Genomic DNA, 115,343 nt, shown 5'->3' on the forward strand with positions numbered 1-115,343 from the left:
TATGCGTTCATCAGCGTCGCCGGCTCGGCCCTGGTGGAGGTCCGCGACGCCTACACGGGCGAGTTCGTGACCGCGTTGAAGGAGACGGGCTTCGCGCCGCGCGGCCTGGCGCTGACCGAAACCAACAAGCTGTTCGTGCACGCGTCGCTCAGCCGCACGGTGACGGTCTACGACGTCGCCGATATCGTCAGCTCGCACGACCTCATCACCAAGAAGCTTGTCGAGATCCCGACGGTCGCCGTGGAGAAGCTCGACCCGCAGGTCTTGCGCGGCAAGCAGCTGTTCTTCAACTCGGCCGATATCCGCATGAGCGACCAGGGCTACATCAGCTGCGCGTCGTGCCACTTCGACGGCGCGGAGGACGGGCGCGTCTGGGACTTCGGCAGCGCGGGGGAGGGGCTCCGCAACACCGTCTCGCTGCTCGGGCGGCGCGGCACGGGCCACGGCAACGTCAACTGGAGCGGAAGCTTCGACGAGATCCAGGACTCGGACGACAACATCCGCCACCTGTTCGGCGGGAAGGGGTTCCTGACCGCCGAGCAGCTCGCCGTGGGGACCGTCGGCACGCCGCGCGGTGACAAGAAGGCCGGCCTGAGCCCCGAGCTCGACGCGCTGGCGGCGTTCCTCGGCTCGCTCGACGCGTACCGGCCGAGCCCCTTCCGCAACCCCGACGGCTCGCTCACGGAAGACGGCGTCGCGGGTCGCGCCCTCTTCAAGCGCCTGGGCTGCGATTTCTGCCACACGGGGCCCGACGGGACCGACAGCGCGCGCGGCAAGCTGCACGACGTGGGCACCGTGAAGCCGTCCTCCGGGATGCGCGCCGGCGAGCCGCTGCTCGGCATCGACACGCCGACGCTGAACGGCGTGTGGGAGACGGCGCCGTACTTGCACGACGGCTCCGCGCCGACGCTGCGGGACGTCCTCGTCACGGCCAACCCGGAAGATCGCCACGCCTTCATCAGCGGGCTCAGCGAAGCCGAGCTCGGGCAGCTCATCGCCTACGTGCAGCAGCTGGACGGCACCGTCGAACCGGGGCCGAGCGAGGGCGAGGCGCCGAGCGAGGCGCCGCGCGAGGCCGGAGGAGGCTTCTTGGGCCTGGGCTGCAGCGCGGCGAGCGGCCCTCCCGCTCGCCGCGCGCCGCTCCTGGCCTTCGCGCTCGTGGCCGGTTGGATGACGTTCGGCGCCCGCCGCAGGAGGACGTCGTGAAGCACTTTTCGAGCCTGTGCCTGGCCTCGCTGCTGATGGCGGGGTGTGTCGTCGGCGAGATCGGCGAGGAGCTCGCCACGGACCAGGCGACGATCGACTGGGACACGCTGCCGCCCGTGAGCGCTCCCGACCCGGAGCTGTGGTCGTTGCCCACGCGCGAGGCGCAGTACCGCGCGTTCTGCGCCACGCCGCGCGGCGACAGCTTCTTCCAGGCGGTGTGCGCCACGCCGCGACCGAGCATCACCGACTTCGCCAGCTTGCTCAGGGTCGCGAAGCTCGACGAACATCGCGCCTTCGCGCTCACCGGCAACTCCACCTCGCTCGTGAAGAGGGCCGTCTCGGCCGTCAATCCGCGCATCATCGTCTTTCCGCGCGTGTCCGAGATGCGCGAGAAGCCGGCCGAGATGACCGCGCTCGGCTTCGTCCGCGGCGAGCCCTTCGTCGAGATCGTGAGCCGCGATCTCTCGACCGGCGATTACAACTTCTACCTGTTCACGTTCGAGCGGCAGTGCGACTACGACGGCGGCTGCGATCTGGCGAGCTTGCTCACCGAGGAGATAGAGCACGGCTGGACCGCGTTCAGCGTTTACGGCGAGGAGGACATCGAGAATACGTCGTTCGACTGCCGCTCGTGCCACCAGCCCGACGGGCACGGCACGAGGAAGATCTTGCGCATGCAAGAGCTGGAGTTCCCCTGGATGCACTGGTTTCCGCAGCGCTTCGTGCAGCGCACGGAGTCCGATCGGGTGCTCACGGCGCAGTTCGCGGAAGCCCACGCGCACGACGCGCAGTACGGCGGCATCCCCATCGCGACGATCCAGAATGCCATCGACGAGGGCAGCGGCGCGCACCTCGAGGCGCTGCTCGTCGCCGAGGGCCAGTCGGCGCAGCCGAACGCGTTCGACCCGCGCATCGAGGCCGAGATCAAGGTCGGCCCGTCGAGCCCGACCTGGGAGAAGCAGTTCGCCGTGTCGCTGGCGGGGGATTCGATCTCGGTGCCTTACCCGCTCGTGGACGTGACGGATCCCGCGCTCCGCGCGGAGCGGACCCGGTCCTACCTCGACGTGGTGACGGGCGCGGCCCCGCGACAATCTCTTCTGGATTCGCGCGACCTCTTCTCCGCGGACGCGAAGGTGAAGCTGGGCCTGGTGCCGCCGCCGGGGGCGAGCGGGCGCGCCGTGCTCACGCAGCTCTGCTCGCGCTGCCACGACGGTCGCGTGGACCCGGCGCTGAGCCGCGCCAGGTTCAACGTGAAGAACCTGGACGGCCTGTCGCGGGAGACGAAGGACGCGGCCATCCTCCGCTTGCAGGAGCCCGCGACCTCGCCGCTCCGCATGCCGCCCTGGCGCGCCGCCGACGCTCTGCCCCCCGCAGAGCTCGCAGCGGCCATCGAAGAGCTGCGCAAGTAACGCTGTCGACGCGTCGGCCGACGAGACATCACCCCGTCAGCGACTCCGCCTGCGCCGCGGCCACCCACGCTTCGAGCCCCGGGTGCCGCCACATCGTCTCGGCGTACTCCGCCGCGGCGCCCGTGAGCGGGACCGCGTACGTGCGGAACCGCGTGACCACCGGGGCGAACATGGCGTCGGCGATCGTGAAATGCCCGAACAGGTACTCTCCCTTGTCGCGGTGCGCCCCCCGGCACTCGTTCCAGATCGATGTGACGCGGCTGATGTCGGCGTCCGCCGCCGCGTCGTGCGCGATCGGGGCGATCTCCCGGCGCAGGTCCATGGACATGGCATTGCGCAGCGCCGCGAACCCGGAGTGCATCTCGCTCGACACCGACCGGGCGAGCGCGCGCGCCGCGCGATCGGCCGGCCAGAGCCGCGCCTCGGGGAAGAGCTCGGCGACGTACTCGCAGATGGCGAGGGAGTCCCAGAGGACGAGATCGCCGTGCCGCAGCGCCGGGACGCGCCCCGACGGCGAGCGCCGGAGGAGCGCCTCGCGCGAGCCCGGCTGATACAGCGCGATGACCTCCTCCGAGAACGGCGCGCCCGTGTGCTTCAGCGCGAGCCAGGCGCGGAGCGACCATGTCGAGTACGTCTTCGTACCAAGATACAGGACCAGCGGTTCCATGACACCTCCCGTCGGCTCGCCGCCCCGCGACGAACGCGGCGGGTTCTATCTCATGCGCTGGCGCGCGTCTCGTCCGAACGCGCCGCCGGCGCCTCGCCCACGAGCTGACCGAAGTCCATCTTGATCACGCGATCCGCCAGTCCGAAATACTTCTCATCGTGGCTGATGACGATGATCGTCTTGCCGCTCGACCGGAGCTCCGCGAGGATCTGGCGGTAAAAGACGTCCTTGAACACGGGATCCTGGTCCGCCGCCCACTCGTCGAACAGGTAGATCGGCCGGTCCTCCAGGTACGCCGTGAGCAGCGCGAGGCGCTTTCTCTGCCCCTGCGACAGCGACGTCGTGGAGAGCGCGCCCCCGTCGACAGACACCTTGTGATCGAGCTGCAGGCGAGAGAGATACCCCCGCGCGCGCCGGGTGAGCTCCGGAGAGTCGAGCCCGATCAGGCGCTCGAACAGGTAGAAGTCGAAGAACACGACCGAGAAGAGCTGCCGGTAGGCCTGCCGGTTCTCGTCCGTGATCGCCTCGCCGTCGAGCCGGATCTCGCCCGCCTCGGGCGTGTACAGGCCGGTGATCAGCTTCGCCAGGGTCGTCTTGCCGCTGCCGTTGCCGCCGACGAGGAAGATCAGCTCGCCGCGCCGCACGGTGAGGTGGATGGGGCCCAGCGTGAAGCTGTCGTCCTTGCCCTCGGACCGGTAAGCGTGGGTGACCCCGGCGAGCTCCAGCCGCTTCCACTTCTCGGGGAGCGGGGCCGGCGCCTCGGCCTCGCCCGCGTCGACCGCGAGGCCCGCGCCGAGGTCCTCGACCTTCTGCACGGCGATGCCCGCGCGGCTCAGCGCGGGGAGCGAGCCGATGAGGACCTGCATCGGCGTCATCAGGTAGAGGAGGATGATCGCATAGCCGATGAGCGTCTCGGCGCTCGCCACCTGGAAGAGCGGCAGGACGAAGAGCGTCACGCCGACGATGGCGAACACCATCCCCTGGCCCCACCCGTTCGCGGCGGTGAGCGCGACCATGCCGCGCAGGTTGCTCGCCTGGACCGCCCCCGCCTCCTCGTCGAGCGACGTCGCGAGGAACGCCTCGCGGCGCCGCGCGTGGAGCTTCAGCTCCTTCACGCCGCGCGTGAGCGCGCGGAACGTCTTCATCAGCTCGTCGGTCGCCTCGCGCGCGCGGCGGAAGTGGCGCGTCGCCCGGCTCATCGGGAGCTGGTACCCGACGACGCCGAGGACGATGAGCGCGACCACCGAGGCCAGCATCAGCGGCGACAGCCACCCCAGGTAGAGGAGGCCGCCGACGACGATGACCAGGTTGATGCAGATGATCGGGATGTGCTGCAGCGCCGCGGTGATCACCGGGACGTCGTCCGTGAGCACCGTGAGCATCCGCGGCGGGCCGATCTCCTCGAGCTGGCGGAGCGGGGCGCCGAGGATCTTGCGGCAGATCTTCACCCGGAGATCGAAGAGCGCCCCCTGGCTGAGGCGCGTGAGCAGGATCTCCGAGTGGTACCGGGCGAACGGGAGCAAGAGGCAGACGGCGACGAAGCCCCACATCACCGCGCCGCGCTCGCCCTGGAGCGCGTGGTTGATCAGCACGAGCAGCGCCGTGTTGCAGGCGCCGCAGAGCACCCCCGCGATGACCGCGAGGACGAGGATCCGCCGGGAGTAGCCGGCGATGAAGGAGACGAGCTTCATGGACGATCGGGGGTGGCGGGGCGCTCTCCACGCGCCGGCGCGGCGTCGCGCGCGCGGGCGGCCGCGACGAGGATCTGGCCGAGCGAGATGCCGCCGTCGTTCGGCGGGACCAGCCGGTGGCAGTGCGGCGAGAGCCCCTCCCGCGAGAGGCGCCGGAGCGCGTTGATCACGACGAACTCGTTCATGAAGACCCCGCCGCTCATGACCACGCGGCGCACGTCGTACCGCTCGGCCAGGCGCAAGCACACGGTAGCGATCACATCCACCACCGTCGAGTGGAACCGGCGGCTGAGGTGTGCCGGCGTGGCGCCATGCTCCTCGGTCGCGCGCAAAAGATCGCGCACGAGCGGCCGGTAGTCGACGACGAGCCGGCCGTCCCGCTCCTCGATCCCGTAGTCGAGCGGGGGCGCGGTCCCGAAGTCCCGCTCGAGCAGCGCCTCCAGCTCGATGGCGGCCTGCGCCTCGTACTCGACCTCGTGGCAGACGCGGAGCAGCGACGAGACGCCGTCGAACAGCCGGCCCATGCTCGTCGTCGCCGTCGCGTTCAGCCGCCGCTGCGCCATCTTCACGAAGACGTCGCGGCGCTCCTCCGGGAGGTCCGCGAGCGCCGGGACGCGGACCCCGCCGAGCTCGTCCCCGAACGTCTCGACGAGCAGCGAGATGGCGACGCGGATGGGCTCCTTGACCGCCTTGTCGCCGCCGAGGAGGTACATCGGCCGGAGGTGCCCGGCGCGCACGAAATCGCGGTAGTCACCGACCAGGAACTCGCCGCCCCAGATCGTGTTGTCGAGGCCGTAGCCCGAGCCGTCGAAGATGACGCCGATCACCCGCTCGTTCAGCCCGTTCTCCGCCATGCACGCCGCCATGTGGGCGTGGTGGTGCTGCACCGACGCGACCTGCATGCCGCTCCGGTCCTTCGCCGCGCGGGTGGAGCGGAACGCCGGGTGCATGTCGCAGGCGACCGTGTCCGCCTGCACGGACAGGAGGCGCTGGACGTGCGACGAGCAGTCGACGTGGGCGCCGAACGTCGAGTCGTTCTTCAGATCGCCGATGTGCTGGCTGATGAAGACCTGGTTGTCCTTGCCGACGGCGACGGTGGTCTTGAGCTCGCCGCCGAGGGCGACGACGGCGCCGACGCCCTGGGACAGGTGGATCGGGTACGGGGCGTAGCCGCGCGAGCGCCGGATGAAGGAGAGGAGCGGGCCGTCGAGGCCCTCCGCCTCGGTGAGCCGGACGACCGAGTCGTCGACGCGGGTGCGGATGTCGCGGTCGTGCAGGACGAAGTAGTCCGCGATGTCGCGCAGCTGTGCGAGCGCCGTGTCGTTGTCGAACGCGATCGGGTGTCCGGAGAGGTTGCCGCTCGTCATGACGAGGACGTCGAGCGCCGGATCCTCGAGCAGGAGGTAGTGCAGCGGCGTCGAGGGGAGCATGACGCCGAAGCTCGGGTTCCTGGGGGCGACCGCGTCGGGGAGGGAGCCGGGCCGCCGGCGCAGGAGCACGATCGGGCGCTGCCGGCTCTCGAGCAGCGCCCGCTCGGGCGGGCTGAGCGCGACATAGCGGCTCGCCGCCTCGCCGTCGGCCACCATGATCGCGAACGGCTTTGCGTCGCGGCGCTTGCGCCGCCGCAGCTCCCGCACCGCCGCCTCGTTGCGCGCGTCCGCGACGAGGTGGAACCCGCCGAGGCTCTTGACCGCGAAGAGCGCGCCCTCGCGCAGGCGGTCGATCGTGAAGCGGACCGGATCCTCCGCCGCGATCGGGGCGCCGAGCCGATCGGTGAGCGTGAGGCGGGGGCCGCACGCGGGGCACGCGTTCGGCTGGGCGTGGTAGCGCCGATCCTCGATGTCCTCGTACTCCCGCGCGCAGGCGGGGCACATCGGGAAGCTGCGCATCGTGGTCTGCGACCGGTCGTACGGCATGTCGCAGATGATCGAGTAGCGCGGCCCGCAATGGGTGCAGTTGATGAACGGGTAGCGATACCGTCGGTCCGCGGGGTCGCGCAGCTCCCGCAGGCAGTCGGCGCAGACGTCCGAGTCGGGCGGGATGAGCGTGTCCGTGTAGCGCAGATCGACGCTGCCCTTGATGTGGAAGTCGTCGTACCGCGGGGCGGGCTCGGCCAGCGCCTCCTCGCGGACGGCCGTGATCCGGGCGAGCGGCGGCGGCGAGTCGACGAGGGCGCGCAGGAACGCCTGGATCTCGGCGTCGCCGGCCTGCAGCTCGAGCAGCACGCCCTGAGAGTCGTTGAGGACCCAGCCGCGCGCGCCGACGGCGCGCGCGAGCCGGTGCACGAACGGCCGGAAGCCGACGCCCTGGACGATGCCCGAGACCCGGAAGCGGCGGGTCACGAGCGGCGGCTGCGGCTCAGCAGAGTCGCGGGAGTTCGGCTCCATAGAGCTCCTCGAGCAGGGTTTGGGTGCCATCGGGCTCGATCATGGAGACGGCCGGCGCCGGGGCGCTCTTGACCTCTCCGATGACCGCGGCGTTGCGGCCGTACGGGTGCGCGCGGAGGATCCCGAGCACGTCGCCCGCCTTGTCCGCCTCCACGAAGAGGCAGAGGCACCCCTCGTTGGCGAGGTGGATGAGGTTGATGCCGAGCATGTCCGCGGCCATGACGGCCTCCGGCAGCACGGGCAGCGCCGCGCGCGCGAACGAGAGCTCCGCGCCCGAGGCGCGGGCGAACTCGTGCATGACGGCGCACAGGCCGCCGCGGGTCACGTCGCGGATCGCCGTGACGGCGCCCTGGGGCACGCCCCGGAGGACGGCGTCGATGAGGCCGTTGAGCGGCGCGCAGTCGCTCTGCACCCGCTTCTCGAAGCCGAGGCCCTCGCGCACCGAGAGCAGGTGGATCGAGTGGTTGCCGAGCTGCCCGCTCACGATGATCTTGTTGCCGGGGCGCACGGCGCGGCTCACGAGCGGCGGGCGCTCGAAGACGCCGACGCCGGTCGTGTTCATGAAGAGCCGGTCGGCCTCGCCCTTGCCGACGACCTTCGTGTCGCCGGCGACGATCTTCACGCCGGCCTCCCTCGCCGCGTCGCGCGCCGACTCGAGGGCGCGGAGGAGCGAGGCGATCGGGAAGCCGGTCTCGATGATGAGGCCCAGGGTCAGGTAAAGCGGCCTCGCGCCGCTGACGGCGAGATCGTTGACCGTGCCGCAGACGGCGACCTTCCCGATATCGCCGTTGCCGAAGAACAGCGGCGTGACCACGAACGAGTCCGTGGTCATGGCGATCCGGCCCGCGGGCACGTCGAGGATCGCGCTGTCCTCCATCGCGCCGATGTACGTGTCGCCGAGCGTGGCGGCGATCCGCTCGACGAGCTCCCGGCTCAGGCGGGCGCCGGTCCCGTGGTCGAGGACGACCTCTTCGTTCTCTCTCGCGTGTTCTTTCGTCATGTGAGGCTCCAGCGTTGATTCCGCAGGTGTGCGGTGAGGGGGTGTAAACGCGCGTAAAAGCGCGCAAGAGCGCGGAAAAGCGACGAGGCCGCCCGCCCCTCGGCCCCGTCGCGCGCCGTCAGCCGAGCAGCTCTTCCCGGCTCGGCAGGTCGTCGTTCTGGCGCAGGCGCTTGATGATCTCCGCGCCGGGCGCGATCGCGGCGCAGTACGACGCCATCCACTCGAGGGAGCGCTTCTTGTCCTCCTCCTTGAGCGAGAACACGCAATCCTCCGGGACCCAGACCTTGTACCCGCGGAAGAACGCGTCCGCCGCCGTGGTCTGCACGCAGATCTGGGTCTGGATGCCCGTGACGAGCACCGTCTTGACGCCGAGCTCCTTGAGCTTGTCGTCGAGGGGGGTCTCGTAGAAGCCGCTGTCGCGGCCCTTGACCATCACGAGGTCGGACGGATGGACGAAGTCCTTGATCAGCTCGGCGTTCGGCGTCCCCTTGATCGCGGGGATCTCCTTGCCTCGGAAGCGACGCTGGATCTGCGGATCGTTGGGATCGTTGATGAGCTGGAGGTGGACGACGACGTGCCCCAGGGCGCGGATGGCGCCGAGGAACATGTTGAATTGCGGCGCCACCCGGGTGAGGAGCTCGCGACCTCCAGGCATCTTGTCGATGAACTCGTACTGAAGGTCGTTGGTGAGCACGGCGATGTTGGGCATGTTGGTCCTCTGGATTCGGTTGATGGATTCGAGACGAGTCGGTTAAAGGCCCTTGCCCGCGACGCGCGCGGCAGGGCGGTGAAGCGCGGCGGCGCGAGCGCCGATCACCCGGGCGGCCGGGCGGCTCCGGCGCCGTCGCGCTCCGCGCCGGCGTCGGCCTCGAGCAGCGCCGCCCGGATGCGCTCGGCGAGCGCGCCGACGTGCGGCTTGCGGAGCAGCGTGTAGTGATCGCCGGCCGCGACGTGGCTCCTCAGGCCGGGGGCCCACCTGGCCCAGGCGGGCCGCGGGTCGCGGCGCGGCGAGGCCTCGGCGCGGAAGAGCTCCACCCGGGCCGACACCCCGCCGGGGGCGTAGCGCGCGAGCAGCGCCGTGTTCCGCGAGAAGACGTCGATCAGGGCTTCCAGCTCGGCGAGCGTGGTGCCGCGGGGCAGGGCGCCGAGCTCCTGCGCGCGCTCGAGCAGCCACGCGGCGTGGGGCGCGCCGTCGCCCAGCTCGGCGAGCGCGGCGGCGGCCGACGCGCCCGAGATCCCCGCGAGATCCGCGGCAAAATGCGCGATCGGCGGGAGCTCGTCGCCGGGCTCGTCGAACGGCGGCAGGTACGCGTCGAGGAGGACGACGGCGGCCACGCGGCGCCCGCCGCGCTCGAGGACGCGGGCCATCTCGAAGGCCACGACGCCGCCCATCGACCAGCCGCCGAGGAGGTACGGGCCCTCGGGCTGGACGCGGCGGAGCTCCTCGCAGTACGCCTCGGCCATCTCGCCGACGCTGCCGAGCGGCCGCGGGGGGGTCTCCAGCCCGTACGCCTGGACGCCGTAGAAGGGGCGGTCGTCCCCGAGCGCGGCCGCGAGGTCGGCGTAGCAGAGGACGTTGCCGCCCACGGGGTGCACGAAGAAGAGCGGCGGGCGCGCGCCCCGCGTGTGGAGCGGGACCACGACCGAGGCGCGGCCCTGTGGCGCGCCGCCCCCGTCGCGCAGGAGCGCCGCGAGGCCCTCGACCGTCGGCGCGCGGAAGAGGCTGGTGAGCGGCAGATCGCGGCCGAAGCGGCCGCGGATCTCGGTCATGAGCCGCACGGCGAGCAGCGAGTGGCCGCCGAGCGAGAAGAAGTCGTCGGTCACGCCGACGCCGGGCGCGCCGAGGAGCTCCTCGAAGAGCGCGCAGAGCTCGAGCTCGAGCCGGGTCCGCGGCGGGACGCGCGCGCCCTCCGCGAGCGCCGCGAGCGCGGCGGGCGCGGAGGCGGCGAGCGCGCGGCGATCGATCTTGCCGCTCGGCGTCTGCGGCCACCGCTCGATCGGCACGAGCGCCGGCGGGACCATGTAGTCGGGCAGCCGCGCGGCGAGGTGCCGGCGCAGCGCGTCGGCGTCGGCGCGCCCGCCGCGCGGGATGAAGAAGCCCGCGAGCCGCACGTCGCCGGGCGCGTGCTCCCGGGTGACCACCGCCGCCTCGGCGACGTCCGGGTGGGACGCGAGCACGGCCTCGATCTCGCCGAGCTCGATGCGGAAGCCGCGGATCTTGACCTGCTCGTCGAGCCGGCCGAGGAAGTCGATCTCGCCGTTCGGCAGCCACCGCACGAGGTCGCCCGTGCGGTAGAGCCGCGCGCCCTCGGCCTCGGGGAACGCCGAGCGCACGAAGCGGGCGGCGGTCAGGTCGTCGCGGTTCAGGTAGCCGCGCGCGAGGCCGACGCCGCCGATGTGGAGCTCGCCGGGGATGCCGACGGGCGCCGGCTGGCCGCGGCCGTCGAGCACGTAGACCTGCGTGTTCGGCAGCGGGCGGCCGATGGTGGGCCGCGCGACGTCGGCGGTGTACTCGGCCGACGTCGCGAGCACCGTGGCCTCGGTGGGGCCGTAGCCGTTGAGGAACCGCCGGCCCCGCGCCCACCGCCGCGGCAGCTCCACCGGGCACACCTCGCCCGCCACGCAGAGCACGCGCAGGTCGGGGAGCGTGTCGAAGCCGACCGCCATGAGCGCCGAGGGCGTGAGCATCGCGATCTGGATGCGCTCCTGCCGCAGGAGATCGATGAGCCCGGGCCCGGGCATGAGCGCCTCGGCGCGCGCGAGGCAGACGACGCCGCCGGCGGAGAGCGGGACGAAGATCTCCATCACGGAGACGTCGAAGCTGAGCCGGGTGAACTGGAGGACGCGCGTCCCCGGCTCGACGCCGAGCTGCTTGCGCTGCGACTCGGCGAAGGCGGAGAGCGAGCGGTGCTCGATGAGCACGCCCTTGGGGCGCCCCGTCGAGCCGGAGGTGTAGATGACGTAGGCGAGGTCCTCGGGGAGCGCGCCGGCGTCCGGATCGTCGGCACGCTCGTGCGGGAAGGCGGGCTCGCTCTCGCCGAGCCGCACGACCGGCGGCAGCGCCGCGGGCAGCGCCTCGAGGAGCTCCGGCTGGGCGATGAGCAGCGCGGGGCGCGCGTCCTCGATCATGAAGGCGAGCCGATCGCGCGGGTAGGTCGGGTCGAGCGGCACGTACGCGCCGCCGGCCTTGAGCACCGCCAGGAGCGCCACGATCATGTTGGGCGAGCGCGGCATGCACACGCCGACCAGCGCGCCGCGCCGGACGCCGCGGGCGCGGAGGTGGTGCGCGAGCTGGTTGGCCCGGCGGTTCAGCTCGCCGTAGCTCACCGCCGCGCCCTCGAAGAGGAGCGCGGTCCGCTCGGGGGCCGCGCTGGCCTGCGCCTCGAACAGGCGGTGCGCGCACGCGGCCTGGGGGGCGGGCTGCGCCGCGCCGCCGTCGCTGAACGTCCGCACGACGAGATCGCGCTCCTCGCGCCCGAGCAGCGGCAGGTCGCCGACGCGCAGCTCGGGCCGCGCGGCGCTCGCCGCGAGCAGGGTCTCGAGGTGGCCTCGCCAGCGCTCGATCGTGGACCTGTCGAACAGCTCGGCGCTGAACTCGATGCCGCCGGAGATGTCCGCTTCGCCCTCCTCCAGCGCGAGCAGGAGGTCGAACTTCGCGGTCGCGGTGTCGACCTCGAACGGGGAGGCCTCGAGCCCTCCGAGCGCGCGCGGCCGCTCCGGCGCGCCCTGGAACGCGAAGGCGGCCTGGAAGAGCGGCGTGCGGCCGAGGTCGCGCTTCACCTGCAGGGCGTCCACCACCTGCTCGAACGGGACGTCCTGGTGCTCCTGGGCCTCGAGCGTCACCTGCCGGACCCGCCGCACGAGCTCGGCGAACGTGGGGTCGTCGTCGACGCGCACGCGCAGGACGAGCATGTTCACGAAGAAGCCGATGAGCGGCTCCATCTCGACCTGCGTGCGGCCGCCGGCCGGCGAGCCGACGGCCACGCCGGCGCGGCCCGTGTATCGGTGCAGGAGGGCGACGTAGCCGGCGAGGAGCACCATGAACATCGTCGCCCCCTCGCGCCGGCCGAGGGCGCGGAGCGCCTCGACGAGCGGCGCGGGCAGGCGCACGGGGACGGTGTCGCCGCGGTGGGAGAGGGCGCTGCCGCGCGGCCGGTCGGTGGGGAGCTCCAGCGGCTCGAGGTCGGCCAGCGCGCGCTTCCAGTACTCGAGCTGGCCGCGCCACGCGTCGGCCTGGGCGCGCTGCCAGATCGCGACGTCGGCGACCTGCACCGGGAGGGGCGGCAGGTCCGGCGCGCGGCCCGCGCGCGCGGCCTCGTAGCAGGCGGACAGCTCGCGGAACAGGACGGGGATCGAGCCGCCGTCGCAGGCGACGTGGTGCGCGGTGACGAGGAGCGCGTGCTCCTCGTCGGCGAGGCGGAGCAGCGCCGCGCGGATGGGCGGGCCCGAGGCGAGGTCGAACGGCCGGCGCGCCTCCTCCTCCGCCGCGCGCTGCGCGGCCCGCGCCCGGTCCTGCGGCGGGACGCGGGACAGATCGACGTGGCGCAGCTCGATGCGGGCCTCGGGGAGCACGACCTGGATCGGCTGGCCGTCGCGCACCTCGAACCGGGTGCGCAGCACCTCGTGGCGCGCGACGATCTGCTCGAGGCTCCGCGCGAGCGCGGCGCGATCGAGGGGGCCGCGGAGCAGGACGCCGATCGGCATGTTGTAGACCGCGGTGCCCGGCTGGAGCGCCTCGACGAACCAGAGGCGCTGCTGGGCGGGGGAGAGCGGCGCGTCGGCGCCGCGGTGCGCCGGGCGGAGCGGCCGGGGCGCGGCGCGGCGCCCGTCCCGCTTCGCCCGATCGATGCGCTCGGCGAGGGCGGCGATCGTCGGCGCGTCGAAGGCGGCGCGCAGCGGGAGGTCGACGCCGAACAGGCGCCGCGCGCGCGCGACGACCTGCACGGCGAGGAGCGAGTGGCCGCCGAGCGCGAAGAAGTCGTCGGCCGTCCCGAGGCCGTCTCGGCCGAGGACCTCGCCCCACACGCCGGCGAGGGCCTGCTCGGTCGGCGTCGCCGGCGCGCGCTCCGGGAGGGCCGCGGCGGCGGGCCGGCTGGGCGCCGGGAGCGCCTTGCGGTCGACCTTGCCGTTCGGGTTGAGCGGCCAGGCGTCGAGCTCGACGAAGGCGGACGGGACGAAGGGCTCCGGGAGCCGCTCGGCGACGAACGCGCGCAGCGCCTCGGCGTCGAGCGGCCGCCGGGCGAGGACGTAGGCGACGAGCCAGCGGCCGGCGGGGCCGTCGTCGCGCGCGAGCACGAGCGCCTCGCGGACGTCCGGGTGCGCGGCGAGCGCGGCCTCGGTCTCCGCCGGCTCGATGCGGAAGCCGCGGATCTTCACCTGGTGATCGAGACGGCCGAGGTACTCGAGCTCGCCGCTCGCGAGCCAGCGCGCGCGGTCGCCGGTGCGGTACATGCGCGCGCCGCGGGCCTCGTCGAGCGGGCAGGGGACGAACCGCTCGGCCGTGAGCTCGTCGCGCCCGAGGTAGCCGCGCGCGACGCCCGCGCCGGCGATGTAGATCTCGCCGGCCACGCCGACGGGCACCGGCTGCCTGCGGGCGTCGAGCACGTAGACCTGGGTGTGATCGATCGGCCGGCCGATCGTGGGGCGCGCGTCGGCGGTGACGGTCGCGCCGGTCGAGTACGTCGTGGTCTCGCTGGGGCCGTAGAGGTTGAGGAGCCGGCCGACGTGCGGCAGCGCGAGCACGTCGCGCGCGAGCGAGGCGCGGAGCGGCTCGCCGGCGAGGCACACGGTCCGCACGGAGGCGGGGATGCCGGAGGCCGCGAGCAGCGCCGCCGCGGCGGACGGCACGGTGTTGAGGAGCGTGACCTCGCCGGCGCGCCGGAGCGCGGGCAGCGCGAGCGCGTTGTCGGCGAGGACGACCTTGCCGCCCCAGCAGAGCGGCACGACGAGCTCGAAGACCGAGAGGTCGAAGCACGTGGACGTGGACGCGAGCACGCCGGCGAGCTCCTCGTCCGAGAACGCCCGCCGCGCCCACCACGCGAGCGCGACGGCCTGGCGGTGCTCGATCACGACGGCCTTGGGCCGGCCCGTCGAGCCGGAGGTATAGATGAGGTAGGCCGCCTGATCCGGCCGCCCCGGCTCGAGGGTGGCGAGCGGGGCGTCGGCCTCGTCCGCCGCGCCGGCGGCGATCTCGTCGAGCAGCAGGACTTCGGACGACCCCGCCGGCACGAGCCCCGAGAGCGCGCGCTCGGTCACGAGCAGGTGCGCCGCCGCGTCCTCCAGGATGACCGCGAGCCGCTGGCGCGGGTACCCCGGGTCGAGCGGCACGTGGACGCCGCCGGCCTTGAAGATGGCCCAGAGGGCCACGACCAGGTCGAGCGTCCGCCGCACGCACAGGCCCACGCGCACCTCGGGCCGCACGCCGAGCGCGCGCAGGCGCCGCGCGAGCGCGTCGGCGCGGCGGCGGAGCTCGCCGTACGTGAGCTCGCCGCCGTCGGACACCACGGCCACGGCGTCGGGCGACCGCTCGGCCTGCGCGTCGAAGAGCTCGTGCAGGCACGCGGCGGGCGGCGGCGGCGCGCTCGTGGCGTTCCACGAGACCAGCACCTCGTTCCGCTCGGCCGGCGTGAGGAGCGGGAGCTCGCCCACGCGGGCCGACGGCGCCGCGGCGGCGGCGCGCAGGATCGTCTCGTAGTGCCCCGCGAGCCGCGCGACGGTCGCGGGGTCGAAGAGGTCGAGATCGAACTCGAGGGCGCCCTCGATGACGTCGCCGGTCTCGGTGAGGAAGAGCGTCAGGTCGAACCGCGCCTGCTCGACGTCGAGCTCGACCGGCGACACCTCGACGCCCGGCAGCGAGAGCGCGGGCGGGGGGACGTTCTGGAGCGCGAACATCACCTGGAACAGCGGGTTCCGGCGGAGATCCCGCTCGACGGCGAGCGCGTCGACGACGATCTCGAAGGGGAGATCCTGGTGGGCGTACGCCTCGAGCGCGTCCGCCTTCACGCGGCCGACGAGCTCCTCGAAGCTCGGGTCGCCGTCGAGCCGCGCGCGCAGGACGAGCGTGTTGACGAACAGCCCGATCAGCGGCTCGATCTCGGTCCGCCCGCGGCCCGCCACCGGCGTGCCGACGCAGAAGTCCTCCTGGCCGCTGTAGCGGTGGAGCAGCGCCTCGAAGCCGGCGAGCAGCGTCATGAACAGCGTGGCCCCGAGCTCCTGGCTCCGGCGCCGGAGCGCGGCGGTGAGGTCGCGCGGCAGCTCGAACCGGTGCGTGCGCCCGCGCGACGAGCGCGCCGCGGGGCGGGGGCGGTCGGTGGGCAGCTCCAGCGGCGGGGCGCCGTCGAGCCGGCGGCGCCAGACCTCCCGCTCGGCCTGGAGCAGGTCCTGGGTGAGCTCTTGCCGCTGCCATGCGGCGTAGTCGGCGTACTGGATCGGCAGCGGGCGGAGCCGCGGCTCCTCCTTGCGCGCGAGCGCCTCGTAGGCCGCGGTGAGCTCGCCCGCGAGCACGCCGAGCGACCACCCGTCCGAGGCGATGTGGTGGAGCGTGACGAGCAGCAGGTGGTCGTCGGGCGCGAGCCGGAACAGCGCCGCGCGCAGGAGCGGCCCCTGCGAGAGATCGAACGGCCTCGCGGCCTCCTCCGACGCGCGGCGCCGCGCGGACGCCTCCCGCTCGGAGGCGGGGAGCCCCGAGAGGTCGACGAGGGGGAGGGGCCACGCCTCCGGCGCGCCGTGGAAGCGCTGGACCGGGCGGCCGTCGACGGCGTGCAGCGTGGCGCGGAGGACCTCGTGCCGCCGGACCACCTCCGCGATCGCGCGGGCGAGCGCCTGCGGGTCGAGCGCGCCGCGCAGGCGGAGCGCCGCGGGCACGTTGTACGTGGCGCTCTCCGGCTCGAGCTGATCGAGGAACCAGAGCCGCTGCTGCGCGAACGAGAGCGCCACCTCGCCCTCGCGCGGCGCCGGCGACAGCGGCCGGGGCGCAGGGCGCGCGTCCCCCCGGGCCTGCCGCTCGACGAGCGCGGCGAGCCGGGCGACGGTCGGCGCCTCGAAGATCGACCGGACGGCGACGTCGACGCCGAGCACGTCGCGCAGGCGGGCCGCCGCGCGGGTGGCCGAGAGCGAGTGCCCGCCGATCGCGAAGAAGTCGTCGTGCGCGCCGACGCGATCGACCCCGAGGACGGCGCGCCACACCTCGGCGATCGCCTGCTCGAGGCCGGTGCGCGGCGCCGTCCGCGCCGCGAGCTCCCCCGCGGCGCCCCACGCGGGCGCGGGGAGCGCCTTGCGGTCGACCTTGCCGTTCGCGCTCAGCGGGAGCGCGTCGAGCGGGACGATCGCCGCCGGGATCATGTACGCCGGCAGGCGCGACGAGAGCTGCTCCTTGAGGGCGCCGGGATCGAAGGACGGGGCCTCGGGGACCACGTACGCGACGAGCCGCGGATCCCCCGGCGCGTCCTCGCGGGCGACCACGACGACATCGCGGATGCCCGCGCACCGCGCGATCGCCGCCTCGATCTCGCCGAGCTCGATGCGGAAGCCGCGGAGCTTGATCTGGTGGTCGATCCGGCCGAGGAACACGAGCTCGCCGCCCGGCAGGCGGCGCACCAGGTCGCCGGTCCGGTACAGGCGCGCGCCCGCGCCGGGCGCGAACGGATCCGGCAGGAACGCCGCCGCGGTGCGCTCGGGGTCGTGGAGGTAGCCCCGGCCGACGCCGTCGCCGCCGACGTACAGCTCGCCGGCGACGCCGAGCGGCACGGGCCGCCGCCGTCGATCGAGCACGTAGAGCTGCGTGTTCTGGATCGGGAGGCCGATGGGCACGTACGCCGCGTCCTCGGGCGGGGGCTCGACGAGGACGTGCTGGGCCACGTCGTCCGAGCACTCCGTCGGGCCGTAGGCGTTCATCAGCGGGATCTGCGGGTAGAGCGCGAGCCAGCGCCGCGCGAGATCGGGCGGGAGCGCCTCGCCGGTGAGGACGAGCCACCGCAGGCCGTCGAGGCGCGGCCGGAAGCTCGGGCGCGACTCGAGCTCGTCGAGCGCCCCGCGCAGGAGCGACGGGACGATCTCCAGGACGGTGATGCCGAGGTCGCCCACGGCCTCGAGGAGGCGCGCCGGGTCGGTCGCGATCTCGTCCGGCACGAGCCGGCACGTCCCGCCCGCGAGCAGGGCGCAGAGCAGCTGCCACACCGAGATGTCGAAGCTGACCGGCGCGGTCTGCGCGACGACGTCCGACGGCCCGAGCCCGAGGGAGCGCACCTTCGCGAAGAGGTGGTTCAGCATCCCCCGGTGCTCGACCATCGCGCCCTTGGGCGCGCCGGTCGATCCCGACGTGAAGATGACGTAGGCGAGGTGCTCCGGCCGCGCGCGAGCAGGCGCGGCGCCGGCCGCGCCCTCGGCGAGCAGCTCGCCCGCCGAGAGCGCCTCCGGCGCGGCGGCGCACGCGGCGACGATCTCGTCCCGCAGCGCGCCCGGGATCGCGTCGCCCACGAGGAGGGGAGGGCCGCCCGCGCGCGTGAGGATGTCGGCGTTGCGCCGCGCCGGGTGCGCCGGGTCGAGCGGCACGTACGCGCCCGCCGCCTTGAACGCCCCGAGCGCGAGCACCAGGAAATCGAGGTCGCGCCGCGTCAGCAGGGCGACCAGGCGATCCGGGCCGACGCCGCGCGCCGCGAGCGCGCGCGCCACCTGATCGGAGAGGCGGTCGAGCTCCGCGTAGGAGAGCCGGAGGTCGCCGCAGGCGGCGGCGATCCGGTCGGGCGTGCGGGCGGCCTGCTGCCGGAAGAGGTCGTGGAAGCACACGCCTTCCGGGACCGGCGCCGCGGTGTCGTTGCAGCCCGCGATCAGGTACCGCTCCTCGTCCGGCGGGAGCAGCGCGAGCTCGTCGATCGGCCGGTCCGGATCCTCGGCGGCCGAGCGGAGGAGCACCTCGAGGTGGCCGGCCATGCGCTCGACCTCGTCGCGCGCGAAGCGGTCCTCGCGGAACTCGAGCGCGGCCGCGAGCTCGCCGCGCTCGCTATCGAAGCGGGCCACGCTGAGCCCCAGGTCGAACTTCGCGGTGCCCTCCACGGCCCCGTCCGGGGACCAGAGCACGGGCCGCCACAGCGCCCCCTCGGCGCCCGCGGGCGGCTCCGAGACGCTCTCCAGCACGAAGCTCGCCTGGACCAGCGCGTCCCGATCGCCCGGGCGCCCGGCGCCGGCGGCGCGCGCGACCTCGTCGAACGGCAACTCGGCGTGGTCCATCGCCTCGGCCATGGTCCGGCGCACGCGGCGGACGAGCTCGCGGTACGTCGGCCTGCCGGAGAGATCGACGCGCAAGACGACCGTGTTCGCGAAGAAGCCGACGATCTCCTGGTGCTCGGGGCGGCTCCGGTTGGCGACGACGACGCCGATCCCGAGGTCCTCCTGCCCGGTCGTGCGGTGGAGCAGCGCCGCGTAGACGGCGGCGAGGGCGACGAAGAGCGTCGCGTTCTCCGCCCGCGCGGCGGCGAGCGCCGCCTCGACGTGCGGCGCGGGCAGCGAGAACCGGACCGTCCCACCGGCGAAGGGCGACGCCGCCGGGCGCCGTCGCTCGGCGCCGAGGTCGAGCCGCGGCAGCCCCTCGAGCCTCGCCTTCCAGTAGGCCCGCTCCGCGTCCATGCGCGCGACCGCGGCCCGCTGCGCGCGCGCGTAGCCCTCGTACCCGGGGGCCGGCCCCAGCGCCGCTCCGGCGCGGCCGGCCGCGCGCGGGGTGTACTCCGCCGCGAGGTCGCGCACGAGCACCTCGATCGATCGGCCGTCGGTCACGAGGTGGTGCTGCGCGAAGAGGAGGACGTGGTGGCGCTCGCCGAGCGAGACCAGGCACACCCGCAGCAGCGGCCCCTCCGCGAGCGCGAACGGCCGCTGCCCCCACTCGGCGGCCAGCGCGCGCAGGCGCTCCTCGCGCTCCTCGGGCCCCGCCGCCTCGACGCGCGCGCGGGCGAGGGGCACCGCCACCTCCGGGAGCACGATCTGCCGCGGCTCCCCGGCGATCTCGCGGAACACCGTGCGCAGCGCCGGGTGCCGGCGGACCACGGCCGCGAGGCTCTCCTCGAGCTTCGTCTCGTCGAGCGCGCCGACGATCCGCGCGCCGAACACCACGTGATAGAGCGGGCTCTCCGGCGCGAATTTGCAGAAGAACCAGAGGCGGAGCTGGTGGGACGAGAGCTCGACCGGCTCCCCCGCCGCCGCGGGCGGCGCGGCGGGCGCCTCCGCCCGCGCCGGCGCCTCGAGCGCCCCCGCGAGCGCCGCCGCGAGCTCCTCGACCGTGGCCGCCTGCCAGAGCAGCTGCGCCGGCACCGGGACGCCGAGCAGCTCCTCGAAGCGCGCCTGCAGCTCGATGCTCGCCAGCGAATCGAGCCCGAGCGCCATGAGCTTCGAGGTCGGGGCGATGCTCCCGGCGTCCACCCGCGCGAGCCGGGCGAGCTCCTCGCGCGCCGCCTCGACGAGCAGGGCCGCCCGCCCCGCGGCGGGCACCGCGCGCAGCGCGAGCCGCAGCATCCGCACCGGATCCGCCGCCGCCCGCGCCGGCTCCGCCGCCGCGCCGGCCGGCGCCGCCGGGGACAGCGACGCGACCAGCGCCTCGAGCGTCCCGTCCCGGAACCCCTGGGCGCACGCGTGCCGCTGGATCTTGCCGCTCGACGTCTTCGGGATCGTGCGCGGCCGGAGCAGCAGCACCGCGTGCGGCTGCACGTCGTGCTCCCTGGCGACCGCGGACCGCACCGCCTCCACCGCGTCCGGCGGCGGCTCGCCCCCGCCCCGCGCGTCGATCTCGGCCGCGATCCCGAGCCGCTCCTCCCCGCCGACCTCGATCGAGAACGCCGCGCAGCAGCCGGGGCGAACGCGCGGGTGCGCGGCCTCCACCGTGCGCTCGATGTCGTCGGGGTACAGGTTCCGCCCGCGGATGACGATGAGGTCCTTGATGCGCCCGGTGACGAACAGCTCTCCTCCCGAGAGGAAGCCGAGATCCCCGGTGCGCAGGTACGGCGTCGCGTCGTCGCCCGCGAGGCGCGCGCCGAACGTGCGCGCCGTCTCCTCGGCGCGGCCCCAGTACCCGCCGGCGACGCTCGGGCCGGCGACCCAGATCTCGCCGATCTGCCCGTCCGCGAGGCGCTCGCCGCCCTCCGGCGACACGATGGCCACGCGCGCCCGGGGCGCCCCCGACGACACGAGCCGCCGCGCCCCCGCGCCCGCCGACGCCGGGTCCACCTCGAGCGAGACCCCGCGCGCGAGCGCGCCGGCGTCGACGCTCACGCACGCGGGCGGCGCGGCGCGGAGGCCCCCGGAGACGAACAGCGTCGCCTCGGCGAGCCCGTAGCACGGGTAGAACGCCTCCCGGCGGAAGCCGCACGGGGCGAACGTGGCCGCGAACCGGTCCAGGGTCTCGGCGCGGACCGGCTCCGCGCCGTTGAACGCCACGGTCCAGGAGCGGAGGTCGAGCGCCGCCAGGTCCTCGGGCGTCGCCTTGCGGGCGCAGAGGTCGTAGGCGAAGTTCGGCCCGCCGCTCGTCGTGGCGCGGAAGCGTGAGATCGCCTTGAGCCACCGCATCGGCCGCTCCAGGAACGCGAGCGGCGACATCAGCGTGCACGGGAAGCCGACGAAGATCGGCTGCAGCACCTTGCCGATCAGCCCCATGTCGTGGAAGAGCGGCAGCCACCCGACGCCCGACGAGCCCGCGTCGTGCTCGAAGCCGGCGAGGATGGCGCGCTCGTTGGCCATCACGTTCGCGTGGCTCACCATCACGCCCTTCGGGTGCCCGGTGGAGCCGGACGTGTACTGGAGGAACGCGAGCGTCTCCCCGGAGATCGCCGGCGGCCGCCACGCCGAGGCCGCGCCGGGCTCGATCGCGTCGGTGGCGATCCAAAGGAGCGCTCCGAGCTCCGGCGCCTGCTGCCCGAGGGCCTCCGCCATGGAGGCGATCATCGCGGTCGAGAGGACGAACCTCGCGCCCGCGTCGCGGGCGATCGCGCGGAGCCGCGGCAGGGTGCGATCCATCTGCGCGGGGTTCGGCGGGTACGTGGGGACCGCGATGACGCCGGCGTAGACGCAGCCCATGAACGCCGCGATGAAGTCGAGCCCCGGCGCGTAGAGGAGCAGCGCGCGCTCTCCGGCGCCGCCGGCCGCCTGCAGCGACGCCGCGATGCCCATCGCGCGGACGTGGAGATCGCGGTACGTCCACGCCTCGGCGCCGCCGTCCACGTCTCCGGTCGTCAGGAACCGGAACACCAGGGCATCGCCCTGGGCCTCGGCGCGCAGCCGAAGGAGATCCACCAGGGTCGCGCAGCGATCCAGATCACCCACCAAAACACCGCTCATCGAAAAGCTCCCGCGCTCTCTCGCCCTCTGCGAAGCCCGCCCGGCGTCAGCGCGTCATGTCGAAGAAGTCGTCGATCCACGTCACGTCGCCCGCGGCCTCGGCGCGCGCGTAAGCCCACCGCGCCACCGCGAGATCGAGGATCCCCATCCCGAACGGCGAGAACACGATCGGCCTCGTCCGCGGCGCCGCGCACCGCCCGAGGAGCACCTCGGCGATCGTCCCCGTGACGAAGTCGCGCCGGCCGGACTCCTGCTCTGCCAGGTGGAGCGAGGTGCCGGCGCTCAGCACGTGCTCGACGCTGTCGACCACGTTGAACGAGGAGAGGACGATGCTCGGCGACAGGTCGCGCAGCGACAGGTGCAGCACGACCGGGTTGTGGGAGAACCAGCCCGCGTCGTGGACGTGCGGCGTCGCCGCCGAGGTCGTGAAGACGAGGAGATCGCTCCGCCGCACCACGGTCTCCAGGTCCTTCGCGACGCGGATCTCGCGGCGATCTCCCGCGTCGAACGCGGCCGCGCGGAACCGCTCGGGCTCGGCGGGGTTCGTGTCGAACAGGAGCACCTCGGGGATCTCCCAGCCGAGGCGCGACAGGAACGAGACCACGTACCGGGCGATGAGCCCCGTCCCGACGATGCCGAGCGCGCGCGCGCGCCGCCCCCCGGACAGCGCCGCCGCCGCCGAGACCGCCGACGCCGCGGTGCGCGCCGCCGAGATGATCGAGCCCTCGAGGCACGCGAACGGATACCCGTTGTCCGCGCGGTTCAGGACGATCACCGCCGACGCCCGGGGGATGCCCTGCCGGATGTTCGCCGGATAGCTGGCGATCCACTTGATGCCCGACACGGGCTCTCCGCCGCCGAGGTGGGCCGGGAGCGCGATGATCCGCGCGTCCGGCCGGTCGGGGAAGCGAAGGAAATAGCTGTTCGGACAGACCACCTCACCGCGGTGGCCGGCGAGGTACGCGCCCTCGACCGCCTCGACGCACTCCTCGGGGCTCTCCTCGATGAGGCGACGGATGACATTGCCAGAGACCACACCAAAGCGCATCGATCATCCCTCGGCGTATCGCGACGCCCAAGCAGGGTTGTAGACGGTGTCGAGATAAGGCACGCCGCGGTCCGCGCAGAGGAACAGGACCCTCGGCCTCGTGAGGCCGGTCGCCCGGCCGAAATAGCGCTGGATCGCCGCGTAGACCGTCCCCGTCGAGCCGCCGACGAGCAGCCGGTGGCGGTCGAGGATCGTCCGGCACGCGGCGATCGACTCCGCCTCTGGGACGATCACGACGTCGTCGATCAGCGCCTCTCGCAGGAGGTCGGGCACGACCCCCGCGCCGATCCCCGGGATGCGGCGCGGCCGCGGCGGGCCGCCGAAGATCACCGACCCCTCGGCGTCCACCGCGACGATCTTCACCCCGCGGAAGTGCTCCTTCAGGCGCCGCGACAGCCCGGCGACCGTCCCCGCCGAGCTCACGGCGACGAACACGAAATCGAGCTCCGTGAACGCCTCGCAGACCTCCCGGCCCGTCGTGTGGAAATGGGCCATCATCCCGTCGGGGTTCTTGTACTGGTTGGGCCAGTAGGCCCTCGGGAGCGAGGCGCAGAGCGACTGCACGCGGGCGAGCCTCGTCTTGAGGAATCCCCCCGTGTCGTCCCGCTCCTCGACCTTCACGACCCGCGCGCAGAGCGAGCGGAGCACGTGCTCGTTCACCGCGGAGATGTGGGGGTCGATCACGGGGATGTAGTCGAGCCCGAGGAGCTGCGCGTACGCGGCGAGCGCGATGGCGAAGTTGCCGGACGACGACTCCACCACCGTCGTCCGCGGGTCGATCTCGCCGCGATCGATCGCCGACTTCAGGATCCAGAGCGCGGGGCGGTCCTTGATGCTCCCGACCGCGTTGCAGTACTCGAGCTTGACGAAGAGCTCGAGGCGCTCGTGGTCGAGCCGCACGACCGGCGTCTCGCGGAGCATGCTGACGAGCGTGGCCGCCCGCGCCGGGAGTTGTTCTTGATGAAGCATGCAGGCTTTACCACCCTCAGGGCGCTGGACAGGCACCCACGAACTACGCCCCTCGCGGGCGCAGCGACACGAGCCGCTGCGACCAGAGCCCCTCGATCTCCAGGACCGCCTTCTGCATGCGCGCGGGCTCGCCGGCGCCGGCCTCCGCGAGCAGCTCGCCGATCGAGCGCGCGCCGTCCGCGCGCATCAGCGCCTCGCCCACGTCGGGCGACACGCTCACCCGCGCGCCGGCGTCGTACGTGTTCCGCAGCTCGAAGACCGAGGCCGCGCGATCCATCGCGACGAACCTGTGGATCTGGTCCACGCGGACGTGCCTCGGGATCTCGAGCGCGAGCGTCGCGAGGTCCTCCCACGTCCACGGCAGTTTCTCGACGAAGTAGTCGCCGATCGCGAGGTAATGGAGCCCGGTCGTCAAGAAGCTCGTCACCACGTCGTGCGCGGAGTCGACGATCGGCTCCACGTTGTTGTTGAACGAGGTGTTGAGCAGCACCGGCACGCCGGTCCGGTCCTTGAACGCCTTGAGGAGTCCATAGAACCGCGGGTTCGACCGCTGCGACACCGTCTGGACGCGGGCCGTGCCGTCCACGTGCGTCGTCGCCCCGAGGACGCTCCGCTTGTCCTCCCGGACCTTGAGCACGAAGATCATGAAGGGGAACTCGCCCTCTCCGGGCGGGAGCTCGAAGAACTCGCGCGCGTCCTCCGCGAGCACGGCGGGCGCGAACGGGCGGTAGGCCTCGCGCTTCTTGACCATCGCGTTCACGAGGTCCTTGTTCGCGGCCGGCCTCGGGTCGGCCAGGATGCTGCGGTGTCCGAGCGCCCGGGGCCCGAACTCGGACCCGCCCTGCGCCCAGCCCACGGCGGCCCCGCCGGCGATCACGTCGGCGACGCGCCCCGGCAGATCCGAGGCGCGCTCGCTCCGGACGAAGCGGGACCAGCCGGCGAGCTCGCGGCCGATCTCCGCCTCTCCGCCCACGTCGCTGCCCCAGAACACGTGCTCGAGCCGCCGCCGCGACGTGAGGGCCCCCGCGGCGAGGTTCGTGTGCAGCGCGGCCCCGAGCGCGCAACCCGCGTCGTGCGCCGCCGGCTGCACGAAGACGCGCTCGAACAGGCCCGAATAGAGGATCTTCCCGTTCATCGTGCAGTTGTGCGCGACGCCGCCGGCCAGGCAGAGCCGCGTCTTGCCCGTCGCCTCGCGCTGGTGGCGGAGCACGTGCAGCGCGATCGCCTCCAGCGCCTCCTGGAGCGACGCCGCGACGTCGCGGTGCTGCTGCGTGAAGGGGCCTCCCTTGCGGCGCACCTCGATCACCTGCGCGAGCGCCCCCACGCGGTCGCGGTACACCTCGTAATCGCCGCCCGGCAAGAGCGTGTAGAGCGCGCTCATCTGCGCGCGGTACCGCGCGGGATCGCCGTACGGCGCGAGCCCCATCACCTTGTACTCGTCGAACACGCCGTAGCCGAGGAGGTTGATGACCGCGACATAGAAGTTCCCGAGCGACTTCGACTCCGGCATCGTCGACAGGACGTCGATCCGGTCGCCCGAGCCCACGGCCACGAGCCCGGACAGGAAGTCTCCCGATCCGTCGATCGCCACGATGAGGCTGTCGTCGAAGCCCGACAGGAGGTACGTGCTCGCCGCGTGCGCCTGGTGGTGCGGGACGAAGACGATCTTGTCCCGGTCGATCGGGCGCCCGAAGCCCTGGCCGAGCTTCGCCGCGAGCAGCGTGCGCGCGTCGATGCGCGGCAGCGCGCCGCCGGTCAGGACGCGCACCCGCGCGAGGAGCGCGTTGCAGTACTCCTCGCTCGCGTAGAACGCGATCCGGTCCACCCGGTCGATGTCGACGCCGCGCCGGGCGAGGCAGAAGCGGATCGCCTCCATCGGGAACTTGTTGGAGTGCTTGATGCGGTTGAGCCGCTCCTCCTCGATCCCCGCGACGATCTCTCCGCCCTCCACGAGCACGGCCGCGCCGTCGTGCGTGAAGCTCTGCGGGATGTCGTACATCTCCTCGTGGGCGAAGCTCAGCCCGCCAGAGAGCCCCAGCGTCAGCATGTTTCCTCCTTGCCGCTCGCGCTCATCGCGCCCTCGAGCCACGGCGACGACGCCGCGCCGTCGAACTCGCCCTCTCCGAGCGCGCGCCGCCCGTGGGCGCGCTCGATGACGGCGTTCACCTCCGGTCCGAGCGGGCCGAAGACGACCTCCTTGCTCAGCCGCTCGAGGACGCTGTCCCCGGCGTACGCGCGCGCGCCGACGATCCCGCGCGCCGCCGCGACGATCTCCTCGGCGCACCTCGTCCCGACGTACTTCGCCGCCCCGGCGAGCTCGTAGAGCCGCGGGAGCCGCTCGGCGCGGTCCCGCCCGCCGCGGATCGCGCCCATCGCCTCGCCCGCCTCGCGGACCGCCGCGCACGCGGCGCGGTAGCGGATCACGAGGCGCCCGACGTCGACGACCATGCCGTCCAGCTCGGCGAGCGGCGCGCCCTCCCGGGCGCGGACCGTCCGGAGGAACCGGCGCGACTCCTCGATCGCCCGGGCCGCGGCGCCGAGGTAGAGCGCCGGAATCAGCGCCTGGTGCCAGACCATCTCGAACAGGAGGAGCTGAATCACCTCCGGCGCCTGGCCGCCGAGCAGGAAATCTTCCTCGGGCACGAAGAGGTCGTGAAAGACGATCCGGCGCGTATCGGAGTCGATCATCGCGTCCGGGAACAGGTAAGGGCCGATCTCCACCGCCGCATTGCCGCGCGGCCGCGTCATCAGGACCGCGGGGAAGCCCTCCTCGAGCGCGGTCGTGAAGATGAGGAGATCCCCCTCGGTCGCGAGCGACGTGTACGACGCGGCGCCGCTCACCACGTATCCGCCGGCGACCTTCCGGGCCCGCGTCCCCACCGCGCCCACGCGGTCGCCGTGCACCCGCGAGTTCGTGTTGGCGACGAGCCGGCGCTCCTCGACGATCTCGGCGAGCAGCGCGCGCCGCCGCGCCTCGAGCCGCTCGTCGTCGCCGATGGGGAAGGTGGCTATCGCGGAGCTCACGTAAAAGTGGTTCTCCACCGCGAGCGCGACCGCCGGGGAGACGCCCCCGAGCCGGTGCAGCACGTGCGCGCACGCGCGGAACAGGCCCGCCGCGTCCCCCTCGTAGACGAGCCCCAGAAACGGCAGATCCGTCGACCGGAACACCCGGTAGAACGCCGGGAGATCCCGGTCGACGAGCGCCTTCTTCAGCGCGTCCTCCGCGAGCTCCGTTTGCCGCTCGAGGTCGATCCGCGGGCGCGCCCGGCGCCCGGCGCCCATGATCCTGTCATTCGAGCTCACCGCTCTTCTCCTTGCATCCGTCGTGTCCCAACCCGCGATCCCAGTCGGCCCTCGCGCGCGCTCACGCGCGCCACGCGCGCCTCACGCGCGCCTCATGCGCGCCACGCGCGCCTCACGCGCGCTCGGCCGGCGCGAGCCGGATGAGCCGCTCCGTCCAGAGGGCCCAGAGCTCGCCCGCGACCTCGGCCCCCGCGCCGCCGTGCAGCGCCGCGACGGGCCGGCTCCCGTCGGTCTTCGCCAGCACGTCGTACGCAGCTCGCGAGATCTTGCGGCGGAGCCCGCGGTCGTAGCTCGTCCGCAGCTCCCACGCGTCGCCCGGGCGCGCGCCGTCGTGCCACCCGCGCGTGCGGACCACCTGGGTCGAGCGCGGGAGCGACACGGCCATGCCGAGCCTGTCCTCGACCGACGCGCTCTTCTTGCGGACGAGCACGTCGTCCACGAAGGCGGCTTCGAGGCCGCTCGTGAGGAGCAGCGCGACGACATCGTCGACGGTCTCGGCCGGCGGCTCCGCGCCGTCGTCGAGCGACGTCACCAGCAGCGCGCCGACCCCGGAGCGCTCCTTGAACGCGCCGAGCAGCGCGAACAGCCGGGGATCCGCCTCCTCGAGGACCACCCGCGCGCGGACCGTGCCGCCTTCGTGCAGCGCCGCGGCGAGCGCCGCCGTGCGCTCGCGCCGGACGCGGAGGGCGAAGCTCTTCCAGCAGAGCTGCTCCGCCGGGCACGGCAGCATCAGGCACTCGGCCGCGTCCTCGGCGAGCATCGCGACCGAGATCGGCCGGTGCGGCGCGCGCCGCTTCATCTCGTTCAGCGCCGCCCGCCGCCGCTCGTCCCGCGGGTCCGCGACGATCACCCGGCGCCCGAGCGCCACGAGCCCCATCTCGGAGCGGCCGTTCGCCCACCCGACGGCGGCGCCGCCGTCGATGAGCGCGGCGGCCTCGCGGGCCGGCGCGGCGCTGCGCTCCGCCGTCACGAAGGCGCCCCAGCGGCGCAGCGCGGGGAGCACCGCGTCGGCGGTGCCGAGGTCCGTCCCCCAGGCCACGTGATCGAGCGCGGCGCGGCGCGGCGGCGCGTCGGCCGCGTAGAGCGCGGCCCCGAGGGCGCAGCCGGCGTCGTGCGCGGCGGGCTGGACGAACACCTCGTCGAACAGGCCGCTCGCGAGGACGCGGGAGTTGACGGCGCAGATCTGCGCGCCCCCTCCGGCCAGGCACAGCCGCCGGACGCCGCTCGCGGTCCGGTGGTGGCGCAGCACGTGGAGCACGATCTCGGAGAGCGCCTCTTCGAGCGCGGCGATCACGTCCTTGTGCGCCTGCTCGACCGGCTCGCCGCGCAGCCTGCCCGGCGCCTTCGAGACCACGGCGGCGAGGTGCTGGAACGCGAGGTCGTAGTCGCCGTCCGGAAGGAGCGTGTACACCTCGCGCATCGCGGCGCGGTGCACGGCCGGGTCGCCGTGCGGGGCGAGCTCCATCGCCTCGGCCTCCTCGAACGGGCTGTACCCGAGCGCTCGGATCGCGCGGTGGCACAGCTCGCCGAGCGACTTCTGCGGCGGGAAGGCCGCGAGCTCCGTGAGGCACGACCGGGCGCCGCGGGCCGATGTCCCGGTGAAGACCCCGCCCTCGTTGTCGATGACGTAGACGAGCGACTGGTCGAAGCCCGACATCGCCGCCGCGCTCACCGCGTGCGTCAGCCGGTGCGGCACGAAGACGATCCGCTCCGGATCGATCGCGCACTTCATCTCTCGCTGGATGGCCGCCTGGAGCAGGCCGCGCGCGTCGGGGACGCCGGCGAGCTCGGGGAACGCCGCGCGCAGGCGCCCGACGAGGAAATTGGCCGTCTCCTCGCTCGAGTAATACGCGATCCGGTCCACGTCCTTCAGGGCGACGCCCCGCTGCCGCAGGCAGGCCCGCAGCGCGTCGAACGGGAACTTGTTCGTCCGGCGGACGCGGTTCAGCCGCTCTTCCTCGATCGCGGCCACCACCTGCCCGTCCTCGACCAGCACGGCCGCCGCGTCGTACGTGAAGTACTGCGGCGCGTCGTAACGGCAGTCGTAGACGGGATCCAAGCCTCCGGCGAGGCCCAGAGTCAGCATGCGCTCCTCCATCCTTCGGTTGGGACGTTCGCCGTCCTGTTCGTCGATTTCGTCCCTGTTTTCGTCCCTACGGCAAAGGCTGTACCAGCGAGCCGTGCGGACGTTTCGGCGGGCGGCATCGGGCGAGCGCGATCGTTTTGTTAGAACTCTTTAAGAAGCCGGAGAAACGTGGAGCGATAGGGGGCGAGCGAGGCGCGGATCTTCTCCGAGGTGCGCTCGAGGCTGTCGGCGCTCTGGAGGTCCTTCGGCTTGATGCCGAGCTTTGCCAGGCGGCTGTAAACGTACGGTAACGAGCGGTTCATCCTCCGCGACAGCTCGCGCGCGCTCCTCGTCTCCCTCGCGCACTTCAAGAACAGGAGATCGTCGAGCTTCTCGATCTCTTGCGGTTGAATCTGCGGGGCCGCGGCGGCGTCGTCCGCGAGCTCGCCCTGCTGGGCCAGGAGGTCGAGCGCGCACGCGGCCCGCCAGTTCTCCTCGACGGTCCGCTCCGGGTCTCGCACGAGGAAGTACCGCTCGACGGCGTTGCGGAGCTCGCGGACATTGCCCCTGTAAACACCGCTGCTCGCGAGCTCGCCCAGGGCGCTCACCTCGCGCGCGGAGGCGGCCGCGCGGTAGCGCTCGCTCATCTCCAGGGCGAGCACCCGCGTGAGGCCGCGCAGATCGTCCCTGCTCGGCGGCGGCACGACGATCGTGAACACGCTGAGCCGGAAGAAGAGGTCGGACCGGAACGTCGTGTCGAGGCCGGCGGCGAGGTCGCGGTTCGTGGCCGCGAGGATGCGGACGTCCACGCTCTTCTCCTCGCAGCCGCCCACGGGCCAGAACGAGCCGTCCGCGAGGAAGCGGAGGAGCTTCGCCTGCGCCTCCGTCGGCAGCTCGCCGATCTCGTCGAGGAACAGGCTGCCCCCGGAGGCGAGCTCCACGACGCCGCGCTTCGAGGCCGTCGCCCCCGTGTAGGCGCCGCGCACGTGGCCGAACAGCTCGCTCTCGAAGAGCGTCTGCGTCAGCGCCGCGCAGTTGACCGTGATGAGCCGGTGCTTCGAGCGCCTGCTGTGCTGGTGGATGTCGCGCGCGAGGATGTCCTTCCCCGCTCCGGTCGGCCCGACGATGAGGACCGAGCAGTCTGCGGACGCGGCCTGCTTCGCGTACTGAAGGGCCCTGCGCCGCGCGTCTGAGTGCGCGACGAATCTCCAAGAGCTGGTCATCAATGCATCTCCTGATTCTGTAGGACGAACGCTGCTTGTCTGGCGCCGCCCGCACGGGCGGGGCCATTGCAAACATATCGCAGCTCGCCTAGCGCCCTCGGCCTCTCACCGGGCGAGGGGGCGCGGCCGGACACCGCTACAGGAAACTTCTCGACACGGAGGTCGCGGGCGCCGGCGCCGGGGCGCCGAGCGGCGCGTCATCGCATCTGGGAGGAGGGGAGAGGGGAGAGGAGGGGAGAGGGGAGAGAAGGGGAGAGCGGAGGCGAGGCCCCGCGCGCGGCGCCGCGAGGGCCTCCGCGGCGCCGCGGCGGCCGAGGGCTCAGGGCGTGGCGGAGGCCGTCAGGCGGTCGACGACGGCGCGGTTCGAGTCGGCCGTGTGCCGGCAGTTGTCGCAGCGGCCGCAGTCGGGCGCGCCCTCGCCGGCCGCGGCCTCGCCGGGCTCCTCGAAATAGGCCTTCAGGGCCGCCATCCGGCACGACGGGCTCTCGGCGTAGCGCATCACCGCCTCGAGCCGCTCGCGGTCGCCCGCGCGCCGCTCTTCATAGGCCTTGAGGAACGCGTCGAGCTCCGCCTCGTCGGCGAAGTCGCGCAGCCGGCGCACGCCGCGGCTCCTGTCCACGATGCCGGCGGCCTCGAGCAGCGCCACCACGACCTTCACCTTGCGCTCGGGCAGGTCCGCGACCTCCGCCAGCGCCTTCACCGGCACCCCCGCCCGCCGCTTGCCCTCGGCCCGCTGCGCCTCGAGGCGGCCGAGGGTCTCGTAGACTCGGTAGCTCTCGTCGGGGCGCGGGTACTTGCCCCCGAGGAAGAACGCCTGAATGCGCCGGTCCTCCACGCGGTACAGCAGGACGCCGCGGGCCGGGCTGCCGTCGCGCCCGGCGCGCCCGGCCTCCTGATAATAGCTCTCCAGCGAGTCGGGGAAGTGGTAGTGGACGACGTAGCGGATATCGGGCTTGTCGATGCCGAGGCCGAACGCCTTCGTGGCGACGATGAGGCGGTACTCGTCGCCCATGAACCGCTGCTGGGCCTCCTCCCGCTCCCTCGGGCGCATCTGCCCGTGGTAGCGGCCCACCGAGATCCCTTGATCCGCGAGCCACCGGTGGAGATCGTTCGCGGTCCGGACCGTCGCCGTGTACGCGATCCCGACGCCGCGCTCCTCCTCGAGGAGGCGCAGGAGCCGCTCGCGCTTCTTCTCCTCGTTCGGCGTGCGGATCACCTCCAGCGACAGTTGCGGGCGGTCGATGCCGGTGTTCACGACCGTCGCGGCCCGCATGCCGAGCTGCTCCACGATGTCGCTCGCCACCTCGGGCGTCGCCGTCGCCGTGAGGGCCAGCACCGGCGGGCGCCCGAGCGCGGCGATCGCGTCGCGGAGCCCGAGGTACGCAGGCCGGAAGTCGTGGCCCCACTGCGAGACGCAGTGCGCCTCGTCGACCACGAAGAGCGACACGCCCGAGCGCCGGAGCAGGTCGATGTACTCCGGGTTCTCGAGCCGCTCCGGCGTCACGTAGACGAGCGGGAGATCGCCGCTCTGGATCCCCTGGGCGGCCTCCCGCTCCTCGGCCGTGGTCAGCGTGGAGTTGAGCTTTGCAGCAGGGATGTCCGCCTGCGCCAGCTTCTCCTGCTGATCCTGCATCAGCGAGATGAGCGGCGAGACGATCACGGCCGGGCGCGGCAGGAGGAGCGCTGGCAGCTGATAGCAGAGCGATTTGCCCGCCCCCGTCGGCAGGAGCCCGAGGGCGTCTCGCCCGGCGAGCACCGCCTCGATGAGCTCACGCTGGCCCGGCCGGAAGGTCTTCACGCCGAACCGCTCGCGCGCCATGTGCCGGATCTCTTGCCAGCTCGGCGCGCCACGCCGTTGTTCCATTCGCGCGAGCATGGCGCGCTCGCGCGGGGCGCGCCATGCTCGCGCGCCTTCGAGGGCCTCTCGGCGCGGCGCTGCGGGGCCAGTGAGGGCGTCCATCGGGGCAAAACGTCACTGAGACGAAAAGCCACACATCGGCTGGAGCGCTCCGCGCCGGCGCACCGGAATGAAGACCTGTCATGACGGAGAGGAGCGGACGCGAATCGAGCTCGAGGACGGCCGCGCCGCCGGCCCCGCCGCACGCGCGCCGCGACGGCGCGCCAGGGAATGGTGCCTTGGGCTCAGCGCGGGTCCGGGCGGCGACGGGCGCGCCTCTGCTGCCATTCCCTAGTTGCCTCAGGTAATCCCTTCATCGGCCAATCCGGAGCCGCCGGAGCGCGCGGCGATCCTGACAGATCCACCCTGCACGAGGCCTTGTTCGAAGTAGATTCTGCGCCGGAGGCACACGACGAATGACGGAAGCGTCGGACGATCAGAAGATGAGCAGCCAGGCAGACGGCGCCGCGCGGGAGGCGGCGCGGCTCGTCGAGGCGGCGTGCGACGGCGTGGCGCCGCGGCTGCCGCGCGCCACGTACCGCGTGCAGCTCAACAAGGACTTCACCTTCGAGCAGGCCCGGCGCGTGGTCGCCTACCTCGACGCGCTCGGCGTCAGCGATCTCTACTCGTCGCCCTTCTTCAAGGCGCGCCCGGAGAGCCTGCACGGCTACGACCTCGTCGATCACAACGCGCTGAACCCCGCGATCGGCGGCCGCGACGACCTCGACCGGCTCACGGGCGAGCTCGCGGCGCACGGCATGGGGCTCCTGCTCGACTTCGTGCCCAACCACATGGGCGTCGGCACCTCCGACAACGCCTGGTGGAACGACGTCCTCGAGAACGGCCCGAGCTCGCTCTACGCGCCGTTCTTCGACATCGACTGGGCGCCGCTCAAGACGGAGCTCAAGCAGAAGGTATTGCTCCCCGTGCTCGGCGACCACTACGGGCGCGTGCTCGAGCGCGGCGAGCTCAAGATCGAGTTCGAGAACGGCGCGTTCGTCCTCCGGTACTTCGATCACGTCTTCCCGGTGAACCCGCGGACGTACGGGATGGTCATCGGGCCGCTCGTGCCCAGCCTGGCCGCGGCGCTCGGCGAGGAGCACGACGCGCTCCTCGAGCTCCAGAGCATCCTGACCGGGCTCCGCAACCTGCCGCCGCGGACGGAGACCCAGCGGGCCAAGGTGATCGAGCGGCGGCGCGAGAAGGAGGTCCTCAAGCGGCGGCTCGCGACGCTCGTCGCGGACGCGCCCGACGTCGCGGCGGCGGTGGCGGAGGGCGTCGAGCGCATCAACGGCAAGGCGGACGATCCGCGGAGCTTCGACCCGCTCGAGGCGCTGCTCGAGGAGCAGGCCTACCGGCTGAGCTTCTGGCGCACCGCCGCCGAGGAGATCAACTACCGCCGGTTCTTCGACATCAACGAGCTCGCGGCGATCAGGATGGAGCACCGGCCGGTCTTCACCGAGGCGCACCGGCTCGTCTTCGAGCTCTGCGAGCGCGGCCAGGTCACCGGCCTGCGCATCGATCACCCCGACGGCCTCTGGGACCCGATCGGCTACTTCGAGGACCTGCAGCGGGGCTACCTGGTCGAGCGCTGCCGGCGCCGCTTCCTCGCCGACGCCGCGGGCGAGCCGGAGCCGCGGAGCCTCGACGACGCGCGCCGGAGGCCGCCGGCCGCCGCCCGCTTCGCCAAGCTGGAGCCGGCGCTCCGCGCGGCCCTCGAGGAGCGCGTGGGCGCCGGGGCGGCGCACGGCGCGCAAGGCTCGTCGATCGAGCGGCCGATGTACGTCGTCGTCGAGAAGATCCTCGCCCGCGGCGAGACGCTGCCCGAGGCGTGGCCCATCCACGGGACGAGCGGCTACGACTTCACGGCGGCGGTGGGCGAGCTCTTCGTCGACTCCTCGAGCGAGGCGTCGATGACCGCGATCTACGAGCGGTTCATCGGCGATCGGCTGGAGTTCGAGACGCTCGTCTACGAGAAGAAGAAGGTGATCCTGCGGACGGCGCTGGCGAGCGAGCTCAACGTGCTCACGCACGCGTTGAACCGGCTCACCGAGCGCGACCGCCGCTTCCGCGACTTCACCCTGGGCTCGCTCAACGACGCCCTGCGCGAGGTGATCGCGTGCTTCCCGGTCTACCGCACGTACGTCAACGAGCGGACGCCGACGATCTCGGACCACGACCGGGTCGCGATCGGCCGCGCGATCGCCCTCGCGCGCCGGCGCAACCCGACGATGGAGGCGACGATCTTCACGTTCCTGCGCTCGGTCCTGATGCTCGACCCGGACCTGTCGCGCGACGGCGACCGGCGCCCCTTCTGCGAGTTCGTGATGAAGTTCCAGCAGCTCACCGGCCCGGTGATGGCCAAGGGGCTCGAGGACACGTCGTTCTACATCTACAACCGGCTCGTGTCGCTCAACGAGGTCGGCGGCGAGCCCGAGCGCTACGGCGCGAGCGTGCTCGCGTTCCACCGCGCCAACGTGCAGCGGCAGAAGACGTGGCCGTACTCGATGCTCGCGACGTCGACGCACGACACGAAGCGGAGCGAGGACGTGCGCGCGCGCATCAGCGTGCTCTCGGAGATCCCGTCCGCCTGGGAGGAGGCGCTCCAGCGCGCCGCCGCCGCCGCCGCGCCGCTCAAGGCCGAGATCGAGGGTCGCCTCGCGCCGGACAGCAACGAGGAGTACCTCTTCTACCAGACGCTCCTCGGGAGCCTGCCGATCGAGCCGCTCCTCGGCGCCTCCACCGGCCCGCGGGCGCCCGAGGGCGACGCGCTCTCGGCCTACACGGATCGCCTCGTGGACTACATGCGCAAGGCCACGAAGGAGGCGAAGGTCAACACGTCCTGGATCGACGCGCAGCCCGAGTACGACGCCGCCGTCGAGGCGTTCGTGCGCAAGGCGATCGCGTCCGCGGACGTCGTGGGCGCGCTCCTGCCGCTCGCGCGCGTGGTCGCCTACCACGGCATGTGGGGCTCGCTCTCGCAGGCGCTCCTGAAGCTCACGTCGCCGGGCGTGCCGGACATCTACCAGGGCAACGAGGTGTGGGACTTCAGCCTTGTCGACCCCGACAACCGCCGCGCGGTCGACTACGCGTCGCGCGAGAAGGCGCTCGCGGAGATCCGCGCGCGGTGGAACGGCGGCGACCTCACGCTCGCGCGCGAGCTCTGCGCCGAGGCGCGCGACGGCCGCATCAAGCTCTTCGTCACGCACGTGGCGCTCGAGCTGCGCCGGCGGCACCCGGCGCTCTTCGGGGCCGACGGGGCCTACGCCCCGCGCGCCGTGATCGGCGAGCGCGAGACGCACGTCGTCGCCTTCGCGCGCCGCGACCCGAAGGACGGGCGCTCGGCGGTCGTGATCGCGCCCCGGTTCAGCGCGCGGCTGCTCGGCGGCGCCTCTGCCCCGCCGACGGGGAAGGTGTGGGCGGGGACCTTCGTCGACGTGGAGCCCGGCCTCTACACGGATCTCTTCACCGGCGCCGAGATCGAGGCGTCGCCTTCCGCTTCCTTGCCGCGCGATGCCGTCGCGACGTCCGAGCCCAAGGACGGCGCGGTGCTCCCGCTCGACCGCGTGCTCTCCGATTTTCCCGTCGCCCTGCTCGTGCGGGCGACCCAGCGAGGTCAGTGACATGAAGGCGATTCGCACGATGGGCGCATGGCTCGAGGGCGGCGCGGTCCGCTTCCGGGTCTGGGCGCCCGACCACGATCGGATCGAGATCGTCACCTACGGCAAGGACGGCGAGGAGATCACGGGCGCGCTGCCCGCGACCCCCACCGGCGGCGGCTACTTCGAGGCGACGGCGCCGGGCCTCGGGGCGGGCGCGCTCTACAAGGTGCGCATCGACGGGGAGGGGCCGTTCCCGGACCCCTACGCCCGCGCGCAGCCGTTCGGCGTGCACGGCCCGTCGGCGGTCGACGACCCCTCGTTCGCGTGGACCGACGCGGGGTGGAAGGGCGTCGCGCTCGAGGATCTCGTCCTCTACGAGGTGCACGTCGGCACGGCGACGCCGGAGGGCACGTTCGACGCGCTCATCGGGCGGCTCGCCGACCTGCGGGAGCTCGGGATCACCGCCCTCGAGCTCATGCCGGTCGCGAGCTTCCCGGGCGAACGCGGGTGGGGGTACGACGGGGTCGATCTCTTCGCCCCGGCCGCGGCCTACGGCGGCCCGGAGGGCCTCCGCCGCCTGGTCGACGCGGCCCACGCCGCGGGCCTCGGGGTGATCCTCGACTGCGTCTACAACCACTTCGGCCCCGACGGGAACTACCTCCGCGCCTACACGAAGCGCTACTTCACCGATCGCCACAAGACGCCCTGGGGCGACGCGGTGAACTACGACGGCGAGGGCGCGGAGCAGGTGCGCGCGCTCGCCATCGCGAACGCCGAGATGTGGATCCGCGACTTCCACATCGACGGCCTCCGCCTCGACGCGACGCACGCGATCCTGGACGACACCGAGCCCCACATCCTCCGGGAGATCGCCGAGCGCGCCCGCGCGGCCGGCGAGGGGCGGCGCGTCGTGGTGATCGCCGAGGACAGCATGAACGACACGCGCCTCGTGACGCCCGTCGAGCAGGGCGGGTACGGCCTCGACGGCGTGTGGGCCGACGACTTCCACCACGAGCTCCGCGTGCTCTTCGCCGGGGATCGCGACGGCTACTTCGAGGATCACCGGGGCACGGCCGAGGACATCGCCGCGACGATCCGCAAGGGGTGGCTCTACGAGGGGCAGGTCTCGAAGCACTCGGGCAAGCCGCGCGGGACGCCCGCCGCGCCGGTGCCGCCGCCGCGGTTCGTGCACTGCATCCAGAACCACGATCAGATCGGCAACCGCGCGGTCGGCGACCGGCTCGGCGACAAGGTGAGCCCGGCGGCCTTCCGGACGATGTCGGCGCTGCTGCTGCTCACGCCGTACACGCCGCTCCTGTTCATGGGTCAGGAGTGGAACGCGCGGACGCCGTTCCAGTACTTCACCGATCACAACGAAGAGCTCGGCCGGCTCGTCACCGAGGGCCGCCGGCGCGAGTTCCAGTACTTCACGTCGTTCGGCGGCGCGGAGGTGCCGGATCCGCAGGATCCGCGGACGTTCCAGCGCTCGAAGCTCGACTGGACCGAGCGGCAGCGGCCGGAGCACGCCGGCGTGCTCGCCTGGTACCGCGAGCTCCTCGGCCTGCGCGCGTCGCACCCCGCGCTGCGGAGCCGCGCGCGCGACGCGTTCTCGGTCGAGGCGCCCTCCCCGGACGCGGTCCGGATCGAGCGCCGCGGCGGCGAGACCGCCGTGGTCGCGCTCGTCGCGCTCCGCGGCGCGCTCGCCCTGGACCTCGGCCGCCCGGAGGCGCGGGTGCTCGCGTTCAGCGAGGAGCCGCGGTTCGGCGGCGCGGCGCAGCGGGCGCCGATCGAGCGCGGCCGGGCGGCGTTCGAGGGCCCGGCGGTCCTGATCGTCGAGGTCCCGCTCCGGTGACCCCTGGGACGTCGATCGCGTCGATCGACCGAGAGATGAACCGCCAAGGACGCCAAGGACGCCAAGGACGCCAAGAAGAGGACACGATCCTGGCGTCTTTGGCGCCGTGGCGGTTCCAGGTCCTGCTCTTTCGAGCGGTTTCGACGCGTTTGTCGTCCTAGATTCGGGCGCGATGCTGAAGCCCGTCACGTTCACGCCCATCGGCGTGGTGCGCACCCCGTTCCCCGACCGCGTGAGCGCGCCGCGGCAGCCGCACGCCGCGGGCGAGGCGGAGGGCACGATCGAGCTCGTGCCTGGCCGCGGCCTGGAGCACGCGCTCTGCGACATCGAGGGGTGGGACTACCTCTGGGTGGTCTTCTGGTTCCACCTCAACGAGGGCTGGCGCCCGAAGGTCCTGCCGCCGCGGAGCGCCGGCAAGCGGCGCGGCGTGCTGTCGACGCGCTCGCCGCACCGCCCGAACCCGATCGGCCTCAGCGTGGTCAAGCTCCTCGGGGTGGACGGCCTCACCTTGCGCGTGAGCGGCGTGGACATGATCGACGGCACCCCGGTGCTCGATCTGAAGCCGTACGTGCCCTACGCCGACGCCTACCCGCACGCGCGCACCGGCTGGGTCGCGCCGCTCGCGCCGGGCGAGGCGCCGGCGGATCCGGAGCCGGGCTTCGAGGTGGTCTGGAGCGAGCGGGCGGCCGAGCAGGCCGCCTGGCTCGACGCGACGCACGGGGTCGCGCTGCGGGAGCGGGTGGACCGCGCGCTCGCGCTCGGCCCGCAGCCGCACCCTTACCGGAGGATCCGCGCCGACGGGGACGCGATGCGGCTCGCGGTGACCTCGTGGCGGGTGCGGTTCAGGGCCGAGGGGCGGCGGATCGAGGTGCTGTCGGTGGCGACCGGCTACCGCGAGAAGGAGCTCTGGAGCGGAGACGCGCCCGAGCTCGCCGCGCACCGGCAGTTCGTGGAGCGGTTCGGACGCGGCTAGAGCACCGATCCGCTTGAAACGCCCGAGAATGAAGAGATTCGAACCACAGAGACACAGAGGGCACAGAGGGGAGAGAAGAAATAGAAATTTATATTTCTGTGCCCTCTGTGCCCTCTGTGCCTCTGTGGTTTAATGTCTCGGGGTTTCGACCCGTTCGGTGTCCTAGGGCTCGCTCGCGACCGACAGGTCGTTCGGTTGGTGGCATGCCGGGAACTCCGCATCAGCGGTGCGTCTCAGGCCCTTGCGGAACGAGCTGAGCGCAGACAAAGCGTCCACGGCGTTTCGCTCGCCACGCCGGGCGGAATCGCTCGACGCGAATCGAATGAGTGTGATCTCCACGAAGCAGGGGCGCAGGGCTGAGCCGCGGAGGGCTGAGCCGCGGGGGGCCGAGCCGCGCGGGATGGATCCGCACTTCCGTCTGCTCGCCGAGAGCCTCCCGCAGCTGGTCTGGGTCGCCGGCAGCGACGGCTCGTGCGATTACGTCAACGGCCGCTTTCGCGAGTACACCGGCTCGGCTGCGGACCAGGTGACGCGCCTGGGCCTGGCGGCCGTCATCCATCCGGAGGATGCGGTGCGCTGCAACGCGGCGTGGCGGGCGGCCGTCGAGCGGGGCGCGGCCCTCGAGCTGGAGTTCCGCGTGCGGCGGCATGACGGCGCCTACCGCTGGTTCCGCGGCCGGGCCGAGCCCGTCCTCGAGGATGCGGGCGGCCGGGCGGGCCGCTGGCTCGGCACGGCGGCCGACATCGACGAGCGGGCGCGAGGAGAGGGCGCGCCGCGCGGGCAGAGCGAGGCCGAGCAGCATCCCGGGTCGACCCTCCTGCATCAGGCCGGCGAGGAGCGCCTGCGCGAGAGCGAGGAGCGACTGCGGCTGGCCCTCGAGGGCGGCCAGCTCGGCGTCTGGGAGCTGGATGTGCCGAGCGGGGGCCTCTTCTGGTCGGAAAAGGCGTGTGAGTGCGCGGGCATCGACGCGGCGCAGTTCGGCGGCACCCTCGACGATTTCGCGCGGCTCCTGCACCCCGACGACCGGGACGAGGTCTGGGCGCGCTTCGACAGCGCGCTGCGCGGCGAGGCGGACTGCTCCGCCGAGTTCCGCATCCTCCATCCCGACGGGCAGGTGCGCTGGGTGCACAGCCGCGCGCTGGTGCAGCGGGATCGCGATGCGCGCCCGCGCCGGCTCGTGGGCGTGGTCGGGGACATCACCCCCCGGAAGCTCTCGGAGCTGGCCCTCCGGGAGAGCGAGGAGCGCTTCCGCAACATGGCCGATCAGTCGCCCGTGATGATCTGGATGACGGGCTCCGACGGCCGCGCCACGTACGGCAACCGGTGGTGGACCGAGTTCTCGGGCCAGGACGCGTCGACCTACCTCGGCTTCGGCTGGCTCGACGCGATCCACCCCGAGGATCGCCCGGCCACGTTCGAGGTCTTCCGGCGGGCGGAGGCGCGGCGCGAGCCCTTCCGGGTGGATTACCGCCTGCTCCGGCGCGACGGCGAGTACCGCTGGTGCATCGCGTCGGGCTCGCCGCGGCTCGGCCCGGACGGCGAGTTCCTCGGCTACGTCGGCTCGGTCATCGACATCACCGAGCGCAAGCAGGCCGAGCTCCTGCTCCAGGAGAGCGAGGAGCGGTTCCGTCGCGCCGTGATGGCGGTCCCGTTCCCGGTCATGATTCATGCCGACGACGGCCAGGTCGTCAGCGTCAACCCCGCGTGGACCGACATCACCGGCTACGCCAGCCAGGAGATCCCCACCGTCGTCGACTGGCTCGACCGGGCGCATCCGGCCCAGAAGGACGCCATCTATTCCGGGATCAAGGCCCTGTACGCGCTGGAGGGCGCCTCCGCCGGCGAGATCGAGGCCGCGGTCACCACGGCGCACGGCGAGCAGCGCACGTGGCTCTTCCGCGGGGCGCCGCTGGGCAAGGACGCGGCGGGCAGGCGGCTCGTCATCAGCATCGCCCACGACATCACCGAGAGGAAGCAGGTCGACGACAGGGTCCGGAAGAGCGAGGCGAAGTTCCGGACGCTCGCCGACGCCATGCCGCAGATCGCCTGGACGGCGCGTCCGGACGGCAGCGTCGATTACTACAACCGCAGGTGGTACGAGATCTGCGGCCTGAGCGAGGACGAGGTGACCGGCGACAGCTGGGTCTCCTTCGTGCACCCGGACGATCGCCCGAGGTGCATGGACAGCTGGCGCCGCTCGGTCCTGTCCGGCGAGCCGTTCGACATCGAATACCGCTTCTGGGTCCTCGCTGCCCGCGAGCACCGCTGGTACCTGGGCCGCGCGGTGCCGGTGCGCGGGCCGTCGGGCGAGGTCGTGAAGTGGTATGGCACCTGCACGGACATCCACGATCGGAAGTGCGCCGAGGCCACGCTGAGGGAAGCGGACCAGCGCAAGAACGAGTTCCTGGCGATGCTCGCCCACGAGCTGCGCAACCCGCTCGGGCCCCTGCGCAACGCCGCCGAGATCCTGCGGCGGTCCGGGCCCCAGCAGCCGTCGACGGCGTGGGCGTGCGGCGTGCTCGAGCGGCAGGTCTCGCACATGGCCCGGCTGGTGGACGATCTCCTCGACGTCTCGCGCGTGGCGCGCGGCCGGATCGAGCTGCGCAAGCAGCGCTGCGACCTCGCACAGCTGCTCCGGCAGACCGCCGAGGACTACCGCAGCACGCTGGAGGCGAGGGGCCTCGGGCTCGCGCTGGAGATCCCGGCCGCGCCGCTGTGGGTCCACGGCGACCCGACCCGCCTGTCGCAGGCCATCGGCAATGTGCTGCACAACGCGAGCAAGTTCACCGAGGCCGGCGGACGGGTGACGGTCGCCCTGTCGGCGGCGCCGGAGAGCTCGGCCGCGATCCGCGTCCGCGACACGGGCATCGGCATGGATGCGGCGATGCTGGCGCGCGCGTTCGAGCCGTTCAGCCAGGCCGACTGCAGCCTGGACCGCAGCCAGGGCGGGCTCGGCCTCGGCCTCGCGCTGGTCAAGGGGCTCGTCGAGCTGCACGGCGGCGCGGCCTCGGCCGAGAGCGCGGGCATCGGCCGCGGGACGGAGGTGATCCTCCGCCTGCCGCTGGCGCGCGAGGTCGCGCCGATGGCCGAGAGCGCCGCGCCGGGCTCGGACCTCGCGGCGCGATCGCTGCGCATCCTGATCATCGAGGACAACGTCGACGCCGCGGAGACCCTGCAAGCGCTGCTCGCCATGGAGGGCCACCGGGTCGAGGTGGCCCTGTCCGGGCCCGCGGGCGTCGATGCGGCCCGCGCGTTCCTGCCGGAGGTCGTCCTGTGCGACATCGGCCTCCCCGGCGGGATGGATGGGTACGGCGTGGCGCGCGCCCTGACGCGGAGCCCGGGCACCTCCCCCTCGCTCATGATCGCGTTGACCGGCTACGGCCGGGAGGAAGATCGACGCCGGGCCCGAGAGGCCGGCTTCGCCATGCACCTCGTCAAGCCGATCGAGCCGAGCGCGCTGCAGGCCGTCCTCGCCTCGATCGCGGCGCGGGGGTGAGCGGAGGCGGGAGCGGGCCGCCTCGGCGATCGATCACCAGGCGGTCCACCCGCCGTCCACGGCCATCGCGTGCCCGTTGATGTACGTCGCGCGGTCGGAGAGGAGGAACGCGGCCGCCTCGGCCACCTCCTCGGGCGTCCCCAGGCGATCCATCGGCTCCAGGGCGAGCAGGGCCTTCTCGTCGATCAGGTTGCTCTTGATCGCGCTGTCGTACATCGGCGTCCGGATGGGCCCCGGGCACACCGAGTTCACGCGGATGCCGCGCTTCGCGTACTCGAGCGCCGTGCTCTTGGTCAGCCCGACCAGGCCGTGCTTCGAGGCCACGTACGCCGGGAGCGACCCGACGCCGGCCAGGCCCGCGACCGACGCGTTGTTCACGATGGCGCCGCCGCCCTGCTTCAGCATCTGGGCGAGCTCGTATTTCATGCAGAGGAACGCGCCCTTGAGGTTCACGGCGAGGGTGCGGTCCCAGTTCTCCTCGGTGCAGTCGGCCGTGGCCGCGATGGTCCCGTCGATGCCCGCGTTGTTGAAGGCCCCGTCGAGGCGGCCGTAGCGCTCGACCGCGCGCGCCACGATCGCCTCGGCGTCGCTCGCCCGCGTCACGTCGGCCCGGACGAAGACGGCGTCGCCGCCGCGCTCCTGGAGCCTCCGCGCCGTCGCCTCGCCGTGGTCCTCGTCGATGTCGGCGAGGACGAGCCGCGCTCCGTGACCCGCGAACACGAACGCGGACGCTTGTCCGATCCCCGAGCTCGCGCCCGTGATGGCGATGATCTTGTCCTCAAGCAAGCGTGCAGTCATAGGGCCCTCCTTGGCCGCACGCTAACCCCGTGACCTGACCGCAACAAGCCGACCACCTCGGCGGCGCCTCGCCCGGCCGAGCGGTGTGGCCCGCCCGCACACCGGCGCTGGCTCGACCTTTGAAGAGGCCCAGAGCCCAGCGCGGAGGATCATGGGGCGTTCGGGGGCGGGCTGGATCGGTCTCGCCGGCGCGGGGAGGAGCCGCGGCGGCGGCAGCGCGCGGCGGCTACGCCGCTCGCCTGGGCGCGATCTGCACGGGCGCGCCGGGATCGCGCGGCTGCGCGCGGAGGTGGCCGGCCTCTTCGGCGACGGTGCGCGCGCCGCGCGCATCGAGCGCGACCTCGCCGCGGTCCCCGGCGTCGCGTCCGCGCGGGCGAGCGCGAGGACCGGGCGGGTGCTCGTGCGCGTGCGGGAGGACGCGGCCCCTCTGGCCGCCGTCGTGCTCGCCGCCCACGCCGTCCCCGGCGCCCCGCCGCCGCCGTCCGCGCGGCGCGCCGCGCTGGCCCTGGCCGAGGGCGTGGGCGCGCTCGTCCGCGGCGCGCGCCGCCGCCTGCGCCGCGAGGGCGCCGCCGAGCGCGAGCGCGGCGGCGGGGCGGCGTGGGCCGCGCGGGGCGAGCGCGCGCCGGACGCGCGGGGCGATCTGCACGGGCGCGCCGCCGCCGTCGACCGGGCCCACGCGGAGGACGCGAGCGAGGTCGCCCGCGCGCTCGGCGTCGACCCGGCCGCCGGGCTCGGCGCCGCCGAGGCGCTGCGCCGCCTCCGCGAGGTCGGCCCCAACGAGCTCGCGGGCGTCGCGACCCGCTCGTCGCTCGAGATCCTCGCCGAGCAGCTCTTCACCGTGCCCACCGCGCTGCTCCTCGGCGCGGCGGGCCTGTCGCTCGCGCTCGGCGATCTGGTCGACGCGGGCGCCGTCCTCCTCGTCGTCGGCGCGAACGCGGCGATCGGCACGTACACCGAGTCGCGCGCCGAGGAGCTCCTGCACGCCTGGGGCGCGCTCCGGGTCGGGGGGGCGCGCGCCGTGCGCGACGGGCGCGAGCAGCGGCTCGCCGCGTCGGAGCTCGTGCCGGGCGACGTGCTCGCGCTCCGCGCGGGCGAGCCGGTCGCGGCGGACGCGCGCGTCATCGCGGCGCGCGACCTCGCCGTCGACGAGAGCACGCTGACCGGCGAGAGCGAGCCCGCCGAGAAGGGCGCCGCGAAGGTCGACGCCGGCGCGCCGCTCGCCGAGCGCCGCGGCATGGTGTACGCGGGCACCACCGTCGCCTCGGGCGAGGGCGCGGCGGTGGTCGTCGCGACGGGCGGGCGGACCGCGCTCGGGGACATCCAGCGCGCGCTCTCCCGCGAGGGCGAGCGCACCCCGCCGATCGAGCGGGAGCTCGCCTGGATCGGCCGGCGCCTCGCGGCCTTCGCGCTCGCGAGCTCGTCGGCGGTGGTGGCCGTCGGCCTCGCGCGGCGGCGGCCGCTCCGCGAGCTCGCGCGGAGCGCCGTCGCCCTCGGCGTCGCCGCCATCCCCGAGGGGTTCCCTGCCGTGGGCACCACCGCGCTCGCGCTGGCGAGCCGCCGCCTGCGCGGCCGCGGCATCGTCATCCGCCGCCTCGCCGCGGCCGAGACGCTCGGCGCGGTGAGCGTCGTCTGCGCCGACAAGACCGGCACGCTCACCGAGAACCGCATGCGGGTCGCGGAGATCTTCCTCCCCGGCGAGGGCGTCCTGCGGGTCGCCCGCGCCGCGCGCGGCGATCGCGGCGGCGATCGCGACGGCGCGGGGCCGCCGCGCGCGATCGCGCTCGTCGGCGAGGACGGGCGGGAGGTCGCCGCGAGCGCCCCGCGCGTGCACGCGCTCGCGCGCATCGCCGCGCTCAACGCCGACGTCGAGCTGAGCGACGTGGGCAAGGTCGTCCAGGGCAGCGGCACGGAGCGCGCGCTCGTCGAGTTCGCGCTCGCGGCCGGCTACCCCGTGTCGGCGCGGCGCCTCGCGGCGCGGCGCGTGAGCGAGGAGCGCCGCTCGGCCGAGCGCGCGTTCATGGTGACGGTCCACGACCACCCGGAGCTCGGGCACATCGAGCTCGTGAAGGGCGCGCCCGAGCAGGTGGTCGCGCGCTGCGGCGCCCCGCGCGGCGCGGCCCGCGACGAGGTGCTCCGCCAGAACGACGCGATGGCCTCGCGCGGCCTGCGCGTGCTCGCCCTCGCCTGGCGGCGGGACGGCCGACCGGACGACGACGCCCCGCTCGAGCTCGCCGGCCTCGTCGGGCTCCGCGACCCGGCGCGCGAGGGCGCGCGCGAGGCGCTCGCGACCCTCTCCGGCGCGGGCATCCGCACCCTGATGCTCACGGGCGATCAGGAGCGGACCGCGCGCGCGATCGGCGCCGAGCTCGGCATCCCCGCCGACGCCGTGCACAGCCGGGTCACGCCCGAGGCCAAGCTCGACATCGTGCGGGCGCTCCAGCAGCGCGGCGCGATCGTCGCCATGACGGGCGACGGCGTGAACGACGGCCCCGCGCTCAAGGCCGCGGACGTCGGCGTGGCCATGGGCAAGCGCGGCACGGACATCGCGCGGGCGGTGGCCGACGTGGTCCTCGCCGAGGACGACCTGCCGAGCCTCGCCGAGGCGGTCCGCGAGGGCCGGCGGCTGCACGACAACGTCCGCCGCGCCATCGCGTACTTCGTCGCCACGAACGCGAGCGAGGTGCTCGCGATGCTGGCCGGCGCCCTGGCCGGCGCCTCGCCGCTCACGCCGCTGCAGCTCCTCTGGATCAACCTGCTCACCGACATCGCGCCCGCGCTCGCGCTCGCGCTGGAGCCGGCCGAGCCCGGCGTCATGCGGCGCCCCCCGCGCGACCCGGCCGCGCCGCTGCTCGGCGGCCGCGACCTCCGCGCGCTGGGGCTCGACGCGGCCACGATGTCCGGGGCCTCGCTCGCGGCGTACGCGCTCGGCGGCCGCGCGACCGCGGGATCGAGGGCGTTCACCGCGCTCGTGACCGCGCAGCTGCTCCACATCCTCGCCTGCCGCGCCGGCGCCGCGGAGGGCGCGCCGGGGCCGCTCGCGCGCCGGGACAACCCGCACGTCGCGCGCGCGCTCGCCGCGACCTCCGCGCTCCAGGCGCTCGCGCTAGGCTCGCGCTCCCTCGGCCGCCTGCTCGGGGCGCCGCGCCTCGGCGCCGGCGAGCTCGCGCTCGCGGTGCTCGCGGGCGCGCTGCCCTCGCTGGTCCGCGGGTCTCCGGGGCGCGCCGCGGGCGGTGGCCGCGAGATCGCGATCGTCCGCCAGGTCGACTCCGTCGAGCGCATCGACGGCGGTGCGCGCGGCGCGCGCGCCGCCGGTTCGCGGAAGGGGGATACGGCATCATGAGGTTTCATCCACCATCGTTCGCCCTCGGGGTCGGCAGCGCCGTCCTCCTGATGGGCAAGAAGCAGCACCTCCGGCCGGTGGTCGTCGAGATCGCGGCGCTCGGGCTCCACCTGGGCCGGCTGGGCCTCGCGTTGGTCGAGCGCCAGCGGGAGCACGCCGAGGATCTCTGGGCCGAGATCGCGGAGCGCGTGCGGCACAAGGCCGGGGGCGCGGAGCGGGGCGCGCGCGCTGAGCGCCGGAGCAACGGCGCCTCCGAGCTCCACGGGGAGCCGTCGTCATGAGGCTGCCGCCGGTGCTCGTCGCCCACGTGCTGGAGCGGCGCGTCCGCCTGCGCGCCCCGGCGCTGACCGGCCATCGCCGCGCGTGCGAGCGGGTCGCGGAGCAGCTCGCGGCCGATCCCGGCTGCGAGGTCGTGAAGGTCCGACCGGTCACGGGCTCCGTGATCGTCGAGCGCCTCGAGGGCGGCCTCGACGCGGAGCGGCTGCGCGCCCGGCTCGCCGAGCTGGTCGGCGAGGCGCGCGACGACGACGGCCGCCTGATCGCCGCCCCGCGGCCCGAGGGCCACCCCGGCCCGACGCGCGTCGCGCGCGCCGTCGCGCACGCCGTCGCCGGGATCAACGCGGACGTGCGCGAGGCGATGGATTACCGCGCGGATCTCGGCACGCTCTTGCCGGTCTTCTTCGCGGCGGCCGGGATCGCCGAGGTCGGCGTGACGCGCCGGCTGCCCGTGCCGGCCTGGTTCAACCTGCTCTGGTGGTCGCTCCGGTGGTTCGTGACGTTCAACCCCGCGGCGGTCTCCGAGGAGCTGCGCGCCGCCGCCGGCGGGGCGCCGTCCTCGCCGCCCGACGCGGCCGACGGGAACGGCGGCGCGGGCCCGCCCGGTCGCGCGCTGTAGCGGCGCGGGATCGCCGGGCGGCGCGGGCTATCGCGCGGCCGGGCGGATCGCGCCGAACCGGTAAATGCCGCCCATGACGATGAGCAGGGCGCCGGCGAGCCTTCGAGTCCGGCGCGGGTCGATGCGCGCGTCGACCGCCTCGGCGAGCGCGACGGCGACCAGCGTGCTCAGCACCAGGCAGGACCAAGCGCGGAGAGAGGCAGCGAGAGCATTCCACCGGAGAGCGGATGTTTCTCGTAACGCACCTCTCGTGGACATCTTCTTGCGACGTGAGCGTGCCGGCGCGCTGTCGTGCTCGTTGCGCTTCCCGTCGACCGCGACGTAAAGCGGCGACGCTTCACAAGGGTTCGGGATTCGATTGAACCTTGGTTGCGCCGCGCGTACCTTGTTGTCCCAGATCGTAAGCCCCAGAAGCAGAGGGGAACACGTTGATGGCGCGACCGCGATTTTTTACCTGGCTTGGCACCTGGCTTGGCCTGTTTATTGCTTTACTCGCCGCGTCTCCTGGTTGTAGCTGCGGCGGTGAAGAGCTGACGGTGACCGGGCCCGGGTCGGGCGGCGGTGGGGCCGGGGGTGCTGGCGGTGCGGGGGCTGGCCCTTCGGTGGCGTCGAATGGCGGGGGCGGGGAGGGGGGCAAGGCTGAGGTTGCGGACCGGGGCGTCGCTGCGAGCGATGTGGTCAGCGCGGGCGAGGTCGTGAGCAGCCCGAGCTACCGCATGGTCTTCACGCTCGGTCAGCCGACGCAGAATCAGGGAAAGACGACCTCGCCGAGCTACCGCATGCAGGGCGGGCTGGTCGGGGCGAATGGGAGCTTGCCATGAACGGGATGGGACGGCGTGTCCTCGCGATTTGTGTCCTCCTCGCCGCCTCGGTCGGCCTCGTGCGCGGCGCGTCTGCCGCTGTGCCGACGCAGATCACGCACCAGGGTCGGCTCTTCACGGCGAACGGAGAGCCGGTCACCGACGCGCTCCAGGTGACGTTCGCGGTGTACGCCGCCGAGGCGGCCGAGGACGGCGAGGCGCCGCTCTGGAGCGAGACGATCTCGATCTCGTTCGACGACGGATACTTCTCCACGGTGCTCGACTTCACGGAAGAGCAGGCCGCGAAGGTCTTCGACGGCTCGGTCCGTTACCTTGGAATCACGGTCGCGAACGATCCGGAGATGGAGCCTCGCGCGGCGATCGGGAGCATTCCGTACGCGATGGTCGCGAACAACGCAGTTGGTGAGATCACGCCGAAGCTGGTGAAGATCGGCGACAAGGTCGTCATCGACGAGAACGGCAACTGGGTCGGCAACCCGACCGGGGTCGAGGGGCCGCAGGGTCCTCCTGGGCCCGAGGGGCCTCAGGGGCTGCCTGGCGAGAGGGGTCCTGAGGGTCCTCAGGGGCCTCCTGGGCCCGAGGGGGCTCAAGGGCCTCAGGGGCTGCCTGGCGAGAGGGGTCCAGAGGGTCCTCAGGGGCCTCCTGGGTCCCCCGGTCCCGAGGGGCCCCAGGGGCCGGTCGGCCCGTCAGGGGTGCTCGCGACGATCGCGATTGCGGGCAACATCGCCCCCTCTTTTTCTGGCTACAGCCCCGATTACGTCTTCGTCGGTCCTCCGGGGTCGGTGAGCATCACCGGGAGAAAGCGCGTGACGGGATCGGCCTCTGCGGTCCTCGGTCTAGCGCCGTCGAGCGCTCCGCTCCTCGCCGTGGTCGGCCTCTGTTACCAGCCGGTCGACGACGCGGGCGTCGGGGGCGAGCTCGTCAATTTCTTCGGAGGCGCCTTTGCGAACCACTATTTCACGCCGACGCGCACCACCTACTCTGTCTCTGGCACGACCTCGTTGACAGAGGGCAACTGGAATGTCGGCATGTGCCTCCGCAATGAGGGGGGCAGCGCGATCCAGGGAGCGAGCTCGACGACCGCCGGCAGCCTGGTGAACGGCTGGTTCATCGTCACGAACGACTGAGGGCGACCCCTCGCGCTCGAGTGCGCACGAGCGATACGCTCGCTCGACACGACCGTCTCGCGTAGCTCTGGCTCGCGTAGCTCTGGAAGGAGTGATGGTCCCGATGGCCCAGGCGAGCTCGGCGGGGCGCCCGCGCGCCCCCCTCCGAGGGCGCGCGGGCCTGCACGTCAGCGCAGCGCCACCGGGCTCCGCGCGATGTACTCGTCGTAGGCGAGCGTCCGCAGATCCCCGATCCGCTTCGCGCGCATCGCCTCGATGACCGCCCGCGCGAGCTGGAGATCGGTGATGAGCGGGATGTTCGCGTCGACCGCCCGCCGCCGGATCAGGTACCCGTCCGGACGCCCGAGCTGGTCGTACTCGCGGGGGATGTTGATCACGAGATCCACCTTCCCCTGCTCGATCGCGCTCATCGCCGTCTCCCCCTCGTCCGGCTGCTTCGCGAGGCTCGTGCACTCGAGCCCGAGCGCCCGGAGCGCCTCGGCCGTGCCCGGGGTCGCGTAGATGGGCAGCTTCAGGTGCTCGGCGATGATGCGCGCCTCGTCCGCGAACCAGTACTTGTCCTCGAGCGGCCCGAGCGACAGGAGGACGCCCTTCTTCGGGAACCGGAACCCGGTCGCGAGCAGCGCGTGCAGCAGCGCCTCGTGCACGTCATCCCCGAAGCAGCCGACCTCGCCGGTGCTCGCCATCTCCACGCCGAGCATCGGGTCGGCCCCCACGAGGCGCGAGAACGAGAACATCGGCGCCTTCACGCCGACGTAATCGAGATCGAGCCCGCGGTTCTCGACCGGCTGCGACACGCCGAGCATCCGGCGCATCGCCTCCCGGACGAAGTTGTTCCCCGTCACCTTGGACACGAACGGGAAGCTCCGCGACGCGCGCAGGTTGCACTCGATGACCTTCACCGTGTTGTGCTTGGCCAGGAACTGCATGTTGAACGGCCCGGTGATCGAGAGCGACCGCGCCACCTGCTGGGCGATCTGCTTGATCCTGCGGATCGTCGCGATGGAGAGCGACTGCGGGGGCAAGACGAGCGTCGCGTCGCCGCTGTGGACGCCGGCGTTCTCGACGTGCTCGCTGATCGCCCAGAGGATGATCTCCCCCCGGTCGGCGACCGCGTCGATCTCCACCTCGCGGGCGTGGGTCTCGAACTTCGAGACGACCACGGGGTAGGCCGGGGACACCGCCTTGGCCCGGGCGAGGATGCGATCGAGCTCGTTGGGCTCGTGCGCCACGCTCATGGCCGCGCCGCTCAGCACGTAGCTCGGGCGCACGAGGACCGGGAAGCCGCCGAGCTTGTTCACGATCTCGCCCGCCTCGGCCGCGTCGACGACGTGCGCCCAGCGCGGCTGATCGATCTCCAGCCGGTCGAGCAGATCGCTGAACTTCTTCCGGTCCTCGGCCGTGTCGATGCTCCCCGCGCTCGTGCCGAGGATGCGCGCCCCGGCCTGGTGCAGCCGGAGCGCCAGGTTGTTCGGGACCTGCCCGCCCATGCTGACCACGATGCCGTACGGCTGCTCCCGCTCGTAGATGTCGAGCACCGTCTCGAAGCTGATCTCGTCGAAGACCAGCTTGTCGCACGTGTCGTAGTCGGTGCTGACCGTCTCCGGGTTGTAGTTCAGCATCATGGTCTCGTAGCCGAGCTCCGAGGCCGCGCGGATCGCGTTGACGCAGCACCAGTCGAACTCGACGCTCGATCCGATGCGGTAGGCGCCGGACCCGAGCACCATGATCTTCTTCCGCCAGGACGGCGCGACGTCCGTGGCCGACGCGTGGTAGCTCGAATAGAGGTAGTTCGTCTCGGCGGGGAACTCGGCCGCGAGCGTGTCGATCTGCGCGAGGTGCGGCACGATCCCGTGCCGCTTCCTGGCCTCCCGGATCGAGCCCCGCGGCGCGCCGGTCAGCGTGCCGATCATCCGGTCGCTGAAGCCGAGCTGCTTGGCCTCCCGGAGCGTCGCCTCGTCGAGCGCGGGCTCCTGCGCCGCCGCGGGCTTGTCGGCCTGCGCCGGGACGGGCACCCGGAGCGCCTTGAGGTCCCGGTGCATCCGCACGATCGGCTCGATCTGGTGCAGGAACCACCGGTCGATCTTGGTGAGATCGTGGATCTCGTCGACCGACATCCCCTCCTGCAGCGCGCGGGCGACGGCGAAGATCCGGAGCGGCGTCGCGTTCTTCAGCTCGTCGGGCAGGTCCTTGAAGGTGAACGCGTCGGGGTCGAGCCCCTTCACCCCGATGTCGAGCATCCGGAGCGCCTTCTGGATGACCTCGGGGAACGTCCTGCCGATGGCCATGACCTCGCCGACGCTCTTCATCTCGCTGCCGATCCGCATCGAGGCGCCGCGGAACTTGCCGAGGTCCCAGCGCGGGACCTTGCAGACGAGGTAGTCGAGCGCCGGCTCGAAGAACGCGGTCGTCCTGCGGGTGATCGCGTTGGCGATCTCCGGCATCGTGTAGCCGACGGCGATCTTCGCCGCGACGTACGCGAGCGGGTAGCCCGTCGCCTTGCTGGCGAGCGCGCTCGACCGGGAGAGGCGCGCGTTCACCTCGATGACCCGGTAATCGACCTTGTTCGGGTCGAGCGCGTACTGGATGTTGCACTCGCCCACGATGCCGAGGTGGCGGATCGTCTTCAGCGCGACCGAGCGGAGGAGCTGGTACTCCTCGTCGTTCAGCGTCTGCGACGGGGCGACGACGATCGACTCCCCGGTATGGATCCCCATCGGATCGAGGTTCTCCATGTTGCAGACGGTGATGCAGTTGTCGCGACCGTCGCGGACGACCTCGTACTCGATCTCCTTCCAGCCGCGGAGGCACTCCTCGACGAGCACCTGGGGCACGCCGCCGGCGAAGCCGCGCCGCACGGCGTCGTCGAGATCGCGCTCGCTCTCGACGATGCCGCTGCCCTTGCCGCCGAGCGCGTAGCCGCCGCGGAGCATCACGGGGAACCCGATCTCGCGCGCCGCGGCCATGGCCTCGGCCGGCGTGCGGCAGGCGCGGCTCCGGGCCGTCTTCACGCCGATCTCGTCGAGGCGATCGATGAAGAGCCGCCGATCCTCGGTGTCGCGGATGGCCTTGATCGGCGTGCCGAGCACCCGCACGCCGTACTTGTCGAGGATCCCGGCGTCGTGGAGCTCGAGCCCACAGTTGAGCGCGGTCTGCCCGCCGAAGGAGAGGGCGATCGCGTCGACCTCCTCCTTGACGATGATCCGCTCGACGAACTCCGGGGTGACCGCGCAGAGGTGGATGCGGTCGGCGAGCCCCTCGCTCGTCTGGATGGTGGCGATGTTGGGGTTCACGAGGACGGTGGCGATCCCCTCTTCCTTGAGGGCCTTGATCGCCTGCGACCCCGAGTAGTCGAACTCGCCGGCCTGACCGATCTGGAGCGCGCCGGAGCCGAGCACGAGCACGCGCCGGGGTTTCTTGGGGAGATAGGCGCCGTACATGGCTCAGCTCCTTCCTGCGGTGGAGGTGGGGCGGGGATCCGCGCTGGCGGTCCCTGCGGATTTGACTCGCGAATCGGCGGACCCCTTCATCGCGCCGCAGAGGCGCAGGAAGTCGTCGAAGAGGTAGCCGGCGTCCTCGGGCCCGGGCGTCGCCTCGGGGTGGAACTGGACGCTGAAGAACGGGCGCAGCCGCGAGCGGATGCCCTCGTTCGTGCCGTCGTTGATGTTGACGAACCAGGGCTCCCACTCGGCGGGGAGCGACTCGTGCTTCACCGCGTAGCCGTGGTTCTGGCTCGTGACGTAGCAGCGGCGGCTCAGGAGGTCCTGCACCGGCTGGTTCACGCCGCGGTGGCCGTACGGCAGCTTGTAGGTGTCGCCGCCGGCGGCGAGCGCGAGGATCTGGTTGCCGAGGCAGATGCCGAAGATCGGCTTCGTGTACGTGCCGAGCAGGCCGCGCACCGCGGCGACGAGCTGGCCGAGGTCCTTCGGGTCGCCGGGGCCGTTGCCGATCAGGACGCCGTCGGCGGTCTCGGCGAGCTCGGCGATGGGCGCGTGGTAGGGCGCGCGGATGACGGTGACCCCGCGCCGGAGGAGCGAGCGGACGATGTTGTCCTTCGCGCCCGCGTCGATGAGGAGCACCTTCAGGGGGCCGCCCTCGTACGTGATCGGCTCGCGGGGCGACACGAGGCGGAACACCTCCTCGCGCATCTCCACGGCCTCGGCCGAGCGCTTCACCCGGTCCAGGTCCATCTCGGCCGGGAACAGCCAGCCCTTCATGGTGCCGACCTCCCGGAGCCGCCGCGTCAGCGTGCGCGTGTCGATCCCGGTGATCGCCGGGATGCCCTCGCTCGCGAGCCAGGCGCCGAGCGAGCGGACCGCGGCGTGGTGGCTGTAGCGCTCGATGTAGTTCTGAACGACGAGCCCCTGCACCTGGATGCGGTCGGCCTCGTAGGGCCCGTCGACGCTGCCTGCCTGCCGCGGCGCGGGCACGCCGTAGCTGCCCACGAGCGGGTACGTGAGCGTCAGGATCTGGCCCTTATACGAGGGATCCGTGAGCGTCTCGACGTACCCCGTCATGCCGGTGTTGAAGACGACCTCGCCGCTTACCGCGCGCGGGGCGCCGAAGCACCGGCCCGTCATGGTCGTGCCGTCTTCGAGTACGAGCTTCATCCGATTCGCATCCATCCTCTTTGACCGCCTGGGCCGCCGCGGCGCGGGCCCTTACGCAGGAGGGGCCGCGAGCGCGTGCTGCGCCGTAGGCCCGTGGGGTACCAGGTCCGCGCGCGCGTTGCGCGGCGGGCCGGCATCATGATCGAGGCTGAGCGTCCAAGCACCTCCGGTCGCTGGAGCCGCCTGCTCCGGCATACCGTCGAGGTGGGCATCGCGCCCGCCGTCCCGTTCTTCCACATGCCGGGGACGCCCATTTGCCGTCCCCTCGCTCCACGTCAACCAGGAACTTTCGCCTGAGATTTCCTGGCCGCTTCCCGCGCGCTTTTGGCGGGCCGCCGGGCTGTGCGGCCCCGGCTAGGGGGTCTGCGCGCGCTCGACGTAGGCCTGCTCGAGGACGAGCACGTCCATCTTCGTCCGGAGGAAGCAGTCGAGCGCCTCCTTTGGGGTGCAAACGACCGGCTCGCTCGCGTTGAAGGAGGTGTTCAGGAGCACCGGGGTGCCGGTCAGCCGGCCGAACTCGAGGAGGAGCGCGTGGTAGCGCGGGTTGTCCTTGGCGGTGACCGTCTGGAGGCGGCCCGTGCCGTCGACGTGGGTCACGGCGGGGATCTCGTCGCGGCGCTCCGGCTTGACCTTGTAGACCATGACCATGAACGGGTCCGGCGAGGTCTGCTCGAAGTAGTCGCCCACGCGCTCGAGCGGGAGCGCCGGCGCGAACGGGCGGAACATCTCGCGGCGCTTGATCTGCTCGTTCATGATGTCCTTCACGTCCGGCCGCCGCGGGTCGCAGAGGATGCTGCGGTTGCCGAGCGCGCGGGGGCCGTACTCCATCCGCCCCTGGAACCAGCCGACCACCTTGCCCTCGCTGATCGCCCTGGCGACGCGCGGGATCAGGTCCTCGTCGGGGAGCGCCTCGAACGCGACCTGCTCCTTCCGGAGCAGCTCGTCGATCGCCTCCTGCGAGAACGCCGGGCCGAAGTAGCTGTGGGTCTGGTGGAAGGCGCGCGGGTTGCCGAGCTTGTGGTGGTGGACGTAGAGCGCCGCCCCGAGCGCCGTGCCCGCGTCGCCGGCCGCGGGCTGGACGAAGACGTCCTCGAACAGCCCCTTCGGCCGGATCTTCCCGGCGGCCACGCTGTTGTACGCGCAGCCGCCCGCGAGGGCGAGGCGCGGCGCGCCGGTGAGGTGCTTCGCGGTCGCGAGCAGCTCGAAGTAGACCTCCTCGAACGCCGCCTGCGTCGAGGCGGCGATCGCCTTGAAGCGGTCCTCCATCCGGCTCTTCGGGCTGCGCGCGGGGCCGAGCAGCTCGACGAGGCGCTCGGAGTGGATGGTGCCGTAGCGGGGCTCGCCCTCCCACGTCATGGAGATGCCCTTCGTGTGGTGCTGGAAGTGCTCGAGCCCGAGCTCGAAGGCCCCGTCCTTGACGCGCACCACCTGGCGGAGCTTGTCGAGCAGCTCCGGCTGGCCGTAGGCCGACAGCCCCATGACCTTGTACTCGTCGCCGAACTTGGGGAAGCCGAGGTACTGCGTCATGGCCGAGTAGAACAGCCCGAGCGAGTGAGGGAAGGCGACGCGCCGGAGGATCTCCAGCTTGTTGCCGCGGCCGCGCGCCCACATCGTGCTCACGAAGTCGCCGAAGCCGTCGATCGAGACGACCGCCGCCTCGTCGAAGCCCGAGGGGAAGAACGCGGAGGCGAGGTGCGCGCGGTGGTGCTCGACGTTGTGCGACTCGGCGCGGATGCGCTTCGGGTCGACGCCGAGCGCGGCGCCGAGGTGCACCTTCGGGGCGCTCGCGCCGAGCGCGCCCTTGAGCAGCCCCGCCGGCGAGCGGCGCGTCAGCGCGTAGAGGAGCTTGTCGCCGAGGTGCGCCCGCGTGTCGCGCCCGATCGCGATGTGATCGATGTCCTCGACCCGCGCGCCGGCCGCGCCGAGGCAGTACTCGACCGCGAGCCGCGGGAAGCCGGCGCAGTGCTTGATCCTGCTGAACCGCTCCTCCTCCGCCGCGGCGACGAGCTGTCCGTCGACGAGCAGCGCGGCCGACGCGTCGCCGTGGTAGGCGTTGATCCCGAGGATGAGCATGTTTCGGCCATCTTCCGGCGCCCCCGCGCGAGGGTCAAGGCGCGCCCGGCGCGCGGGAGCGTGGGGTCAAGGCGCGCCCGGCGCGCGGGGTCAAGGCGCGCCCGGCGCGCGGGCGCGCGAGGACGAAAGCGCGGATCGCGCGGCAAAGCCGGCCGCCGCTCGCAAGGCTCGGCACCCCGCGCGCGCCATGCGAAGGCGCGTTCGCACGAGGGCGCGCGGTCAGATCTCGGCGAGGCGGATGGCCTCGAGGCGATCGCCCTCGTCGATGCGCTCCCGATCGGCCGACACGAGGACGAGCGCCTCGGCCTCGGCGAAGCTCGTGACCGCGCCCGAAGCCTGGTTCGAGGCGATGCGCGCGACGAGCTCGCCGCTCGAGAGCTCGAGGCGCGCGCGGAGGAACTCGGCGCGCCCGGTCTGGCGCCGCAGCGCGCCGGCCGCGCGGACGATCACGCGGGGCGGCAGCGGCGCGGCGTCTCCCTGCAGCGCGCGCAGGAGCGGCACGCCGAAGAGGACGAACGTGAGCGAGGCGGAGGCCGGGTTGCCCGGCAGCCCGATCACGTGCACGGCGCCGCCGCGCGAGAGCTCGGCGCGCCCCACGGCGAGCGGCTTGCCCGGCTTGATGGCGACGCGCCAGAAGTCGAGCGTCACGCCCGCGGCCTCGAGGGCGGGGCGGACCACGTCGTGGTCGCCGACGCTCACGCCCCCGACGGTCACCACGAGATCCGAGCCGCGCAGCGCCGTCGACACGGCCTCGGCGGCGCGGGCCGCGTCGTCGGGGACGAACGGCGCGACGCGGACCGCGGCGCCCGCGGCGCGCGCGGTCGCGGCGATGAAGTAGCTGTTCGACTCCGCGACGGTGCCGGCGGGGCCGGGCGAGCCGGGCCCGCGCAGCTCGTCGCCGGAGCACAGCACCGTGACCACCGGCCGGCGCGCGACGAGGACGCTCGGGCGATCGAGCGCCGCCGCGAGCGCCACCTTCCCCGGCGTGAGGCGCGCGCCCCTCCGCAGCGCGACGGCGCCCTCCGCGAGGTCCGCGCCGCGGCGCCGCACCCAGGCGCCGGTGCGCGGCGCCTCTCGCAGGGTGATCTCGTCGCCGCTCCGCGCCGCGTCCTCCTGCGGCACGATCGCGTCGGAGCCGGGCGGCAGCCGCGCGCCGGTGAAGATCCGGCACGCGGCGCCCGGCGTGAGCGTCGGCAGCGGGCGGCCGGCCGCGCTCTCGCCGCGCACGGGGAGCGTCCAGGGCCCGCTGCCCGCGAGCTCGGCCGAGGCGACCGCGTAGCCGTCCATCGAGCTGTAATCGAAGGCGGGCATCGCGTCGGCCGCCGTGATGTCCTCGGCGAGCACGCGCCCGGCCGCGTCGTCGAGCGACACCCGCTCCGGGCCGACCGGGACCGCGGCCGAGAGCAGCCGCGCGAGCGCTTCTTCGAAGGGGATCATCCGCGCTGCTCCTCGTCGCGCGCGCCGTCCTTCGCCGGTTGCCCGTGCCGGTGGTGGTGGCCGCCCTTGCCGGACGCGAGCGCGACCGCGTGCGCGAGCACGGGGCCGATGAGCTGCGTGACGGCGAGCTCCACCGCCTTCGGGCTGCCGGGCAGCGCGATCACCACGAGCCCGCGCACGACGCCGGCGGCGGCGCGCGAGAGGATCGCGTTCGGCCCGATGGCGTCCCAGCTCAGCCGCCGGAACGCCTCGCCGAAGCCGTCGAGCGTCTTCTCGAAGAGCGGCGCGAGCGCCTCGACGGTCCTGTCGCGCGGCGCGATCCCGGTCCCGCCCGTCGTGACGATCGCGTCGGCGGAGCCCGCGCCCGCGATCTGCTCGATCGCCGCGCGCAGGAGCTCGGGCTCCTCGCGCAGGACGGCGTGCGACGTCACGGTGAAGCCGGCGCTCTTGAGGAGCTCGCCGAGGAGATGTCCGCCCTCGTCGTCCTCGAGGGTGCGGGTGTCACTGAGCGTCAGCGTGGCGACGCGCACGGGGGAGCGGCTCATGCGGCAGATCTACGCCTCTCGCCGGCGAATGGCGACCTCTTGGTGACGCCGGCGCGGACGTCGCGGGGCCTCCCCGCGACGCCGCGGCCGTCCGGGCGCGGGCGGCCCTCGGGCCTCCTGCCCGCCCGCGCCGCGCCTCCTGCCCCCCTGCACCGCGCCTCCTGTCCGCCCGCGGCGCGCCTCCTGTCCGCCCGCGGCGCGGAGCGGCGCGCGCCGCCGGCCGCCGTCCATCGGTCCTCGGCCATCAGGGGCCCGCGGGCGCGCGCGACGTCGCCCGGCGTCACCGTGACGTCGTTGACGTTGGATGGCTTTCGCATCGCCGCTGCGCTAGGGGAGCGGCGTGTCCGGCCCCCTGATCCCTTACATCGAGCTCCCCGAGATCCCGCTCTCGTTCCTGGAGCACATCCCGCTCGTGGGCCAGCTCATCGATCCGGCGAAGCCGCCCTCGATCAAGCCGTTCGGCACGCTGGTGGCGCTCGGCGTCTACATCGGCGCCCTGGTCGCCACGCGGCACGCGCGCGAGCGGAAGCTGGACGAGAAGAAGATGAGCGAGTTCATCTTCTGGGTCGTGGCGGCCGGCTTCATCGGCGGGCACGTCTTCGACGCGATCTTCTACCACCCGCAGCGCGTCGCCCGCGATCCGCTCTACCTCTTCGCGCTCTGGGACGGCCTGTCGAGCTTCGGCGGCTTCACCGGCGCGCTGATCGGCGCCGCCTCGTGGCGCTTCTACCGCCGCGAGAGGATCCTGCCCTATTGCGAGGTGGTCAACAGCGCGTTTCCGCTCGCGTGGGTCTTCGGGCGCGCCGGCTGCGCGTCGGTCCACGATCATCCGGGCCGCCTCTCCGACGCGTGGTTCGCGGTCAAGTACCCGCTCGGGAACGGTGTCGTCGGCCGGTTCGATCTCGGCCTCTACGAGTGCGTGCTCACGATCCCGCTCGCGATCGCGTTCGCGGTGCTCTGGCGCCGGAACCCTCATCGCCCGCTCGGGTTCTACACCGGGGTCATGTGCACCGCGTATGCGCCGGTGCGGTTCGGGCTCGACTTCCTGCGCGAGCGGGAGGGGACGCTCGTCGGCGGCGATCCGCGCTACGGCGGCCTCACGCCCGCGCAGTGGGCCTGCTTCGGTCTGCTCGCGCTGGGTATTTATTTCCTGCGCATGGCCGCGCGCGGCGAGCCGTCGAGCGCCGGGGCGGGCCCGCTCGACGGCGCCCCGCGCGTCGCGGACGACGATGCGTCCGACGACGACGAAGACGACGACGAGGGCGATGAAGCCGAGGAGCCCCGGCCCTCCCGCGCTCGGGCGGGCCGGTAATCCTCCGGTCGGGCCCGCGCGGCGCCCGCGTGGATCCCCGGGATTTCCGGGGGCCTGCGCACCGCCTTCGGGTCGTGTCGGACAGATCCGCGCCGCGCGACGCCCTCGCGATCCGGCCGGCGCCGGACCCGGCGGCCTCCCGGGCGCTGCGCTCCCTGACGCCGGTCCGGCGGCGCCTGCCGCGGCCGGCGGCGCCTGCCGCGGCCGGCGGCGCCTGCCGCGGCCGGCGGCGCCTGCCGCGGCCGGCGCCGCCTGCCACGGACAGAGCGCGGGCGGCGCGGCCTTCCAGGTCCGCCGGAGCTGCGCCTTTCGCGTCGGGGGGTCAGGACGGCTCCGTACGGGCTTCTTTTGGCTCGCTCGCCCGTGGCGGGTCCCTTGACGCGCCTGGGGCGCTAGATATCGTGGGGTGGAGTTTGCACCAGAGGGTCGGCCCGCCGACCTTCGCTCGATTGAGCTCGGTTGCCCCTTCCGCCGAAAGGGGGGGTCGATCGAGGCGCGCTCGCGAAAGGCTCCGCATCATCGACATCGATCACGGAGCGAGTGGACCAAATAAGAGGGAACGCAGGGGCCAACCCCAGGTTTTTCTACAATGGCTGAAGATTCGCGTAAGTTGTTCGTGGCGGGCTTGCCCGACTCCATCACCGAAGACGTTTTGCGGCAGCTCTTCGAGGCCACCGGCGGCAACGTCGTCGAGGTCAGTCTTCCGAAAGATCGCGCGACGGGTCGTCCGCGCGGGTTCGGCTTCGTCACGCTCTCGACGACCGGCGAAGCCAACGCCGCGCGCGAGTCGCTCGACGGCTCCTTTCAGGGCGGCAAGTCCATCTCGGTCCGCCCCTTCCAGGCCGAGCCGCCGCGCCGCGAGGGGCGCCCCATGGGCGGCCCCGGCGGCGGTCCAGGCGGTGGTGGTGGCGGCCCCGGCGCCGGCGGCGGTGCGGGCGGCGGGCCGGCCGCGGCGCCTGATCGGACCCTCTACGTCGGCAATCTCCCCTATGACGCGAGCGTCGAGGAGGTCGAGGGGCTGATCGGCTCGACGGGCGCGGGGCCGGTGGTGCGGGTCCACCTGCCCATGGATCCCGACGGTCGCAAGCGCGGGTTCGGCTTCGTCACGATGGCCAGCGCCGAGGCGGCGCGCGCTGCGATCGATGCGCTGCGCGGCGTGGACGTCCGCGGCCGGCGGCTCGTCGTCAACCTCGCTCACCCGAAGGGGGAGCGGCCCGCGCGTGAGGATCGCCCCGGCGGCTTCGGCGGCGGCGGTGGCGGCTTCGGCGGCGGTGGTGGCGGCTTCGGCGGCGGGGGCGGCGGCTTCGGCGGCGGCGGCGGCGGCGGCGGCGGTGGCTTCGGCGGTGGGCCTCCGCCGCCCGCGCGCAAGACGTTCGACGATCGCCGGCGGCGCGGCGGTCACGACGGCGACGGTCCTCCCGGCGGCGGCGGCGGCGGCGGCGGCGGCGGTGGCGGCCGTCGCGCCAACAACAAGAACTGGGATCGCGGCCGCGGTGGGGACGACTGGGACGACGAATGAGCTCTCCCGGTTGACAACTGCACCGTTTCCCGTAGGGTAGGCGCCCTCCAGACGGGCGGTCGGGCGTCGCTGACCCCGCTCACGCACCGCTGGTACCCTGCCGGTTGCGGTGTCAGCGCCCCCGTGCTGCCCGTGCCTAGGTTCAACCAGGGCCGCCTGTGAATCAGGTCGGCCCTGTCTTCGGAGACCTCCGATGCGCGACATCATCAAGCTGACGTGCGGCAACTGCGGCCGCGCGAACTACCACACGACGAAGAACAAGCGGACGATGACGGACAAGTTCGTCATCAAGAAGTTCTGCCCGACCGAGCGCAAGCACACCGAGCACAAAGAAGGCAAGATCTCGAAGGGCTAGGCCAGGCTGCACGCTGCGCAGCTGGCCGTTGCCGCCGGGGCCCGCGTCTGCGGGCCTCGGGTCAGGCTCTGCGCCCTCGCGGTGCTCGGCTTAACCTTGTTCATTGTTAGGGCGAAGCGATGATCTTCGACTGGCTCTACGGCCTGTTCTCGAACGATCTCGCGATCGATCTCGGCACCGCCACCACCCTCATCTACGTGAAGGGCAAGGGCATCGTGTCCTGCGAGCCCTCGGTGGTCGCCGTCCAGCGCGATGCTCGCGGCGGCAAGAAGGTGCTCGCCGTCGGCCGCGAGGCGAAGGAGATGCTCGGGCGCACCCCCGGCAACATCCAGGCGGTGAGGCCGCTGCGCGACGGCGTCATCGCCGACTTCGAGATCACCGAGGCGATGCTCCGGTACTTCATCGCGCGCGCGCACAACCGCCGCACGCTGGTCAAGCCGCGCATCATCATCTGCGTCCCGTTCGGCATCACCGAGGTCGAGAAGCGCGCGGTGAAGGAGAGCGCCGAGGGCGCCGGCGCGCGCGAGGTCTTCCTGATCGAGGAGCCGATGGCGGCCGCGATCGGCGCCGGCCTGCCGATCACCGAGCCGAGCGGCAACATGGTCGTCGACATCGGCGGCGGCACGACCGAGGTCGCCGTCATCTCCCTCGCCGGCATCGTCTACTCGCAGAGCGTGCGCGTCGGCGGCGACAAGATGGACGAGTCGATCATGGCCTACATGAAGCGCAAGTACAACATGGCCATCGGCGAGCAGACCGCGGAGCGCATCAAGATCACGATCGGCAACGCGTACCCGCTCGAGCAGCAGCTCACGATGGAGGTCAAGGGGCGCGACATGGTCGCGGGCATCCCCAAGACGGTCGTCGTCAACTCCGACGAGATCCGCGACTCGCTGAGCGAGCCGACGAACGCGATCGTGGACGCCGTGCTCATCGCGCTGGAGCGCACGCCGCCGGAGCTCGCGGCCGACATCGTCGACAAGGGCATCGTGCTCACCGGCGGCGGCTCGCTCCTCAAGAACCTCGACGTGCTCCTCCGCGAGGAGACAGGGCTGCCCGTGATGGTGTGCGACGACCCGATCAGCGCCGTGGTGCTCGGCAGCGGCAAGGCGCTGGATCACCTCGAGCTCTTGAAAGAGGTCACGATCAGCTGAAGGTCGGTTTCACGCCCCGCCCGTGAGCTTGCCGGCGGGGCTCTCTTGCGGCGCGCGCCCCGAGGCGGCGCGCGGCGACGACAGGGGTGGCCTCGCGGGGCGCCCCGTACTACCTGGGTTCGGGAGCCACGGTGAACCTGAAACGCTACCGCGACTTCGTGATCGTGCTGCTGGCGCTCGCGGTGCCGTTCTGGTTCCTGCGCGCCAGCATGCGCGACCCCAAGCAGAACACGGGCGCCGACCGGATCATCATCAGCATCGCGGCGCCGATCCAGTACGCGGCCGCGACCCTGGCGCGCGGCATCTCGAACCTCTGGGGCGACTACATCTACCTGGTCGACGTCAAGGAGGACAACGCCAGGCAGGCCTCGCAGATCGCCCGCCTCCGCGAGCGGGTGCGGAAGCTCGAGGCGCTCGAGGAGGAGAACCGGCGCCTGCGCCGGCTGCTCGATCTGCGCCAGAGCCTCCGCACCGACGTGGTGAGCGCCCAGGTCGTCGGCAAGAGCACCAACGATTTCTTCCGCGTGGTGCGGGTCACGCTCGATCGCGAGGCGCGGGACATCGGCTCCAACCTGCCGGTCCTGTCCGCGGACGGCGTGGTCGGCACGACGCTGAAGAGCGCCGGCGACACCGTCGACGTGCGGCTCGTCGTCGACGGGGGCAGCGGCGTCGACGTGGTCGTCGAGCGCACCGGCGCGCGCGGCTTCGTCCGCGGCACGGGCGACGAGAGCAAGTACTCCTGCAGCGTGGAGTACGTGCAGCGCACCGACGAGATCGAGGTCGGCGACCTCCTCGTGACGAGCGGCGTCGGCCGGCGCTTCCCGAAGGGGATCCCGGTCGGGACCGTCACGCAGGTGATCCGCCGCGATTTCGGCATCTACCAGCAGGTCTACGTCGCCCCGGCCGTCGATTTCTCCCGGCTGGAGGAGGTGCTCATCGTGACGACGACGCCTCCGGAGGAGGCGCCGCCGCAGGCGCAGCGGAGGTGACGCGATGAGAAACTCCGCGTTCCTGGCGATGGGGGCCGCCCTGCTGATCCTTCAGTCGAACCTCTTCCGGCTCATCGGCAAGCTGAACATCCCGGGCTCCACGCCGAGCCTGCTCCTGCCGCTCGTCGTGTTCATGGGGGTGCACGAGTACTCGATCGCGCGCGGCGCGGCGCTCGCGTTCCTGCTCGGCTACCTGCTCGATCTCTTCACGGGCGCGCCGGTCGGCCTGTTCACCTTCATCACCGTGGCGACCTTCGTCGTGTCGCGGGCGGCCGGCGTGCGGCTCGCCGCGCAGACGCTGCTCACGAAGATCGCGCTGGCCTTCGTCTTCGGGCTCGTCGAGGGGGTGCTCATCGTGATCCTCACCGCCATCTTCGGGGGCGACGCGGCGCGGCCCCGCGCGCTCGCCTTGCTCGTCGCGCCGCACGCGGTCTCGACCGCGCTCTTCGCGCCGTTCGTCTTCCGGCTGGCCGAGCGCGTGCACCAGGCGACGATCAACGTCCCGCGGCCGGGGGAGAGCCCGCGGTGAGCCTCCTCGTCCAGCGCTCCGACGTGAGCGAGTTCCGCCGGCGCTTCCGGTGGATCGCGCTCGGCATGGTCGTCGGCTTCATGGTGCTCGTCGGGCGCCTCTTCTACCTCCAGATCCTCGAGGCCGACGAGAACAAGGCGATCGCCCGCGAGAACATCGTGCGGCGGGTGACGCTCGCGACCACGCGCGGCATCATCCGCGACAAGAACGGCAAGGTGCTCGCGGCGAGCCGGCCCTCGTACAACGTGTACGTCGTCCCGCGGCGCCTCGACATGGAGACGACCTGGCCGAAGCTCGTCGAGTACCTCGGCGTCGGCATCGAGGAGCGGGCGCGGCTCGAGGCGCTCATCACCTCGATCCGCGCCGACGACGGCCCGCGCAAGAACCAGCAGATCCTGCTGAAGGAGGACATCTCGCGCGACGCCGTGGCGACCCTGGCCACGCACGACGCCGAGCTGCCGGGCGTCGACGTGGTGCCGGTCCCGGTGCGCTACTACCCCTACGAGGAGGTCGGCTCGCACGTGCTCGGCTACATGGCCGAGGTGGACGCCGAGCGGCTCGCGTCGCTCCGGAGCGTCGGCTACATCGAGGGCGATCGCATCGGCGTCACCGGGATCGAGCGCGCCTGGGAGAGCTACCTCCGCGGCACGCGCGGCTGGGAGAAGGTGCTCGTCGACGCCAAGGGGCGGCGACGGACGGGCGGCGACGGGATCATCGAGGAGCCGCGGCGGGTCGACCCGATCCCCGGGCGCGACCTCCGGCTGACGCTCGACGCCGACATCCAGAAGGCGATCGACAAGGCGATGCGCGGGGAGCTCGCCGGCGGCGTCGCGGTCGTCGACGTGCGCACCGGGAGGATCCTCGGGCTCTACTCGAAGCCCGGCTACAACCCGAACGCGCTCTCGGGCGGCTCGGGCAAGCAGGTCATCCGCGACGCCTTCCGGCGGCTCTACTCGGATCCGCTGAAGCCCGCCCTCGACAAGACGCTGTCCGGCGCGTACCCGCCCGGCTCCACCTTCAAGCCGTTCACCGCGCTGGCGGCGCTCGAGAAGGGGCTCATCGATCCCCGGCAGTCCACGCGGTGCCGGGGCGCGCTGACGTTCGGCAAGCGCACCTTCCGGTGCACGCACGTGCACGGGCCGGTCGCGATGCAGAAGGCGATCGCCGAGTCGTGCAACGTCTACTTCTACAAGCTCGCGGCGGAGTACGGCGTCGGCATGGACGTCATCGCCGAGATGGGCCAGCGCTACGGGCTCGGCGCGCGGACGGGGCTCGGCATCAACGCCGAGGCGGGCGGCAGGATGCCGACCCGGGCGTGGATGACGCTCCGGAACAAGGGCCAGTTCCGCCTCGGGTTCGGCCTGAACGCGGCGATCGGCCAGGGCGCGACGACGGTCACCGTGCTCCAGCTCGCGCTCGCGTACGCGGCGCTCGCGAACGGCGGCACGCTCTACCAGCCGCAGATCGTGCGGGCCGTCGAGACGAGCGCCGGCACGGTCGTGCAGGAGTTCACGCCGCGCGTGCGCCGCCAGATCGACATCCGGCCGGAGAACCTCACCCTCGTGCACCGGGCGATGGTCGCCGGCGTGAACGAGGAGGGCGGCACGGCCTTCAAGGCGCGCGTCGCCGGCGTCGAGATGGCGGGCAAGACCGGGACCGCGCAGGTCTCGCACCGGCTCACGCGCGGCGTCGAGGCCGAGCGGGTCTGGTATTTCAACCGCGAGCACGCCTGGTTCGCCGGCTACGCGCCGGCGCGCGCGCCCGAGGTGGCCGTGGTCGTGCTGGTCGAGCACGGCGGCACGGGCGGCAAGCACGCGGCGCCGGTCGCCTTCGAGGTCGTCCGCGCCTACCAGGAGCTCGCGAAGGAGCGGCGCGGCGGCCCGAACGAGGGGCCGCGCGCGGGCAAGAGCAGCGCGGGCCGCGCGCCCGCCGCGTCGGGGCGCACGCCATGATCCGGGGCGACTCGCTCTCCTCTCGCGATCGCGACCACTTCGACTGGCCGCTCTTCATCGCCGCGGTCTCCATCGCGGTGCTCGGCGTCGTCAACCTCTACAGCGCCACGAGCGTCTACTCCGGGGCGCGCGCGGAGCTCTACATCAGCCAGGTCTACTGGCTGTTCATGGGCGGCATCATCGGCGGCGTCCTGATCGCGATCGACTACCGGCACCTGGAGCGCCTCGGCTACGTGCTCTACACGTTCGGCGTCTTCTCGCTGGCGCTCGTCTTCGTGCTCGCGCGCGACGTGCGCGGCTCCGCGCGGTGGATCGAGTTCGGCGCGTTCCGCTTCCAGCCCAGCGAGTTCATGAAGGTGTTCCTGGTCATCGCGCTGGCGAAGTTCCTGCACGACGACCCGCGCAACGAGGGCCGCACCCTGCGCGATCTGGCGATCCCGGCGGCGCTGACCGCCGTCCCGGCGCTGCTCGTGCTGAAGCAGCCCGATCTCGGGACGGCGCTCATCCTCGTGTTCGTCTTCCTGACGATCGCGGCGGTCACGCGCGTGCGGTGGAGGAGCGCCGCGCTGTTCGTCGTGTCCATCCTCGTGGCGGTGCCGATCATCTGGGAGTACGTGCTGCTCGACTACCAGCGCGCGCGCGTCCTCGTGTTCCTCCACCCCGAGGAGGACCTCCTGCACCGCGGCTGGCACGCCCACCACTCGCGGGTCGCGATCGGCAACGGCGGGCTGTTCGGCAACGGGTACCTCCGGGGCACCCAGAACCAGTTCCTCTTCCTGCCGGATCAGTTCACCGACTTCCCGTTCCCGGTCTTCGCCGAGGAGTGGGGGTTCGTCGGGTGCGTGGTGCTCGTGTGCCTCTACGCGTTCCTGGTCGTGTGGGGGATCCGCATCGCGTCGATGGCGAAGGATCGGTTCGGCGCGGTGCTCGGCGTCGGCTGCGCGGCGATCATCTTCTGGCACGCGGTGATCAACCTGGGCATGACGTCGGGCGTGCTGCCGGTCGTCGGCGTCACGCTGCCCCTGTTCTCGTACGGCGGCTCGAGCGTGACCACGGTGATGGTCGCGATCGCGCTCCTCATGAGCGTGTCGATGCGCCGCTACTCCGGCGTCGCCTCGCTCGATCGGCTGTGACGGCGGCGGGGCCGCCCGCCCGCCGCCGCGTCAGATCGCGCTCTCTGCGAGCCGCGCCTCGATCACGAACGCGAACGCCTTGAGCGCGTCGCGCTCGGTGACCTCGCCGCCGGTCTGCGCCCTCCGCACCGCGGCGCGGAAGCCGAGGTAGCGGCGCCCGTCCAGGCCGAGCAGCGCCGGCACCGCCGCCGGGTCGCGCGGCGCGTCGGTCGCGCCCGCGAGCTCCGCCGCCTTGTCGAGGATCCCGGCGACGAGCGCGCCGCAGCGCTGGAGCGCCACGGCGTACCGCTCGGCGGCGATCGCCGCCTCGATCTCCGCGACCGCCTCGCGCTCGGCGGTCGGCCACAGCGCGACGAACGAGAGGCCCGGCTGGGCGAGGTGCCTCGTCGCCGCGGACGGGCCGTCCGCGCGGGCCGTCGCCGGGGCCTCCGCCGACGCGGCGAGCCTCCGGGCGGCGAGCCGCAGCGACGACGGGATCCCGCGGCTCACCGGATCCCTGACGCCGGCGCTGCGCGGCGCGGCGCCGGCGCTCGGCGGGGCGGCCGCGCCCTCGCCCTCGCTCGGGTCGCCGATCGTCGAGTTCGGGGGCATCGTCGACCACGGCCGGCTGGGCGGCGCGAGCCGCGAGATCACCGCGTCGAGCGGCGCCGACGGCGGCGGCGACGCGTCGCGCAGGGCGGTGACGAGCCCGCCCTCGATCGCGTCGAACCCGCCGAGCCCGCTCCCCATCGCGTCGGGCAGGCGGCTCTCGAAGGCGCGCAGCACCGTGGCGCTGATCTCCTCGAGCCCCTCGTAGAGCCCGAGCCCCGTCTTCGCCGAGGTGGCCAGCGAGACGGCGCGGAACGGGTTCAACATCGCGTCGAGCTCCTCCAGGGGGAGGAGGTCCGGCAGATCGCGCTTGTTGTGCTGGAAGACGAGCGGGACATGCTGCAGCTCCCGCCCCTGCTCGGCCAGGTTCTCGCGCAGGTTCTCGAGGCTCTCCACGTTCGCGTCGGCGCGGACGGCCTGCGAGTCGCTGACGAACACGATGCCGTCGGCGCCCGTGAGCACCAGCTTCCGGGTCGCGTTGAAGTAGACCTGCCCGGGCACCGTGAAGAGCTGGAGCCGCACGTTCATCCCGCGCAGCTGGGGGAGCCGGACCGGCAGGAAGTCGAAGTAGAGCGTCCGGTCGACCGGCGTCGCGAGCGAGACGAGCTTCCCGCGGTACTCGGGCTTCGCCGTGGCGTGCAGGTACTCCAGGGTGGTCGTCTTGCCGCCCAGGCCGGGCCCGTAATAGACGATCTTGAAGACGAGCTCGCGCGACAGTGGGTTCACCGACGCCATGGGCGGCGGCGACGATACACGAAAAGGGGATCGGGGGCGCCGGGGCGCGCGCGGGCCCGCATCAGGGCGGCCCAGGCCGGGCCCCGGCAGGCCGGCCGGCGCGGCCCCGCGTCATCGGACCCCGACGAGCGGCTCGAGCTTGTCCTTCTGGCCGATCTGCAGCATGAGCGCGACCTGGCCCCGCTGCGCCTGGAAGTAGTCGAGCCGCAGCCGGTGCGTCCCCTCGGTGAGCCGCGCCTCGCCGTCCGCGGTCTTTGCGCTGTGGACCCCGTCGTTGGCGAGCACGCGCTTGTCGTCGATGTAGAGGATCGCGCCGTCGTCCGAGGTGAGCCGGAGCTGGTACGCGCCCTCCTCGGGCACCTTGAACTCGCCCTCGAAGCGGATCGCGAACCACTCGTTCTGCGCGAGCGCGCCCGGGAAGCCGCCGGAGAAGTCCTGCGACTTCACCTCGAACTTGTCGGTGTACAGCACCGCGAACGGCACGAGCCCGTCGAAGCTCGGGAGCTTCTGGCTCTTCTCGGGGATCACGTACGCGAGCCCCCGGAAGGCGCCGCCCTCGCCGTTGCCGAACGCGATCGGGGCGGTGATGCGCGGGGCGCCTTGCGTGGGCAGGCGCCACTTCGCGGTCTTGCGGCGCGCCGGCTCCGGATCGGGCTTGGCCGGCTTGCGCGACCGGGAGGCCGTCTTGGCGGGGGGAGGGGGGGGCGGCGGCGACGTCTCTGCCGGCTTGCTGCCGCTCTGGATGGTGACGTGGCAGCCGCAGAGGAGGGACGCGGCGAGCACGCACGAGGCGATGCGCGATGAGGTTCGGACCATGACGTCTCCTGAGAGGGAACGGACGGTCGCGCCCGCCCCCACGTGAATGCGACGATGGCGCTTAGACGTTCGGGCAGGGCGCGGCAATCAGCGTCACGCCTCGTCGGGGGCGCCCGGCGCGGGCGACCCCGCCGGCCGCGGCCGCGGGGCCCGGAGCGCTCCGCGCGGCGGCGCCCCGGGCGCGTCGCGCTCCTCGCGCCCTGGCGCCTCGAGCCGCGAGAGCCCGTCGATCGACGCCGCGGCACGCCAGAGCGGCGAGCGCTGGGCGAGCCCGAGCGCGGCGAGGCAGGCGAGCACGCCGGCGAGCGCGCCGGCGTTCATCACGCCCTCGAGCCTCCGCCGCGCCGGGCCCGCGTAGCTCAGCCCGAGCAGCGCGCCGCTGACCAGGCCCCCGATGTGCGCCGCGTTGTTGATGCGGATGCCCGTGTTCGACGCGTTCACGACGAAGCCGAAGAGGACGATGTAGAACACGGCCTGGAGCGCGAGGTCCTTCCAGCGCGGGTCGCGGCGGCGGAGCAGCCAGCCGAGCAGGAGGCCCATCACGCCGAACACCGCGCCGCTCGCGCCCGCGGTGCACACGACCTCGGGCTGGACGAAGAGGTTCCACGCGGCGCTTGCGGCGAAGCCGACCAGGCCCGTGACGACGTAGGCGATCGCGAAACGCGCCGAGCCGACGGCGGGCTCGGCGGCGCGGGCGAGCATGACGAGCGTCATCATGTTCATGCCGAAGTGGAGGACGCCCATGTGGACGAACACCGCGGAGAGCAGGCGGAACGGCTCGAACGGGTCGCCGGGCACGAGGAGGAGCGCGCCGAAGCGGAGGTAGTTCGACGCGTCCCACGCCGAGAGCAGGCCGAGATCGCGGGAATGCGCGGCGACGAGCTGCCCGACGAACACGAACGACGTGAGCGCGCCGAGGATCTTGGTCGCCAGCAGGCTCCGCCCGTCGAGGAGCCCCCGCGCCGGCGGGGCGTGGACGGCGGGCGCGAGCAGCGGCGCGCCGCAGCGGATGCAGCGGCTGAAGTCGCTCGCGTTGAGGGCGCCGCAGCGCGCGCAGTTCAGCGAGCGCCGCCGCTCGCCGGACGGCCCCGCCGTCACAGGCCGGTCCCGACCCGCCGCCCGACCCGGACGCGTGCGCGAGACCTGAACGTTGTATCGAGGGTCACGAGGGCTCCTTTCACGGCGGACGCTCCGCGCCGAGGCCGGCACGGTGGGGCGCTCCGCGCCGAGGCCGGCACAATGTGGAGTCTTCGGGCCGTAAGGTCCACGGCTTTGGGCCGTTGTCGAGGTGTGAATGCGGCACCCCTCCCGCGCCCGGCCCCCGCCGCCGCGTGGCGCCCGCGCGGCGGCGCGGGGCGCCGGCCCGGCGGCGCGCCCGCGCTCCTCCTCGGGCGGGGGGCGCGCCGTCCCGCCGCGGGCGCAAGGTGGACACCGGTGCGGACCGCTCCACGTCCGGGTATCGTCGCCGTCGTGACCGCGGCGGCAGCAGCGAGGCCCGATCTCGAGGCGGAGCGCCTGCAGTGCGAGCGCGCGGCCGAGGGCGATCGCGCCGCGCTCGGCCAGCTGCTCCGCAAGTACGGTCCCTCGCTCTACCGCGCGGTGCTGCTGCCCCGCCTCGGGTCCGACGCGGCCGCGCAGGACGCTCTGGCCGAGACGTACGCGCGCGTGGTCGAGCGGTTCTCCCAGTTCCAGTGGCAGAGCTGCGGCATCTACCCGTGGCTCCGCGTGATCGCGCTGCGCATCGCGCTCGACATGCTCCGCGCGCGCCGCCGCGAGGCGCTCTTCGAGCCGGAGGATCTGCAGCGCGAGATCGACGCCGCCGAGACCGACCTCACCGCCCGCGGCGAGGTCGAGCTCTGCGAGAAGCGCGACCTCGCCGACGCGCGGGCGCGGGTCGAGGACGCGCTCGGGCGCCTCAACCCGCGCTACGCCGAGGCGATCCGGCTCCGGGTGCTCGAGGAGCGGCCCCGCGACGAGGTGGCCCTCGCGCTCGGCGTCAGCGTGGCGACGTTCGACGTCGTCCTGCACCGCGCCATGACCGCGCTGAAGAAGGCGCTGGCCGCGGGGGTTGCCGCGCCGCGCGCGGAGCTTAAGGAAGGGGCGCGATGAAGCCGCGGCTGCCCTCGGATCCGCGCCCCCCGCCGACCGGAGACGGGCCCGTGGAGCGCCGCGGCGGCCCGGATCGCGGCCGTCGGCTCGCGCTCGTCGCGCCCGAGGCGGCGCCGCGCGCGCTCGAGGCGGAGCCGCTCGCGCCCGCGTCCGAGGACGAGCTGCGCGCCGCGCGCGAGCTCGCGGAGGCGCTCGATCGCGGCGAGGTCCCGCTCGCGGAGGCCCTCCGGGCCGCGGCCCGGCCCGTCGGGCTCGACCGGGCGGACCATGAGGCGCTGCTCGCGCGCGCGCTCGGCGACGAGGGCGCGCCGCCGACCAAGGCCGAGCTTCGCGCTGCGGAGCGCCTGCGCGAGGCGCTCGAGCCCCGCGCCGCCGGCGGCGCCGGGTCCGGGCCGGGCGGCAGCTCCGGCGAGCTCGCCTCGCCCGGCGCGCGCGACGAGCTCGCGGAGCTCGCCGTCGCGCTCCGGGCCGCGTGGCGCCCGGCGCCCCTCGCGGAGCTCCGGAACCGCGCGCTCGTCGAGGGGGCCCTCCGCGCCGCGCCCGCGCCTCGCGCCCGGCGCATCGCGCCGGTCACGATGGCGGCGCTCTCGACCCTCGCCGCGGCGGCCGCCGCCGCGGCGCTGATCTTCGGCCAGCTCCGCGAAGAGCGCGCCTCGGTCGCGCGCGCGCCCGGGGCGGCGGCCGCGCCGGCCGGGGCGGCCGCGCCTCGGCTCCCGCTCATCGAGGCGCGATCGACCGCAGCGCTCTTCGATCCGGCCGCGCCGTTCCCGAGGGAGGGCGGCCAGACCGAGCGGATCGATCGCATCGCCGCCGCGCGCGCGTCGGATCTGCGCCAGAACCGCTATGCGGCGTGGGGGGTGCGCTGATGCGGAGCGCGCGCCTCGCCGCCGCCTGCCTAGGGCTCCTCACGGCGGCGCACCTCGGGTGCGCCCGAGAGGACGAGCGGGCGCGCGCCGGCGCGGCCCCGGGCGATCCGGCGTGCGCGTGCGCCCCGGCGCAGATCGTCGATCCCACGCTCCTCGCCTTCCTCTCCAGGGCGCGCGCGGCGCACCACGCCGCCGACGTGTCGCTCGACGCGGGCGATCGCGCCGCTGCGATCCGCGCCCTCGAGGGGATCATCGCCGCGCCGAGGCCGCCCGGCGCGCCGCCGGAGGTCGCCGAGGTGACCGCGGACACCTACGCCCGGCTGGCGGAGCTCCGGAGCGAGGCCGGCGACTTCGACGCCGCGGCGCGCGACGTCGACGCGGGCCTCAAGCTGGCGCCGGCGCCGTCTCATTACGAGGGCCACCTCTACGAGGTCGCCGGCGTGGTCGAGGAGCGCCGCGCGAAGGCGCTCGACGAGAAGGGGGAGCGCGAGGCGGCGGCGCAGGCCCGCGCGCGGGCGGTCGGCCTGCTGGAGCGGGCGATCTCGATCCAGGATCACGTTATCACCGAGGCCCTGAAGGGCGCCCAGGAAAACCCGCGCTGAAGCGCGCGACCGCCGTGGTCTCCAATTGCGACGGGCGAGCGTTCCTCGTTAGACTCGACCGGAGGGGGCCGCTGCCCGACGCGATGACGCTCCGTGTACCAAGGCCGAAACCCGGGTACGATGTCAAATCGCTCCCGCTGAAACCCGCGGACGCGTTCCTCCTGTCGCGGATCGACGGCGTCCTGACCGATCGGGATCTGTCCCTGATCACGGGCATGTCGCACGGCGACACCGTCGATGCGCTCCGCCGCCTGCGCGATTTCGGCGCGATCCTCCTCGACGGCGAGTCAGGCCCGCCTCCGCAGCGGGGCGCGGCCGACGGTGCGCGGCGCGGGGCGGACACGGAGCGGCCGATGGCGTCCGGCGGCGAGCCGTTCCCGCTCGGCCGCGACGCGCTCCAGCAGGCGGACTCCCCGCCGCTCTACGATCCTGCCGAGCTCGACGAGCCGGTCGAGCTCGCCCCGGAGCGGAAGCGGCGGATCCTCGACCTCTACTATCGGCTCGAGGATCTCAGCCACTACGCGCTGCTCGGCGTCGCGGATCAGGCGGACAAGAAGCAGATCAAGAGCGCTTATTACCAGCTCGCGCCGGAGTTCCATCCGGACACCTACTTCCGCAAGCAGCTCGGCTCGTACAAGCAGAAGATCGAGGCGATCTTCACGCGCATCACGCTGGCGCACGACACGCTGACGTCGAAGCAGCGGCGCGCCGAGTACGACGCGTACCTCGAGCAGACGCACAAGAACCGGGCGATGGCGGCGCTGATCGAGCAGACGCCCCGTGACATCGCCACGATCACCACCGCCGTCGACGCCTCGGTGCGCGCCGCGTTCGCCGATCCGCGCGACCTGGTCGGATCGCCCGGGCGTTACTCCTCCGAGCGGACCCCCGCGGAGCAGGCCCCCGCCGCGGCGTTCGTCCGGGCAGCGGCGCCGGCGCAGCCGTCCCCCGAGGCGAGCTCGCCGGACCGCGCGGGCGGGCCGGCGCGGAGCGCGGCGGTGATCGCGCCGGACCCCGGGGGCGCGCCGGCGCGGAGCGCGGCGGCGACCACGCCCGTCGCGCCCGCCGCCAGCGCGAAGGATCGGCGCGAGATGTTCGCGCGCAAGCTCACCGGAGGCCTGCGGCGCGGTCCAGCGGGCGCGCCGGCCGCGGCGTCTGCGGCGACGATCACGGCGCCCGCCGCGGCGGTGGCCACGGCGCCCGCCGCGGGGGCGGTGTCGAGGCCCCCGGGCGGCGTCCGCTCGCCCGAGTCGATGCGGGCGGTCGATGCGCTCAAGGCGCGCTACGATTCCGCCCGGAACGAGGCCGTCCGCAACCAGATCGCGCGGTACTCCGAGGCGGCCCGGGCCGCGCTCGAGCGGAACGACTACGCGAGCGCGGCCAACGCGTACCGGATCGCCGCGTCGCTCGCGCCAGAGGACGACGCGCTCCAGAAGGCGTCGGCCGACGTGCAGCGCCTCGCCGCGGTGGCGCTGGCGGACGGTTACCTCAAGCAGGCCCAGTACGAGGCACAGAACGGGCGCTGGGTCGAGGCGGCGCTGAGCTATGCGAAGGTGTGCAACGGTCGCCCCGACGACGCGGGCGCGCACGAGCGGGTCGCCTATGCGACGCTCCAAGCCGGGGAGAATACGCGGCGGGCGGTGGAGTTCGCGCGGCGGGCGGTGGAGCTCGTGCCCTCCTCGGTGGAATACCGGCTGACGCTCGCGCTCTCGTACGCGGCCGCGGGGCTCGCGAAGAGCGCGAACGGCGAGTTCGACCGCGCTGCCGAGCTCGCGGGGAACGACGCCAGGCTGCGCGGCCTCATCGCCCAGGCGCGCGACCAGGCCAAGAGGTACGGGAAGCAAGTCTAGCGCCGCCGGGCGCAGCCGGGCGGGGTCGGGCCGGCGGCGCCTTCCGGAGCGGGCCGCGCACGATTGGCCCGCTCGGCTCCGCGAAACGGTCTAGCATCGTGACCTCGGCGGCCGTTCGGGCCGAAGATCACAAGCCGAAGATCACAAGAGGAGCAGCGGCATCGATGGAGCGTGTCATCGGCATTGACCTTGGCACCACGAACTCGTGCGTTGCCATCGTCGAGGAGGGCGTCCCGACCGTCATCCCGAATCGCGGTGGATACAAGACGACGCCGTCCATGGTCGCGATCACCGAGGCCGGCAAGCGGCTCTGCGGGCACATCGCGAAGCGGCAGGCGATCACCAACGCCGAGAACACGGTCTACGCCGCGAAGCGGCTGATCGGCCGGAAGTGGTCGTCCCCGCAGGTGAAGAACGCGATCCTGACAGCCTCGTACAAGATCGTCGAGGGCCCGCACGGCGACGTCCGCATCCAGCTGCGCGACAAGACGTACTCGGTCCCCGAGATCAGCGCGATGGTCCTCCAGGAGATGAAGCTGTTCGCCGAGGACTACCTCAACGAGCCGGTCTCGAAGGCGGTCATCACCGTCCCCGCCTACTTCAACGACAACCAGCGGCAGGCGACGAAGGACGCGGGTCAAATCGCGGGGCTCGACGTCATCCGCATCGTCAACGAGCCGACGGCGGCGGCGCTCGCGTACGGGTTCGGCAAGAACGTCGAGAAGACGATCGCCGTCTTCGACCTCGGCGGCGGCACCTTCGACATCTCCGTGCTCGAGATCGGCGCCGGCGGGGTCTTCAAGGTCATCGCCACCGCGGGCGACACGTTTCTCGGCGGCGAGGATTTCGACGCGCGGGTCATCGACTGGCTGGTGCAGGGCTTCAAGGAGCAGCACGACGTCGATCTGCGGCAGGACAGGATGGCGCTCCAGCGGCTCAAGGACGCCGCCGAGAAGGCGAAGTGCGAGCTGTCCAGCGTGCTCGAGACCGAGATCAACCTGCCGTTCATCATCTCGAGCGCGCGGAACGAGGCGCTCCACCTCCAGCGCACGCTCTCGCGGGCCACGCTCCAGGACCTGTGCGAGGACCTCGTCGAGCGGTGCATCGAGATCTGCAGCCAGACGCTCGAGGACGCGCGGCTCGATCGCGACGAGATCGAGGACGTCGTGCTCGTCGGCGGCATGACGCGCATGCCGCGGGTGCAGGAGGCCGTGCGCGACTTCTTCGAGCGCGAGCCGTGCAAGGGGGTGCACCCCGACGAGGTGGTCGCGCTCGGCGCGGCGGTGCAGGGCGCCGCCCTCGTGGACGAGACGAAGCAGATGATCCTGCTCGACGTCACGCCGCACGCGCTCGGCATCATGACCTTCGGGTCGAACTTCGAGGAGCTCATCCCGCAGAACACGACCGTCCCCACGAGCCGGTCGAAGATCTTCACGACGAGCCGCGACAACCAGACCGCGGTGAAGATCCTGGTCATGCAGGGCGAGCACCAGAAGGCGACGGACAACGAGCTGCTCGGCGAGTTCATCCTCACGGGCCTGCGCCGCGCCCCGAAGGGCCAGGTCGAGATCGAGGTGACGTTCGAGATCAACAGCGACGGCATCGTCTCCGTCAGCGCGAAGGATCTCGAGACCGGCCAGCAGCAGTCGATCCAGGTCACCGCATCGAGCGGCCTCACGAAGGAGGAGGTCGGCGAGATGATGGAGGCCGCGAAGGAGTACCTCGTCGATCGCCGCGCGAGCGACCAGTTCGAGGGCGTCCGGCAGGAGGCCGAGAAGCTCATCGCCGAGATCGAGCGGATGTTCCCGCAGGTCGAGCAGATCGTGGCGTCCAGCGACTTCGGCCGCGACGCCATCGGCAAGGCGCGCGGGATCGTCGAGCGCTCGCGCCAGGCCATCGGCCGGCGCGACGCGGCCGCGGTCAAGGAGCAGATGGAGGCGCTCTCGCGCACCCACCGGATGTTCAAGGGTGTCGTAGCCAGGCCACAGGGGTGAACGGTGGCCGCGATGAGGGATGACGATGCGGTCGGTGCCGCCTGACTCCAAGACCCTGGACTCCTCCTGGGGGCACGATGAGGTGGACGAGCTCGAGGACACCCAGCCGGTCGCCTCGGAGGAGATCCTCGCGCTCGCCGCGCTCGCGCGCGGGGAGCCGGGCTCGTCCCGCCTGGGGGCGACCCCGCCCTCCGGCTCGCCCCTGCCGCCGGACTCCGAGGGCAAGATCACCCTCCCGCCGCCGATCCCCGTCAGCGAGTACGTGGCAAAGATGATGACCCGCCGCTCTCATTCGAGCTCCGAGATCACCGCCCAGCGGCCGCGCCCGCCCGAGCCCCCGCCGGAGGAGTACCCGCCGGTGCCGCCGCGCCGGACGATCCCCTGGGAGCCGCCGCCCGGCAGCAGCTTCTCGGGCAGGCACGGCCCGCCCAGCCTGGAGGCCGGGCGGCTCGGGCTGGAGTGCGACGAGCCCGGGGTCCCGTCGCGGCCCGGCGGCCGGATGGGCTTCGGGTCGCTCGAGGGCGACCACGAGCTCGGGCCGGACCTCGACGACGATCTCCTGCGCGAGCCGAGCCAGCCGTACCCGCACAGCTTCGGCGAGATCGACGTCTTCGGCGGCCCTCCGGTCGACGCGCGCGATGTCCACCTCCCCCCGAGCGCGCGGGGCCGCGGGTACGGCGCGGACGACGGCGGCCCGCTGGGCATCGATTTCCGGCTCGATCTCGGCTTCGAGGAGCCGAGCCCCGCCGCGGACGAGCAGCCGGTCACGCCGCCGCCGGGCACGCTCCGCTACGGCCTGGTCGTGGAGGACGACGAGCCCGCCTTCCGCGGCGGGACGGGCGCGCTCGCCGGCTCCACCTCGTACCGGGTCTCCGGCGACGCGCAGGGCGGGGCGCGCCCGCCGCGCCGGACCGAGACGGATCGCGCGCCGGCGGGGGTCGCGCGGGTGGACAAGGGGGTTCACTCCCGGGCGACCGAGCCCCAGATGAGCGCCGCGGGGCCGCGGGAGCAGATGCAGCACCGCTTCGATCAGGGCGACTTCGGCGGGGCGCTCGTCCTCGCGGAGGGGCTGCTCGAGGAGAACCCGAAGGACTGGATGGCGCGGCAGTACGCCGACAGCTGCGTCGAGATGCTGCGCCAGATGTACCAGTCGCGCCTCGGCGACGGCTCGCGCGTGCTCCGCCTCGCGGTGCCGCCGGACCAGCTCCGCTCGCTGAACCTCGATCACCGCGCGGGCTTCTTGCTGTCGTGCATCGACGGGTACAGCTCGATCGACGAGATCCTCGACGTGTCGGGCATGCAGACGCTCGAGGCCTTGCGGCTCCTGTACGAGCTCGTGCAGGAGGGGATCGTCTGCGGCGTGTAGGCGCCGGCGTCGCCTGAGGTCCCCGCCTCGCCTCGAACGGCGCCGAGCGGGCCGCCTCGCCCGCCGACGCGCCTTTCCGCGATGACGCTGGCTCGCTAGGGTGCACCGGTGCGCACGGCTCTCCAGGCCGCCGTCGGTCTCCTCCTCGCGCTGCTCGCCGGCCGCACGGGCGTGTCCCTCCTCGCGGCGATCGCGCTCGGCGCTCCGGCGCAGCCGCCGACCGCCGGCGCAGGCGCCGCGGACGCCGTCCGCGCGACGCCGCCGCCGTCGGCGCCTCCTGCCGACGCCGAGCTCGCGCCGGGCGCCGATCCGATCGCGAGCTACACGCTGCGCGCGACCCTCGATCCGGCGCAGCACACGATGCGCGGCGAGGGCACGCTGGTCTGGCGGAACGCGTCGCGCGAGCCGCGGCGCGAGCTGTTCGTCCACCTCTACCTGAACGGCTTCAAGAACCAGCGCACCGTGTTCCTGAGGTCGGAGATCGGGGGCTTTCGAGGCAACGAAATCGTCAGCGATTACGGGCATATCCAGGTGACGCGGTTCGCGGTCCGCGAGATGGACGGCGCGGACGTCTGGCCCCAGGGGAACCCCACGACGCCCGGCGATCCCGACGACGAGACCGACATCCGCGTGGCGCTGCCGCGGCCCGTCGCTCCGGGCGATGCGATCACGATCGATGTCGCCTGGGACGCGCGCCTGCCGTCGCTCGCGCTCAGGACGGGCCACCACGGGAGCTTTCACATGGTGGGGCAGTGGTTCCCGAAGATCGCGCGCCTCGAGCCCGACGGGACCTGGGCGCACTTCGCCTTCCACCGGCTCTCGGAGTTCTACGCCGACTTCGGCGCCTACGACGTGACCGTCGACGTCCCGGACGGGTTCACGGTCGGCGCCACCGGCCGGCTCGTCGAGGAGCAGCGGCGGGACGGCCGCGCGATCCGGAGGTTCGTGCAGGAGGACGTGCACGACTTCGCCTTCGCCGCGTGGGACCGCTTCCGCGAGCTGCGCGCGACGACCGACGAGGGCGTCGCCATCCGGTGCCTCTTCCCCGAGGGGAGCGAGCGCGAGGCGGCGCTCGAGATCGACCTGGCCCGGTTCGGCCTCGCGCACCTCGGCGCGGCCTACGGCCGCTACCCGTACGGCACGCTCACGATCGTGCACCCGCCGGAGGGCGCCGAGGAGGCCGGCGGGATGGAGTACCCGACGCTCATCACGACCGGCGGCAGCTGGCTCTGGCCCACGGCGGGCGTGCGCTTCGTCGAGGCGGTCACGATCCACGAGCTCGCGCACCAGTGGTTCTACGGCCTCGTCGCCACGAACGAGCACCGTTACCCGTTCCTCGACGAGGGCCTCACCACCTACGCCGAGGTCGACGCGCTCCGCGCGCGCTACGGCGACAGCTCGGCGGCGCGCCTGCCGGGGCTCGAGATCGACCTCCGGACGCAGTACCGCGCCGACGCGCTCGCGTCGGGCCAGAGCGGCGCCGTCGCGCAGCCGGCGACGAGCTTCGTCGACGGCGCGGACTACGCCGGGCTCGTGTACGGGCGGCCCGCGATCCTCCTCGCGACCCTCGCCGGCGTCTACGGCGAGGACCTCGTCCGACGGGCCGTCGGCCGCTACGCGCGCGAGAACCGCTTCCGTCACCCCGGCCCCGAGGCGCTGCTCGACGCCGTGCGGCGGGAGGTCGGCGACCCGGCGGCCGAGGCGCTCCGCGCCGGGCTCTTCGAGCGCGCGTGGGTCGACTACGCGGTCGCGACGTTCCACTCGTGGCCCGCCGACGCCGCGGAGCCCGCCCCGGGCGAGGGCGGCCACGAGCGCGCCGCCTACCGCGGCCACGCCGTGGTGCGGCGCCGCGGCCCGCTCGCGCTCCCCGTCGACGTCGCCCTGCACGGCGCGGACGGCGTCGTGCAGCGCGTCCTCTGGCAGGCGCACGAGAGCACCGCCAGGGTCCCCTACGCCGGCGCCTCGCCGCTCGTCGCCGTGGTGATCGACCCCGATCGCCGGGTGCTGCTCGACGAGGACCTCGCGAACAACGCGCTCCGGGTGGACCCGGACCTCCTCGCGCCCAGCGTGCTCGCGCGCGCGAGCTTCGCCGTGGGGCTCGCGCTCACGCTCCTCGGGCCATGAGCGAGCCGGCGGAGGAGGGCGCGACGGTTCCGGGCGGGGCGGCGGCCGCAGGCGCCGAGCCGCCGCGCGCCCGGCCCGCCGCGCGGCGCCCCGCCGCGCACGAGCGGCTCGGCGCGGTCGGGCTCTACTTCGGCTACAGGGCGCTCGCCTCGCTGGTCGTCGCCGCGCCGCTGTCCGTCTTCGCGGCCCAGGTGGTCGGCGACCACCCGCGCGGCGACGCGATCCTGTTCGATCCCGGCGGGCTCATGCTCGGCGAGCTCGTGCGCCTCGGGGCGCGCGCCCTCGGGGCCCTCGCCGCGCAGCTCGGCGCGGGCGCCCTGCTCGCCGCCGCGCTCGGGCTGGTCCCGCTCGCGGTGCTCCTGGCCGCGCTGAGCCAGGCGGGGCCGCTCTCCGCGCAGGCCGTGGGCGGCCGCGCCGCGCGCGCCCTCGGGCCGCTCGCGCTGCTCTGGGGGGTCGCGCTCGCGGCGCAGGTCACGGCCGCCGCGCTCGTCCTGCTCCCCGGGACGAAGCTCTGCGCCGCGCTCCTCTCCGTGCCGCGCAGCCGCGACCTCGCGGCGGCGGCCGTCACCGCGGTCGCCCTGGCGCACGTCGCGGCGATCGGCCTGCTCCACGACCTCGCGCGGGCCGCCCTCGTCGCCGAGCAGCGGGGGTTCTACACCGCCGTCGCCCGGGGCCTCGACGCGCTGCGCGCCGCGCCGCTCGCGGCCGCCTGGGCCTGCGCTTCCCGGGGCGCGCTCGCCGCCGCGGCGCTCGCCGGCGGGGCGTGGGGCGTGCACCTCGCCGGCGCCGGCACCGGCCCGCGCGTCGCCGCCGCGTTCGCCGCGCAGCTCGCGGCGCTCGCGGCCGCCGCGTACCTGCGCGCCTCCTGGCTCGCGGCCGCCCTCCGGCTCGTCGATCGCTCCGCGCCCGCGCATGAGCTCGCGCCACGCTCGGCGGCGGAAGACGCCGAGGGGTGAGCGCGCCGCCCCGGCCGCCGCCAGCTGCCGGCGCTCCCTCGGCCTCCGACGAGACGCGCGCAGGAAGGGGGAGGGGCGGCCCAAAGAATTCCTTGACATACGCCCACATCCACGTAACGTAGCCCGCCCGTGACCGACGCCCCGGCGTAAGCGCGGGGCCCGCAGCAAGCCCAGGTAGCTCAGTTGGTAGAGCAGAGGATTGAAAATCCTCGTGTGGGCGGTTCGATTCCGTCCCTGGGCACTACCCTTTCTTTCTTGTCTCGGCGAGCAAGCGCTCGCTGCCCCCTCCACGCACCCCTGCGTGCGCCTCCGCGCTTCCCGGCGTTGATGTTGTCGTGGACACCTGAGCGACTCGGCCTTTCGTCCAGAGAGCCAGGCGGTCTCAACGGCTGGCGCGCCGCGTATCCGCCGCGCGAGGCGCGGCGGACGGTTCAGGAGTGCTTTCGCGGGTTTGGCCACATCAGGTGACAGTGGAACTTGGTTCCTGTGCGGTAGCGATCCTGGTAAGGTGACGGGGGGACCACTCGTTGCAACCTGAACACTCCGGAGGCGCCCTAGGGAACGGCGCCTCCTCATGGAGGCTCCCTCATGGCCGATCGTCGTGTCGACTCCTCGCGAAAGAGCTCTCCGGAAACGGCCTCCGCTTCCGACTCGGCGCCGCGGAGCCGGCCGTCCGCGCCAAGTAGTGAACCCAGCGCGACCGCTCGAAAGAAGAAGATCCTCGTCGTCGACGACTCGCTGACTTCGCTGCTGTCACAGCAGCTGACGCTCGGCGAGGACGACTACGACATCGTCATCGCGCGCAACGGCAAGGAGGCCATCGCGAAGGCCGTGGCGGAGCGCCCCGACCTCATCCTGATGGACGTCGTGATGCCCGCGATGGACGGCTTCCAGGCCTGCAGGTGGCTCCGCGCGTTCGACGCGACGAAGACCGTGCCGATCATCATGATGACGACGAGGAGCGATCAGACGAGCATCAAGATCGGCTTCGCCAACGGATGCACCGACTACCTCATCAAGCCTTTTGACAGCGATACGCTGCTCATGAAGGTCCGCACCCACCTCGGCGAATAGCCCCTCTCGCGTCCCCGGCGCGCGGCCAGGCGCTCCGGCGATCCTCCCTCGAGAGGGCCTCCACAGCAGACCTCTTGCCCGCTGGGCTCTACAGCCAGCGTCGCAGTCGACGCGAGGGCGCATCAACGGATGCCGAGCGACGCGCCGGGCGCACCCGGCAAGGGGCGCGCCCGGCAGGACGGTCCACCTCCGGCGAGGGGGACGTGTCGTGGTGGGCTGAAAGGGCTACGCGGGCCGCGTATGGCGCGCGCGGCGCCCGCGCCCGATCACTCGAACTGAGCGTAAACCGCGAGGGATACGAGCGGTCCGGCGCACGCACCGAGGTTCTCCAGCGGCCGGGCGCATCCGGAGATATCGACGTCACGTCCGTCGCACACGAACTCGTCGTCGATGCAGGAGATCGCCTCGTCGAACTGGTCCTCGCAGCCTTCGTACTCGGAGGTCCGCTCGGCGTCCTCGAGGGCGTCGATACACTCCACCTCGTCTCTCTCGCTGCACGATCCGGTGCAATCGCACTTGTCTTCGCACAGACCCGAGGGAGAGGTCCCACAGCCCGCGAGCATGGCGAGCGCGAGGGCGACCGTGAACGAGAGGGCGAGCTTCAAGGGCAGTTTCCTCCAACCTGGCCGCGCGGCGCGCGAGCTACGATGACGCCGCCCCTCTTATCGCGTTCGCGGAGGAGGTACAAGCCGGACGTGGCTGCGCGCGGGCGCGACGGGGAGCCGGCGCGCCCGCAAGAGCATGTCAGTTCCGCGGGGCGCCTTCGGCCTGCGCCGGCCAGAGACGGCGGAAACCGACGCCGACGATGACCCCATCGTCGCGCTGTACCAGCCCGCCGAAGCGGCATTTCTCGACCAGCATGCCTTCGGCCAGATCGCCGCCGTCCTGGAACCGGATGCGCTGACCCTCGCTCAGGGCGGCAAAGACGCGCGCGTCCGCAGCGACGGCGACGAGCGACTCCGGGGAAGGGGCGCGCGACGGCGCGAGGTCCGAAGGACGGGCCCGGCGAACCAGGCCCCGATGGGGCGCGGAACGCCCAGGAAGAGCGCCTTGAGATGTGTCCCGAGCGGAAATCGTTGCCTCGGGAGCGTCGATCCACACATCGACCACGGCGCCGCGCCGGAAGAGGACCACCCCCGGCAGCGCCTTGCCCGCGGCGGTGGTCAGCAGGACCAGCTCGCCCACGCCCGGCTCGCTCGACGCGCGCCCGCCGAGGCGCTCGCGCACCGCGTCGACCGTTGGCTTCGCGGCGGCGGACGCGGCGCGCTCGGGTCGGCCCAGAGAAATCAGCGGGAGCGACAGCTTGCGCGTCATCGGACGCGGCCATTCTACGCGAACCGACGCGCGCTCGCCCGGCCGCAGGTCCGGAATCCGTGACTGACGACGCCGCCCGCACGGAGGAGCGCCCGCGGCGCGCGGCTACAGGCCGATGGCGCCGCGGTACATCCAGCCGGTCTTGCCCCGGTGCTCGACCTTGTACCAGTCGTTCTGCCGGCCAATGAGCTTGACCCGCGTCCCGCGCACGAGGCGCATGACCACATCGCCCTCCTTGGGCGCCCCGCGGACGAGCGCGGTATCCCAGCTCACCGTCGCCAGGCCGCTCACGGCGGTCTCGCTCGTGGTCGTGCCGGCCGCCTGCTCCTGCTCCTCGCCGCCGCCCTCCGCCTTCGCGGCCTCCGCGGCCGCGCCGGGCGGGTGGAACGTGGCGGTGTACACGAGGGAGTAGCGGCGGTGCTTGTGCGGGACCTCCTCGAGCGAGACGTTCGAGAACTCGCGCGCGGCGCACTGGAGGATGCCGCTGACCGTCGAGGCGGGCAGGCTCGTCTTCTTCCCCTTGACGACCTGGACCTCTTTCTTCTCGAAGTTCAGCTCGAAGCCGATCGGGAGCTTGCCGTCGGCGCCGAGCGCCGCCGGACACTGGGCGAGCTCCTTCAGCCGGGGCAGCGCGATCGGGTCGAACTGGAGCTCTCCGCAGTCCTCGATCTTCTTGTTCTTCTTGTCGGAGCAGCGCGTGATCCGGCCAGGGCCGACCACGACCTGCTGCTGGTTCTTCGCGGGCTCCGGCGGCTTGGCCTCGGGCTCCGCGGTCCCCGGCGCGGCCGCCGCGGGAGGGGGCGCCGCGGCCGCGGCTGCGGTCTCGGCGGTCGGCTTGAGATCGCCGGGGACGCTCGGGCCGATGCGGACCCCCGCGAGCCTGGGCCAGGCGACGCCCACGACGAACCCCACGAGCGCGATCACCCCGACCCGCGACCAGACGGGCTGCTCGTCGCCGGGACGGGGAATGTCGACCGTCAGCGGGCGCTGCCGCTTCGCCATGTCCGCCTTCGCCATGTCCACCACGTCGCCTAGCACAGCTGGGTCGCCAGAACGAAATAGTACGAAACAGTCCGCTCCGCCGAGCAGGGCCGCTCAGTCCGCGCCCGCGACGCCCGCCGCCTCGAGCAGCGGCCTTACCCGGGACTGCGCGATGGCGTAGACCGCGCCCACGCCGTCGCGACGGGCATAGAAGACGTTCGTGCCGCGGAAAGCGTCGCCCGCGCCGATCGCGATCGTGAACGACCCCTCGGACGAGCGCGGCGCGCCCGCGCCGCCTGCGCCCGCCGGCGCGGGCTGCGGCCGGGCCAGCTCGATGGCGACGCGGAGCCGCGGCGGGCTCAGGCCGTGGTGCCGCTCCGGCGAGCCCAGGGCCACGGCGCCCTCGGCGCGCAGATCGGCGAGCGCGTCCCGGACGCGCGCGGCCGTCGCGGCGGCGCTCGCCGGGTCGGCCGCCCCCGCGACGGTGAAGCCGTGCGGAGAGCCCTCGAGCACGACCGGCTTCCCCTCCCGCGGGCTCAGCGTCACCCGCGCGACGTCCTCGGGCGCGACGAGGAAGACGTCGCGGCGGAGCAGCAGGCGCGCGGCCGCGGCCTCGAGCGACGGCGGCGCGACGAACACGGCGGCGCCGCCGCCAGCGCGCGCGAACGAGCCCGCCCCGGCGTGCGCGCCGAGCTCCACCCGCGCGGTGCGCGACGTCGCGCCGGACGCGCCGTCGCCCTCCGCGGCGGTGAGCTCGGCCTCGACGACGAGCCGGGGCGCGGCGAGCCCGTAGCCCTGGGCGGCGTCCGCGGCGACCCAGCGCTCGGCCTTGAGGCCGGCGAGCTGCGCGGCGAGCTCGTCCGCGAGCTCGCCGTCGGCCGCTAGGCCCGCGCCGGTGGGCTCGACGAGCTGCCACGCGCCCTCGCCCGTCCGGCGGAGCCGCTGGACCAGGCCGGGGCGCTCGATCCGCAGCGCGCTGACCTGATCCGGCGCGAAATCGAACACGTCCATCGAGCGCAGCGACACCTCCGAGGGGAGGAGCGCGCCGGCGGCCGCGGCCGGGAGCTCGGCGATCGCGCCGTCCTCGAGCCGCCGGACGCGCACCACGCCGGCCTGCTCGGCGCCGATCTCGAGCGTCTCGATCCGCTCCCGCGGCTCGCCCTCGCCGGCCGCCGCGGGCGTCGACACGACCCGGAGGGTGGCCCGCGGCGGATCCAGGCCGAGCGCCTTCGGGTCGCTCGCCGCGGGGAGGAGGCGCGCCGCGCGCGCGTCGAGGATCGCCTGCACGAGGGCGCGGCCCGTCTCGGTCGGGACGGGGCGGTCCTCCGGGGCGCGCAGGTGCCACTCGCTGCCGGCGCGCGCGAGCTCCAGCGAGCGCGCGCCGGGCTCGCCGACCGAGAGCTTCACCTCGGCGACCTCGTCGAGCGGCGCGGCGACGAGGGCGAGGTCCACGAAGCGCGACGCCTCCTCGGTGAGCGGCTCGAGCACGCTCGCGGGCACGCAGGCGGCCGCGCGCGTGGGCTCGCGCCGCACCGCGACGACGTGGTCGGGCCTGTCGGGGCAGGCGCCGCCGACGTCGATCACGCCCGGCTTCGCCGAGGGATCGCTCGGCAGGAGCGTCAGCGTGACCCGGGGGCCGCCGGAGGCCGCGGCCCGCTCGGCCTCCTCGACGGAGAGGAACGCCTCGGCCTGCATGCGGCCGAGCGCCGAGAGCACGAGGTCGAGCGCCGGCGCGCTGACCCGGACGCCGCTGCCCTCGGGCGAGCCCTCGGCGAAGTGGAAGCCGGCGCCGCGGCCGCCGCCCCACGGGGCCCGCGAGAACCGCCGCGCGCCGCCCGCGCCCTCGAGCGTGAGCCCCGAGAGCTCCGACGGGAGGTAGGGGACGAAGCTCCGGGTGCGGAAGCGATCCGGCGGCACGTCGAGGGCGGCGGCGAGCTGCTTCGTGATGACGAAGACGCCGCGGCCGGCGACCTCGGCGTAGACCGCGCCGGGCGGCGTCGGGGCGCCGCCGCCGAGCAGCAGGCGCTCGCGGCGCGGGCCCATCGCGAGCGCGATCGTGAGCCGGGGCGCCGCGAGGCCGAGGGCGGCGCGATCGCTCGCCTCCGCGGAGACGCGGCGCTCCGCCGTCGCGAACTCGAGCGTGCCGAGGAGCTGATCGACCGTGGGCTCGTCGGCGGGGTAGCGCTGGCCGTCGATCTCGACGCTCCACGGGCGCTGGCCGGCGTCGTCGACGTCGCCGCGGGTGAGCCGCGCGGTCTGCTGCGCGGCGGGCGGCGCGCCGGGCGGCGCCACCGTCACGGTGAGCTCGGTGATCTCGTCGGGGCGCCACGCCTCGAACAGGTGCTTCCTGCGGCGCTCGGCCTCGTCGGTGGACACCGCCCCCCGGTCGAGCACGAAGAGCGCGACGGCCGCCGCGGCGGCGAGCGCGACGAGGATCAGCGTCGTCGCGTGCCGGCGGAGGCGCCGCATCACGGCGCCCCTTCGCGCTCGGTCCCGCCCGGCGCGCCGCGCCCGGCCGGGGACCCGGGGCCGCGCCTGTCGTCGGGGCCGCCGGGGCGGCGCTCGGAGCTGCGCCGCGAGAGGTGCACGGCGAGGCCCAGGAGGGCCGCGGCGAGCGGCATGTAGACGACGACGTAGCGGAAGACGCCGGCGAGCGCGTCCTCGCTGAGCCGGAGGCCCGCGGTGACCGCGGGCTTGTCGGGGATGTCGAGCATGGGCGGGCTCGCGGCGAGCCAGGAGAGCGCGCTCTCGACGAACACGGCCGTGCCGCGGAGCTCGGGGCTCTGCCAGTTCGCGGCGTAGAGCGCGCTGGGCGAGCTGACCACCACGACGCGCGGCCCGTGCGCGGCGCTCGAGCCCGCGGGCTTCGGCAGCTCCGCGGCGTAGGCGACCGTGAGCGGCCCCGGGTGATCGCCGTCGCGCGGCTTCGGCTCGGACGGGTCCCGGGCCCAGCCGAAGAAGTCGACCATGCCGAAGGCCTTGTCGCTCGTGACGAGCAGCGGCGCCGGGGCCACGGGCCCGCTCGCCGCGGGCGCGAGCGAGCTGGCCACCGTGAGCACCGGGCCGAGCCCCTGATCGGCCGCCTTGACGAGCCCCTCGGTGATCGGGTGCGGCCTCACGACGGGCGAGAAGGTCTCGCCGAAGCCCTGCGTCGAGCGGAGCTTCGGGTCGAGCTCGAACACGAAGTCGGACCGGAGCTCGACGCCCGCGACGGCGAGCAGGCCCGCGAGCCCGAGGTCGACGTACCGCTGATCGCCCTCGTCCGGCACCGGGCCGATCGCGAGCAGCGCGCTGCCGCCCTTCTCGATGAACGCGCGGTAGCGGGCGACGTCGCCGGGGGGCACCGGCTGGGTCGGCTCGGCGAGGACGAGCACGCGGCAGCGGCCGAGATCGGCCTCGGGCGCCGGCGCCTCCTGCGCGGCGCCGGGCTCCTCGTCGTCGCCGTGGTCGTGGCCGCCGCGGCCGCCGCCGAGCTCCACGACCTCGTAGTTGTTCTTGTTGAGCCGGTCCTTGAGCGCCGCGAGCCCGCCGGCGCCGCCGACCTCGATCGACTTCTCGCCGTGGCCGCTCGCGAAGCAGACCTTCGGACGCTCGCTGCGGAGGACGCTCCGGATCGCGCCGGTCAGCGCCTGCTCGAGCCGCGGGCGGGCCCGCAGGTCGTCCTCGTCCTCGACCTCGACGAGGTCGCTCGCGGTGAGGAAATGGGGCCGGTCCCCGCGCGCGACGATGATCGCCGCGTCGGTGACGATCCGCCCGTCCTCGGTCTTGCCCGCGACGACCCCGTAGCGCTGCTGCACGGCGAGGAACTCCGCCGGGCGCCGGTCGGGGTCGGTCACCGCGACCTCGAGCCGCGTCGTCTCGGCCCGGTACGCGTCGAGCAGGTGCCGCACCGAGAGGGTCAGGGGGTCGGCCTCGGAGAGCAGGACGTAGACGCGGATCGGCTCCTCGAGCGCGCGCAGCGTCGAGACGGTCGCGTCGCTCAGCGTGTACAGGCCGCCCTGCGTCCAGTCCCAGCGCTTGTAGTGGCGGGCGACGAGCAGGTTGACGAGCACCGCGAGCACCATCGCCGCGATGATCCCGACGCTCGTCGAGAGCTTCTCGCCGAGCGAGGTGCCGGGAGGGACCCGCGAAGGCGGAGTCCCGACCTGCGTCGACGAAGGGACCCGCGAAGGCGGGGTCCCGACCTGCGTCGACGGAGGGACCCGCGAAGGCGGGGTCCCGACCTGCGTCGACGGAGGGACCCGCGAAGGCGGAGGAACAGGATCGGGCCGCTCGTCGCCCATCAGCCCCACCTCCACGCGTCCACCGCGCGCACGGTCACGAACAGCGGCAGCGCGACCACCGTCGCGTCGAACACGAGCCGGCGCAGGTCGACGATCCCGCGGGAGAAATCGTTCATCTGCGTCCAGACCGAGACGTAGGAGCAGAGGTCGTGCGCCGGGCCGTCCGGGAAGATGAACTCCCCGATGCCGAGGATGAACAGGCCCATCACCGCCATCGTGCTGAGCACCGCGGCCATGAGCTGGCTCTTCGTGAGCGCGCTCGTCATCGTCCCGATCGCGAGGTAGCCGGCGCCGACCGCCACCACGGCGAGGTAGCTCGACCCCACGACCCGCCAGTCGAGCTCGCCCGTCCTGGCGATGAGCACCACGTAGAGCAGCGTCGGCGCCCACATCGCGACGTACGTCACGAGCGCCGCGCCGTACTTCGCCAGCACGACGCCCGCGGAGCCCACCGGCGCCGTGAGGAGCGCCTCGATCGTGCCGCTCCGGCGCTCCTCCGCGAAGAGGCGCATCGTGAGCAGCGGGCACACGAAGAGCAGCGGCAGGTAGATCAGGATCGTCTGGCCGAAGAAGACCTGCACGGGCCCCGTGTCGGCGGACAGCTCCGCCTCGCCCGCGAACTGGGTCGCGATCAGGAAGAAGTGCACGCCCTGCACGAGCAGGAACGTGGTGATCAGCACCCACGCGAGCGGCGTCACGAAGAGCGAGAAGAGCTCCCGCTTGAAGATCGGCCAGAAGCCCCTCACCGCCGCTCCTTCACCGCGCCGCGCCGCGCCGCGCTCGCCTTTTTCCGGGCCGCTCGTCCAGCGGGCGCGCCGGCGTCGCCCGCCGCGGCCGCGCCCGGCTCGCCGGCGCCGCCCTGCGCGTCGTCGGCGGCGGTCAGCTCGGAGAAGACCTGCTCCAGGGATGGGGCCTGGGGCACGAGCTCGCGCACGCCGAGGCCCGCGCCGACGAGCGCGCTCACGAGGCGCTCGGTCGCCTCGCCCGGGTCGGCGCCGGCGTCGAACTCGACCGTGAGCCGCGCCGCGTCGCCGGCCGCCTCCGCCTCGGCCGAGCGCACCCCCGCCGCGCCGCGCGCCGCCGCGAGCGCCGCGTCCGCCGCGCCGCGCACCGCGACGCGCACGCCGGACGCGCGGCGCATCGCGCGGATCTCCTCGATCGAGCCCTCCGCGACGAGCCTGCCGCGGGCGATCACGATCGCGCGCGTGCACGTCGCCTCGACCTCGGAGAGGATGTGCGTCGAGAGGAGCACCGTGCGGTCGCGGCCGAGCCTCCGGACGAGCGCGCGCACCTCGCGGATCTGGTTCGGATCGAGGCCCGCCGTCGGCTCGTCCAGGATGAGCAGCGGCGGATCGCCGACGAGCGCGTCCGCGAGGCCGACGCGCTGGCGGTAGCCCTTCGAGAGGTGGCCGATCATGACGCTCGCGACGTCCTCGACGCGCGCGTCGCGGAGGGCGCGCGCGACCGCCTCGCGGCGCGCGCGCCGCGGCACGAGCTTCAGCTCGGCGCGGAACGCGAGGTACTCCGAGACGCGCATCTCCGGGTAGAGCGGCGACGTCTCGGGCATGTACCCGAGCGACGCCCGCGCGCGCATCGGCTCCTCGGCGATGTCGTGGCCGGCGACCCGCACCCGGCCGGAGGTCGCGCCGAGGAACCCCGCGAGGATGCGGAGGGTCGTGCTCTTGCCCGCCCCGTTCGGCCCGAGGAACCCGACGATCTCGCCCTGGCTCACCCGGAAAGAGAGGTCGCTCACCGCCAGGTGGGCGCCGTAGGACTTGGAGAGGTGCTCGACCTCGATCATCGGGACATCGGGGCGCAGGGGGTCAGGGCGGCCGGCGCGGCGCGCGCGGGCGGGCCGGACGATCGCGCGGAACGCTTAGCGCACCGGGCGGGGCAGGGGAAGCGCGCGCCGGCTCCGGCGCGCCGCCGGCGGCGCGAGACGCCGGCGAGTAGCCAGAGCCGCGCGTCTCTGGTAACCCTCCGCCGTCGCGCCCGGCGGCCCGGGCGCTCACGCCATGGGCCCCTCTGCAAGGCGACGCACCCGGTGCGCCGAGCGCCGCGGCCCCCTCACACCCACCGCTTCACGATGGATCAGACGCTCCTCCGGTCGTACTTCTCGACCATCTACGAGTTCCCCACGGCGGCGGGGACGCTGCGCGTCTCGCTCGACGGCGAGATCGTCCAGGATCAGGCCGGGCTCCCCGAGCTCCTGACCCGCAAGTTCGCCGTGCTCACCGCCTACAACCCGCGCTCGATGCTCATCCCCCGCCGGGTCAACGATCAGCGCCACCACGTCCTCCGCGATCTCTTGATCCTCGGGTGCTACCGGGTCGAGCCGTGCGTCGGATCCGAGGCGGAGCCGGAGGGCATCTGGCGCGAGCCGGCCTGGCTCGTCCACGGCATGGACCGCGACGAGGCGATCGCCTTCGGCCGCGTCTTCCGGCAGAACACGATCGTGTTCGCGCAAGGCGGCCGGCCGGAGCTCATCATCACGGATCCCACAGCCGACGACATCGGCCGAACTTTCCAGGGCAACTGGCGGGTTCGAGCATGACCTGCGCGGCCCCCGGGGCCGCGGGACGCCGATTCCATGTTGAAACATACCCGCAAAATGTGGGTTCATGCCGTGGCGTTTAGGGATGGGCGGACCGGCCTCGCTCACCACATGAGGAGACACAGCAGAATGCGCACCCAGGTCACCCTCGCGGCGCTCGTCGCCGCGCTCGGGCTCGTCGCCGGCGCTGGCGGCTGCGGCCAGAACAAGGTCTCGGAGTGCAACGCGCTCATCGAGGTCATCAACAAGGGCGTCCAGAGCATCGAGAAGGGCACCAAGACCGGCGCCGATCAGGGCGGGTCGAGCGAGCTGAAGGCGATGGCCGATGCGATGGACAAGGTGGCGGCCGACGCGGCGCAGGTGAAGCTGACCACCCCGGAGCTGCAGAAGTTCTCGGGCGAGTACCAGGCCATGGCGAAGGACGTCGCCAAGGCGGCGCGCGATCTCGCGACCGCGGCGGACGCGAACGACGCCGAGAAGAGCAACACCGCCCAGGCTGCGATCGAGAAGGCGATCAAGCAGGAAGACCCGCTGGTCGACAACATCAACAAGTTCTGTCAGGCGCCCTGACGGGCGCTCTGCCCGGAAGGGCGCTCTGCCCGGAAGGGCGCGCGCCGGCCGCGCGCGCCCTCGTCGGCGCGATGCGGCGGGCGAGGCCCGCCGAGCGGCGGGCGAGGCCCGCGATCAGGGGACGAAGCGGTAGCCGACGCCGCGCACGGTCAGGATGTGGCGCGGCGCGGTCGCGTTCTCCTCCAGCTTGTTGCGGAGCTGGAGGATGAAGTTGTCGATGGTGCGCGGGGTGCCGTGGTGCGTCGGGCCCCACACCTTGGCCTGGATCTGCTCCCTGGACAGCACGCGGCCGCCGGCCTCGGCGAGGCAGAGCAGCACGTCGAACTCGGTCGCCGTGAGCTCGATCAGCGCCTCGCCGCGGCGGACCTCCCGCGTCGCCGCGTTGATCACGATGTCGCCGGCGCGCAGCTGCGCCCCGTCCGCGCGCGCGATCGCGTCGCGCCGGAGCACCGCCTTCACGCGGGCGAGCAGCTCGGCCAGGCTGAACGGCTTCGTGATGTAGTCCTCGGCGCCGAGCTCGAGGCCCATCACCTTGTCCATCTCGGCGCCGCGCGCGGACAGCATGATCACGGGCAGGGTGCGCCGCTCGTTCCGGAGGATGCGCAGGAGCTCGAAGCCGTTCAGGCGCGGGAGCATCACGTCGATGATGATGAGGTCGATCCCGCCCGCGCGGGCGAGCGCGAGCCCGCGCTCGCCGTCCTCGGCCACCTCGACGCGGTAGCCCTCGGCGGTCAGGTTCATCTCGAGACCCATAGCGATGCTGGGATCGTCCTCGACGAGCAGGACGGTCCGGGCCGGTGCTTGAGGGTTCCGGGTCATGCTGAGCACGTCCTCTAGCATGTTCATGTCCGGACCGGAGGCGGCCGCGCTTACGGCGACGCGTCCGCCCTGACGCCGTGATCCGCCGTCTCGGGGGGCGCCTTGGCGCCCGCCGACCGCCGCGCCGCGGCGTTCGCCCTCGTCGAGCCCCGGAGCGGGAGCACGAGCGTGAAGGTGCTGCCCTTCCCAGGCTCGCTGTCGACGAGGATCCGGCCTCCGTGCGCCCGGATGACGTGCTTGACGATCGACAGCCCGAGCCCGGAGCCTTCCTGCTGCCGGGCCAGGAGGTCGTCGACCCGGTAGAACTTCTCGAAGATCCGCTTGTGCTCCTTGCGGGCGATGCCCTTGCCGTTGTCGCGGACGGTGATCAGCGCGGACCGGTGGCTGCCATGGGCGGAGACGCTGATCTTCCTCGGCTGACCGCCGTACTTGTAGGCGTTCGAGAGCAGGTTCACGATGGCGTCGACGAGCGCGCTGCGATCGCAGAGCACGGGCGGGAGGTTCGCGTCGACGGAGACGTCGAGCTCGACGCTGCGCTTCTCGCGGGTCGGCTCGAAGGCGTGGATCGCCTCGTGGATGACCACCCCGAGGTCCTGCTCCGAGAGCTCGTAGACGCGCCGGCCGCTCTCCATCCGCCCCCAGTCGAGCAGCCGGTCGATGAGCTGCTGGAGCCGGGCGCTCTCCTTGGTGAGGGCGTCGATGCAGCGATCCTCGCTGTGCGTGTCGCCGCGCCGGAGCTTGAGCGTCTCGGTGAACATCCGGATCGACGTGAGCGGCGTGCGCAGCTCGTGCGAGACCTTGGACACGAAATCGGCCTGGAGCTCGGACAGGTTGCGCTCGCGCCGGAGGAAGACCCACACGAGGATGACCCCGGTCGCGAGCGTCCCGCAGAACGTGAGGACCAGGATCCCCATGATGAGGTTGTACTGGGCCTCGCCGAGCACGAGGAGGAGGAAGCCGACGCCCGACAGGAGCACGCCGGGGACGATGACCAGGTAGACGAGGAGCTGGATGATCCGCCGGTAGCCGAGCGTGGTGAGGTCGCGCCGCGGGGTCCGCATGCCGGGAGCTTAGTGGGGCGGCGCGGCGGCCGCGAGCGGCCTACGCTTGGATGCGCTCGAGCACGAGCGCGGGCGCCTCGGCGGGCGCCGGGCCGAGCTGGAACGCGGCGCGGACGCGATCGGCCGCGGCGCGGGCGTCGTCGGCCCGGCGGGCGTGGATGCGGGCGAGGGGCGCCCCGCGGTCCACGCGATCGCCGCGCACGGCGGCGAGCTCGATGCCCACGGCGGGGTCCACGCGCTGGTCGGCGCGCGTCCGCCCGGCGCCGAGCGCGACCGCGGAGAGCCCGATCTCCAGCGGATCGACGGCGACGACGTACCCCTCGCCCTCGGCCGCGACGTCGACGACGACCGGGGCGCCGGGCAGCCGGCCGGGGTCGTTCACCACGGCCGGATCGCCCTTCTGCGCCGCGATCATCCGCGCGAGGACCTCGGCCGCGGCGCCGCTCGAGATGGCGGCCTCGAGCTTCGGCCGCGCCTCGGCCGCGCTCGCCGCGGCGCCGCCGGCGATCAGCATCTCCTCCCCGAGGGCGAGCGTGCACGCGACGAGGTCGCCCGGCCCGCGGCCGTGCAGCACCTCGATCGCCTCGCGGGTCTCGATGGCGTTGCCGACGGCGCGCCCGAGCGGGGCGCTCATGTCGGTGAGCAGCGCGGAGACGCGCTTCCCGGCCGCGGTCCCGACGCGCACGAGCGCGGTCCCGAGCGCGCGGGCGTCGCCCAGGGTCTTCATGAACGCGCCCCGCCCGACCTTGACGTCGAGCACGAGCGCGTCGATGCCCTCCGCGAGCTTCTTCGAGAGGATGCTCGCGACGATGAGCGGGATCGACTCGACCGTGGCGGTCACGTCGCGCAGCGCGTACATGCGCTTGTCCGCCGGCGCGATCCGCGCGGTCTGCCCGATCATGCAGGTCCCGACCTCGCGGACGACGCGCGCGAAGGTCGCGGCGTCGAGCCCCACGTCGAACCCCGGGATGGCCTCGAGCTTGTCGAGCGTGCCGCCCGTGTGGCCGAGGCCGCGGCCGGACACCATCGGCACGGGGACGCCGCAGGCGGCGACGAGGGGGGCGAGGCAGATCGAGACCTTGTCGCCGACGCCGCCGGTGGAGTGCTTGTCGACCTTCCGTCCGGGCACGTCGGACAGGTCGAGGACGTCGCCCGAGTGGAGCATCGCGCGGGTGAGCGCGACGGTCTCCGCGTCATCCATGCCGCGGAAGAAGACGGCCATGAGCAGCGCGCTCATCTGGTAGTCGGCGAGCTCGCCGTCGCCGTGGGCGCGGACGAGCCGCGCGATCTCGTCCTCGGACAGCCGCCCGCCGTCGCGCTTCCTCGCGACGAGCTCGACAAGGGTGTGCATCGCCCTGGAGCTTAGCCGCGTTCGACCCTATTTGTCCCCGGCGCGCGCATCCCTATGGTCGCCGGGAGCGCGCGGGCCGCCGCCGCGGGAGAGCGGACGCGGCGCCGGTCGCACCGGAGAAGGGAGCCGTACGGGGCCTCATGGACAGCCTCCTCTACGCAAGGGCCCAGATGGGCCTCTCGCTGGCATTTCACATGATCTTCGCGGCCGCGGGGGTGGCGCTGCCCCTGATCATGGTCATCGCGGACGCGCTCTGGCACCGGACGGGCGATCCCGACTACCTCGAGTTCTCGAAGCGCATGGCGAAGGGGACGGCGATCCTGTTCGCGGTGGGCGCGGTCTCGGGGACGGTGCTCTCGTTCGAGCTCGGGCTCCTGTGGCCGAGCTTCATGGGGACGTTCGGCGAGGTGATCGGGCTCCCGTTCTCGCTGGAGGGGTTCGCCTTCTTCACGGAGGCGATCTTCCTCGGCATCTACCTGTACGGCCGGGGCAAGCTCCCGCCGAAGCTGCACCTGCTGGCGGGCGCGCTGGTGGCGCTGAGCGGCGCGCTCTCGGCGTTCTTCGTGATCCTGGTGAACGCGTGCATGAACGACCCTGCCGGGTTCACGATGGTGGGGGGCCGCCCGGCCGACATCGACCCGGTGGCGGCGATGTTCAGCCCGCCGTGGAAGCACGAGACGCTGCACGGCATCCTCGCGTGCTATCAGGCGACGGCGTTCGTGATGACCGGGATCCACGCGCTCGTTCTCCTGCGGCACCCGAAGAGCCCGCTGTTCCGCAAGGCGTTCGCGGTGACGCTCGCGATCGCCGGGGTGACGGCGCTGGCGCAGCCGTTCGTCGGCCATTTCGCGGCGGTCGAGGTCGGCGAGGGGCAGCCCGCCAAGCTCGCGGCGATGGAGGCGCACTTCGAGACCTCGGCCCGCGCGCCGCTGCTCGTCGGCGGCCTTCCCGACGTGGAGCGGGGCGAGGTCGACTACGCGCTCGAGATCCCGGGGGGCCTGTCGATGCTCCTGCACGCCGATCCCGACGCGGTGGTGCCGGGGCTCGACGCGGTCCCGCGCGACGAGTGGCCGCCGGTGACGGCGACGCACCTGTCGTTCCAGGTGATGGTGGGCGCGGGCTCCGCGATGGCGCTGCTCGCGCTGGTCGCGGCGGCGCTCGCGTGGCGCCGCCGGGGGATCCCGGATCAGCGCCCGTTCCTCTGGGCGGCGGTGCTTGCGAGCCCGCTCGGCATCGTGGCGATGGAGGCCGGCTGGCTGGTGACGGAGTTCGGCCGCCAGCCGTGGATCGTGCGGGGCGCGATGCGCACGCGCGACGCGGTGACGCCGTTCCCGCACCTCGAGGCGCCCTTCTGGACGTTCACGGCGCTCTACGTCTTCCTCGGCGTCGTGGTGACCTACCTGCTCGTCCGCCAGCTCCGCGCGGCGCCGCTGGCCGTGACGGGCGACGGCGAGCCGCGCGGGGGCGGGGAGGCGGGCGGCGGCGAGCCGCGCGGGGGCGGGGAGGCGGGCGGCGGCGAGCCGCGCGCGGTGGCGGCGGCGGGCGGCGGCCGGCTGCGCGCGCTCGGGGGAGGCGCAGCCGATGGTCGTTGAGTGGTTCCTCGGCGGGGTGATGGTGGCGGCGCTCGTGCTGTACGCGCTGCTCGGCGGGGCGGATTTCGGCGGCGGCGTCTGGGATCTGCTCGCCTCCGGCCCGCGCAAGCAGGAGCAGCGCGCGCTCATCGAGCGGGTCATGGGCCCGATCTGGGAGGCCAACCACGTATGGCTCATCCTTGTCGTGGTGCTGCTCTTCACCGCGTTTCCTCCGGCGTTCGCGGCCATTTCGGTCGCGCTGCACGTCCCCCTCACGCTGTTCCTCGTCGGCGTCGTGTTCCGCGGCTCGGCGTTCAGCTTCCGCAGCTACGACTCGCGGCGCGATCACCGGCAGAAGCGCTGGGGGCTGCTCTTCTCGCTGGCGAGCGTGATCGCGCCGGTGCTGCTCGGCATGATCGTCGGCGCGGTGGCGTCGGGGCGGATCCGGGTGGCGTCGGGGGTGGTGACGAGCGGCTTCTTCGCGCCGTGGCTCTCGCTGTTTCCGTTCATGGTCGGGCTGTTCGCGCTCTCGCTCTTCGGGTTCCTCGCGGCGGTCTACCTGACCAACGAGGCGACGGAGCCGGCGCTCGTCGACGATTTCCGTCTCCGCGCGCTCGTCTCGGGTTGCGTGGTCGCGGCGCTCGCGCTCGCGTCCTTTGGGGCCTCGTTCGAGGGCGCCCCGCTCATCCGAGAGGGGCTGACGGACCATCCGATCACGTGGCCGCTCCACGTCGCGACGGGCATTGCGGCCACGGCGGCGTTCTTCGGGCTGTGGACGCGTCGCTTCCGTCTGGCGCGCTTCGCGGCGGCGGCGCAGGTCACGCTCATCCTGCTGGGCTGGGCTGCCTCGCAGTACCCTTACTTGGTGGTGCCGGACGTGACGCTCGCGGGGGCGGCGGCGAACCCGAGGACGTTACGATTGCTTGTCTGGGTCCTCGGCGTCGGATTCGTGCTGCTGTTCCCCTCGCTGTACGTGCTCTTCCGCGTCTTTGGCAGCGGCCGGGCGGGGGCCGCGTCGGACAGCGATGACGATCATTGAGCGGCAGCAGGGGCGAGGTACGCGGAAGTCGCGGGAGTCGAATTGGCCGGACCACCTCGTCCTACCCACGGAGAGGCGAGAGAGGCGAGAGGCGGGAGGTCGGTGAGCGGAACAGGGCCTCTCTGTCCGTCCTGGCGCTAGAAGGCGATGGTGCGAGGTCAGGCGCGCATTGCATTCCTGAAAGCTAGAGCCCTCTCTCATGAGGCCGCTGAAAAATCGCCAGCGCTTTCGCGGGCCTCCCCAGGGCGGGCGAACCGTGTTAGGCTCGCAGTCGCGAAGTTTTTCAGGATGCTTGTGGGGGAAGGAGCCCTGTGGAGATGGCGAACATAGCTAGATACCGTCGACACGCGATTGTGGGTTTTTTTGCAGCGACAGCCGGTGTGACGGGCTCGTTCGCCGGGTGCTCTGACTCGTACCGCGGAGAGCTCACCGGCAGCGGCTCTGGTCCCGGCGGGGCGGGCACCGGCGGCGTTGGCGGCCAGGGCGGTGAAGGGGGGAGCACGGGGACCTTCGGTCAGGGGGGGCAGTGCGAGTACACGTGTTCCAATGATCTGAAGAAGGTCATCAGCTGCAACGGCGTGACGATCGAGGAGTGCGGGCCCGAGTTCGGGTGCGTCAACGCGAAGTGCGAGCCGAACCCGTGCGAGGCGGCGGAGAAGTCGAAGAGCTCGTACGGGTGCGATTACTGGGCGCTGAAGACGGCGCTGATGCCGACCACCAAGGGCGCGTGCTTCGCTGCTATGGTCGCGAACACGTGGGACTTGCCTGTCAAGATCAACGTGGAGCGCGGCGGGGAGGAGCTCCCGGTCGAGAACTTCGCCTACATTCCGACGTGGAACCCGACCACGAGCAGAGTGGATTACGCGGAGTATGATGCAAACGCCGGGCTCCCTGTTGGACAGGTCGCGATCCTGTTCCTCTCAAGGAAATCTGCTGGGGCGAGCGTCGAGGACTGCCCTGCCGTCGGCGCGCTCGATCTGGAGACCGGCGTCTCGGGCACCGGTCGCGGAACCGCTTTCCACATCACGACCGATTATCCTGTCGTGGCCTACCAGATGCTTCCCTATGGTGGTGGGAAGGCCGCGTTCACGTCAGCTACCTTGCTCTTGCCGACCAGCGCATGGGACACAAACTACATAGCCATCAACGGCTACTCGGAATCGGAATCGGCGTCGCCAGACGATTACCCTGGGTCGTATCCGTCGCTGGCCGTCGTTGCCCATCAAAACGAGACCGAAGTCACGATCCGGCCGGGGGTCGACATCGTCGGCGGGACAGGTGTGGAGCCTGCGACGAGCGGCATGGCTAAGACGTACACGCTGAATGCGGGCGAGTTCCTGCAGATCACGCAGCCGGCGGAGCTGACTGGAAGCCCGATACAGTCGACCAAACCCGTCGGTGTTTTTGGCGCCCATGCCTGCATGCTCGTGCCGAGCGGTGTTGGTGACTGCGACTCGGGTCAGCAGCAGATAGCGCCTGTGCGGGCTACCGGCAGCGAGTACGCGGCGGTCCGCTACCGTGACCGAGTCGAGGGAAGCAACGAATCACCGCCCTGGCGCATCGTGGGCATGGTCGACGGCACGTCGCTCACCTGGGAGCCGTCCAAGCCCGATGGCGCCCCGGAGAGCATCGAGCAGGGCAAGGTGTACGAGTTCGAGGCCGAGGGGCCTTTCGTCGTCAAGAGTCAAGATGGCAGCCATCCGTTCTATGTCGGCCAGTACATGACGGGTGGCAACCAGTACAGCACCATCGGAGATCCGGACTGGGTCAATGTGATCCCTCCGTCTCAGTATCTCGATTATTACGTGTTCTTCACGGATCCGACATACCCCGAGACGAGCCTTGTGGTCGTTCGCACCCGCTCGAAGCTGAACAACGAGTTTGCTGACGTGGAGCTGGATTGTGCAGGCAAGCTCGGCGGGTGGAAGCCCATCGGTGATGGTAATTACGAGTACACGATCGTCGACCTTACCACTGGGAATTTCGAGTCGGTGGGCGATTGCGCGAACGGACGACATGAGATGAGGAGCGATCTCCCGTTCGGTGTCACGGTCTGGGGTTGGGGAGCGATCCAGCAGAACTACCGTGTATCCTACGCGTATCCTGCCGGTGCTGGATTCCTGCCGATCAATGATGTCGAGATACCTCCCACGGCCAACTAGCCGGCGCAGCCGTGGATCCCGCCCGCCAATGTGCTGCACCCTGACCGGACGAGGGCCGTGAGTCACGGCTCCACGTAGAAGCTCGGCGTGGCAGCTCTGCCGGTCGGCGGCGGATCGAGCTTCGGTGGGGTGACGGCTCGCCTGTACCGCGACTCCAGCATCCGCCGCCAATGCTGCGCGGCCGCGGTCGGCCCGCGGGAGCGCTTCCAGGGCGGGGCGCACGTGCCGTACGGCAGGGTGGCTCTCCTCCGCCATGCGTTGAAAGGCCGGGTAACTGCGGACGGCCTCAACTCTACAGGCGCCCGGTAAGCGATAATCCTACACCTATGCGGTGCTGCTTTGTTGGAGCCGCGCGCTGGTAGCGCGAGTGGGCTTATGATTCGGGAGGGATGATGGCGACGGGTTACACGCAACTACGCGCTTTGCTTTGCCTTGCAAGCGTCGGGCTCATCGCTGGCGGGTGCGCCCTTGCGCTCGGTCTCGACGAGTTCACGGATGAAAAGGCGACCGCCGGCGGAGGCACGAGCGCCGGCGGGAGTGGCGGCGGAGACGCTGCGAACGCCGGCGGAGGCACCGCGAGCGCCGGCGGGATAGAGGCTCCAGAATGTCCCAGCGGACAAACGAGCTGCTCCGGGGCATGCACGAACACAAGTTACGACCCACAAAATTGCGGCTCCTGTGGGCGTGACTGCTTAGGCCAGCCGTGCGTGAAGTCGCTCTGCCAGCCCATCGCTCTGGCGACGGGCCAAGCAAGTCCTGTCGGCATGGCGGTCGATTCCAACAGCATTTACTGGGCGAACCAAGGTGAGTTTAACACGAGCACCGGGGCGCTGATGAAGGTGCCAATTCGTGGAGGCGCTCCCAGCGTTCTCGTCGAAGGGCAACGCTATCCGTTGAATGTCGCTGTGGACTCCGGGAATGTCTACTGGACGAGCTCCGACCAGGGAAAGGTGATGAAGGTGCGGTTCGGTGGCGGCGCCGTGACCACTCTCGTTGATACGGGCATCCCAACTGGTATCGCTGTCGTCGGCAGTCATGTTTACTGGACGAATCCATACCCTCAAGGTTCGGTGATGAAGGTGCCGATTGATGGCGGAGACCCGGTCGCGCTCGCGGAGGAGCAGTCTCGTCCATACGGTATCGCTGTCGACGATCTCCATGTTTACTGGACGAATAGTGACGGCGGTACGGTGATGAAGGTGCCAGTTGGAGGTGGTATGTCAACTGTTGTTGCCGAAGGTCAAGGATCGCCGTCGGCGATCGCTGTTGATGGTGTGAATGTTTACTGGACGAACGTCGTCGGCGGTAAGGGGGCGCTGATGAGGGCGCCGATAGATGGTGGCGCTCCGGTCTCCATCGTGAGCGGGGAAGATGTTGAAAATGTGCGCAATGTCGCTGTCGATGGCTCTTATGTGTACTGGACGAGCCGTGATGGCGGTAAGGTGATGAAGGTTGAGGTTGACGGTGGCGTCCCGACCCTCCTCGCGAGAGAGCAGCAGTATCCAGCGACGATCGCGGTCGACGATACCTACGTCTACTGGGTGGATCGGGACGCCGGTACGGTGATGAAGGTGCCGAAGTGATCGCTGCCTCAGTGCGGCGACCTTGTCGACGTCAACGCGCACGCTTCGCCGAAAGCGAAGCGCTGTCGGTGCCTCGTCGCGCTCGTCGAGACGTTTCCTCGGCCGACCGCCGGCTTCCTCCATGCAGGCCAGGAGCGCCTCGATGCGCTCCGCCAGCGTCGGAGCCCCAGCCCGTCCCACCCGCCCGCGCGCGCCCCGGACACAGCCGCCCCGGCCCCCCGGGCTCCTCGCACCTCCTGGTTCGACCCAGGAGACATCCTCCCCCGGGCCGAGTAATCTCCCGCCCGGACGCCGGCCCGCATGCGGCGGAACGCCCGCGTCAACCTCGTTTTTCGAGCGTTGCTTGGAGGACAGCTCACCGTGATGGATCGAAGAACCCTGCCGGGCGGTAAGCCGCGACGCCCGTCGCGCCTTCGCTGCGCGCTGACCGCAGCAGCCCTGGCCGCACCGGCCCTCGTCGCGCTTGCGCCCTCCGCAGCGCGCGCGCAGGACCGGACCTTCTACCTCGATCGCCTCAGGATGGCCGGCGCCCCCGACGACGGGATCGGGGTCTGGCGCCCCCACATGGGGGAAAAGACGCGCCTCTTCGGGCAGCTCGGGCTCGGCGTCTCGGTCCACCCGCTCCGCAACGACAACTACGTTGACGATCTCGCCGTCGAGGAGCAGCTCGAAGGCGACGGGCCCGTCACCTCGCAGCTCATCACCTACCTGAGCGCCGGCGTCGAGATCCTCGGCCGCGGCGCCCTCCAGGCCTCGTTCCCGATCGTCGTGTTCCAGGACGGCAACCAGACCTGCCACCCCGACCGGACCCTCGGCCTGGACCAGTGCGTCAACCTGAAGACCGCCACCCCGATGGACCTCCGGCTCGACGCGCGCCTCGTCGCGCTCGAGCTCGACGAGCGCCGCTTCCGCCTGGGGCTCACGGCCGCGGTCTTCGTGCCCGTCGGCAACGTCTACTCCTTCGGCGGCGACCGGACCGTGAGCAGCGCGTTCGGCCTCGGCGCCGAGTACGACTTCAAGGACTTCTTCGTCACCCTCAACACCGGCGTCGCGATCCGGCCGCCCGTGCGGCTCCACGAGCTCCGCGTCGGCAGCGAGCTCACGTACGGCGTCGGCGGCTACGTCCCGCTGCGCGACGACACGATCCGCGTGGGGGCCGAGGTCTTCGGCTCGTTCGGCCTCCGCGAGGAGACGCTCGGCGAGCTCGACGCCTCCCCCATCGAGTGGCAGCTGAACGGCCGGATGGCCCTCACCAAGGACAAGGCGCTCTACGCCGGCGCCGGCGTGGGCACCCGGATGAGCGGCGGCTACGCCCCGGATTTCCGCGGGGTCGCCGTCGTCGGCTACTCGTTCAGCATCGCCGACTCGGGCACCCGGTCGCCCGGCTTCAACTACGTCATCGAGCAGGAGAAGGACACCGACGGCGACGGCTACCCCGACGTCATCGACCTCTGCCCGGAGGACCCCGAGGACGGCAAGCAGCCGAAGCCGGCCGACGGCTGCCCGGACATGCCCGATCGCGACGGCGACGGCATCCCGGACGTGGTCGACAAGTGCCCCGACGATCCCGAGGACAAGGACGGCATCGACGACCGCGACGGCTGCCCCGAGGAGGACGCGGACCAGGACGGCATCCCCGACGCCGTGGACAAGTGCCCGAAGGAGCCGGGGCAGGTCGTCGTCGACGAGCCCGAGAAGAACGGCTGCCCGTACTACATCCGCAGGATCACCGGCTCCGCCGAGATCGAGATCATGAAGCAGGTCGAGTTCGAGTTCGACAGCTCCAGGATCCTCCCGCAGAGCTATCCGATCCTCGACGAGGTCGTGCGGCTGCTCAAGGCGAACCCGGAGATCAAGCTGCTCAGCATCGAAGGGCACACCGACAACCAGGGCACCATCGACTACAACGACCGGCTCGCGCACAACCGGGCCATCGCGGTCAGGGTCTACCTGATCAACAAGGGCATCCAGTCGGAGCGGCTCACCTCCGTGGGCTACGGCTCCCGCCGGCCGCTCGTGGCCAACGACACGCCGGAAGGCCGGCAGCGCAACCGGCGCGTCGAGTTCCACATCAAGTCGCAGTCGATCGAGGGCCGGTAAGCTCCCACCCGGAGCGGCCGGCCGGATCGACGCCGAGATCCGCCGACGCCGGCGCGCGCGTGCCTCGCCGCGTGCGCGCCGGCGCCCTCGCCGCGATCCGACGGGCCTCGCCGGCCGCGCGAGCGTGACGGCTGCGCTCGCGGGGCGGCTGCGCGAGCGTGACGGCTGCGCTCGCGGGATGGCCGCGCTCGCGGGATGGCCGCGCTCGCGGGATGGCCGCGCTCGCGGGATGGCCGCGCTCGCGGGATGGCCGCGCTCGCGGAACGGCTGCGCTCGCGGAACGGCTGCGCTCGCGGAACGGCTGCGCTCGCGGGACGGCCGCGCTCGCGGGGCGGCTGCGCGAGCGTGACGGCCGCGCTCGCGGGGCGTCCGCGCTCGCGCGCCGGCCGCGCTCGCGCGGCCGGCGATGTCCGCCGCGCCGTTCAGTCGTCGTGATGCCCGAGCGCCGGGCGGCGATGATCGCACTTGCCGGGGATCGGGAAGCCGCAGACCTGCTCTTCGAGCAGGCAATCCTGCTCCGCCGGGCACTGCTCCGGATCGAGGACCGCCGGATCGCACGGGCGAGAGCAGAAATCGGGCCTCGGCAGCGGAGCGTCGTAGCGGCCGTCGCCGTCGACATCGATGTAGATCGGGTTGGTCACCGCATAAGGCGGGACCGGCGACCAGTCGGGCACCGTCGGCGTGGGCGCGAACAGGGCGCTGATCGCGGGGATCCGGCCGAACCCGTCGCTCGCCAGCCGCGAGAGCTGGATCTCCCCGAAGGGGACGTCGAGGGAGACAGGGCTCATGAGGTTCCTGTCCTCGAGGCCCATGGCGATGATCACCACCCAGGAGTCGCGCTCCGGCACCGTGAAGGTGACCTTGCCGCGCACGTCCACGAGCGCGCTCGGCGGCATCTCCGGCTCCAGCAGGCGGATCATCCTGCCGTTCAGGTAGATCTCCACCCGATCGACGCCGAACCAGCTCGCCGTCTGGACATCGAAGAGGAGCTCGAGCGGCTCCCCGGCGCGCGCCCCCGCCACCTCGCCGTAGGTCCTGCCGCCGATCGTCGCCCGGATGAAGGGGCCGTACGTCGTGAAGGCGTGCGCGCCCCGCAGGCTCTCGACCGCGGCCGGCGTCTCGAGCGCCGCCGGGGAGTCGGTCGCGCTGCGGAAATAGGTCCGTGGGAAGCCCGGCTCCTTCGAGCCGTCGTGGCTGTCGCTGCTGGCGATCTGCGCCGGCAAGAACCCCCGCTCGAGGTAGCGGAAGTAGTCGTCCACCTGGCCCGCCCGGAACGTGCAGGGCTCGTCGCGCGCCTCCGCGGCGACCGGCGCGTCGCCGAGCGCAGCGGGCCCGCACAGCTCCTGGCTGTCGGCGCTCGCGCCGGGGAAGCCCCAGTTCTTCTCCTGCTCGTCCGGCGTTCGCGCGAGGATCCGCTTCGTGAGCGCCCACGCGAGCTCGGTGCGCGCGCGGCGCTTGCAGTCGGCGACGGCCACCGCGACCGCGGCGCCCGAGGGCGAGCCGGCGCCGCCCGCCGCCGGCGCCGACCCGCCGGGGGCCGCGCAGGGCGCGCGCAGCCAGCCCGCCACCTCGGGGCACGCCGCCTCGATCTCGTCGGCACCCTGGGCGGCGTTCAGCCGCGCGAGGCAGCGATTCCAGTCGACGACCTCGGCCACGCTCGGCGTGCGCACCAGATCGAACCGCTTGCCGTTGATGAGCTCCATCGCGTCGAACGCGCAGCTCGCCGTCCGGAACACCGGGTTGTTCTCCTCGAGGAACGTCGGCGTCCGGTCCATCGTGTAGGTGTCGACGCCGAGCTGCTCGATGTAGCCGAAGAAGCCGTCGCGCGGGTGGGCGACGATCGTGAGCGGCTCCACGGTGCCGTCGCCCGAGGCGCGGATGGCGTCGAGGATCGTCCCGCCGGGCTCGCACGTCCAGTCGTGCGCGCCGTGGGTCGGGACGTCGAGCTCGTCGTACTCGAGCGGGAAGCCGATGAAATGCCCCTGCTCCAGCGTCGTGATCTCCGCCCCGATCGCGGTGGCGAGGTGGGGCGCGAGCCCGAGCGCGCGCGCGGTCGGCTGGTAGTCCGTCTCGACGTCGTGGTCGGTCGACACCGCGAGCTCCACGCCCTCGGCCGCCACCGTGGCGACCCGCCGCGGCAGCTGCATGCCGCTGTCGAAGCTCGGCCTGGAGTGGAGGTGCATGTCGGCCGACATCCACCCGCTCGTGTCGACCTCGCGCACGAGCGTGGCGTCGAGCTGGAGCGCGCGCCCCGGCGCGAGCGTCACGTCGCGCTCCACGTAGATCCCGTACTCGATGCCTCGAGACACCGTGATCTGGTATCGCCCCGGCTCGATCTCGACCTCTCCTTCGCCCGTGGCCGTGACCTCGATGGCGCGGTTGCCGTTCCCGAGCCGGCCGTCGCCGAGGTAGACCCTGCGCCGGCCGTCGCCCGGGAGCCGCCGCCCCGCGTCGTCGAGCGAGATGAAGGCGAGCTTGGCCGGTATCCGCTGGCCGGCCTCGTCCGCGACGCGGTAGCGCACCGTCGCCGGCGTGGGCAGGCGCGGCGACACCGCGACCTGCTCTCCGGCCCCGAGGCGCACCCGGACGGGCGCCGACGTCGCCGTCCCCGCCGCGTTCCGCGCGACGAGCACGTAGCTGCCGGGCGGCAGGGCGCCGCGGAAATCGCCGTCCTCGGACGGATCGAGGCCGACGTCCGCGTCGATCTCGTTGATGAGACCCACGTCGCCGCGCGCTTCCCGGTTCGCCGCCACGAGCTCGTCGAGCGAGCCGAAGGGCCGCGACGGATCCGGATCGGAGAAGACGAACACCCGCGCGTTCGGCGCGGCCTCCAGCGTGCTCTCCCAGAGCACGTGGCCGTGGACCGTGCCCGTCTCGGTCCCGCGGAGCCGGTGCATCACGTCGGTCACGCTCGCGATGTCGCCGTCGCCCACGGCCAGGTAGCGCTCGTAGCTGAACGCGCGGTGCGCGTCGCACGCCGCGTCGTCCCCCTCGCTGTACAGGCACGATCGGCTGGCGGACACGAACGCCGTCGCCGCGCTCGCGAAGAGGGGCACGTTGACCACGGACGGCGCCGCGCCCTCCTGCGCCCTCGTGAAGTAGCCGTAGCTGACGTCCCCGCCCGCCGCGGCCACGAAATCGAACGTGAGCGGCTCCGAGAACGAGTTCCGCCCGGCGTTCCAGGCGTCCTGGACCGCCGTGTCCTCGTCGAAGCCGGCGCCCGGCGCGAAGACGTCGTTCTGGTTGCCGAAGAACACGAAGTCTCCGGCGACGATGCCGGCGCGGCGCGCCGCCTCCTCCTGCGCCTGGTCCGCCGGATCCCCGAGGACGCCGCCGAGCACCGAGACGGGGGCCGTGGCGTTGTCGAGCGGCAGGACGTCGCTGCACGCGCAGGTCAGGCAGCCGCCCGGGTCCTGCTGGTACCCGTCCGGGCACGGCTCGCAGCTCCTCGGGGCCTCGCAGCCGGGCGGCGGCTTGTCGTCGAGCAGGAGCACCGTGCGCACCGTCACGAACCGATCGCCCGGGTGAAGGAGGTAGTCTGTCCGGAAGCGGATCCTGGAGCGGACGTTGGGGAAGAAGAGGCCGAGCAGGTCCTCCTGCGCCCGGAGCAGGCCTATCGCCTCGAACAGGAACTCCCCGTCTCCCTCGACGCGGATCCCGGCCTCGGCGCCGTCCGAGCCGTCGGCGAGCACCGAGACGTCGGTCGCCGTGGGGTCGGGCACGATCAGGTTGGCGAGCGAGAACATCTCCGCGAACCGGTCGCGCCCCTGTCCGCCCTCCTCGCCGATCCGGCCGCGGCGCCGATCGACGTCGACGATGGCGCCGCCGAAGATCCCCGGCCCGGGCGAGTCCCGCCCGCCCAGGATGGCCACGCGGATCTGGTCGTTTTCGAGCAGGAAGTCGCCGACGTCCGCCATCGCCACCGGGCCGCCGACGAGCTCGGCCCGGTGCTCGATCCGCTTGGCGCGGAGCAGCCGGTCGCCGCCGCAGCTCGGCAGCGCGGGGGCGGCGAGCGCGGCGGCGGCGAGCGGGAGGAGCGCGACCCTCGTGAACCAGCGGTGTGTTCGCCGCACAGCGATCTCTCCTACAGCGAGAGCTGGAGTTGCAGGATGACGGCGTCGTTCGCCAGCGAGAGCCCGCCGAGCTCTTCACGATGCGTGTAATCGAGCTGCGCTTTCAGCAGATCGTCGTACGCGTGGTAGCTCACGCCGCCCGTGAGCGCGAGGTTGTCGCCCTCGTCGTCGACATCGATGTTGGGGTCGATCCACTCGACCCGGCCCGAGACGCCGAGCTTCCGGGCGACGAACATGTAGCCCGCCTCGAAGACGAGCGCGAGCGACGACACCGACGTGACCTGCGAGATCGGTTGGGTGGGCACCGATGTGGGGCTCGCCCCCGTCCAGAGCACCTCGCCGAGCGCGTGCACCCCCGCGGCGTGCAGCAGGACGTCGGCGCTCGCGCCGTAGAGCGTGCGCGCGCCGCCGTTGCTGAAGAAGCCGTCGGCGCCGACCCCGATGCGGAAGGGCGAGTGGGCGACGTCCTGGAGGGTGCGGCCGAGCGGGCCTCGCGGCTCGGTGGCGACCCTGCCGGCGAAGGCGATCCCCTCGAAGCGGTTGCCGAGGGGGGCGAGGCTCTCGGCGTGGCCTGCGTAGAACTGATCGGCGCGCTGGAAGGCGTTGTAGACGCCCGCGTGGTAGCTGAAGGCGCGGTCCTGGAAGTGCCCCTCCGCCTGGATCCCGACCTGCGTGAACGGCGCCATCGCGCGGACCGCGAGCGGCCGTTCGGTGAGCGCCCCGTCGCCGGCACCGAGCATCGCCGAGCGCGAGAAGGGCACGGTCCGCGCGCCCGCGTAGACCTCGAGCGCGCGCTCCGCCGTGACGCCGGCCCACGCCTCGTGAATGCGCGCCGTCCCCTCGTCGCCCCCGGCGAGCTCCGTCGAGACGGCGAACCGGACCAGCCCCGCGACGTCGCCGCGCAGCCCGACGCGGGCGCGGCGCAGCCGGAAGCCGGGCTGCTCGGCGCTGTCCCCGGCCTGGTTCAGCGCGTCGTCGCCCACGTAGGGCGCGGCCTGCAGCGCGAGCAGCGCGATCGGCGCGACCTCCAGCGGCCCGAGCGCGACGCGCATCCGCTCCCGGAAGCCCGGCGAAAGGAGGTCGCCGCGCGCGGGCGTTGGCGAGCCCTGCGCCGGCGCCTCCCGCCGCGGCCGCTGGCCCACCGGCGCGCTCGGGCGGGCGGCGGGCGGCGCGGCGCGCTCCGGCTCACCGGCCGGCTCGCCGCTCGGCGCCTGCGCCTCGGCCGGCGCCGGGGCGGCGGGCGCTTCGGCCGCCGGCGCCTCGGCCGCGGGCTCCTGCGCGCGCGGCGAGGAGAGGGCGAGCAGGACGGCGGCGCCGCCTGCGACGCAAGCAAGATGCCTCATGGCGTCAGGTCTCCTGGAGGGCTGCGTGGAGCGCCCCGTGCCGCTCCGGATGGCCGGTGGGTGTCATCGCGTGCCGTGTCTGCCTGCGAGGTGGCCGGGAAACTAGAGGAAGACACGCGGCGCTGCAATCGGCGCCGCGTCCCGTGCTAAGGCTCGCAGCCCTCCTCGGGCCTCCCCGCACCTCGCGCCGCGCGCGGAGGGAAGGGGCGGGCCACCTTTCTCATGGAAATGCCCGGTTCGAGCCCGCCCGACAGCGCCCTCCCGCCCGCCGCGGCGCCGCCCCGGCGCGACGTCGCGGCGGAGCCCCCCGCGTCGCGGCGGCGGCCTGGCTGGGCGAGCGATCGCGGCTTCGTCGCGACCTTCGCGCTCCTCGCCGTCGCGGCCATCGTGCCGATATGGCGCGTGCGGTTCCTGCCGCTGCTCGATCTGCCGAACCACCTCGCGGCCGTTCATATCTGGCACCACTTCGATGAGCCGTGGACTCGCTACCGGGACTTCTACGAGCTCAGCCTCCGTCCGGCCCCGTACGGCGCCTATCACATCCTGACGCACCTCCTCGGCTACGCCGTCGACCTCGAGGACGCGAACCGGATCGTGCTCTCCGCGTACGTGCTCGGGATCCCCGCCGCGGCGCTCGGCTGGGCGCACCGGACGCGGCGCAGCCCCTGGCTCTCGCTGCTCACCTTCCCGCTGGCGTTCAGCCTCTCGTGGGCGTGCGGCTTCCTGCCGTTCCTCGTCGGCATCGCGCTGCTGCTCGCCGGCGTCGTCGCGCTCGATGCCTATCTCGAGCGGCCGAGCCCCGGGCGCGCCGCCGCCGTCGCGCTGCTCAGCGTCGGTTGCGGCCTCAGCCATCCGCTCATCCTCTTTGCCTATTACGTCTGCGTCGCCGCGCTGATGCTCTGCTATCTGCCCCGGTGGTCTCGCATCGCCGGCGCGCTGCCGCTCTTCGCGCCCGCCGTCGCGCTCATCGCCTGGCAGCTCGTCGCCTTCAAGAGCCCCATGGTCGACCTGCGGAGCGGCCCGCGCTTCCAGGGCGCCTGGGTGCCCTGGCACGAGATGCTCCGCTCGTTCCCCGAATACACGCTCAACTCGGTGTCGGGCGAACTCGACACCCAGCTCTTCTGGGTGCTGCTCGCGGTGGCGTCGCTGCTCTCGCTCTGGAGCTTGGCCCGGCGCTTCGGCCTGCTCCTCCCCGCACGCGACGCAGAGCCGCCTTCCAGCTCGCCTCTCGGCCGGCTGCACCACCAGCGCTCCCTCGTCCTCTGCGCCGCGATGGTGGCCTGTTATTTCCTCGTGCCGCTGCACCTCGCTCGCCCGTTCGACTGGTGGTTCGTGAGCGGGCGCTTCTCGCCGCTCATCTGCTTTTTCGGATTCCTGGCCATCCCGGCGCCGCTCCGGGGCCGCTCTCGCCTGCTGATGGCCCCTGCCGCGGCGGCCGCGCTCGTGCTGCCGCTCCACCTCTCGGAGAAATATGCGAGCTTCGACGAGCGGCTCGAGCCGTTTGCCCGCATGGTGGCGCGGATCCCGCCGGGCGCCGAGGTCCTCTTCGTGTCGCTGCCCCCGCGCACCGACGAGGCCTTGATCATCGAGGGCACGAACCATTTCTCCTCGTGGGTGCAGATCATGCGCGGGGGCTTCAGCGCGGATGGCTGGCACAACGTGGGTTTCCCCTTCAAGCTGAAGCGCCGGCTCCCCGCGCCGCCGTCGAACCGCGGTGAGTGGTTCAAGCCGGATGTCCACGGCGTCGCGTACGACTACGTGATCCTCCGCAACGAGCGGCCGGAGAGGCCTGTGTTCACCGCGGCGCACACCTCGTTTCGCCGGATCGAGCGCGAGGGCGCCTTCACGCTGTACGAGCGCACGCGCTGATCGCCGTCTCGGTCGCACCTCCGGCCAGCTCGGCCGAGCGCGCCGCGCGCATCACCGCCCGTCGAGAGGCGCAGCCGATCTCCGCGGATCCGCCATCGTCCGCGGCGCCGGCGGGGTATCCTGCGATCCTTGCGGTCGGGCGCGCCTCGGGGCGCCGCCTCCGCGGAGGGGAGCAGCTCGCCGATGCCGACAAGAACCCGCGCTGTCCGTCGCCGCCCGCTGGCCTGGACCGGAGGGCTCGTCGCCCTGGCGGGGCTCGCGCTCGCGTCCGCGGCGGCGCCGTCCTGCGCCGCCGGCGCCGGATCTCCCGGCGTTCCCCTGGGCGGCGGAGGGGAGGGCGGGGCCGATTGCCCGACCGACTGCTCCGCGGATCCGGGCGCTCCGCTCTGCGACCGGGCGACGGGCAGCTGCGTCGCGTGTCTCCCCGGCCCGGACGCGTGTCCGGCCGGCCAGGTGTGCGATCCCGAGGCGAAGCGCTGCGTGGCCGGATGTGAATCCCAGTCCGACTGCCCTGCTCCGCTCCACTGCGATCCCGCCGAGCACACCTGTGTTGCCTGTGTCACGGACGGCGATTGCCCTCCTGGCACGCTGTGCACCGGAGAGGGCGAGTGCGCTCAGGGCTGCTCGCCGGCGCGCCCGTGCGACGGCGGCGCCTCGTGCTGCGACGGGCTCTGCCGGGATCTCCAGACCGACGCGCTGAGCTGCGGCCTGTGCGGTCGGGCGTGTCCGGATCTGGCGCACGGCGAGAGCGCCTGCGTCGCGGGCGGCTGCGTGCTCAGCGCCTGCGACAGCGGCTTCCTCGATTGCAACGAGGACCCGGCGGACGGGTGCGAGCACGACGAGGGGGCGCGCGGGCCCTGCTCGTGCACGCCGGGCGAGGCGAGGGCGTGTTACCAGGGGGCGCCGGGCACTGAGGGCGCCGGTCCCTGCGCCCCCGGGGTCTCCACGTGCAGGCCGAGCGGACTCGGCTGGGGGCCGTGCCTCGACCAGGTGCTGCCGGAGCTCGACGCGTGCGCCGACGGCATCGACAACGACTGCGACGGCACGGTCGACAACCCGCCCGATGAGGACGGCGACGGGTGGACGATCTGCGAGGGCGATTGCTGCGACTCCTCGCTGGACGCGTGCGGCCCCCCGTCCCTCATGAACCCTGGCGCCTTCGAGGTGGCGGACAACGGGATCGACGACGACTGCGACGGCGCGGTCGACAACGCCTCGCCTTGCGACGAGGGGCTCGCGAGCGACTCGGCGACCGCGCTCGACTACGCGAAGGCGATGGATCTCTGCGCCACCACGACGGCGTCGCGGCGCACGTGGGGCGTCATCTCGGCGAGCTTCCGCCTCGCCGACGGCACCGGCGCGCCCGTGGCGGCCCAGCGGTCGATCCGCCGGGGCTTCGGCTCCGGCATCCTGCCGCTGCGGGGCGCGCGGATCGCGGTGCTCTCGACGGGCGTGGCCGCGGCCCAGGCGTCGCCGAACAACACGCGGCCGAGCTTCGCCCCGTTCCAGGGCGGCCAGGACATGGGCACGTCGAGCGGCATGCCCGCGGACTGGCTCGAGGCGAACGGCGAGCGCCTCCCGAACGCGCCCGGCTGTCCGGAGCCGCTGGGCGGCACGACGGCCCACGATCCCGTGATGCTGCGGCTGCGCGTGCGCGTGCCGACGAACGCGAGCTCGTTCAGCGTCTCGACGTTCTTCCTCTCGTCCGAATACCCGGAGTGGGTGTGCAGCCGGTTCAACGACTTCTTCCTCGCGCTGCTCGATTCCACGTTCGAGCCCTTCCCGGGCGAGGCGGCGAACCCCGACGACAAGAACCTCGCGTTCTACGATCCCCCGCCCGCCGGCGGCTCGGTCTACCCGCTGGGCGTGAACCTCGCATTCGGCGATACCGGGCTCTTCACCCAGTGCGTCAACGGGCCGACCGGGTGCGGCGGCGGCGCCAAGGCCGGCTCGACGACCACCTGCACGGGCATCGGTCAGCTCCTCGGGACGGGGTTCGACATCACGAGGCCGCCTGCGCAGAGCGAGGGCGAGCCTGGCTGGTGCGGCACGAGCGAGCGCGCCGGTGGCGGGACCGGCTGGCTGGTCATGAACGGCAACGTCGTCCCCGGAGAGGTCATGGAGCTGCGATTTGTGATTTGGGACACCAATGATCCTTGGAACGACTCCGTCGCGCTCCTCGACAACTTCCGGTGGTCGGCCTTTGCCGCGACGCCGGGTACGCGCGACTGAGGGGCCGAGCGCGGCCTGCTGGCGGAGAGGTGGCGGAGAGGTGGCGGAGAGGGCCATGTCGTCGGATGTCGCCTCTGGAGGCGGCACCTCGCGTCGGGCCCTCGGGCAGCGGCGTCCAGGGGGCGCAGGCGGCGTCCAGGGGGCGCGCGAACGCAGCGGACGGACGGCGACCCGTTTACACTGCGCGTCGAGCCGGGGACCGCGGCACGCATCCCTCGGTCGCGCTCGAAGGAGCGCTTCTGTTCATCACCAAGGAGACTGCATGAGGAGAACGATGACCCCGCTCGCGCTGTTGCTCGCGAGCCTGTCCTTCGCCACGCTCGGCTGCGACAGCAAGGGGAGCGACGCGACGACCCCGGGGGCGGTGGCTGAGGGCAAGCCGACCGAGAGCGCGGCCCCGGTGGCGACGACGGCCGCGCCGGCCGCGACGCCGGCCGCGGCCACCGCCGAGCCTTCGGCGGCTGCAGCGGCTGCGCCGGCGGAGACGGCTGCGGCGGCGGTCGCGCCGGCGGAGACGGCCGCGGCCGACGCGAAGGCGGAGACGGCTGCGGCGGCCGCGAAGGCGACCGCGGCGGCGGCGGCGGCTGCGCCGGCGGCGACCGGCGCTGCCCAGGCGGGCGAGAAGAAGTTCGAGTGCGGTGCGAAGGGCCAGAAGCTCTGTCCGATGCAGGCCTGGATGAAGAGCACGATGGCCTCGGCGACCTCGAGCGGCGACGGCGAGAAGATCGCGGCGGCGCTCCAGTACGTGGCCGGCAAGCCGCCGCCGGGCATGGGCAGCTGGGGGGCGATCTCCAAGGCCGGCGCCGCCAAGGCGAAGGCCGGCGACATCGACGGGGCGAAGGCGAGCTGCAAGCAGTGCCACGACCTCTACAAGGAGCAGTACAAGAAGACGATGCGCGATCGTCCCTGGTGAGCCGCTCGCGGCGCCTGGCGGGGGCGCCCCCGTGCGCCCGGCGCGCCGCTGCGTCTCTGCGGCTCACGTGTAGATAAGTTAGGATAACTAACAGATTTACGGGTGCGCGGTGCCCGCGCGCGCCCCCCCCGGCGCCGCGGCCGGAGCCCGGCGTGCGGCGGGCGATGCGCGTGTCCTCGTGTGCCCGCGCCGCCCGCAGCCAGACCGCAGCCGACGTGCGGCGGGCGACGCGCGTGTCCTCGTGTGCCCGCGCCGCCCGCAGCCAGAGCGCAGCCGCAGCCGCAGCCGACGTGCGGCGGGCGATGCGCGTGTCCTCGTGTGCCCGCGCCGCCCGCAGCCAGAGCGCAGCCGGAGCCGACGCGCGACGCGTGTGTCCTCGTGCGCCCGCGCCGCGGTCGCCGTCCGGCTGGCGGAGCGCGGGACAAACATCTTGGATGGGGAGGGGTGATGCGATAGAGCGCTGAGCTGATGGCGCGCGCTGCTCGCACAGGCCCTGGGGGTGCCCCTGCGCCGGCCACCTCGCCCGCTCGCGCGCGGGGGGCCGCCGGCTCGAGCGGGGCCGCGGGCGCGCCCCGCGGGCGCGTCGGACAGGCCGCCGACCCGTTCTCCAGCAGCGCGCTGCCGCCCTCGAAGCCGCGCGCGGGCGTGACGCCGCGGCTCACGGGGGACGCCGCGCCCGAGGTCAGGCCGAGCACGGCGGCCCCGCCTCCGCCGAGCGTGCGCCCTCCGCCGAGCGTGCGCCCTCCGCCGAGCGTGCGCCCTCCGCCGAGCGTGCGCCCTCCGCCGAGCGTGCGCCCTCCGGCGGCCCCGGCGCGGACGGACGCGCCCCCTCCGGCGGCCGCCTCGAAGAGGCCTCCTGCGCCGGAGGACGACGAGGACGAGGACGAGGACGAGGAGGACGACGCCAAGGGCGGCCCGCGGCGCGGCCGGCCGCGCGGCCCGTTCACGCAGCACCGGCGGCTCGACTCGCTGCGCAGCCTGCTGCAGAAGCACCCTGCCGGCCTGACGATCTACGACCTCGCGCGCGAGCTCAACGTCACGCCGCGCTCGCTCCGGCGCTACCTCGTCGAGGTCAAGCGCGAGCTCGATCTCGTGTCGGTCGCCACGCGCCCTGGCGGCCCTCGCCTCTGGCGCCTCTCGCCGAGCGAGGCGCCCCGGCGCGTCGAGGTGCGGCGGACGCAGGCGTACGCCCTGCTCGCCGCCCGCCGTCTCTTCGAGCCGATGCGCGGCTCGACGCTCTTCGAGGAGATCGACCTCGCCGCGCAGCGGCTGCTCGGCGTCGCGCGCAGGCCAGGGCGCGGCCCGAACGCTGGCGTCGCCGACGCGCGGCTGGAGGAGCGGTTCCTCTACCTCCCGTTCGCCCCGAAGGACTACGCCGCGCGGACCGAGGAGCTCGACGACCTGTTCCAGTCCGTCGCCGATCTGCGCCCGCTCCGATGTCGTTACCGCCGCTCGCGGGACGGGCGCGAGGAGCGGGTGCTCATCCATCCGTACGCGCTCGTCCTCTACAAGGACGCGATCTACTGCGTGGGCCTCCACGTGAGCCGCGGCGAGGTGCGCACGTTCCTGCTCGATCGCATGCGCGACACGGAGTGCGCGGTCACCGAGCGCTTCGAGCTGCCCCCTGATTTCTCCATCGACGACTACTTCCAGGGCCAGTTCGGCATCTGGCGCGGCGGCGAGCCCCGGCGCGTCGTGATCGACTTCGACGAGCGCGTGACCGAGTTCGTGCGGACGCGCAAGGTGCACCCCTC

General features: G+C 73.0%; 74 protein-coding genes and 1 tRNA gene (2 of these 75 running past the window's edge). 40 read left to right on the forward strand and 35 right to left on the reverse strand.

The genetic code is table 11. The annotated features are described in order from the left end of the window. Both WME83_RS14255 and WME83_RS14260 read left to right on the forward strand, forming a co-directional pair. On the forward strand, positions 1-1,206 hold the 3' portion of the coding sequence (locus WME83_RS14255; protein ID WP_437319830.1) for a PKD domain-containing protein. 1,155 nt of this gene lie to the left of the window's left edge; only the last 1,206 of its 2,361 coding nucleotides appear in the window; the start codon falls outside the window, past its left edge; it ends in the stop codon at positions 1,204-1,206. Next, positions 1,203-2,615, forward strand: a complete 1,413-nt coding sequence (locus WME83_RS14260; RefSeq protein WP_437319831.1) for a hypothetical protein — start codon at positions 1,203-1,205, stop codon at positions 2,613-2,615. Before WME83_RS14255 ends, WME83_RS14260 begins: the two co-directional genes overlap by 4 nt. Positions 2,616-2,643: 28 nt before the next feature. Here WME83_RS14260 and WME83_RS14265 read toward each other — a convergent pair whose 3' ends face one another. From WME83_RS14265 to WME83_RS14325, 13 genes are all read right to left on the reverse strand, one after another. Further along, positions 2,644-3,282, reverse strand: coding sequence for a glutathione S-transferase family protein (locus tag WME83_RS14265; protein WP_437319832.1), 639 nt, complete (start codon positions 3,280-3,282; stop codon positions 2,644-2,646). Positions 3,283-3,332: 50 nt separating this feature from the next. Then, a complete protein-coding gene (locus tag WME83_RS14270; protein ID WP_437319833.1) occupies positions 3,333-4,973 on the reverse strand; it encodes a cyclic peptide export ABC transporter in 1,641 nt (546 codons plus the stop codon). Continuing rightward, positions 4,970-7,360 carry a carbamoyltransferase HypF gene (hypF, locus tag WME83_RS14275; RefSeq protein ID WP_437319834.1) on the reverse strand — a complete coding sequence of 797 codons (2,391 nt, stop codon included), beginning with the start codon at positions 7,358-7,360 and terminating at the stop codon, positions 4,970-4,972. Before hypF ends, WME83_RS14270 begins: the two co-directional genes overlap by 4 nt. After that, complete coding sequence (hypE, locus tag WME83_RS14280) at positions 7,332-8,360, reverse strand: hydrogenase expression/formation protein HypE (RefSeq protein WP_437319835.1); 1,029 nt, start codon at positions 8,358-8,360, stop codon at positions 7,332-7,334. The genes hypF and hypE overlap by 29 nt, the downstream gene beginning before the upstream one ends. Positions 8,361-8,478: 118 nt before the next feature. Continuing rightward, a complete protein-coding gene (locus tag WME83_RS14285) occupies positions 8,479-9,069 on the reverse strand; it encodes a cysteine hydrolase family protein (RefSeq protein ID WP_437319836.1) in 591 nt (196 codons plus the stop codon). A 104-nt stretch (positions 9,070-9,173) separates the two neighbouring features. Then, the gene (locus WME83_RS14290; protein ID WP_437319837.1) at positions 9,174-21,659 is read right to left on the reverse strand and encodes an amino acid adenylation domain-containing protein; all 12,486 of its coding nucleotides are present in this window, start codon (positions 21,657-21,659) and stop codon (positions 9,174-9,176) included. Positions 21,660-21,720: 61 nt separating this feature from the next. After that, positions 21,721-22,710 carry a 2,3-diaminopropionate biosynthesis protein SbnB gene (gene sbnB, locus WME83_RS14295; protein ID WP_437319838.1) on the reverse strand — a complete coding sequence of 330 codons (990 nt, stop codon included), beginning with the start codon at positions 22,708-22,710 and terminating at the stop codon, positions 21,721-21,723. 15 nt (positions 22,711-22,725) lie between these two features. Beyond that, positions 22,726-23,691, reverse strand: a complete 966-nt coding sequence (gene sbnA, locus WME83_RS14300) for a 2,3-diaminopropionate biosynthesis protein SbnA (protein ID WP_437319839.1) — start codon at positions 23,689-23,691, stop codon at positions 22,726-22,728. A 43-nt stretch (positions 23,692-23,734) separates the two neighbouring features. Continuing rightward, positions 23,735-25,738 carry a carbamoyltransferase family protein gene (locus WME83_RS14305; protein ID WP_437319840.1) on the reverse strand — a complete coding sequence of 668 codons (2,004 nt, stop codon included), beginning with the start codon at positions 25,736-25,738 and terminating at the stop codon, positions 23,735-23,737. After that, positions 25,732-26,994: an acyl-CoA dehydrogenase family protein gene (locus WME83_RS14310; RefSeq protein WP_437319841.1), complete on the reverse strand. Its 1,263-nt coding sequence runs from the start codon at positions 26,992-26,994 to the stop codon at positions 25,732-25,734. Before WME83_RS14310 ends, WME83_RS14305 begins: the two co-directional genes overlap by 7 nt. Before the next feature lie 112 nt (positions 26,995-27,106). Then, positions 27,107-29,080, reverse strand: a complete 1,974-nt coding sequence (locus tag WME83_RS14315; protein WP_437319842.1) for a carbamoyltransferase N-terminal domain-containing protein — start codon at positions 29,078-29,080, stop codon at positions 27,107-27,109. Positions 29,081-29,220: 140 nt separating this feature from the next. After that, entirely contained in the window at positions 29,221-30,282 is a 1,062-nt protein-coding gene (locus WME83_RS14320) for a sigma 54-interacting transcriptional regulator (RefSeq protein WP_437319843.1), read from the reverse strand. Between the two features lie 319 nt (positions 30,283-30,601). Then, on the reverse strand, positions 30,602-32,146 hold the full coding sequence (locus WME83_RS14325; protein WP_437319844.1) for a RecQ family ATP-dependent DNA helicase: 1,545 nt from the start codon (positions 32,144-32,146) through the stop codon (positions 30,602-30,604). Positions 32,147-32,595: 449 nt separating this feature from the next. On the opposite strand from WME83_RS14325, the gene treY reads away from it, so the two are divergent. The 4 genes from treY (at position 32,596) to WME83_RS14345 (ending at position 42,102) form a co-directional block, all read left to right on the forward strand. Continuing rightward, positions 32,596-35,802 carry a malto-oligosyltrehalose synthase gene (gene treY, locus WME83_RS14330; RefSeq protein ID WP_437319845.1) on the forward strand — a complete coding sequence of 1,069 codons (3,207 nt, stop codon included), beginning with the start codon at positions 32,596-32,598 and terminating at the stop codon, positions 35,800-35,802. A gap of 1 nt (position 35,803) precedes the next feature. Next, on the forward strand, positions 35,804-37,633 hold the full coding sequence (treZ, locus tag WME83_RS14335) for a malto-oligosyltrehalose trehalohydrolase (protein ID WP_437319846.1): 1,830 nt from the start codon (positions 35,804-35,806) through the stop codon (positions 37,631-37,633). Positions 37,634-37,805: 172 nt separating this feature from the next. Continuing rightward, positions 37,806-38,606 carry a tRNA (N6-threonylcarbamoyladenosine(37)-N6)-methyltransferase TrmO gene (tsaA, locus tag WME83_RS14340; protein WP_437319847.1) on the forward strand — a complete coding sequence of 267 codons (801 nt, stop codon included), beginning with the start codon at positions 37,806-37,808 and terminating at the stop codon, positions 38,604-38,606. Positions 38,607-39,006: 400 nt separating this feature from the next. Further along, positions 39,007-42,102, forward strand: a complete 3,096-nt coding sequence (locus WME83_RS14345; RefSeq protein ID WP_437319848.1) for a PAS domain S-box protein — start codon at positions 39,007-39,009, stop codon at positions 42,100-42,102. A gap of 33 nt (positions 42,103-42,135) precedes the next feature. Here the strand turns inward: WME83_RS14345 and WME83_RS14350 are convergent, their stop codons facing one another. Further along, positions 42,136-42,900, reverse strand: a complete 765-nt coding sequence (locus WME83_RS14350) for a glucose 1-dehydrogenase (protein ID WP_437319849.1) — start codon at positions 42,898-42,900, stop codon at positions 42,136-42,138. A 151-nt stretch (positions 42,901-43,051) separates the two neighbouring features. On the opposite strand from WME83_RS14350, the gene WME83_RS14355 reads away from it, so the two are divergent. From WME83_RS14355 to WME83_RS14365, 3 genes are read left to right on the forward strand one after another with little or no spacing between them, the layout of a single operon-like run. Next, positions 43,052-46,240 carry a cation-translocating P-type ATPase gene (locus WME83_RS14355; RefSeq protein ID WP_437319850.1) on the forward strand — a complete coding sequence of 1,063 codons (3,189 nt, stop codon included), beginning with the start codon at positions 43,052-43,054 and terminating at the stop codon, positions 46,238-46,240. Then, positions 46,237-46,521, forward strand: a complete 285-nt coding sequence (locus WME83_RS14360) for a hypothetical protein (RefSeq protein WP_437319851.1) — start codon at positions 46,237-46,239, stop codon at positions 46,519-46,521. Before WME83_RS14355 ends, WME83_RS14360 begins: the two co-directional genes overlap by 4 nt. Next, positions 46,518-47,135, forward strand: a complete 618-nt coding sequence (locus WME83_RS14365; RefSeq protein ID WP_437319852.1) for an HMA2 domain-containing protein — start codon at positions 46,518-46,520, stop codon at positions 47,133-47,135. The genes WME83_RS14360 and WME83_RS14365 overlap by 4 nt, the downstream gene beginning before the upstream one ends. 27 nt (positions 47,136-47,162) lie before the next feature. Here WME83_RS14365 and WME83_RS14370 read toward each other — a convergent pair whose 3' ends face one another. Beyond that, entirely contained in the window at positions 47,163-47,309 is a 147-nt protein-coding gene (locus WME83_RS14370; protein ID WP_437319853.1) for a hypothetical protein, read from the reverse strand. Between the two features lie 428 nt (positions 47,310-47,737). Here WME83_RS14370 and WME83_RS14375 point away from each other — a divergent pair, with 428 nt between their 5' ends. Together WME83_RS14375 and WME83_RS14380 are read left to right on the forward strand one after the other, a co-directional pair. Then, on the forward strand, positions 47,738-47,956 hold the full coding sequence (locus WME83_RS14375; protein ID WP_437319854.1) for a hypothetical protein: 219 nt from the start codon (positions 47,738-47,740) through the stop codon (positions 47,954-47,956). Continuing rightward, positions 47,953-49,083: a collagen-like protein gene (locus WME83_RS14380; protein WP_437319855.1), complete on the forward strand. Its 1,131-nt coding sequence runs from the start codon at positions 47,953-47,955 to the stop codon at positions 49,081-49,083. Before WME83_RS14375 ends, WME83_RS14380 begins: the two co-directional genes overlap by 4 nt. 167 nt (positions 49,084-49,250) lie before the next feature. Here WME83_RS14380 and carB read toward each other — a convergent pair whose 3' ends face one another. The 5 genes from carB to WME83_RS14405 form a co-directional block, all read right to left on the reverse strand. After that, the gene (gene carB / locus WME83_RS14385) at positions 49,251-52,523 is read right to left on the reverse strand and encodes a carbamoyl-phosphate synthase (glutamine-hydrolyzing) large subunit (RefSeq protein WP_437319856.1); all 3,273 of its coding nucleotides are present in this window, start codon (positions 52,521-52,523) and stop codon (positions 49,251-49,253) included. Between the two features lie 3 nt (positions 52,524-52,526). After that, the gene (carA, locus tag WME83_RS14390) at positions 52,527-53,693 is read right to left on the reverse strand and encodes a glutamine-hydrolyzing carbamoyl-phosphate synthase small subunit (protein ID WP_437319857.1); all 1,167 of its coding nucleotides are present in this window, start codon (positions 53,691-53,693) and stop codon (positions 52,527-52,529) included. A 354-nt stretch (positions 53,694-54,047) separates the two neighbouring features. Next, complete coding sequence (locus WME83_RS14395; protein WP_437319858.1) at positions 54,048-55,766, reverse strand: carbamoyltransferase family protein; 1,719 nt, start codon at positions 55,764-55,766, stop codon at positions 54,048-54,050. Positions 55,767-55,985: 219 nt separating this feature from the next. Continuing rightward, a complete protein-coding gene (locus tag WME83_RS14400; RefSeq protein WP_437319859.1) occupies positions 55,986-57,203 on the reverse strand; it encodes a molybdopterin molybdotransferase MoeA in 1,218 nt (405 codons plus the stop codon). Further along, on the reverse strand, positions 57,200-57,748 hold the full coding sequence (locus tag WME83_RS14405) for a MogA/MoaB family molybdenum cofactor biosynthesis protein (protein ID WP_437319860.1): 549 nt from the start codon (positions 57,746-57,748) through the stop codon (positions 57,200-57,202). The genes WME83_RS14400 and WME83_RS14405 overlap by 4 nt, the downstream gene beginning before the upstream one ends. Before the next feature lie 340 nt (positions 57,749-58,088). Between WME83_RS14405 and WME83_RS14410 the strand changes: the two genes are divergently transcribed. The 8 genes from WME83_RS14410 (at position 58,089) to rodA (ending at position 66,691) form a co-directional block, all read left to right on the forward strand. Then, positions 58,089-59,060, forward strand: a complete 972-nt coding sequence (locus WME83_RS14410; protein WP_437319861.1) for a prolipoprotein diacylglyceryl transferase — start codon at positions 58,089-58,091, stop codon at positions 59,058-59,060. Positions 59,061-59,649: 589 nt separating this feature from the next. Continuing rightward, the gene (locus WME83_RS14415; protein WP_437319862.1) at positions 59,650-60,579 is read left to right on the forward strand and encodes an RNA recognition motif domain-containing protein; all 930 of its coding nucleotides are present in this window, start codon (positions 59,650-59,652) and stop codon (positions 60,577-60,579) included. Between the two features lie 193 nt (positions 60,580-60,772). Continuing rightward, on the forward strand, positions 60,773-60,934 hold the full coding sequence (gene rpmG / locus WME83_RS14420; RefSeq protein ID WP_012235039.1) for a 50S ribosomal protein L33: 162 nt from the start codon (positions 60,773-60,775) through the stop codon (positions 60,932-60,934). 119 nt (positions 60,935-61,053) lie between these two features. Further along, positions 61,054-62,088: a rod shape-determining protein gene (locus WME83_RS14425; RefSeq protein ID WP_020734872.1), complete on the forward strand. Its 1,035-nt coding sequence runs from the start codon at positions 61,054-61,056 to the stop codon at positions 62,086-62,088. Between the two features lie 131 nt (positions 62,089-62,219). Beyond that, a complete protein-coding gene (gene mreC / locus WME83_RS14430) occupies positions 62,220-63,077 on the forward strand; it encodes a rod shape-determining protein MreC (protein WP_148313566.1) in 858 nt (285 codons plus the stop codon). A gap of 4 nt (positions 63,078-63,081) precedes the next feature. Continuing rightward, positions 63,082-63,606, forward strand: a complete 525-nt coding sequence (locus tag WME83_RS14435; RefSeq protein ID WP_437319863.1) for a hypothetical protein — start codon at positions 63,082-63,084, stop codon at positions 63,604-63,606. Beyond that, a complete protein-coding gene (mrdA, locus tag WME83_RS14440; RefSeq protein WP_437319864.1) occupies positions 63,603-65,558 on the forward strand; it encodes a penicillin-binding protein 2 in 1,956 nt (651 codons plus the stop codon). Before WME83_RS14435 ends, mrdA begins: the two co-directional genes overlap by 4 nt. Continuing rightward, complete coding sequence (gene rodA, locus WME83_RS14445) at positions 65,555-66,691, forward strand: rod shape-determining protein RodA (RefSeq protein WP_437319865.1); 1,137 nt, start codon at positions 65,555-65,557, stop codon at positions 66,689-66,691. The genes mrdA and rodA overlap by 4 nt, the downstream gene beginning before the upstream one ends. Positions 66,692-66,721: 30 nt before the next feature. Here the strand turns inward: rodA and WME83_RS14450 are convergent, their stop codons facing one another. From WME83_RS14450 to WME83_RS14460, 3 genes are all read right to left on the reverse strand, one after another. Next, positions 66,722-68,014, reverse strand: coding sequence for a GTP-binding protein (locus tag WME83_RS14450; RefSeq protein WP_437319866.1), 1,293 nt, complete (start codon positions 68,012-68,014; stop codon positions 66,722-66,724). Positions 68,015-68,125: 111 nt separating this feature from the next. Next, positions 68,126-68,830 carry a PA14 domain-containing protein gene (locus WME83_RS14455; protein WP_437319867.1) on the reverse strand — a complete coding sequence of 235 codons (705 nt, stop codon included), beginning with the start codon at positions 68,828-68,830 and terminating at the stop codon, positions 68,126-68,128. 93 nt (positions 68,831-68,923) lie between these two features. After that, positions 68,924-69,928 (reverse strand): rhomboid family intramembrane serine protease, encoded by a 1,005-nt coding sequence (locus tag WME83_RS14460; RefSeq protein ID WP_437319868.1) that lies wholly within the window; start codon positions 69,926-69,928, stop codon positions 68,924-68,926. 336 nt (positions 69,929-70,264) lie between these two features. On the opposite strand from WME83_RS14460, the gene WME83_RS14465 reads away from it, so the two are divergent. The 10 genes from WME83_RS14465 to WME83_RS14510 all read left to right on the forward strand — a co-directional run bounded on the left by WME83_RS14465 (position 70,265) and on the right by WME83_RS14510 (position 81,771). Next, positions 70,265-70,939 (forward strand): RNA polymerase sigma factor, encoded by a 675-nt coding sequence (locus WME83_RS14465; RefSeq protein WP_437319869.1) that lies wholly within the window; start codon positions 70,265-70,267, stop codon positions 70,937-70,939. Next, entirely contained in the window at positions 70,936-71,805 is an 870-nt protein-coding gene (locus tag WME83_RS14470) for a hypothetical protein (protein ID WP_437319870.1), read from the forward strand. Before WME83_RS14465 ends, WME83_RS14470 begins: the two co-directional genes overlap by 4 nt. Continuing rightward, the gene (locus tag WME83_RS14475) at positions 71,805-72,407 is read left to right on the forward strand and encodes a hypothetical protein (RefSeq protein WP_437319871.1); all 603 of its coding nucleotides are present in this window, start codon (positions 71,805-71,807) and stop codon (positions 72,405-72,407) included. The genes WME83_RS14470 and WME83_RS14475 overlap by 1 nt, the downstream gene beginning before the upstream one ends. Positions 72,408-72,490: 83 nt before the next feature. After that, positions 72,491-74,257, forward strand: a complete 1,767-nt coding sequence (locus tag WME83_RS14480) for a DnaJ domain-containing protein (protein ID WP_437319872.1) — start codon at positions 72,491-72,493, stop codon at positions 74,255-74,257. A gap of 164 nt (positions 74,258-74,421) precedes the next feature. After that, complete coding sequence (dnaK, locus tag WME83_RS14485) at positions 74,422-76,251, forward strand: molecular chaperone DnaK (protein WP_437319873.1); 1,830 nt, start codon at positions 74,422-74,424, stop codon at positions 76,249-76,251. 34 nt (positions 76,252-76,285) lie between these two features. Then, the gene (locus WME83_RS14490) at positions 76,286-77,617 is read left to right on the forward strand and encodes a hypothetical protein (protein WP_437319874.1); all 1,332 of its coding nucleotides are present in this window, start codon (positions 76,286-76,288) and stop codon (positions 77,615-77,617) included. Positions 77,618-77,725: 108 nt separating this feature from the next. Beyond that, a complete protein-coding gene (locus WME83_RS14495) occupies positions 77,726-79,741 on the forward strand; it encodes a M1 family metallopeptidase (RefSeq protein WP_437319875.1) in 2,016 nt (671 codons plus the stop codon). Further along, positions 79,738-80,697, forward strand: a complete 960-nt coding sequence (locus WME83_RS14500) for a hypothetical protein (RefSeq protein ID WP_437319876.1) — start codon at positions 79,738-79,740, stop codon at positions 80,695-80,697. The genes WME83_RS14495 and WME83_RS14500 overlap by 4 nt, the downstream gene beginning before the upstream one ends. 168 nt (positions 80,698-80,865) lie before the next feature. Next, a tRNA-Phe gene (locus tag WME83_RS14505) sits at positions 80,866-80,938 on the forward strand. Positions 80,939-81,285: 347 nt separating this feature from the next. After that, positions 81,286-81,771: a response regulator gene (locus WME83_RS14510; RefSeq protein ID WP_437319877.1), complete on the forward strand. Its 486-nt coding sequence runs from the start codon at positions 81,286-81,288 to the stop codon at positions 81,769-81,771. A 266-nt stretch (positions 81,772-82,037) separates the two neighbouring features. Here WME83_RS14510 and WME83_RS14515 read toward each other — a convergent pair whose 3' ends face one another. The 7 genes from WME83_RS14515 to WME83_RS14545 form a co-directional block, all read right to left on the reverse strand. Then, positions 82,038-82,376: a hypothetical protein gene (locus WME83_RS14515; RefSeq protein ID WP_437319878.1), complete on the reverse strand. Its 339-nt coding sequence runs from the start codon at positions 82,374-82,376 to the stop codon at positions 82,038-82,040. Positions 82,377-82,515: 139 nt separating this feature from the next. Then, positions 82,516-83,085, reverse strand: a complete 570-nt coding sequence (locus WME83_RS14520; RefSeq protein ID WP_437319879.1) for a hypothetical protein — start codon at positions 83,083-83,085, stop codon at positions 82,516-82,518. Between the two features lie 105 nt (positions 83,086-83,190). Continuing rightward, entirely contained in the window at positions 83,191-84,102 is a 912-nt protein-coding gene (locus tag WME83_RS14525; protein WP_437319880.1) for an SH3 domain-containing protein, read from the reverse strand. A 78-nt stretch (positions 84,103-84,180) separates the two neighbouring features. Beyond that, positions 84,181-86,535, reverse strand: coding sequence for a DUF4340 domain-containing protein (locus WME83_RS14530; protein WP_437319881.1), 2,355 nt, complete (start codon positions 86,533-86,535; stop codon positions 84,181-84,183). Next, on the reverse strand, positions 86,535-88,349 hold the full coding sequence (locus tag WME83_RS14535) for a GldG family protein (protein ID WP_437319882.1): 1,815 nt from the start codon (positions 88,347-88,349) through the stop codon (positions 86,535-86,537). The genes WME83_RS14530 and WME83_RS14535 overlap by 1 nt, the downstream gene beginning before the upstream one ends. After that, a complete protein-coding gene (locus tag WME83_RS14540; protein WP_437319883.1) occupies positions 88,349-89,095 on the reverse strand; it encodes an ABC transporter permease in 747 nt (248 codons plus the stop codon). Before WME83_RS14540 ends, WME83_RS14535 begins: the two co-directional genes overlap by 1 nt. Beyond that, complete coding sequence (locus tag WME83_RS14545) at positions 89,092-90,150, reverse strand: ABC transporter ATP-binding protein (protein WP_437319884.1); 1,059 nt, start codon at positions 90,148-90,150, stop codon at positions 89,092-89,094. The genes WME83_RS14540 and WME83_RS14545 overlap by 4 nt, the downstream gene beginning before the upstream one ends. A gap of 285 nt (positions 90,151-90,435) precedes the next feature. Between WME83_RS14545 and WME83_RS14550 the strand changes: the two genes are divergently transcribed. Continuing rightward, positions 90,436-90,903 (forward strand): DUF3293 domain-containing protein, encoded by a 468-nt coding sequence (locus WME83_RS14550; protein WP_020734896.1) that lies wholly within the window; start codon positions 90,436-90,438, stop codon positions 90,901-90,903. A 129-nt stretch (positions 90,904-91,032) separates the two neighbouring features. Next, on the forward strand, positions 91,033-91,473 hold the full coding sequence (locus WME83_RS14555; RefSeq protein WP_020734897.1) for a hypothetical protein: 441 nt from the start codon (positions 91,033-91,035) through the stop codon (positions 91,471-91,473). A gap of 114 nt (positions 91,474-91,587) precedes the next feature. Here WME83_RS14555 and WME83_RS14560 read toward each other — a convergent pair whose 3' ends face one another. From WME83_RS14560 to WME83_RS14570, 3 genes are read right to left on the reverse strand one after another with little or no spacing between them, the layout of a single operon-like run. After that, entirely contained in the window at positions 91,588-92,319 is a 732-nt protein-coding gene (locus WME83_RS14560; RefSeq protein WP_437319885.1) for a response regulator transcription factor, read from the reverse strand. Positions 92,320-92,342: 23 nt separating this feature from the next. Further along, positions 92,343-93,353 carry a sensor histidine kinase gene (locus WME83_RS14565; RefSeq protein WP_437319886.1) on the reverse strand — a complete coding sequence of 337 codons (1,011 nt, stop codon included), beginning with the start codon at positions 93,351-93,353 and terminating at the stop codon, positions 92,343-92,345. A gap of 40 nt (positions 93,354-93,393) precedes the next feature. After that, positions 93,394-94,704, reverse strand: a complete 1,311-nt coding sequence (locus WME83_RS14570; RefSeq protein ID WP_437319887.1) for a thymidine phosphorylase — start codon at positions 94,702-94,704, stop codon at positions 93,394-93,396. A gap of 140 nt (positions 94,705-94,844) precedes the next feature. On the opposite strand from WME83_RS14570, the gene WME83_RS14575 reads away from it, so the two are divergent. From WME83_RS14575 to WME83_RS14595, 5 genes are all read left to right on the forward strand, one after another. Beyond that, positions 94,845-96,296: a cytochrome ubiquinol oxidase subunit I gene (locus WME83_RS14575; RefSeq protein ID WP_437319888.1), complete on the forward strand. Its 1,452-nt coding sequence runs from the start codon at positions 94,845-94,847 to the stop codon at positions 96,294-96,296. Beyond that, a complete protein-coding gene (locus WME83_RS14580) occupies positions 96,286-97,314 on the forward strand; it encodes a cytochrome d ubiquinol oxidase subunit II (protein ID WP_437319889.1) in 1,029 nt (342 codons plus the stop codon). The genes WME83_RS14575 and WME83_RS14580 overlap by 11 nt, the downstream gene beginning before the upstream one ends. A 317-nt stretch (positions 97,315-97,631) precedes the next feature. After that, a complete protein-coding gene (locus WME83_RS14585; RefSeq protein ID WP_437319890.1) occupies positions 97,632-99,476 on the forward strand; it encodes an IgGFc-binding protein in 1,845 nt (614 codons plus the stop codon). Positions 99,477-100,183: 707 nt separating this feature from the next. Further along, positions 100,184-101,059 (forward strand): DUF5050 domain-containing protein, encoded by an 876-nt coding sequence (locus tag WME83_RS14590; RefSeq protein ID WP_437319891.1) that lies wholly within the window; start codon positions 100,184-100,186, stop codon positions 101,057-101,059. Between the two features lie 363 nt (positions 101,060-101,422). Then, positions 101,423-103,159, forward strand: coding sequence for an OmpA family protein (locus WME83_RS14595; protein ID WP_437319892.1), 1,737 nt, complete (start codon positions 101,423-101,425; stop codon positions 103,157-103,159). A gap of 422 nt (positions 103,160-103,581) precedes the next feature. Here WME83_RS14595 and WME83_RS14600 read toward each other — a convergent pair whose 3' ends face one another. Together WME83_RS14600 and WME83_RS14605 are read right to left on the reverse strand one after the other, a co-directional pair. Beyond that, positions 103,582-107,232: a PHP domain-containing protein gene (locus WME83_RS14600; RefSeq protein ID WP_437319893.1), complete on the reverse strand. Its 3,651-nt coding sequence runs from the start codon at positions 107,230-107,232 to the stop codon at positions 103,582-103,584. Between the two features lie 11 nt (positions 107,233-107,243). Further along, positions 107,244-108,575, reverse strand: a complete 1,332-nt coding sequence (locus WME83_RS14605) for a porin (protein ID WP_437319894.1) — start codon at positions 108,573-108,575, stop codon at positions 107,244-107,246. A gap of 222 nt (positions 108,576-108,797) precedes the next feature. On the opposite strand from WME83_RS14605, the gene WME83_RS14610 reads away from it, so the two are divergent. From WME83_RS14610 to WME83_RS14625, 4 genes are all read left to right on the forward strand, one after another. Continuing rightward, positions 108,798-110,444: a hypothetical protein gene (locus WME83_RS14610; protein WP_437319895.1), complete on the forward strand. Its 1,647-nt coding sequence runs from the start codon at positions 108,798-108,800 to the stop codon at positions 110,442-110,444. A gap of 183 nt (positions 110,445-110,627) precedes the next feature. Beyond that, positions 110,628-112,676, forward strand: a complete 2,049-nt coding sequence (locus WME83_RS14615) for a MopE-related protein (protein ID WP_437319896.1) — start codon at positions 110,628-110,630, stop codon at positions 112,674-112,676. Between the two features lie 262 nt (positions 112,677-112,938). Next, the gene (locus WME83_RS14620) at positions 112,939-113,589 is read left to right on the forward strand and encodes a hypothetical protein (RefSeq protein ID WP_437319897.1); all 651 of its coding nucleotides are present in this window, start codon (positions 112,939-112,941) and stop codon (positions 113,587-113,589) included. A gap of 468 nt (positions 113,590-114,057) precedes the next feature. After that, positions 114,058-115,343 carry the 5' portion of a helix-turn-helix transcriptional regulator gene (locus WME83_RS14625; protein WP_437319898.1) on the forward strand. Its footprint extends 238 nt past the window's final position, so 1,286 of the gene's 1,524 nt are visible here — the first part of the coding sequence; it begins with the start codon at positions 114,058-114,060; its stop codon lies off the right edge, out of view.

It is taken from the genome of Sorangium sp. So ce385, from assembly GCF_051474135.1.
GTDB classification, from domain to species: domain Bacteria; phylum Myxococcota_A; class Polyangia; order Polyangiales; family Polyangiaceae; genus Sorangium; species Sorangium cellulosum_D.

Bases quoted from the DNA above. Each gene is read 5' to 3' on its own strand.
- WME83_RS14265 (WP_437319832.1), bottom strand. From the start codon at position 3,282: ATGGAACCGCTGGTCCTGTATCTTGGTACGAAGACGTACTCGACATGG.
- WME83_RS14270 (WP_437319833.1), bottom strand. From the start codon at position 4,973: ATGAAGCTCGTCTCCTTCATCGCCGGCTACTCCCGGCGGATCCTCGTC.
- hypF (WP_437319834.1), bottom strand. From the start codon at position 7,360: ATGGAGCCGAACTCCCGCGACTCTGCTGAGCCGCAGCCGCCGCTCGTG.
- hypE (WP_437319835.1), bottom strand. From the start codon at position 8,360: ATGACGAAAGAACACGCGAGAGAGAACGAAGAGGTCGTCCTCGACCAC.
- WME83_RS14285 (WP_437319836.1), bottom strand. From the start codon at position 9,069: ATGCCCAACATCGCCGTGCTCACCAACGACCTTCAGTACGAGTTCATC.
- sbnA (WP_437319839.1), bottom strand. From the start codon at position 23,691: ATGCTTCATCAAGAACAACTCCCGGCGCGGGCGGCCACGCTCGTCAGC.
- WME83_RS14305 (WP_437319840.1), bottom strand. From the start codon at position 25,738: ATGCTGACGCTGGGGCTCTCTGGCGGGCTGAGCTTCGCCCACGAGGAG.
- WME83_RS14315 (WP_437319842.1), bottom strand. From the start codon at position 29,080: ATGCTGACTCTGGGCCTCGCCGGAGGCTTGGATCCCGTCTACGACTGC.
- WME83_RS14320 (WP_437319843.1), bottom strand. From the start codon at position 30,282: ATGACCAGCTCTTGGAGATTCGTCGCGCACTCAGACGCGCGGCGCAGG.
- WME83_RS14325 (WP_437319844.1), bottom strand. From the start codon at position 32,146: ATGGAACAACGGCGTGGCGCGCCGAGCTGGCAAGAGATCCGGCACATG.
- treY (WP_437319845.1), top strand. From the start codon at position 32,596: ATGACGGAAGCGTCGGACGATCAGAAGATGAGCAGCCAGGCAGACGGC.
- treZ (WP_437319846.1), top strand. From the start codon at position 35,804: ATGAAGGCGATTCGCACGATGGGCGCATGGCTCGAGGGCGGCGCGGTC.
- tsaA (WP_437319847.1), top strand. From the start codon at position 37,806: ATGCTGAAGCCCGTCACGTTCACGCCCATCGGCGTGGTGCGCACCCCG.
- WME83_RS14345 (WP_437319848.1), top strand. From the start codon at position 39,007: ATGGATCCGCACTTCCGTCTGCTCGCCGAGAGCCTCCCGCAGCTGGTC.
- WME83_RS14350 (WP_437319849.1), bottom strand. From the start codon at position 42,900: ATGACTGCACGCTTGCTTGAGGACAAGATCATCGCCATCACGGGCGCG.
- WME83_RS14355 (WP_437319850.1), top strand. From the start codon at position 43,052: ATGGGGCGTTCGGGGGCGGGCTGGATCGGTCTCGCCGGCGCGGGGAGG.
- WME83_RS14360 (WP_437319851.1), top strand. From the start codon at position 46,237: ATGAGGTTTCATCCACCATCGTTCGCCCTCGGGGTCGGCAGCGCCGTC.
- WME83_RS14365 (WP_437319852.1), top strand. From the start codon at position 46,518: ATGAGGCTGCCGCCGGTGCTCGTCGCCCACGTGCTGGAGCGGCGCGTC.
- WME83_RS14380 (WP_437319855.1), top strand. From the start codon at position 47,953: ATGAACGGGATGGGACGGCGTGTCCTCGCGATTTGTGTCCTCCTCGCC.
- carB (WP_437319856.1), bottom strand. From the start codon at position 52,523: ATGTACGGCGCCTATCTCCCCAAGAAACCCCGGCGCGTGCTCGTGCTC.
- carA (WP_437319857.1), bottom strand. From the start codon at position 53,693: ATGAAGCTCGTACTCGAAGACGGCACGACCATGACGGGCCGGTGCTTC.
- WME83_RS14395 (WP_437319858.1), bottom strand. From the start codon at position 55,766: ATGCTCATCCTCGGGATCAACGCCTACCACGGCGACGCGTCGGCCGCG.
- WME83_RS14400 (WP_437319859.1), bottom strand. From the start codon at position 57,203: ATGATCCCCTTCGAAGAAGCGCTCGCGCGGCTGCTCTCGGCCGCGGTC.
- WME83_RS14405 (WP_437319860.1), bottom strand. From the start codon at position 57,748: ATGAGCCGCTCCCCCGTGCGCGTCGCCACGCTGACGCTCAGTGACACC.
- WME83_RS14415 (WP_437319862.1), top strand. From the start codon at position 59,650: ATGGCTGAAGATTCGCGTAAGTTGTTCGTGGCGGGCTTGCCCGACTCC.
- rpmG (WP_012235039.1), top strand. From the start codon at position 60,773: ATGCGCGACATCATCAAGCTGACGTGCGGCAACTGCGGCCGCGCGAAC.
- WME83_RS14425 (WP_020734872.1), top strand. From the start codon at position 61,054: ATGATCTTCGACTGGCTCTACGGCCTGTTCTCGAACGATCTCGCGATC.
- WME83_RS14435 (WP_437319863.1), top strand. From the start codon at position 63,082: ATGAGAAACTCCGCGTTCCTGGCGATGGGGGCCGCCCTGCTGATCCTT.
- rodA (WP_437319865.1), top strand. From the start codon at position 65,555: ATGATCCGGGGCGACTCGCTCTCCTCTCGCGATCGCGACCACTTCGAC.
- WME83_RS14450 (WP_437319866.1), bottom strand. From the start codon at position 68,014: ATGGCGTCGGTGAACCCACTGTCGCGCGAGCTCGTCTTCAAGATCGTC.
- WME83_RS14455 (WP_437319867.1), bottom strand. From the start codon at position 68,830: ATGGTCCGAACCTCATCGCGCATCGCCTCGTGCGTGCTCGCCGCGTCC.
- WME83_RS14470 (WP_437319870.1), top strand. From the start codon at position 70,936: ATGAAGCCGCGGCTGCCCTCGGATCCGCGCCCCCCGCCGACCGGAGAC.
- WME83_RS14475 (WP_437319871.1), top strand. From the start codon at position 71,805: ATGCGGAGCGCGCGCCTCGCCGCCGCCTGCCTAGGGCTCCTCACGGCG.
- WME83_RS14480 (WP_437319872.1), top strand. From the start codon at position 72,491: ATGACGCTCCGTGTACCAAGGCCGAAACCCGGGTACGATGTCAAATCG.
- dnaK (WP_437319873.1), top strand. From the start codon at position 74,422: ATGGAGCGTGTCATCGGCATTGACCTTGGCACCACGAACTCGTGCGTT.
- WME83_RS14500 (WP_437319876.1), top strand. From the start codon at position 79,738: ATGAGCGAGCCGGCGGAGGAGGGCGCGACGGTTCCGGGCGGGGCGGCG.
- WME83_RS14510 (WP_437319877.1), top strand. From the start codon at position 81,286: ATGGCCGATCGTCGTGTCGACTCCTCGCGAAAGAGCTCTCCGGAAACG.
- WME83_RS14520 (WP_437319879.1), bottom strand. From the start codon at position 83,085: ATGACGCGCAAGCTGTCGCTCCCGCTGATTTCTCTGGGCCGACCCGAG.
- WME83_RS14525 (WP_437319880.1), bottom strand. From the start codon at position 84,102: ATGGCGAAGGCGGACATGGCGAAGCGGCAGCGCCCGCTGACGGTCGAC.
- WME83_RS14530 (WP_437319881.1), bottom strand. From the start codon at position 86,535: ATGCGGCGCCTCCGCCGGCACGCGACGACGCTGATCCTCGTCGCGCTC.
- WME83_RS14535 (WP_437319882.1), bottom strand. From the start codon at position 88,349: ATGGGCGACGAGCGGCCCGATCCTGTTCCTCCGCCTTCGCGGGTCCCT.
- WME83_RS14545 (WP_437319884.1), bottom strand. From the start codon at position 90,150: ATGATCGAGGTCGAGCACCTCTCCAAGTCCTACGGCGCCCACCTGGCG.
- WME83_RS14550 (WP_020734896.1), top strand. From the start codon at position 90,436: ATGGATCAGACGCTCCTCCGGTCGTACTTCTCGACCATCTACGAGTTC.
- WME83_RS14555 (WP_020734897.1), top strand. From the start codon at position 91,033: ATGCGCACCCAGGTCACCCTCGCGGCGCTCGTCGCCGCGCTCGGGCTC.
- WME83_RS14560 (WP_437319885.1), bottom strand. From the start codon at position 92,319: ATGAACATGCTAGAGGACGTGCTCAGCATGACCCGGAACCCTCAAGCA.
- WME83_RS14565 (WP_437319886.1), bottom strand. From the start codon at position 93,353: ATGCGGACCCCGCGGCGCGACCTCACCACGCTCGGCTACCGGCGGATC.
- WME83_RS14570 (WP_437319887.1), bottom strand. From the start codon at position 94,704: ATGCACACCCTTGTCGAGCTCGTCGCGAGGAAGCGCGACGGCGGGCGG.
- WME83_RS14575 (WP_437319888.1), top strand. From the start codon at position 94,845: ATGGACAGCCTCCTCTACGCAAGGGCCCAGATGGGCCTCTCGCTGGCA.
- WME83_RS14580 (WP_437319889.1), top strand. From the start codon at position 96,286: ATGGTCGTTGAGTGGTTCCTCGGCGGGGTGATGGTGGCGGCGCTCGTG.
- WME83_RS14585 (WP_437319890.1), top strand. From the start codon at position 97,632: ATGGCGAACATAGCTAGATACCGTCGACACGCGATTGTGGGTTTTTTT.
- WME83_RS14595 (WP_437319892.1), top strand. From the start codon at position 101,423: ATGGATCGAAGAACCCTGCCGGGCGGTAAGCCGCGACGCCCGTCGCGC.
- WME83_RS14605 (WP_437319894.1), bottom strand. From the start codon at position 108,575: ATGAGGCATCTTGCTTGCGTCGCAGGCGGCGCCGCCGTCCTGCTCGCC.
- WME83_RS14610 (WP_437319895.1), top strand. From the start codon at position 108,798: ATGGAAATGCCCGGTTCGAGCCCGCCCGACAGCGCCCTCCCGCCCGCC.
- WME83_RS14615 (WP_437319896.1), top strand. From the start codon at position 110,628: ATGCCGACAAGAACCCGCGCTGTCCGTCGCCGCCCGCTGGCCTGGACC.
- WME83_RS14620 (WP_437319897.1), top strand. From the start codon at position 112,939: ATGAGGAGAACGATGACCCCGCTCGCGCTGTTGCTCGCGAGCCTGTCC.